This window comes from Rugamonas brunnea, assembly GCF_014042345.1.
GTDB classification, from domain to species: Bacteria; Pseudomonadota; Gammaproteobacteria; order Burkholderiales; family Burkholderiaceae_D; genus Rugamonas; species Rugamonas brunnea.
In genome coordinates this window covers 57,169-172,511 of sequence record NZ_JACEZT010000007.1, presented here as the reverse complement: position 1 = coordinate 172,511, position 115,343 = coordinate 57,169, and the positions used below count along the sequence as shown (strand labels likewise).

The window sequence follows — 115,343 nt, the reverse complement described above, 5'->3', positions numbered from 1 at the left end:
GCCAACAGGAGGCCGGTGGGGTTGCCGGCGCCGTCGCGCAGGATCTGGCCGCCGGGCGGCTCGGGCGTGTCGCGCGTGTAGCCGACGGCGCGCAGCGCGGCGCCGTTGAGCAGCGCGCGGTCGTACAGGTGCAGGATGAACACCGGCGTGTCGGGCGCCACGGCGTTCAGCTCCTCCAGCGTCGGCAAACGCTTCTCGGCGAACTGGTGTTCGCTGAAGCCGCCCACCACGCGCACCCATTGCGGCGCGGGCGTGACGGCCACCTGGGCCTTGAGCATGGCCATGGCGTCGGCCAGGCTGCGCACGCCGTCCCAGCGCAGCTCCAGATTGAAATTCAGGCCACCACGGATGATGTGCAGGTGGTTGTCGATCAGGCCGGGCAGCACGCGCCGCCCGCCCAGGTCGATCACGCGCGTGGCCGGACCGGCCAGCGCCATGATCTCGTCGGCCCGGCCGACATGCGTGAAGCGGCCGTCCTTGATGGCGACCGCCTCGGCGTGGGGGTTGCTCCGGTCCAGCGTGGTAAACAGGCCGCGGTGCAGGATCAGGTCCGGCGTGGCGTTGGCGTTGGCGTTCATGTACTTGACTCCTCAATAATCGACGGGCGCGGCATCAGCCCCGCCGTTCCGGCGCGGCCGACTTGGCCGGGTGCCCGGCGCCGGGCAGCTGGCCGAAACAATGGGGCTTGACCTGCTCGTCCACCCACGCCACCTTGTGCTCGGGCTGGCGCCACTGGCGCACCAGCGGCGGCAGTTGCTCGCCCAGCAGGATGCCCAGCAGGCCGACCAGCGCGATCACCGGCGGCGCCGGCGAGCGCACCTCCAGCACACCGTAGATGACGCCCACCAGCAAACCGGCAGCCAGCGATACCAGATAGATTTTCATGATTGTGCTCCCAAATGGGCCGCCGGGCCGGCCGCCAGCGCGGCGGCCCGGCGGCGGGCATCATCCCTCGTGGGCGTTGAACATGGTCTGGGCGTAGATGATGCCCAGGCCGTAGGCGCCGCCGAACTTCTTGGCAATGCCGGTGGTCAGCTCGTAGCTGTCGGTGCGGGCCCAGTCGCGCTGCAGCTCCAGCAGGTACTGCAGCGACGTCATCGGACGCGCGCCGGCCTGGATCATGCGCTCCATTGCGCGCTCGTGCGCCTCGGCCGAGACGTCGCCGCAGCAGTCGGAGATCACGTAGACCTCATAGCCCTGGTCCAGCGCCGACAGCGTGGGGCCGACGATGCACACCGAGGTCCACAGGCCGCAGATCACCAGGCGGTCCTTGCCGATGGCGTTGACGCGGGCGATCACGTTGGCGTCCTCCCAGGTGTTCATCGAGGTGCGGTCGGTGATCTCGGCGCGCGGGAAGGCGGCCTTGATCTCGTCGAACACGGGGCCCGAGAAGCTCTTCTCGGCCACCGAGGTGACGATGGTGGAGACGCCGAAGCCGGCCGCCGCGTGGGCCACCAGGGCCGCGTTGTTGCGCAGCGTGACGGCGTCGATCGAGTGGGTGGCGAAGGCCATCTGCGACTGGTGGTCGATCATGATCAGCGTGTGATCCTTGGGCGAAACCAGCTGCGAACCGGGGGTTGGGGTTGCCTTGATGGACATGATGTATTCCTCGTGAGTGGATAAAGATGCGGTTGAAACGGGCCCGCCGCGCGGCGCCGGGCCATGACGACAGTGTGGGGCCACGCCGCCCGCCCGCCATCACCGTTTGGGGCGGCGGCGGCCTCCCTCTTTCGGGGGAGGGGCGGCGCCCGCTCAGCCCTTGATGAAGGCCAGCAGGTCGGCGTTGAGCCTGTCCTTGTGGGTGTCGGTCAGGCCGTGCGGCGCGCCGGCGTACACCAGCAGCGTGGCATGCTTGACCAGCTTGGCCGCCGCGCGGCCGGACGCGTCGATCGGCACGATCTGGTCGTCGTCGCCGTGCACGATCAGCGTGGGGATAGTGAACTTCTTCAGGTCCTCGCTGAAGTCCGTCTCCGAGAACGCCTTGATGCAGTCGTAGGTGTTCTTGTGGCCGGCCTGCATGCCCTGCGCCCACCAGGCGTTGATCAGGCCCTGGGAGACCTTGGCGCCGGGCCGGTTGAAGCCGTAGAACGGACCGCCGGCCAGGGTCAGGTAGAACTGCGAACGGTCGGCCAGCGAGGCGGCGCGGATGTCGTCGAACACCTTCATCGGCAGGCCGCCCGGGTTGGCCGGGGTCTGCAGCATCTGCGGCGGCACCGACGAGATCAGGCCGGCCTTGGCCACGCGCTTGCTGCCGTGGCGGCCGATGTAGCGCGCCACCTCGCCGCCGCCGGTGGAGAAGCCGAGCAGCACGGCATGCTTCAGGTCCAGGTGGTCCATCAGCTGGGCCAGGTCGTCGGCGTAATGGTCCATGTCGTTGCCGTCCCACGGCTGGCTGGAGCGGCCGTGGCCGCGGCGGTCGTGGGCGATGCAGCGGTAGCCTTGCGCGGCCAGGAACAGCATCTGCGATTCCCAGCTGTCGGCGTTGAGCGGCCAGCCGTGGCTGAACACGATGGGCTGGCCGGTGCGCGGGCCCCAGTCCTTGTAATACAGTTCGACGCCGTCGCGGGTGGTGATGGTGCCCATGGGTTGCTGTCCTTTCGATTGTGGTTGGTGGGGCGCGGCCTGGGCGGCGCCGGTGTGCACGGCCATGGCGGCCAGCGGCAGGCTGGCCGCCGCCGTCGCGCCGCCCAGCAGCACGGTGCGGCGGCCCCGGTCCGGTGCGGACGCGGCAGGTTGCGATGAAATTTTGCTCATCTGTTTCTCCCTCTGGTGGACCGTCGGCGCGGCGGCAAGCGCGCCGGTGGCAGGTGCGACCAGATTAAGCAATCCCGGCCCGCGCCGGATCACCATAAACTGCTAAGCGCCGGTCCCCCATTGGGGAGAGCGGAGCGCGCCACGGCGGCCGCCTATTGCGCTGCGGGAACTTCGGCCGGGTGTTACTATCACGACACGATTAACATCCGTTCAATGCATGCCGTCTTCCCCCGCCCGCCCCGCCCGCCCCGTTCCCCTCCGCCTGCTGGCGCTCGCCTTGCTGTTGCTGACGGCGGCGGGCGCGCCGGCCGCCACGCCCCGCCCGCGCCTGCTCGACGACTACACCCACACGGCCTGGGGCGCGCTGGACGACGCCCCGGTGGACGTGCTGAAATTCGCCCAGACGGCCGACGGCTGGCTGTGGCTGAGCACGGCCACCGGCCTGTTCCGCTTCGACGGCCAGCACTACGAGCGGGTCGACGCCATCGACGGCCAGCCCCTGTTGTCGAGCAATGTGCTGGCCCTGTGCGCGCCGCCGGAGGGCGGGCTGTGGGTGGGCTACCGCTTCGGCGGCATCAGCCACTTCCACCAGGGCCGGGTGCGCCACTACGGCCTGGCCGAGGGCGTGCCCGGCGGCGCGGTGATGAGCATCACGCGCGCGCCCGACGGCGTGCTGTGGGCCGCCACCCGCGACGGCTTCACCCGCCTGCTGGGGGAGCGCTTCGTGCCGGCCGGGGCGGAACTGGGCCTGCCCACGCGCGGCGCGCGCCAGATCCTGTTCGACCACGACGGCACGCAATGGATGTCGGTGCAGGGCAACGTCTACTTCCGCAAGGCCGGCGCGGCGCGCTTCCTGCCGGCCTGGCCGCGCCTGGACCTGATGGGCATGGCGCTCGCGCCCGACGGCACCGTGTGGGCCTCGGACGCCATCGACAGCTACTACCGCATGCGCACCAGCGCGCCGCCGCCGGGCCAGGCGGCGCGCCCCGAGCTGCCCGGCAGCGGCATGGAGTTCGACCGCGCCGGCGACATGTGGCTGATGCGCGCGGACAGCGTGCAGCGGCGCCAGCCCGGCCAGCCGCTGGCGCCGGGCCAGGAACTGACGCCCGACCATGGCCTGAGCGGCGGCCTGCCGCAGACCTTCTTCCAGGACCGCGAGGACAACATCTGGATCGGCACCTCGGCCGGGGTGGACCGCTTCCGCCGCAACCGCCTGGTGGCGCTGCCGGTCGCGGGCGACTTCGACCACGCCGCCATGGCGCCGGCCGGCGCCGGCGCGATCTGGGTCAGCGACCACGCCGGCCCGGTGCGCCAGCTGGGCACGGACGGCGTGCGCCGGGTGGCGCTGCGCCGCCACGGCTGGACCGTCTACCGCGACCCCAACGGTGTGCTGTGGCTGGGCAACGAGAGCGGCTTGTGGCGCCAGCACGGCAATGACGGCGTCCTCATCCCCTACCCCGCCGCCCTGCGCGGCTACGACAGCCAGGCCCTCAGCCGCGCCGACGGCGGCGGCCTGTGGGTGTCGGTGGCGCGCGCCGGCCTGTACCTGCTGCGCGACGGCCGCTGGCAAAAGGATGGCGGCCTGCCCGGCCTGCCCGCCGACTACCCGCTGTGCCTGACCCGGGAGGCCGGCGGCGCCGTGTGGGCCGGCTACGGCGGCAACCAGATCGCCCGCATCGCCGGCGGCCGGGTCGACCGCTACGGTCCGGCGCAGGGCGTGGCGCTGGGCGTGGTATTGAGCCTGTTCCACCGCGACGGCCAGCTATGGGCCGGCGGCGAACGGGGCGTGGCCTGGTTCGACGGCAGCCGCTTCGTGCCGCTGCGCGGCCAGGACGGGCAGGAGTTCGCCGGCGTGTCCGGCATCGTGCGCACGGCGGCCGGCGACCTGTGGCTGTTCGGCGCGGACGGCCTGACCCACATCGGCGCCGCCGCGCTGGCCGCGGCCATGCGCGCCCCCGCCCAGGGCGCCGCCTACGAGCGCTTCGACGCGCACGACGGCCTTGTCGGCATGCCCTCGCAATTGCGGCCCCTGCCCTCGCTGATCGAGGCCGACGACGGCCGCCTGTGGCTGTCCACCGCCAACAAGGTCAGCTGGATCGATCCGGCCCGCATCGCGCGCAACACCCGCGCGCCCACCGTCCAGGTGCGCGCGCTGGTGGCCGACGGCCGCCATTACGCGCCGCGTCCGGACCTGACGCTGCCGGTGCGCACGCGCGCGCTGCGCATCGACTTCACCGCGCTCAGCCTGGGCATGCCCGAGCGGGTGCGCTTCCGCTACCGGCTCGACGGCTTCGACCACGCCTGGCAGGACCCCGGCCAGCGCCGGCAAGCCTTCTACACCAACCTGGCGCCCGGCGCCTACCGCTTCCGCGTGCTGGCCGCCAACGAGGACGGCGTGTGGAGCGAACGGTCCGCGCAGCAATCGTTCCGCATTCCGCCCACGTTCACGCAGACGCCCTGGTTCATCGTACTGTGCCTGGCAGCCGCGGCGCTGCTGCTGTACGGCCTGTACCGGCTGCGCATGCGCCAGGTCACGCGCCAGCTGCGCCAGCGCATGCAGGCGCGGCTCGACGAGCGCGAACGCATCGCGCGCGCGCTGCACGACACCTTCCTGCAAAGCGTGCAGGGGCTGGTGCTGCGCTTCCAGACGCTGCTCAAGCGCCTGCCCGACGACGACGCGCGCGCACTGGCCGAGCGCATCCTCGACCAGGCCGACGACGTGATGGCGGAGGGCCGCCAGCAGCTCACCGGCCTGCGCACGGCGGCCCTGCACGACGGCGATCTGCAGCGCTCGCTGGCCGCCTTCGGCCAGGCGCTGGAGCAGGAACAGCACGAGCGGCCGGCCTGCGCGCACGAGGCCGGGCGGCCCGCGCGGCGCGGTCCGCGCTTCACCCTGGAAGCGCTGGGCGCCCACCGGCCGCTGGCCGAACCGGCCACCGAACAGGCCTACCACATCGCCCGCGAAGCGCTGCTGAACGCGTTCCAGCACGCGCAGGCCGACAACGTCGCCGTCGAACTGACCTACGACGTCGACCACTTCCTGCTGCAGGTGCGCGACGACGGCCGCGGCATGGACCAGCAGGTGCTGCAGGCCGGCCAGCGCCCCGGCCACTGGGGCCTGACCGGCATGCGCGAGCGGGCGCGCCAGCTGGACGGCACGGTGGCGCTGTGGAGCGCCCCCGGCAAGGGCACGGAGATCCGGCTCAAGCTGCCGGCCGCGCGCGCCTACGCCGGCGCGCCCGCTCGCACGTGGCGCCAGCGCCTGGGCGCCTGGCTGGGACGCACGGGCGGCGGCGGCTAGCGCCAGTCCGGCGCGCGGCAGTCGGCCAGTTCGAGGATGCCGCGCGCCAGCGCCAGCGTCACGGCGTGGGTGCGGTCGCTGGCGCCGAGCTTGGCCAGCACGCTCTTCATGTGGACCTTGACGGTCTCCTCCGAAATGGCCAGGTGCACGCCGATGCGCTTGTTGCTTTGCCCGCCGGCGGCCAGCCGCAGCACCTCCACCTCACGCTTGCTCAGCGCCTCCAGATGCCATTGCCCGACCAGGCTGCAGGCCACGGCCGGCGCGATGCTGCGCAGGCCGGCGTGTGCGTTGCGCACCGTCGTCAGCAACTCCTTGCGCAGCATGCTTTTCAGCAGATAACCGGCGGCGCCGGCCTTGATGGCGCGCTGGGCGTGCACGTCGCCCTCGTAGGTGGTGAGCACGACGATGCGGGCGGCCGGCCATTCGGCCCGGATGGCGCTGGTGGCGTCGATGCCGTTCATGTCCGGCATCTGGATGTCCATCAGCGTCACGTCCGGCAGCAGCCGGCGGTGGTAGTCGATGGCCTCGCGGCCGCTGCAGGCCTGCGCCACCAGCTGCATGTCCGCCTCGTCGGCGAGCACGCTGGCGATGCCTTCCCTGAACATGGGGTGGTCGTCCGCCGTCATGACGGTGATGGGCGGCGCCCGGTCGATGGAGGTCAATGTTCTCATCCGCGCAGCGTGCCACAACATTGACGTTTATGCCATCACTCCATGGTGGTAGCCGCGCGCCACCGGAACGGGGCGTGGCGTGGCCGGCGCGCGGCGCTAAGCTGGCGCCATGACCGTTCGACAGCACAGGACCGCACCACATGCATGGCTACCATTCAAGCTTTCCGGCTGGCGGCGCCGGCGCCGGCCTGTTGCTGCTGCGCCTGGCCGTCGCGGCCCACCTGCTGCACGCCGCGCTGGGCATGGGCCGGCCATGGCCGTGGTGGTGGCTGGCGTTGCTCGCGCTGGCCACCGGCTTGCTGCTGCTGGGATTGCTCACGCCGCTGGTGGCCGGCGCGGCGGCGGCCGGCCAACTGCCGTGGCTGGACTCGCCGAACGGCACGGTGGCCGCCATCGGCGTCGTGTGCGCGCTGGCGCTGCTGCTGCTCGGCCCCGGCGCCTATGCGCTCGACGCGCGCCTGTTCGGCCGCCGCCGCCTGCTGCTGCCGGATGACCCGTACCACACCGATTTTTGAAGGAACCGCATCATGCGCATGGAACCCCCGCACTGCCTGGCGCAACGGCACGGCGCCGCCGCCGCGTGTATCGACGTGCTGATCGACCACGAGGACGCCATCGTCCGGGCCGGGCTGGCCGCCCTGCTGCAAGACTGCCCCGGCATGGCCGTCCGCATGGAAGGCGCCGGCCCGCGCCGGGACGGACCGCCGCAGGTGCTGATCACCGACTATCACCGAGGCGTGGCCCACATGCGCGCGACCGGGGCGGCGGCCGGGCCACGGGTGCTGATCGTCAGCGGGTTCGACCGCGAATGGCATGTGCACACGGCCATGACGGCGGGCGTGCACGGCTACCTGCTGCAATCGGCCGGCGCCGGGCAGGTGGAGGCGGCCGTGCGGGCGTTGCAGCAGGGCCTGCGCTACCTCAGCCCGGAACTGGGCCGCTGCGTGGCCGACAGCCTCGGGCGCGTGGGCCTGACCAACCGCGAGAGCGACGTGCTGCAACTGATGGCGCAGGGGCGCTGCAACAAGTCGATCGCGCGCGAACTGGGCATCGGGGTCGGCACGGTCAAGACCCACGTCAAGGGCCTGTTCGACAAACTGGGCGCCACCGCCCGCACCCACGCCGTGGTGCTGGCCGCCCGCCGGGGGTTGGTGGGGGTGGCCGAATAGAGCCAGTGCCGGGCCAGTGTCATCCCGCGCCAAAAAAAATCGGTCGCTTGACCTATTTTTGAAAATGGCGCACCATGGCGTTTTCCAACCATGGGCCAGGCCATGCACGTCCAGCCGCTGCGCAGCAAGGAATCGCACACCACCACCAAGGGCCAGGAGCGGGCCGACGCCATCCTGGAAGTGGCGCGCGCCACGCTGGCGCGCGACGGCTACGCGGCGCTGTCGATGCGCAGCGTGGCCCAGCAGGCCGGCATCAGCCTGTCCACCGTCCAGCACTACTACCCGAGCCGCGACGACCTGGTCGAAGCGCTGCTGACCCATTTCCTCGACCGCTACCAGCGCGTGATCGAGCAGCGCATGGCGCAAGCGGGCGACGGCGACCGCATGGCGCTGTTCGCCTCCATCATCGACCTGTGCCTGGAAGAGTTGCGCGACCAGATCGCCAGCGGCCTGTTCTTCGAGGTGGCGGCGCTGGCCCACCGCCATCGCTACGCGGCGCAGATGTTCGATGCCGTGCTCACGCGCGCGCGCCGCACCGTGCGCAACCTGATCCGCGACATCGTGCCCGGCATGGCGCCAGCCCAGTGCGAACTGCGCAGCGCCCTGATCGTCGGCCAGATGGTGGGCGTGATGACCTTTGTCGCCAGCCAGACGCCCGCCCACGCGGAACTGGACGGGCTGCGCCAGGCCAGCGTGGACGCCATCATGCGCATCGCCTTCGCGCCCTGAGCCCCGACACCCATCCTGCGATAACAACCACAACGGAGACCGCCAGCATGACCCAACCGACCCAGGCGCCGCCCCGGCGCAAGCTCAGCGACATTTTCAGCCCCGACGAAATCGCCGCCCTCACCGCCCGCTCGGACCTGATGGGCTGGCGCGCCGTGCTGTTCACCTGGGGCGTGATCGCGCTGTGCTTCGTGGCGCTGGCGCGCTGGCCCCATCCGCTCACCTGGCTGCTCGCCATCGCGGTGCTGGGCGGGCGCCAGCTGAGCCTCGCGATCCTGATGCACGACGCCTCGCACGGCACCTTGTTCCGCAGCCGCCGCCTGAACGACCTGGTGGGCGACTACGCCTGCGGCAGCGCCATCGGCGTGGACCTGCGGCGCTACCGGCGCCACCACCTGCAGCATCACGTCAAGACCGGCACGCCCGACGACACGGACCTCAGCCTGGCCGCGCCCTTCCCCACCACGCCTGCCTCGCTGGCGCGCAAACTGCTGCGCGACGTGGCGGGCATCTCCGGCCTCAAGCGCGAACTGGGCCTGTTGCTGATGAACGCGGGCGTGCTGCGCTGGACCGTGGCCAGCGACATCGAACGCTTGCCGCAGCAAGGCCGTCGCTGGCGCGACCGCCTGCGCGACCTGGTCCGCAACGGCTGGAAATACTACCTGTTCCAGGCCCTGCTGCTGGGTGTGCTGGCCGCCACCGGTCACGCCTGGCTGTACCTGGCCTGGCTGACCGCCTATCTCACCACGTACAGCCTGTACATGCGCATCCGCTCGATGGCCGAACATGGCTGCACCGAGCGCAGCACGGACATGCTGCGCAACACCCGCACCACGCGCGCCGGCCTGCTGGCGCGCGCCACGGTGGCGCCGCTGCGCGTGAACTACCACATCGAACACCACCTGATGCCGGCCGTGCCCTATTTCCGCCTGCAAGCCACGCACCGCCTGCTACGCGCGCGCGGCCTGTGCGCCGAACCGCCCGACTACCTGGACGTGCTGGCCCTGATGTGCAAGCCGGCGCCCTGAATTTTCTCCACCTCCCCCGCCATGCAGATGGCACGAAAGGAACGTAATGACCGCAGTGACCGAATTGAGCTTCGAAACGCTGACCGTGACGCTGGAAGGCCACATCGCCATCGTCAAACTGAACCGCGCCGACAAGGCCAACGCCATGAACCTGGCCATGTGGCATGAGTTGCGCAAGGCCTTCCAGTGGGTGGACGCCACGCCCGAGGCCCGCGTGGCCATCCTGGAAGCGGAAGGCAAGCTGTTCACGGCCGGCATCGATCTGCAGATGATGATGGGCCTGGGCGGCCAGATCCGCAACGATTGCGACGGCCGCACGCGCGAATCGCTGCGCCGCGTGATCCTCGACCTGCAGGACACGCTAACCAGCCTGGAGCGTTGCCGCAAGCCCGTGCTGGCGGCCATCCACGGCGCCTGCGTGGGCGGCGGCATCGACCTGATCACCTGCGCCGACATGCGCTACTGCTCGGCCGACGCCTACTTTACGATCAAGGAAATCGACATCGGCATGACGGCCGACGTGGGCACGCTGCAGCGCCTGCCGCGCCTGATCGGCGAAGGCATCACGCGCGAACTGGCCTACACGGCGCGCAAGGTGGATGCAGCCGAAGCGCGCGATATCCGCCTCGTCAACCGCGTGTTCGACAGCAAGGAAGCGCTGCACGCGGGCGTGCGCGAGATCGCCGCCACGATCGCCAGCAAGTCGCCTTTATCGGTGCGCGGCTGCAAGGAAATGATCACCTACGCGCGCGACCACAGCGTGGCCGATGGCCTCAATTACGTGGCCACCTGGAACGCGGCCATGCTCATGTCCAACGATTTACAGGAAGCGATGATGGCCGGCATGGCCAAGCGCGAGGCCAGCTTCAAGGATTAAGGGCCCGCTGATGCGCGAACGCGACGCGGACGCTGGAAACAAACGTGGCCGCGCATGGCGGCCACGGCGTTCGCCGGGCGCTGCGACGCCCGCGAGGTTGTTGTTACGGATGCCGCGTCAGGCCGCGATGGCCTGGGCCGCGACCTGCCCGTAGGCACGATTGGCTTCGGCCAGCGAAAACGCGGACGGACTGTCGGCCAGTGCCGCCAGGCGTTCACCGCTGCGCTCACTGCTGCGATAAGTCAGCGGTGCAACAAAACGCATGCGCTCGTCGTCGCTGACTTTGCCGTCGTGATTGGTATCGGCGGCCAGCTCATTGCCCGCATCGGCCAGGATGGGCGCGGGCTTGGCGTTGGCCGCCTGGCTGTCGTTGGCAGCCGGCGTGGCTTGCTGGTCTGCCGGGCGCACTTGCCCGGCCAGCCGTGCTTGCAGGATCTGGGTTTCGGGCCGGTTGGCCAGCTTTTGCAGGCCCGCGTCGAACTGTTCCCGGGCCTGGCGCGCCGCCTCGTCAGCCGTTTTGCGGGCCACGTCGGCGCCCGTCTGCGATGCGGCCGCGTATTGCACGGGCACGACATTGGCGCCGTCCTGGGCCGGAACGGCCAGTTCGGCACGCGCCGCCGCCGTGTGGCGCGCGGCGATCTGATCCGTGTTGGGGCTACGCTCGGGATAAGTGCCAGTCGCGGTTACGGTGGCCGCGAAGGACGGTCCGTTCATCTGCATAATCGGCTCCGGGAAAAGAGGCAAATCTCGCTGCGTGGGCTACTGGTCGCACCCGCTCCGGATAGTGACCAATAAGAACGCTAATTAGCACACATTGTAACAGCGAAATTCGCCATATTTCCCAAAATCCACACAAGAAGCGCGAAGTTGCTTGCAAGAACGCCACACTTATTTGCCACACGGAAACTAACTAGCGCATCAATCCCTGTAATAGCTTCTGTCCATCGGGGCAACCCCAGCCCGTGCAGGCATCCCAGCCGGTGGCCGCCTGCTGCTCGCCGTTGTTTCCCTCGGTAATGTCGCGGGTCACGCCCTCGGTGCGCAACGAGCCGTACAGCAAGGGGTTGATGAAGCCCACCGGCTGGCCCAGTTGCTGGTTGAGCAGCGCCAGCAAGCCGGCCCATAGCGGCGCAACGGCGCTGGTGCCGCCAAACACCAGCTCGCGCCCGTCCACCCGCACCCGGTAGCCGGTGGCCGGATCGGCGTCGCCGGCCACGTCGGGCACGCCGCGCATGGTCACGTCCTCGCCCAGCACGGTCTGGTAATCAGGCCGCGGGAAGAAGGCGCTGTAGCCGCCGCCCGTGGCGCTGTTGGGGCCTTCGTTCCACACGGTCTCGGTGGTCGCGCCGTCCGCCGCCACTTCGAGCCGGGTGCCGCCGCAGGCCAGCGCATGGGGCGCCGAGGCGGGAAAGTCGACGTGCTGGCGGCCATCCGTCTCGCCATCGGTGGAACCGTTGTCGCCGGCTGCGCACAGCACGGTCACGCCCATCGCGGCCGCTTCCGCGAACGCCTGCTCGAACGCCGTCATGGCTTGCCCGGTCCAGCGCGATTCCGGCGCGCCCCAGCTGATCGACAGCACGGAGGGCCGGTTCACCTTGTCGTGCACGGCCGCCGTGATGGCGTCCAGGAAGCCGCGCTCCGAATTGGGCGCGAAATAGACGGCGATGGTGGCCTTGGGCGCAATCGCGCCGGCCACTTCGATGTCGAGCATGACCTCGCCATCGGCGCTGTCGGCCGTCGAGGGCCGGTTCTTGGCGTGGTCGACCGAGATGATCTTGACCACCGGCAGCGGCAAGCCCAGTTCCTGGAAATACGCCTTCAAGTCGCGTGGCCGGCTGCCGCCGCCCAGCTCGATAATGGCGATGCACTGGCCCGTGCCGTCCAGCCCAGGCGGAAAGTTGTACAGCTTGGCCAGCTGGGGCGGCGTGTACGAGATGCCGGCGGCAGCCGCCTGCATGCGGCCATCGGGCTCCAGGCGTTGCAGCTTGGGCGTAGCCACGGGGCGGTCATCCAGGCCGAACACGCCCTCCACCACCCCGGCCAGTTCCGGCGGCACGTGCAGTTCGCCTTCGCGGCCCCGGTATGTACCATCGGGGAATTCATAGTCCTGCAATTGCACGCCGAACGCCTGCTCCATGATCGCCGCCGTGCCCGACAGCACCACGCGGCGCTGGGCCGCGTCGCTGCGGATCACGGCCATGCCATGCTGGCGCGCAAACATTTCCACGCTGACGATGTCGCTGTGGCTGGCGCCGTGCTGCTGGCTGTAAGCTTCGCGGCTTAGGTAGCGCCGGCTGGCGGGCGGCTGGTCGGCCGCCAGCGCCTGCAAGTCGGGCGCGCCGCGTTCCGGCGCCGCGCGCAGCCGCACCGTGATTTCAATGATCTGCTCGGGATCGACAGGGCCGAGCGCGACGGCGCCTACCAGCGCCGTTTGCGTGCTCCCCGGAATGACATGGGTATGTGCGGTGGTAGCCATCGAATTTCTCCTGTGCGGGTGTAGTCCAGCCGTCCGCAAGCCGTTCCGGACGACGCCAGCATTGACGATACTGGCCACAGGGAAGCAACCATTGAGGCAGCGCAGAGGTGCGCCGCGACAGGTCCGCGCGCTTGCGTCTAAAGCGCAACAGAAAATTATCACACGCACAACAACTATTTGTTTGCGGAAACTTTTATCGTGAAATGGTCTATACTGTTTTTACGGTTTCCGCGTCACCTGGCGTGGCGAGCCGGCGATCGCTGCGATCGCGCAGAGACAAGAAAGTGAGCACCACCTTGACTTCCGACCATGTGCTGATCCAGTCCGAACAAGCGGCCGTGCAAGCCCTGATGCAACTGTTGCCCGTGTGGTATGACGAAGCAGGCCTGCCCGGCATGCTGCGCGCGCTGGAAGCGGCGCTGGCCGAATGCCTGGCCATCCGCGACGAGTTCGCGCAGGACGCCGACCCGCACCGGCGGGCTGAACGGGGCGCCGTCAGCCAGCACTTGAGCTTCCTGCACAGTTTGTGCGCTAACTGAGGTGCGCCGCGCGCGCTGCAACCTTATTTTTGATCGATGCAACTGGGGTAAGGCGCCGCCTCACCTGGGATGATGGGACACAGCTTAATGGGCGCAAGTAGATGGAAGCGTTGCGTCCACTCTGCCGGCTTGATGTCAATCGGGGTGGCCGATTTTTCGTCCCGTTTTGCCCACTGAATCGTGTAGTAGTCAGACTCGCCCTTGATGATCACTTCCAAGGTCGATTCGCTTGTTTCGCCAGCACTCGCTGGCGACGTGCCGCAACTGAGCACCACGACAAATCCATCGTAGCCGCTGATCTTCCCTTCACCGAGGACCTTTGCGTTGAACGATGTGGGACAAGCGTTCTTGAAGCCTCCGGCTTTGATCTCAGCAAATTTTTGGGGCGACAAATTCACGTTGGCGGCCAAACCTTTATCCGCAGTGATCGTCAACATCTCTGTCCATTTGTCGACGGTCTCGCCTTGTAGAACAGCTTCGCGAATGTAATGGCCGCCGTTGGTCTTTTCGAAGACCGTCGTAAATCCTGGCGGAAACGCCGTCATGAGCAGTTGTCCAAAGATGGGAGCGATGTTCTTCACGGTGTACCCCTGCTGCCGTAAAGCTTCGACCGATTGCGGCGTGGCATCGCTTGCGGCGTATGCCTCAAGTTGCATAACGAATAGCGCAACCGCCATCCAGAGCACTCGACGTAGCTCGTTCATACCTGCCCTTTCGTGACTGCTCATAAAGTGAACACGGTTGTCGTCCGACGTCTACCACTGGCCAAACGCTGCCGTTGGCAGGATAGCAGCTTCCAAAATGGCAAAATGCACGCTTTGTCACGTCCGGACGTTGTGCGCGATGATCGATTATCAGCTTGAATCTGAACTGCTTCAGTGCGAGCCTGCGCGCTCCAGCTCTGGATGCTCGCGCGGGATATGCCTATCGGATTCTTCCAAATGGCGCATTACCGGAATTTACCCCGACACGCCCCATATTGCGCCGCGATGTGCCTTTATGGCCTCAAAAGTTTTCCTCAGATCAGATACTGGCAAAGCATTGGAAATATAGGCGTCCCGGTCGTTATTTGCCCACCAAATTCGAAAGCTCAATCCGTTGTCAAAGCACGCTTGCAAAATTCGAGCGGCTGGCAGGTCGTACACTTCCTTGCCGTCAAGAAGTGCATTTTCGAGATCAGCGATAACCACGTCGCTGGTACCCGTTTCGCAGTCATGGACCAGGTGAACGGGCGTTCCATCCAGGCATGCAAGCTCATTGGCCAAAGATTTTATATATTTCTGTGCGTCATCGGCCAACAATAGCTCGATACCGTCGATCGCCGGGACGGCTGATATCGCGCCCGAAATAGTCATGAAGTAGCTCATAGGCCATTCTATTTTCCGAAAACTAGCAACATCTAAAAGTCTCGAGAGCAGTTCCTAAAAATATCGACGCAACGGGTTCATTTCCGGCAACGCGCCATTTGGCAGATTGCTGGAGCTGACACCGACGCGGCTGCCTCTGACGCGAATTGCGACGCGTTATAAGATCCGCGACGCGTTATAAGGTCCGTTAACGCCCCAAAGCGAAAGTTTATCAATAGGAATAACCACTAAACAAGGTGGTTATGTTGCCAGTTTAAATGCTGACAAATTCCCTCGAAATCAGGAAATAACGATTTAGCATTGATTCCGAGACGATCTAGAGACACTAGCATTTGAGCTTTTTGCGAACAAGGAATTCTATATTCATATAAATTCTTTTTTATTTCACTATTCATTTCAAGCGGAACAAACATTTTTGTGCTACGGGAATATCGATGCAGCGTGAACCATCCATGTTGCGCTACTATTCGAGCATTATTCATTCTTGGCTGAAATACCCTAGTTTTCGCAGCTTTAAATGGATCATCGTTGTAAATATTGCTAGCCAAAAGATTATCTGCTATCAACGCGTAAACATAAACATCACTGGAACCAGGATCACTACAGGCGAAATACAACGCCACAAGAGGATTGATTGTCCAATCAAGAAGTCTCGTTTTTAGCTTAAAATGCTGCGCACGGACCAAAAGACCCAGGTCAGACTCGTCATGATAAGGGAGCAAAGATGCGCCCTGAAGACGAAGTTGTTCAAGGATTTTCTTTTCGTCACTCGTTGTATCAGTAGTATTATTTTTTCGAGCTACACCTGGAAGTAGATTGCCCGGAACAGGCTGCCCACGGAACACTACATGATTTACGAGAAGGTCGAATATATCAATCTCTTTAACAAACGACAAAAATGAGTCAATGGTTATCTTTTCCATAAATTACATTTCTTCAGCAATATCCTATACAAGTCTACGTGCGTCATTGGCAGCAAAAAGGAACGTTTATAAGATATTTTTTCTACCTTATGAAATTCGGACGACTTAGGGGCCGGTTTTGGCCGCATGGCGCCTCTTCCGGTTATCGCAGGAAGCGACCTGCTTTTACTTCCAACAGCTTAATGAGTTCAGGCTGCATGTACTCATAGTCGTCCGGAATGTCCAGGCATATGATCCGCTTGCCGTTCAAATGCGAACGAAATTTCGAAGAGAGACGATTTCGATGCGCCTTTTCCATGACAAATATGATGTTGGCCTACTCAATCTGCTCGTTGGACAGCGGTACAGATGCATCGCCACCCAACCCAGCGGAGTCAGTTTCGACATCAGGCCAGCTTGCGAATATGTGCTCGGCTGTGGGACTTCGCAGACGATTCTGAGAACAGAGAAACAATGCACGCTTCAATTTAAAATCCTAAGTGCCAAAAAATAGTTGACCGGCCGCTCCTGGCCGTTGGAGGCATCGTTCGTCAGCAACTACAGGCCCCCGCAGTACAATCCGAATGTCCTCTTCAACCACGTAGAACTCGTTTCAAATAAAAGGCGCATGCTCGCGCATCGCTCGCCACGTCAGCCTCATCGCTCTGCACTAATTGCTTTACCAGCCTGAGTTCCTCTTCGCCTCCTACCACTGCTGCGACCTGGATCGCGGTCCTCACCATTATGGGCATTGTCGATCGCATGCCTATTCGTACGGCCTCCTGTGTACGGCGCCGAAAATTCGGCACCGATGCTTCCATCTCTGCGACAAACTTTGTGAGCAGTTCGACGCCGGCAAATCCTGCGGGTTCGTCCCGTGTCTGACCCCAGGTGAAATCCGCGCCATGTGGTCCGCGCGTGATTAACCAATTCCATACCTCGTCGGACGGATCCCCGCCGAGCCGGTATATCTCGTCTAGAAAAGGCTTGCGCATGTCTAGGCAGAAATGTCCATTGAAAGACCCAAGATTCAGAGTGTACTCACCGGCAAATTGCCATTGGCAACACGACCGTCCGTTCCTGGCCAGCAGGAGCCGGCGCGTGCGTTACTTTTTCGTCTTCTTCGTGTATTGCTTCCCATCAAAGCGAATGACGCCGAAAAGTGTGTCAATGTCCAAGAAGCCATTATGGGTCACCGAAAGCACCTTATAACCACCGCCATCCATGCCACACCAGTTTGCAATCTCAACCCATTTTGAATTTCTCTGAGTGTAGATCCAATGCTGTTCCCCACACGCCCCACCACTATAGGCGAAGAGAACCTCCTTTGCTCCGTCGCCGTTGAGGTCGATCTCCGAAAATGCATCAACGCTACTTACATTGCAAATTTCAATACCAAGGTCGTCACAAACTTGCTTAGGAAGGACCGGTTGAGTCTTTGCTGTTGATGCCATAGGTACAATCAGTGCCATGGCAAAAAGAAGAAAAAACTTGGAAATCCTCACAAATACTCCGGGAAACTAATTCAATATTTTGGAAAAGGTCCTCTTCTGGCCGACAACGGAATTATTTCTCTGCGTTGAACAGCTCAACACCAGGAGTGCCAGCGCTACGAAGCACAACTATTCGATTCTTCTCCAATTCATCAAGAAATCTTCCTACAGACTGATCTGAAGGCTTTCCATTGAAATTGAGTGACTGGAACTTCCCATCAATGATTATTCCGAGCAAGACGAAAGATTTCTTGTCTTTGTACTTAATGCCATCAATCAAAAGTGCTTGAACGCCTGGCGATGATTTGGCTGCAGTCCCGATCGCAGAAAGAAGCTCAAAGCCAACTTCACGGATGGCATTTTGAAAATTACTTCCATCTGCCTCCGCTTTGCGCCCAGCGTCCTCCGTGAAGAGGAAATCAACGCCCCCAAATTTCGTGGAAAACGAAATTACCGGCGCAGGAGCCGCCCAACCGATTTGAGGCAGCGCCATGCCGCACGACGTGACAAGCAAAGCTGCTACAAGAAATTGCGAAACTTTCAAAACTCTCTCCAAAGATCTTGATTTAGGTGACGGGCGGCTTCTGGCCGGTTACAGCCTATCCGAAAACTCTTGTGTGCCAGTACGTCTGCGGAGAAGCGAACCATGCTTCGTTCTTGGCATTTCTAAATTGTGCAAGCTGATTCATGGGAATCTGGTATCGAGAAAAGAGCGCCACCAAATCTCTTAGAGACGCTTGACTCAAGTTCAATGATTTCACGACAAGTGTATCTTGCTCCCATCGGACGATGCCCGGAATTTGCATAGCCCACTCGAACAGATGCCGCTCATCAAGCTGAGAGCCGAAGGTAACGCCAGAACAATCGAGTCGAACCATTAATACTAACCTTATTTCCGAGTGGCGGCTTGTGGCCGACAGGCGACAAGAATAAAGTGGTAAGCAGATGTCTTTTGTATAGCGCTCTTAATCGCATTTACGCAATGTAGTGCTTGCGACTGTTGAGATAGAAGAGCTAGTGATTCCCCGCGCTTCACAATACTTCGACTTGAGCCAGACCTGAAGAGACTTTTTACCTTTACTGGCGTTGCAACGAACGCAACACAACCCGATATTCTCCAAACTGATCATTGATATGTCGTTGACGATATGCTCCCATGAAGGGCACGTTGCTCGCTCCGTCAGCGGCCAGGTAAAGATTAGCTGACAGTAAATGCATTGCGTGTCGCGCTCCATAACCTGCAACGCGAGAGCTCGTGGAATTTTCCAGCTTGCAGCTGTGCGAATGAGGAGGGCTTGATCCATACCTGTAAGTTCGGTTGTCATTCGGAATATCAGATGTCCACCCTTGGCGGAGTGCGGTCCGTGGGAAGGATAGCAGGTTGCCAAACAGAAAAATTCACACTTTGTCACACTCACAGAATATGCGACCGTTAGGTTGAATCAGAGTAGGTCCGGAGAAGGGATGGCGGAATTGGTCTAAACTTTGCCGCCAGGAAGGAATTTTTAGTGTGCTTTAGATTTTTATGCTAAAAATGCGACCGAATTAGATTTTCGCCCCGATTTATTAGACCGATTTAGACTTGCACTTGGGGTTTTCAGACTCGATTAGATCCGATTCGCCCAAATCCGACCGAATTAGACCGGGGCGATTTTTTTGCACTCCGCCCCTCCCCCCCCAAAGCCCACACATGGGCTCACCCGAAACCGCGTATGCCCTCCTCGTTTCAGTGTGGCGCCGCGCGTTCAAGCTCCGGATGATCGCGCAGGATGAGGCGGCGCTGCTGCTCGATGCGCCGTATCTTCTCCTCCGCCTTGGCGATTTGCTCCTCCGGCACCCCAGCCGCGCGGCCGCGCTCGACGTCGGCGTACAAGCGCGGCAACTCCGCCGCCGCCGCGTCCGCGAACGCGCCCAGCACGCGCATTTGCTGCCCCTGCTGGTACTGTTGGTAGGCTTTCGGGTCTGCCAATTCCGCCGCCGTTGGTGGCGTGCGGGCTTCGTCGCGCTGGAGCGGTGGCGTGCGCGCGTCGCCATGTTCGCGCGCGTCGGCCATGCTGAGCCACGCGGAACTGCTGCTGTCGACGGGCGTCAACGGCACCCTCTGCAACTGCGCGTCGCGCTCCGGGACGGCCTCGAACCACTGGCGGCCACCTTCGTTTCCAGCCGCGCTACCCGCACGCGCAGGCGCGGCGCCGGCGTCGCCGGCCAGACCGGCCTGCCGGGCGATGGAGGGCCACGCTACCCAGCCGGCCGCCATGGCCGCCACAACGGCGGCCAGGATCACATGGCGCCTCACGAACGCGACTCCAGCACATGCAGCGGCTGATCAAGCAGGCTGCGGTTGATGTCGATGCGGGCCGTGCCGAGCAGGCGCTGGCGCAACGCGGCCAGTTGGGCCGCCGCCTTCTCGCGCGCGACGGCATTGGTGGCGACGTAGCGCACCGTCTCCGATGCGGGGTCCTGGTAGCCGTCCACCCGCTGGTCGACCAGCACGATCTCCCACACGGCCTTGTCGTTCGGCCCCACCGGGCTGCGGATCGGATGCGAGACCTGGCCTTCGGCCTGCGCGAACGCCAGTTGCGCCAGCCAGTCCGGCGTGCCGCTGTGCTGCAGCCATCCCAGTTCGCCGCCAGTCTGGCTGTCGGCGGCGGACGAGTAGCGGCGCGCCAGCGCGCCAAAGTCGGCGCCGCCGGACAATTGGCCGGCCACCATCTGCGCGGTGCGCTCGTCCGGCAGGCGGATGTGGCGTGCCTTCACTTTCTCGATGCGGCGGAATTCCTCGCGGTGGCGCCGGTAGTATTCCGCGATCTCGGCGCCGCTCACCTGCGCCGACAATTGTTTGACGACGGGGCTGCCCGCGTCGATGTCATTGCCGATGCCGTGCAACTGCTGCAAGGCTTGCACCGTGTCCTGCTCATCGAGCACGCGCCGCAGGTCGGCCACGGTGGCCGCGCCGAAGCGCTGGGTGCTCCAGTGCTGCACATACAGCGCCGCCAGCGCCAGCCTGGCTTGCTGTTGCAGATGCGTGGACTGGCGCGCGAACAGCGCCACCCTGCCCTGCACGTTCTGGCGCCGGTAGACATCGGCCAGCGTGATGGCGCCGGCCGGCCCTTGCGGCAGCTGGTAGCGCAGCACCACGATGTCCTGCGCGCGCGCCAGTTGCCCGGCGTCGAGCGCGTACTCGAGCCGCAACTGGCCGGGGCGGCCGAACACGGCGTCCAGCGCGGCCGGGGCGATGGCCGGTTGCGCCGTCACCAGCCCGGCCAGGCTGCCGCCCGGCAGGCGCTGCATGGCCTGTTCCAGCTCCTTGCCGTACAGGCCACGCAGCATGGCGACCAGCTGGTCGTCCACCATCACGTCGTGCGCGAACGCGACGCGCTGGCCGGCAAACAGCGCGGCCTCACCATAGGTCTTGCGCGCCGATCCGGCCAGCAGACGGTTGACGACGGCCTGTTCCAGCGCCGCGCTGCGGCTGGCCTTGGCGTCCGCCTGGCGCGCCGAGCGCCACAGCGCATCCACGCTGAAGGCGAGCAAGGGCGCACCGTCGATCCGCGCGGCCAGCGCCGGATCGTTGAGGCGATACGCCACGGCCGCCTGCGCGGACATAGGCGCCAACGCGGGCAGCAGTACGGGCAACAACGCGGGCAAGAACGCGGTCGACACCGCGGGCGCCAGTGGCATGGCGAACGCCAGCGCGGCCGTCAGCGCGCGCGCCAGCAGCTGCGGGCGCCGGCCTGTGGTCCGGATCGTCATGGCGCTTAGTTCGCCAGACGCTCGGCGGCGCGGTTCAGCACATGGACCACCATCGCGATCGAGTGCGGAATCATCTGCTGGCCCACGCGGCGGCGGTCATTCTGGTCGGTGGACGACAACACGATGCCGCCGTTGGCGTACGAGTAGGTGCCGCCCTGGGTCAGCAGCGGACGGATGTCGACGGCCGTTGGCGCCACCGGCGTGAAGTCGGCCATGGCCGCCGCCACCAGCGTCGGATCGTTCAGGTGCTCGGTGTCGTAGTAGTCCAGCACCCACTGTTCCCACGAGGCGTGGTTGTTGGCCGAGGTGGTCCAGGTGTGGTGGGGCTGCAGCAGGTCGGTGGTGTGCAGCGTGAAGCCCAGGCTTTGCGCCGTCGGCTGCGACAGGAATTGCTGGAACCAGTACTGGCCCAGGTTGTCGATGGGCTGGAACGGCATGGTTTCGAAGTCAGCGTACTGGCTGTTGCTGGACACGCCGCCGAAGCGGTAGTGCGCTTCCGTCAGGCCGTAGCTGTTGTACTTGGTGCCGTCGCCGAACCAGCCGCCGTTGCCGCCGGCGCCGTCGTCGAGGTAGTCGCCGTACAGCCAGCTGGCGGCCATGTTGTCGATGTCGCCGGCCACGGTCAGCTTGGCGTAGTTGTAGCCGCCGAACGGGTTGCCGTGCACGTCCTTGCCGGCCGTGTGGTTCTGGAAGTGCCAGTACGAGGTGTACTTGACGATGCCCGAGCCCAGGCCCCACACGGGCGCCATCTGGCAGTTGCCGGTGGTGGCGCCGCAGATGTAGGTGTCGGCGAAATCGTCCACGTCGTAGGCGCCCTGGCCCAGCGCCTGCGCGAACTGGTCGATGGTGTAGCCGGCCCGGGTCACGCCCGCCACCAGCTTGTCGTAGTTGGTGCTGCCGGGATTGTTCTTCATGAAGGTCACCGCATCCAGTACGATGCGGCGGTGGGTTTCTTGCTGCCAGGCGTGCGCGGGTGCACTCGCCATCGTTGCCAAAGTCGCCAGAGCCAGGCTAGTGGCCATCAGTCCAGTCTTTTTCATTATTTCCCCATTAAATAAAGCGCACGGGTGTGCGTTTTTTGTGCAAGCAGTGTAGCAAGGGAATGTGTCAACATTGTGATTTCAATATTAGAATTGTTGCTCGATTGAAACAACGTGAACGATGGCATGTCACTGAATTGTCATTTTCATCATGTAGGATGCTGCCGGCGTTCGGCCACCGCCGCGCCATTCCATCCACACCACAGAACCACGAGCACACCATGAAAAAACGGTCCACTTCCCTGCCCCTGCTGCGCCCCCTGGTGCTGGCCTGCTGCCTGGCCGGCGCGTCCGGCGCGCACGCCGCCACGCCTGCGGCCAAGCCTGCCGCTTCGTCCGCGCAACCGAAACTGGTGGTGGTGCTGGTGGTGGACGGCCTGCCCGACGAGCAGGTACTGCGCTACCGCGACCAGTTCGGCCAGGGCGGCCTGCGCCGCCTGATGGACCAGGGTGCGTGGTACAGCAATGCGCACCAGGCGCACGGCGTGACGGTGACGGCCGTGGGCCACAGCGCCGTGCTGACGGGCGCCTACCCTTACCAGCACGGCATCATCGGCAACAACTGGATCGATCCCGTCACCAAACAATCGATCTACTGCACGGAAGACCACAATTACCACTACATCGGCGCGCCCACCCGGAGCGACGACGGCACCTCGCCTGCGCGCCTGCACGTGAGCACGGTGGGCGACGAACTGCGCTACGCCACCGGCAACCGCGCCAAGGTGGTGGCCGTGTCGGGCAAGGACCGGGGCGCCATCCTGCTGGCCGGGAAAACGGGCACCGCCTACATGTACATGGAAAGCACGGGCGACTTCGCCAGCAGCACCTACTACATGCAAAGCCACCCGGCCTGGGTGCAGCGCTACGACGCCGGCAAGCCGCAGGACCGCTACTACGGCAAGTCGTGGACGCCGCTGCTGGCCGATGCAGCCTACGCGGGCGACGCTCCCGACAGCCTCACTCCCTCCAAGCCCGGCCAGCGCAACACCTTCCCGTTCGCCTACTACAGCGAAAGCGGGGAACTGGATGGGAGCTACTACAAGCGCCTCAAGAGCGGCCCCTTCCTCGATGAGTTGACACTGGACTTCGCGCGCGCGGCCATCGAAGGCGAACAACTGGGCGCCAATCCGGCCGGCGTGCCCGATCTGCTGGCGGTGAGCCTGTCGGCGCACGACTACGTGAACCACGCGTTCGGCCCCGAGAGCAAGATGTCGCACGACCACCTGCAACGGGTGGACCGCATGCTGGCGAACTTCTTCAATTACCTGGACAAGCGCGTGGGCCTCGACAACGTGCTGGTGGTGCTGACGGCCGACCATGGCTTCCCCAACGTACCCGAATTCGCGCAAGGCCAGCACCTGGATGCGCAGCGGCTGGACGGCGATAAGCTGATCGCCGCGCTGAACCAGCACCTGCAGGCCAAATACGGCCAGGACAAGCTGGTGAACGCGTGGTCGCTGCCCAATGTGCATCTGGACTACGCGCTGATCGACAAGAGCGGCCTGCGCCGCGCAGAGGTGGAGGACACGGCGGCCCGCTTCATCGAAGCGCAAGCCGGCGTGGCCGAGGTGTACACGCGCACCCAGTTCGAGCATGGCGCCGTGGCCGGCACCCGCATCGCCACGCTGATGCGGCGCGCATGGAACCGGGAAGCTTCGGGCGACCTGATGGTGGTCACCAAACCCTACTGGTACTTTGGCACGGGCACCACGGGCACCTCGCACGGCTCGCCCTATGCCTACGACACCAACGTGCCGCTGATGATCATGGGTAAGCGCTGGATCAAGCCCGGCTACTACGGCCAGTACGCGGAAGTGGTCGACCTGGCGCCCACGCTGGCCAACCTGCTGCACGTGCGTCCGCCAGCAGCCGCCGAAGGCCGCGTGCTGACGGAAGCGCTGCGCTGATAGTGAGCGGGGTCAGTCGGTCACTTCGAACGCGGCCGGGTCGAGTGCGGCCAGCGTGCGGGTGCCGCCCAGCGCGGGCCGGCCGGCTTGCTGTTCCAGCCGCTCGCGCAGTTTGGCCAGGTAGTCGGCTCGGCAACGGCGCAAGGCAAAGTCGCGGAAATTGTCGTGCTCCAGTTCGTGCCAGGCCTGCTCGCGCGCGGCGTCCGAATGGGCCCTGGCCTGCGCTTCCATGGCCGGCGTGATGACGGTGACGCCTGGCGTCATCGGCGTGTAGCCGTAACGCTGCATGTACTCGCCCGTGATGGTTTCAATCACGCCGATTTCGTCGAGCGACAACTGCTTCTTGAATTTGTCCGCATTGGCCGGGATCGGCGCATAACAGTTCGACGACCACAACGCCGACAACTGCGAAATCTGGCGCGCCTCCTGCGAATGGGCCACGTCCAGCATGCCCGGCTGGAAGTCGATCTCCATGAAGCGGCACAGCGCCTGCAAGGTGGCCTGCTGTTGCGACAGGAAGTCCTCGTAGCGTATCGTCAGCACGCGCTGCGGGAAGCGCTGCATCACGGCGTCGGCGGCGCGGTGCGCGGCCAGCCAGGTGCGGGCGTTGAGCAAGGTGTCGAAGTCGTGGATGATGGCGCGGTTCATCGAGGCCACCTGCGCGCGCGGGTCGCGCACCACGTTCACGAACAGCATGTCGGGCAGCAGCGCCATCAACTCGGCCGCGTAATGGACGCTGTCGAGCGACTTGTCCATCACCACCCGCGCGCCCTGGGCCTCGCCCGAGCGCAGCAGCAGTTCCCACACCACCCGGTGCACACTGCGCGGCTGATTGCGCAGGGTCTCGAAGATCTCGACCGGATCGAACACCAGTTGCGGCCACTTGACCATGCTCACGGCCTGCAAGCCCACCACGTCCACCACCAGCCGGAAATAGGCGCGGTCGTCGGACAGGTCGCCATACAGCGGCAACAGCGGCATGAAGTCGACGATGTGCAACGGATACGGCGAATAGAATTGCGGCGACATGTTCAGGCGCAGACGCAAGGCATGGCTGCCGCAACGGCGCAGCGGGATCATCATGACGGGACGCGGGCGCTTGCCCACCGGGGCTGCTTGTGGTTCGGACTTCATTGTGCTCTCCATGCGAACGGACGGTGTGTCGGAAAAAAGTCGAGGCAAATTATTGTTAGCCGGCCTGGCAGGCCACGCCATCCAGCTCGAAGTGCTGGCGGAACGCGTCGATGAACCGGTCGAGCTGCGCGCCCGGCAAGCGGTTGATGCCGGCCGCCGCCATGCGTCCGCCACCGGTATCGAAACGGCGGCACAGGTCGCAGGCGCTGTACGCGCCGGGCGCGCCCGAACGTACACTGACCACGAAACTGCCATCGGCGCGCTCGCCCAGGATGGCGAACGAGGCGCCCGGATGCTGCGCCGCCAGCCGGTTGGCCAGCACGCCGCTGATGCGCCGCGCCCACGGTGCGTCCGGCAGCAGATAGACTGCACCGCCGCTGCGCTCCCAGTGCGGCCGCGCGGCTTGCAGGCGCTGGCAGTCTTCGCGGTAGCCGGCGGACAGCAGGCGGTATTCCTCGCTGTCGGCGATGAACTGGAACGGGTCGGCATACGGGGCCAGCGCACGGTACAGGGTGGCCGGCGGCAGATGCAGGTCGGCCTCGCTGTCGCCGTAGGCGTTGTAGTTGATCACCTGCCCCAGATGCGCCAGCGCGGCCGCGCCCTGCTCGCGCACGCCGGCGCCGCGCGCCAGCGCGCTGGCCACGCCCATTAGATTGTCGCCATAGGCGGCCACCACGGCCCAGCGCCGGTGGCGCCCGCCCAGCTGGCGGTCCACCAGGATGCTGGTGCACACGTCGGGCGTGGGGTCCCAGTGCAGGCGCAGGCCCGAGTGGGGGAACGCGTCGTCGGCCGCGTGGTGGTCGTAGTAGTCGACGGTGGCGCCGCCATCGAGCACGCGCCGCAGGTCGGCCGTGTTGGCGTCCAGCGAAATGTCGAGCACCACCACGTGACGGGCGCCGGTGGGCACCTGGCGCAGCAGCGCGATGTCGCGCTTGACGCCGGTGACCAGCACGGCGTCGTCGGCCGGACGCACCAGCCGCAGCTGGTGCAGCGCGCAGATGCCGTCGGCGTCGCCGTTGAACACGTCGTAGCGCGCGGCGGGGGCGATGGTGGGTTTCATCATGGTTGAACTCAGATATAGCGTTTGGCCAGATGTTCAAACAGCAGCTCGCACGCCTGCGCCAGCGGCATGCTGCCGGTGTCGATGGTCAGGGCCGGATGCTCGGGCGCTTCGTACGGTGCCGAGATGCCGGTGAACTCCGGGATCAGGCCGGCCCTGGCCTTGCGGTACAAGCCCTTGGGGTCGCGCTCCTCGCACACGCCGCAGGGCGTGCTGATATGGGTTTCGATGAAATCGTCGACCCCGATGATGGAGCGCGCCAGTTCCCGGTCGCGCCGCAGCGGCGAAATGAAAGCGGCGATCACGATCAGGCCGGCGTCGTTCATCAGCCGCGCCACTTCGGCGCTGCGGCGGATGTTTTCCTGGCGGTCCTCCGGCGTGAAACCGAGGTCGCGGTTCAGACCATGGCGCAGGTTGTCGCCATCGAGCACATAAGCGGGCCGGCCCGCCTCCACCAGCATCTTCTCCAGCGCGCAGGCCAGCGTCGACTTGCCGGCCCCGCTCAACCCCGTCAACCACACGGTGGCCGCGCGACGGCCTACGCCGCCCATGCGGGCCTGGGCCGTGACCTGGCCCGCGTGCCAGTAGATATGGGGCGTAGGCGCTGCCGCCGGCTCCTGCTTGCGCAGCAGCGCGTCCAGTTTTTCCAATTTGGTCATCACTCACTCCTGGCCGGCGCGGTGGCCGGCGTTATGGTCTTGGGCAGGCCGCCATGGCCCGGATCAGAACTGCTCCCACTCTTCGTCGGCCGGCGCGGCGGCGCTGGCACGGCGGGCGCCACTGGCGGCCAGCGCGCGCCGCGCCGGTTTGGCGGCTGCCGCCCGCGCGGGCGCCGCCACCCTGGCCGGCGCCGCCGGCTTGGACAGCACCTGCAGCGTGGGCGCGGGCGCCAGCAGCGGCCGGCGCGCCTCCGCTTCCAGCCGGAAGATGCCCACCACCTCGGTCAGGCTGTTGGCCTGGTCGCGCATGGCCTGGGCGGCGGCTGCCGCCTCCTCCACCAGCGCCGCGTTCTGCTGGGTGACGGAATCCATCTGCATCACGGCCTGGTTGATCTGCTCGATGCCGCTCGACTGTTCCTGGCTGGCGGCCATGATCTCGGACATGATCTCGGTCACGCGCCGCACACTGTCCACCACCTCGTGCATGGTCGATCCGGCCTGCTCCACCAGCCGGTTGCCCGCCTCCACCTTGTTGACCGAATCGCCCACCAGCTCCTTGATCTCCTTGGCGGCGGCGGCCGAACGCTGGGCCAGGTTGCGCACCTCCGTGGCCACCACGGCGAAACCGCGCCCCTGCTCGCCGGCGCGGGCCGCCTCCACGGCCGCGTTCAGGGCCAGGATATTGGTCTGGAACGCGATGCCGTCGATGACGGCGATGATGTCGCCGATCTTGTGCGCCGAGTGGTCGATGGCGGCCATGGTGTCGACCACCTGGGCCACCACGGCGCCGCCGCGCACGGCCACGTCGGAGGCCGACACGGCCAGCCCGTTGGCGGTGCGCGCATGGTCGCTGTTGATGCGCACGGTGCTGGTCAGCTCCTCCATCGAGGACGCCGTCTCCTCCAGCGTGCCGGCCTGCTGTTCGGTGCGCGAGGACAGGTCCAGGTTGCCCGAGGCAATCTGGCCGGCCGCTGTGGCGATGGTCTCGGTGCTGCTGTGCACCTGGCTGACGATCAGCGCCAGGCTGTCGCGCATGGATTTCATCGCGTGCAGCAGGCTGTGGTCGTCGCCGGGCCGCGTTTCGATGGCGATCGACAGGTTGCCGGCGGCGATCTGGCCCGCGATGGCGGCCGCCTCGTCGGGCTCGCAGCCGAGCTGGCGCACCACGCCGCGCGTAATCAGCAGTGCCGCCACCACGCTGGTCAGCAACGCCAGCGCGCCGATCGCCAGCATCTGGTTGCGGGCCGCCGCGTAGGCGCTGGCCGCTTCGGCGGTGGCGACGTCGTTCTGCTTTTCCTCCACCGCGATCAGCTTGCGCAGCAGATCCCACCACGCCTTCTGCACGGGACGGAACTGGTAGCGCAGCAGCTGGTAGGCGTCATCCTGCTTCTGTTCCAGCGCCAGCGCGGCCGCCTTGTCGATGAACGGCAAGGCCAACTGGCCCTGCTTGCGGATCTGCTCCAGCAAGTCCTTTTCCTCGGCCGAGGTGCCGGGCATGGCGAACATCTGGCCCAGCTTGTCCTGCGCGGCCGCGTACTTCTTCGCCTGCGCGGCCAGGCGGTCCACTTCGATCTGGATTTCCTTGGCTTCCTTCAGCAGGATCAGGTTGCGCAGGGCCAGCGCCCGCTCCGTCACCGTCAGGTCCATGGCCGCGGCCAGCTTGGTCTCGACGTCGTTGACCTTGGTGATGTCATCGAGCCGCTGCTGGATCTGGCTCATGCTCGACAGCGCCAGCGCGATGATGGCCATCAGCAGCAGCGACACCACGCCAAAGCCCAGTCCCAGTCGCGTCGCGACCCCCATGTTACGCATGTTCATGCTCACCTCCCCGATACCGCGATCCACGTCCCGGCTGGCTGGCGGCCAGCGCCTGTGGGACGACTTGCAGCGATCTTAGAGGATTCCATACGGCAAAATTGTCTCGAAAAGTCACCCATGGGCGTGCATGCAACGGCCTGCCGGCAGGTATTGACCTTGATCGAATTTCTGCTTGTGCCAGCGCAGCGCCCGCCAATAAAGGAGGACAGGCCGTGCGCGTGCTCATGTACCTTTCCTGATGCAAGCCCAAAACGGGAAAATAAAAATGTGCATTCAAGAAATTTTGTGGCATGCCGGAAAATATTCACGACGCCGACGCGCACTGGCGGCCCGGCCGCCGCGCCGCGCACCAGAACACAACTGGCCGGGCATGACTTGACCTGGATCAGATAAATTTGCGGCCGACGGGCCTATATTGCTTGTATGGTCAAGTAATGTGGCTAAGGAAAACATCATGTACACCACCCAGCCGCCCCGGGAAAACGTCATCCGCATCATCCAGCAGGAGCACACCAACCTGACCGCCGTGATACACAACATGCAGCAGTTCGTGCGCACGCTGGGCCAGGGCAACGCGCCGGCCGACCTGAAGATCATGCGCGCCATGCTGCTGTACGTGATCGACTATCCGGAGCGGGTCCACCATCCGAAGGAAGACGAACACCTGTTCGCGCGCCTGCGCCAGCGCACCCACGACGTCGACAGCACGCTCGACGAGCTCTCGCGCCAGCACGTACGCGGCACCACGCTCACGCGCGAACTGGAACACGCGCTGGCGCGCTACGAATTCCAGGGCGCCCCCGCCCTGCCCGCCCTGCGGCTGCTGGTGGAGGAATATGGCCGGTTCTTCTTCGAGCACATGCGGCTGGAGGAAGACGTGGTGCTGCCGGCCGCGCTGCACCACCTGACGGAGGCCGACTGGATCGTGATCGACCTGGCCTTCTCCGCCAACGGCGACCCGCTCACGGGCGCGCCGATCCAGAACAACTTCTCGCGCCTGTACCAGTTGATCGTGCACGGCCTGCCCGGCCAGCACTGAACGCGCACACCGGGGCCTGACGCCAAATGTCAAGCGCGCGATGGGAGCACACGACTATTTTGCTTGTATTGTCGCGCCACGCGGACAGTGCATTGCATGCGCTAACGTAAGCCCCTACAATCAATGCCGGCCCTCGCGGGGGCCGCGCGCGCGCCGCCGGCACGCCATCCGTCCCATCAAAGGAAACGCCCGACAATGCCCACCCTGGTTCGCGCCGCCGTACTGACCAACTATCTGGAAGTGGCCCAGCATTTGGGCCTGAACCCGCAGGCTGAACTGGCCCGGGTCGGCTTGAACCGTAAGATGCTGCAGGACCCCGAGCAGCCCATCCCCATCAGCAGCGCCGTGCAATTGCTGGAGAATTCGGCCGCCGACAGCGGCTGCCAGACCTTCGGCCTGCGCATGGCCGAATCGCGCCAGTTTTCGGACCTGGGCGCCGTCAGCCTGCTGCTGACGCACCAGCCCACGCTGCGCGACGCGCTGCACGTGCTGGTGCAGTACCGTCACCTGCTGAACCGTTCGCTGGCGCTGTATGTGGAAGAAGCGGGCGACCTGGTGATCATCCGCGAGGAAGTGGTCAACGATGAACCGGTGCCGTGCCGCCAGTCCAACGAACTGGCCATCGGCGTGATGGCGCGCATGTGCGCCACCCTGCTGGGCCAGCACTGGCGGCCCGTCAGCGTCAACTTCACGCACGACGCGCCGGACGACTTGCGGCTGCACCGCCGCCTGTTCGGCTGCCAGGTGCAGTTCGGCGCCGAATTCAACGGCATCGCCTGCCCGGCCGCCAATTTCGACGCGCCCAATCCGCACGCCGATCCGGCCATGGCCCGCTACGCGCAGCGTTTCGTCGACTCGCTGCAGGACCAGGGCGAACCGTCGATCTCGCACGAGGTACGCAAGGCGATCTACCTGCTGCTGCCGATGGGACGGGCCACGATCGAGCAGATCTCGCAGGCGCTGGGCATGAACGTGCGCACGCTGCAACGCCGGCTCGGCGAATGCGACGCCAACTTCAGCGACTTGATCAACGAAGTGCGGCGCGAGCTGGTGCAACGCTACATGAACAACCCCAGCTACACGCTGGCACGGATAGGCGACCTGCTGGGCTACTCGCTGCCCAGCAGCTTCACGCGCTGGTTCGCCAGCCAGTTCGGCGAAACCCCGGCCGCCTGGCGCGGCGCGCACGGCAAGCCGTATCAACCGCCCGTCTGAGAACCGGGAACCGGGGTCAGGTCATGAAGCGAGGCAACTTTCCCGCAAGTTGCCTCGCTTCATGACCTGACCCCGGTTTTTTCTATGTGGCCCAGCGCATCAGGCCCATCACCAGCGCGGCCAGGAACACCGTCTCCCCCACCATCAGGGCGATCGGTTTGATGCCGACGGCAGCCAGCTCCTTCAATTGCGTCTTCATGCCCAGCGCGCTGATGGCGATCACCAGCGCCCAGCGCGACAGCTCGTTGCCCGCATGCTGGACGGCGGCCGGCACCCAGCCGGTGCTGTTGACGCAGGCCAGCACAAAGAAGCCCACCGCGAAGCCGGGCAACAGCGGCGGCCGCGCACTGCCCGCCTGCGCGCCCTGGGCCCGCGTGATCAGGGCCGCGCACAGGATCACGGGCAGCAGCATGGCCACCCGCATCAGCTTGACGACCGTGGCCGCGTCGCCCGTCTCGCGCGACATACTGTAGCCGGCGCCCACCACCTGCGCCACGTCGTGGATGGCGCCGCCCAAAAACACGCCGGCCTGCAGCGGCGACAAGGCGAAGAAGCTGGCGATCATGGGATAGGCGATCATGGCCGTCGTCGACAGGGCCGACACGCAGATCACCGTGAACAAAGTCGCCTTCTCCTTTTGTTCATGGGCCGGTAGTGCGGCGGCCAGCGCCAGGGCGGCGGAGGCGCCGCAGATGGCTGTCGCGCCGCCCGTCAACATGCCGAACAGCTGGTTGAAACCGAGCAGCCTGGCCACCAGCACCGACACCAGGATGGTGACCGTGACCACGACCACCACCAGCACCACCGGCTTCCAGCCCAGCGCCGCGATCTGCGACAGCGTGAGCCGCAAACCGAGCAGCGCCACGCCCAGGCGCAGGATGGTGCGCGCCGTGTATTCGATACCCGGCTTGCACTGCCCTTCGCCGGACAGGAAGTTGAGCGCCATGCCCAACAGCAGCGCGAACAGCATGACCGGCGCGCCATAATGCTCGGACAGGAAACTGGCCGCCGCCGCCACCATGGCGCTGACGATGAAGCCCGGCGCCAGCTGGCGCACGCGCGCGTTCAGGGCGGAATAGGACATGGCACTCATGCTGCGCTCTCCTCGCCGGGCAGCGTCAGGTAGACGCCGTCCGCTTCAACGGTGATGGGATAGACGGCCACCTTCATCTCCGGCACATTGGCCAGGCAGCCCGTGCCCAGATGGAAGCGCAGGCCGTGCGCCGGGCAGCGCACGTACATGCCTTCGAGCTTGCCACCGGCCAGCGAGGAACCCTGGTGCGGGCAACCGTCCTCGATGGCGTGGTAGGCGCCGTCCACATGGAACAGCAGCAGGCAGCGGCCATCCACGCGCAGGATGGCGCGCCCGCCGTCCGGCGGCAGCTGTTCCGCCGTCAGCGCCATGCGCCGGCTCATGATGCCACCGCGTCGGCTGTGTTGACGGCATCGAGCGCGGCCAGCATGGCCGCCAGCAGCACCTCCGGCGGCTGTGCGCCACTGGCCACCAGTTTGCCGTTGACGACGTAGTACGGCACCCCGCCATTGCCATTGCCCACGCCATCGGCCTGGAACGGCACGGCCGCACCCAGCATCAGCGGCGCGATGTCGGCGCGCTCCATGCCGCAGGCCAGGCCGTGCGTCAGCAGCACGGCCTGATCGCCCACGTCCTCGCCGCGCTGGAAGTAGCCGGTGAACAGCCGCTCCAGCAAGGCGTCGCGCTGGGCGGCGCTGCCGTTGCGCGCCGCGTGTTGCAGCAGCCGGTGCGCATCGGCGGTGTTGGGCATGTTGCGGATGCGCTGGTAGTCGATCTGCACCCCGGCGGCTGCCGCCGCCTCGCTGACCTGGGCCTGGCGCCGGCGCACGGCCGTGTCGCCGCCCAGGCGCTGGCGGTAGAACTCCATGAACGGCCAGCCGCCGGCGGGCACGTTGGGCAGCAGCTGCACGCCGCGCCAGTGCACATGCAGCGCCACCTCGGGCGCGCACGCGCGCAGGCGGGCGATGGCGGCCTGCAGGTTGCGCATGCCGATCAGGCACCAGGGGCAGATCACGTCGAACCCCACTTCGATATGCAACACGGGCTTCATGCCTGCACCTCCATGGCGGGCGCGCGCGCGGCCACGGCGGCCGCCGCTGCGGCGGCGCAGCGCGCGTCATGCTCGTAGTGGCGGCGCGCGTACCAGAACACGGCGGCCGAGGCGATGCTCAGCAACGGCACCAGCTGGAACGCCGTGGCCAGCCCCAGGTGGTCGGCCAGCACGCCCGTCAGGAACGGTCCCGGCGCGAGGCCCAGCAGGTTGTTGGCCAGCGTCAGCGTGGCGAACGCCGTACCGTGGATGGAGCGGTGCGTGAGGTTGGCCACCATGGCGCCCGCAGGCCCTGTGGTGCCGGCGGCCAGGAACATGCCGGCGCCGATCAGGGCCAGTTGCAGGGCGCCCGGCGCCATCGCGAAAGCCACCGACAACAGCACGCAGCTGCCCAGGCAGTAGGCGATGGCCAGCGTGATCTTGCGCGGCGGCGAGTGGCGGCACAGGCGGTCGCTCAGCATCCCGCACAACACCATGCCGGCGCCGCTGGCCAGCACCACGGCCGCCGCGCCCGCGCCGGCACGGTCGGCACCCATGGCGTAGTAGCGGTTCATGAAGCTGGGCATCCAGACGATGAAGGTGCCGCCCACGAACAGCTGCAGGCCGCTGCCCACATAGGCCGCGCGCACGGAACGGCTGCCGAACAGGCTGCCCAGCGGCAGGCGGGCGGGCTTGTCGTCCGCCTCACCCTGCCCGCGTGCGGCGCCTTGCGTGCCTTGCGGCGCGATGCGGCCTTCCTTGACGATGATGGGGTACAGCACGGCCAGCGTGAGGCCGAACAGCGCCATGCCGGCGAACGCCCAGCGCCAGCCCACATGGGCCGCGATGCCGCCGCCGAGCGCCATGCCCAGCACGGAGCCGAACATGCCGCCGGCCATGAAGGCGCCCGTCAGCGTGGCCCGCATGTGTTTCGGGAACACGGACAGCACGACGGCGATGCCCACGCTGCCGTAGGCCGCCTCGCCCACGCCCACCAGGAAGCGGGCGGCGAACATCTGGTTGTAGTCCTGCGCCAGGCCGCAACCAAGCGTGGCCAGGCTCCACAGCACGGCCATCAGGGCCAGGCTGCGCACCCTGCCCCAGCGGTCGGCCAGCAGCGACAGGGGGAAGGTGAGCAAACCCACCATCAGGGCCACGATGCCGCTCAGGAGGCCGAGCCGGGCGTCGCTCAGTTGCCATTCCACTTTCAGCAGCGGGAACACGGCGTTGAGCACCTGGCGCGACATGTAGTCGGAGATTAGCAGGCCAAAGCTCAGCGCGAATACGATCCACGCATAATAGCGCGGCACGTTGGGGTTGTCGTCGGCCAGGCCGTCGTCGGAGGGAGTGTGATAAGCCATGATCTGCCTTCAATCCGTTTCACGAGATGAAAAAAAAGCCGGCACTGGCATTATGCACCAGCACCGGCTCCGGTTGCGGGATCAGGTCCGCAGCGGCACGTTCTTCTGGCCGGGCTGGCGGTTGGGCGCCATGCCGTTCATGCGCAGCGTCTCCTCGGCATCCTTGTACTGCACGCCGATCTTGTAGATGGCGCGCGCCTCCTGGCCGTTGGCCACTTCGCGGCCCAGTTCACGGGCCACGCGCACGCACTGCTCGATCTGCTCCACAGAGGTCATGCGCTGGCCGTGCTGACCGATCAGCGTGTCCTCGATGCCGCAGCGCGGGTGGAAGCCCATGGCCATCGACATCATGTTGAACGGAAGGACGTTCTTGAGCAGCGATTCGGCCGTGATGCAGGCGCCTTCCGGCGCGCGGCGGATGAAGTCCATGAAGTTGAACGGATTGGGGCCGTCGAAGCCGCCGCCGATGCCGATCCAGGTCAGGTTCAGCGGGCCGCGATAGACGCCGCGGCGCACCAGGCGGTCCAGCGTTTCCAGCGCGTGCATGCCGGTCAGCTGGAAGTGCGGCTGGATGTTGGCCGCCTGCAGGCGGCGCAGGTGCTCCTCGACCCAGGCCGGGCCGGCCGGCACCGTCATCTCGCTGTAGGCGGCGTGCATCACGGGCGAAGCCAGCGAAGTACCGGCCAGGTACTCGGGATAGAGCAGCTCCATGATGTTCATCTGGGTGGTGTTGATGGCCACCGTCACCTGGTCCGGCTTGGGATCGAGTTCGGCCAGCATGTGGCGGGTGTCGTCGGACAGCCACTTGGCGGCCTGGCCGTCGTCTTCCGGTGCGAACGAGATCGAACCGCCGACCTGGATGATCATGTCGGGCACGCGGGCGCGCACGCCGGCGATCAGCTCATTGAACTTGGACAGGCGCTTGGAGCCCTTGCCATCGAGTTCGCGCACGTGCAGGTGCAGCACGGTGGCGCCGGCGTTGTAGCAGTCGACGGCCTTCTGGATCTGTTCCTCCATCGTGACCGGAACATCTTCCGGGAAGTCTTCCGGCGCCCACTCCGGGCCGTACGGGGCCACGGTGATGACTACTTTGTCCTGGTTCTCGGGGTGCAGGGAATCGTCGAGAAATTGCATGCTGGTCTCCTAATCAATTAGTGCGGTATTTTTTATGAAATCGGTGTTCAGAACGCGGGGCTCAGAACGGCACGTCGCCGATGATGCCGGCCCGCTCCATCTTGCGGTGGCACGGCGGGTAGTCCATCACGGCGTAGTGCTGGGTCGAACGGTTGTCCCAGATGGCCACGCTGTTCGGCTTCCAGCGCCAGCGCACCTGGAACTCCGGCACATAGGCCTGGCTGATCAGGTAGCTGAGCAGGTTACCCGCGCCGGGATTGGCGTCCTGGCCGAAGCGCACGCGCTCGGGCGTGTGGTAGTTGGTGATGTGGGTGGTGAAGGCGTTCACGAACAGGATCTTCTCGCCCGTCTCGGGATGGGTGCGCACCACCGGATGCTCGGCGTCCGGGAACTGGGCCTTGAGCGCCAGCCGGCGTTCAATCGGCATGGCGGCGCCGAAGCTTGCTTCGATGCTGTGGCGCGCGCGCAGCCCCTCGATGCGCTGCTTGACGTCTTCCGGCAGGCGCTCGTAGGCCAGCGCCATGTTGGCCCACATGGTGTCGCCACCGACGGGCGGGCACTCGATGCAGCGCAGCACGGCGCCAAATTGCGGCGCGGCGCGCCAGGTGGTGTCGGCGTGCCAGGCGTTCTCGTAGCGGTCGTTGGGCTGGTCCGGGTTCTTGTAGATGCGCACCAGGCCGGGGTTTTCCGGATCGCTGCCGGCCACCGGATGGTCTTCCAGCTCGCCGAAGCGGCGCGCGAAGGCCACGTGTTCGGCGCGGCTGAAGTCCTGGTCGCGCAGGAACAGCACGCGGTGCTTGAGCAGCAGTGCGCGCAGTTCCGCGAACAGGCCGTCGTCATGAATGGCCTGTTCCAGCTTGATGCCCGACAGTTCGGCGCCGATGGCGCAGGTCAGTTGTTCCACTCGCATGGCGTTCTCCTCAGATCACGAAAATGGACGAGCCGGTGGTCTTGCGCGATTCCAGGTCGCGGTGCGCCTGGACGGCATCGGCCAGCGGGTAGTACTGGTTGATCTCGATCTTGATGCGGCCGGCGCCCACGTGGTCGAACAGTTCGCCCGCCAGGTCGGCCTTCTCGGCCGGATCGGCGATGTAGTCGGCCAGCGCGGGACGGGTCAGGAACAGCGAGCCTTTCATGGCCAGCAGCACCGGATCGAACGGCGGGATCGGGCCGGAAGCCGTGCCCACGCACACCATCAGGCCGCGCTTGCGCAGCGAATCGAGCGAGGACATGAAGGTGTTCTTGCCCACGCTGTCGAACACCACGTCCACGCCGCGGCCGTTGGTGATCTCGCGCACGCGCTTGGCCACGTCCTCGTTGCTGTAGTTGATCACGTGGTCGCAGCCGTGCATGATCGCCATCTCGGCCTTGGCGGCCGTGGACACGGTGCCGATCACGGTCAGGCCCAGCAGCTTGGCCCATTGCGACACGATCAGGCCCACGCCGCCGGCGGCCGCGTGCAGCAGCACCGTGTCGCCGGCGCGGAAGTCGTGGATGCGGCGCATCAGGTAGGCCGAGGTCAGGCCGCGCATGGTCATGGCGGCCGCCGTCTCGAAGGCGATGGTTTCGGGCAGCTTGATCAGCGGCGCGGCCGAGATCACGCGCTCGGTGCTGTAGGCGCCCAGCGTGTTGAGGAAGCCCGTGTAGGTGACGCGGTCGCCCAGCGCCAGGCCCGTCACGCCCTCGCCCAGCGCCACCACCACGCCGGCCGCTTCCACGCCGATGCCGTTGGGCAGCGGGACCGGGTAGGTGCCGTTGCGGAAGTAGGTGTCGGCGTAGTTCAGGCCCACCGCCACATGGCGCACGCGCACTTCACCGGGACCCGGCTGGCCCACTTCCACATCTTCCAGGTACAGTACTTCCGGCCCGCCGGTCGCATTGAAACGCACTGCTTTTGCCATGTTCTTCTCCTCAGGTTTGTTGTTGCGCCGGCGCGTGGCGCCGGCCGGTGATGCTTTGCCATGCCTTGCTTACTGTGATTTCAGTATAGTCGGGGCGAATTGCCCCAACCATGCATAGGGCGACAGTGACTTTTCATTTGGCGACAGACGTCGCCAAAAGCTGCACTTGGGCGATCAGCGCCTCGGCCCGTGGCCATGGGCCGTAGCCGGCGGCCGGGTTCAGGTGGCCCACGGCGCCCAGTTCCACCACCTGGCTGCCCCAGTCGGCCGCCATGCGGTGCACGGCTTCCAGCGTGGCCAGGTGGTCATTGCTGCTGGCGGCCACGATGCTGGGGAACGGCAGCCGGGTGCGCGGCAGCGGCGACCAGCCGTGCTCGCGCAGCGTGTCCGGCTGCGGGTAGTTGGCCGGCCAGCTCGCGTCCAGGTCCGGCGGTGTGACCAGCAGTGCGCCCAGGATGGGACGGTTGTAGCGGGCCGCCCAGTGGGCCACCATCAGCACGCCGGCGCTGTGGGCCACCAGGATCACGGGGCCGTCGATCTCGGCCAGGGCGCGCTCGATAGCTTCCACGCGGGCCGCGCAGCTCAGGCCATTTTCCGTCAGCGGCGGCACCGAGCGCGCGCCCGGTGTGCCGGCCTGGAGCAGGGTTTGCCAATGTTCGGGCACGTGGTCGCGCAGGCCGGGCACGATCAGCAGGGTTGGTTTGGTCATTTTCGATTCTCCGGTAGGCGGTGGATTCAGTTCTGGCCGGGCAGGCGGTAGTCGCGGAACATCTCGCGCAGCTTCATCTTCTGCAACTTGCCGGTGGCCGTGTGCGGCAGTTCCTCGACGAACACCACGTCGTCCGGACGCCACCACTTGGCCACCCGGCTTTCCAGGTGGGCCAGCAGTTCGTCGCGCGTGACGTCGCGGCCGGCCTTGCGCACGGCAACCAGCAGCGGGCGTTCCTGCCACGTCGGGTGGGCGATGCCGATCACGGCCGCTTCGGCCACGTCCGGGTGGTCCATGGCCGCGTTCTCCAGGTCGATCGACGAGATCCACTCGCCGCCCGACTTGATCACGTCCTTGGCGCGGTCGGTGATGAGCATGTAGCCATCCGCGTCGATGGTGGCCACGTCGCCCGTGTCGAAGTAGCCCTGTTCGTCCAGCACCTGGCCGCCTTCGCCGCCGAAGTAGCCGCTGGCGATCCACGGGCCGCGCACTTTCAGGTGGCCGAACGCCACGCCGTCGTGCGGCAGCGCGTTGCCGTCGTCGTCGGTGATCTTCAGCGTCACGCCGAACACCGCCCTGCCCTGCTTCATCTGCAGCTTGTGGCGCTCGGCGGCCGGCAGCGCCGCGTGCTTGGGCAGCAGCTTGCACACGGTGCCCAGCGGCGACATCTCCGTCATGCCCCAGGCGTGGATCACGGTGGCGCCGAAGCGGCTTTCGAACTGCTCGATCATGGACAAGGGCGCGGCGGCGCCGCCGATCACGCAGCGCGTCATGCACAGTTCCGCGCGCGGGTCCAGCTGCTGCGTCTCCACGTGGCGGAACAGCATCAGCCACACGGTGGGCACGCCCAGCGACAAGGTCACGCGCTCGTCGCGCATCAGCTCATAGATGCTCTTGCCGTCCATCTGCGGGCCGGGCAGCACCAGCTTGGCGCCGCACAAGGCGCCCGCGTAGGGCATGCCCCAGGCGTTGACGTGGAACATGGGCACCACCACCAGCGCCGAATCGGCGGCCGACACGGCCAGGCCGTCCGTGCTGCACACGGCCATCGCGTGCAACACCGTCGAGCGGTGTGAATACAGCACGCCCTTGGGGTGGCCCGTGGTGCCGGAGGTGTAGCACAGGGTGGCGGCGCTGTTTTCGTCGAACTCGGGCCACACGTATTGCTCGCTCTCGCCAGCGATCAGTTCTTCGTAGCACAGCAAGTTGGGGATGTTCGCGGCCGGCATGTGGGCGCGGTCGGTCATGGCGATGAAGCCCTTCACGCCCGGCATGCTGGGCGCAAGCTGTTCGATCAGACCGGCGAAGCCGATGTCGAAGAACAGGTACTGGTCTTGCGCATGGTTGGCGATGTAGGTGATCTGCTCGGCGAACAGGCGCGGATTGATCGTGTGAAGGATAGCGCCCATGCCCGACACGGCGTAGTACAGCTCCATGTGGCGGTAGCCGTTCCAGGCCAGGGTGGCCACGCGCTCGCCGGGCTGCACGCCCAGGCGGGTCAGCGCGTTGGCCATCTGGCGCGCGCGCCGGGCCACGGAGCCGTAGGTGCTGCGCTGCAGCGGTCCTTCGCTGCTGCGCGAGACGATCTCGCGTTCGGGATGGTTGAGACAGGCGTGTTCGATCAGCGAAGACACCAGCAACGATTGATGTTGCATCAGGCCTAGCATTGCAGACTCCTTGGTTTTATTTGACTGAATTCTTGGTCGCGCGCGCGGGCAGCGGCTTGGATGCCAGCAGGTAGCGGCGCACGGTGGCGGGGAACCAGCGCCCGCCCAGGCGTCCGCGCAGGCCGCGCCGGTTCATGGCGGCGGCGATGGCGCCGAACGAGGCGCCCGCCGCCCGCAGCCGCCGCAGCTCGGCCACCAGGGCCTGCTCCGGCGGCGCCATCACGCCGCAAGGGGAAGGTGCATCCGGCGGCATCAGGCCTTACGCAGCAGGAAATGCGACAGCGCGGGCACCAGCACCAGCGCGCCGATCATGTTGAGCGTGAACATGAAGGTGAGCAGGATGCCCATGTCGGCCTGGAACTTGATCGGCGACCAGGCCCAGCACACCACACCGGCCGCCAGCGTCACGCCCACCAGCGCCACCACCTTGCCGGTGAATTGCAGCGCGTGGCGATAGGCCTCGGCCAGCGACTGGCCCTGGCGCTGCTGCACCAGCTGCACCGAAACCAGGTACAGCGCGTAATCAACGCCGATGCCGACACCGAGCGCGATCACCGGCAGCGTGGCCACCTTCACACCCATGCCCAGCATGACCATCAGCGCTTCGCACAGGATGGAGGTGAGCACCAGCGGCAGCACGGCCACCAGCACGGCGCGCCAGCTGCGGAAGGTGACGAAGCACAGCACGATCACGGCCGCGTACACGTACAGCAGCATCTTGTGGTTGGCCTCGCGCACCACGATGTTGGTGGCCGCTTCGATGCCGGCGCTGCCGGCGGCCAGCAGGAACTGGCGGTCCGGCCCGTTGTGGGCCTGGGCGAAGGCGTCGGCCGCCTGCACCACGCGCTCCAGCGTCTCGGCCTTGTGGTCGGCCAGGTAGGCGATCACGGGCATCAGCGAGCAGCCACGGTCGAACAGGTCCGGGTTGTTGACGGAGGCCTGCTGGGCGCCGTAATTGAGCACGTCCTGGTTGCGCGAGATGGTCAGCCATTTCGGGCTGCCTTCGGACGTGCCGGCCGTGACCTGGCGCACGGCGTCGGCCAGCGACACGGTGGTCTGCACGCCCGGGACCTGCTGCAAGGCCCAGGCCAGGCGGTCCGCCTCGACCAGGGTTTCGTATTTGAGGCAGCCTTCGGGCGCGGTCTTGATCATCACCGCGAACTGGTCGGACGACAGCGAATAATTGGCCGTGATGTAGGCGTTGTCGCGGTTGTAGCGCGACTCGGCGCGCAGTTCGGGCGCGCCCGGATCGAGGTCGCCGATCTTCAGGTTGGTGCTGACGATGAAGCCGCCGACGGCCAGCGCCAGCGTGACGGCCACGGTGATGCCGGCCCAGCGCGGTTCGGTGAAGCGGTCCAGCATCAGCCACAGCTTGCCCAGGCCGTGGCCCGTCTCTTCGTCATGCTCCTCGCGGATGCAGCGCTTGGCGGCGGCGGCCGACACGCCGACATAGGACAGCAGCACCGGCAACAGCAGCAGGTTGGTGAAGATCAGCACCGCCACGCCGATGGAGGCCGTCATGGCCAGGTCGCGGATCACGGGGATGTCGATGGTCATCAGCACGGCGAAGCCGACGGCGTCGGCCAAGAGCGCCGTCAGGCCGGCCAGGAACAGGCGGCGGAAGGTGTAGCGGGCCGCCACCAGCAAATGCGTGCCACGGCCGACGTCCTGCATGATGCCGTTCATCTTCTGGGCGCCGTGCGAGACACCGATGGCGAACACCAGGAACGGCACCAGGATGGAGAACGGATCGAGCTCGAAGCCAAACGCAGCCACCAGGCCCAGTTGCCACAGCACCGCCACCAGCGAGCAGGCCACCACCAGCACGGTGGAGCGCACGCAGCGGGTGTAGGCGAAGATCACGCCCGTGGCCACCAGCGCGGCCACGCCGAAGTACATGATGACCTTGGCCATGCCGGCCAGCAGTTCGGCGATCAGTTCCGCGAAGCCGATCACGTGGATGCGCACCGGATAGGCGCCGCTTGACCGCGCCTGCACCGTCTTGTCGATGGCGTGCGCCAGCTCGGAATAGTCGATCGCCTTGCCGGTGGCCGGGTCCTTGTCCAGCAGCGGCACAAAGATCATGGTGGACTTGAAGTTGTTGCCCACCAGGCTGCCCACGATGCCGGAACGGGCGATGTTGATCTTGAGCTGCTCCACGCTGCGCGGCGAGCCGTCATACCCGTCCGGCATGACGGGGCCGCCCTGGAAGCCCTCCTCCGTCACTTCGTTCCAGCGCACGGACGGGGTCCACATGGACTTCATCCAGGCCCGGTCCACGCCCGGCGTGAGGAACAGTTCATCGTTGACCTGCTTGAGCGCTTCCAGGTAGCGCGGGTCGAAAATGTCACCCTGCGGGTTCTCCACCACCACCCGCAGCGAGTTGCCAAGGCCGCGCAAGGCGTCCTTGTTGTGCAGATAGTTCTGGATGTAGGGCTGGCCCTGCGGCAGCATCTTCTCGAAGCTGGCGTTCAGGTGCAGCCGGGTGGCGGCCAGTGCGCCCAGCACCACCGTGACGACCGTGCACAGCACGATCATCCACAGCCGGTTGTTGAACACCAGCCGTTCCAGCAAATTGCCGGAGCGCTGGTCGAAATGCGCCAGATCGCGCACGACCGGCATGGTGTCGATCCCGTCGGTTGACATGTCCATTGTCTCGTTCCTCGTAAATTGGCCGGCCGGGTGTGCCCGGCTCTGGTCGGTTTTATTGGCTATCTTGTGGTTGCGGCAGATCTACCTGGTGGCCAGCGCCTGCAGCCGCGCGCCGCGCGCGCCGGCGATCAGCAACTGGCCCGGCGCCGCCACCAATGCGGCCGACGCAGGCCCCGGCTTGACCTGGGGCTGGGCCTGGAAGGTGGCGCCGCCGTCGGCGCTATGCAGCAGCTGGCCGGACTGGCTCACCAGTAGCAGCGAGCCGTCCGCCAGCGCCAGGCCAGCGGTCAGGCCGGTCTGGGTGCCGGTGTTGGCGCGCTCCCAGTGCTTGCCGCCATCGGCGCTGTGCAGGGCCGTGCCGCGCAGGCCGAACACCAGCAAGCTGTCCTTGCCGCCGGTGACGCCGAAGAAACTGCCCTGGTAAGGGGAAGGCACGGCCTCGAAACGCTCGCCGTCGGTGCCGCGCTTCAGGATCAGGCCCTGCTCGCCCACGATATACAGCTCGCCGCCCACGCTGCGGATCGCGTTCAGGTGCAGCGCCTTGGGGTTGTCCAAATGGCTCTCCCAGTGCTGCCAGCTCTTGCCGCCGTCGTCGCTGCGCAGTGCCAGGCCGAACGCGCCCACCGCCAGGCCGTGGCCATGCCCGTCGAACCAGACGTCCAGCAGCGGCTTGTCGCCCACCTCGGCGTCCTTGCGGCCGTCGAACTGGCGCTCCCAGGTGGCGCCGGCGTCGGCGCTGTGCAGCACCACGCCGTCGTGGCCCACGGCCCAGCCTTCGCGTTCGGTGGGGAACACCAGCGCCACCAGGTCGGTCGACACCGGCACGCGGGCCTGGCTCCAGTGGCCGCCCTGGTCGTCCGAATACAGCACGTGGCCGCGCTGGCCAACGGCGACGATGCGCTTGCCGGCGTGGGCCAGGCCGTTCAGCAGCGCGCGCGGCGCCAGCGCGCTGGCCATGGCCGGCGTGTCGAGCGGATCGGCGAACGGGGCCGCCTGGGCCTGGGCCGCCATCAGCAGCGTCAGGGTGACGCCCGCCATTACGCCGGCGGCGGCGCGTGAAAATCGGTTCATATCTAGCTCTCAAAAAAAGACTGCCAGCCCACCACGGCGCCGGAAGCAACGCCCGCCGGCAGTCAAACGAGAAAACAATGCTGGTGGCCGGGCGCCCTGTCCGGCGCCATCGGCCACCCGGGAGGTCAGCGCACGCCGGCGCCGGCCAGCGCTTCCGGCGACCACTGGGTCGGCTTGAGCGCGTCGATGTACTTCAGGCCACCGTACGGGCCGGACATGCCGGTCAGGTTGTAGGCGCCACTCACGAAGTCGTAGATCACGTGGTTGCCGGTGTAGGTCGCTTGCGCGTCGTAGGCGTAGATCAGGTGATCGAACGAGGAGCGGTACAACTGGCCACGCGCGTCGTACTGGTCCGAAGCCAGCGCCACCCAGCTGTCCTCGTCGATGTAGAAGGTGCGCTTGCCGTAGATGTGGCGCTTGCCCTGCTTGAGCGTCGCTTCCACCACCCACACGCGGTGCAGTTCCCAGCGCACGAAGTCCGGATTCAGGTGGTTCGGCTTGGTGACGTCGGCGGCCACCTTGGCGGCGAACAGCTTGTATTCGCCGTAAGGGACGATCATTTCCTTCTTGCCGATCAGCTTGAAGTCAAAGCGGTCCAGCGCACCGTTGAAGACCCAGGCGTCGTCATAGGTGGACGCGCCGGCCGAACCGGGGTTGGGCGTGTCGTAGGCCACGTCCGGCGCCAGTTTCACGCGGCGCTGGCCGGGCAGGTACTGCCATACCTTGCGAGGCTGGGCCACCGGGTTGACGGCATCGAACGCCATCAGGCCTTCGCCGGCGCGGCGGGCCGGCGCCAGGTAGGTCAGCTTGGTGCGGAAGAACACGTCGGTCTGCTTGGCCACTTCCGTGTGCTTGGGGTCCGACAGCGGGAACTCCTCGTAGATCTCGCCGGCCGTGGCCAGGCTGGGCACGCCCGAGGCGTCCACGTTCCACGATTCATACTTGGTGGTCAGCGCGTGGCCCTGGTAGCGCAGCAGGTGGTTCCACATCACCTCGTAGCCGCTCTTGGGGATGGGGAACGGCACGCCGGCCAGCGCATTCTCCACGCCCACGCCGCCGTCGACGGCCTTGGTGTTGATGGCGTTCTTGGCCGTGTTGTCCAGCAGTGCCTTGGGCAGGGTGACCGGACGGTGGGTCGGATACACGTCCACCCGGAAGGTGGGGAAGCGCTTGAGCAGCTCGCGGGTGCCGGCCGTCAGCTTGTCTTCCTGGCCGGCCAGGTTCTTGCCGGTGATGACCAGGCGTGGCTTGTCGGCGCCATACGGGTCGGGACGGATGCCGCTACCCTTGACGAAGCCGGCCGGCGCGGCCGTCAGGCCACCCGTGTATTCGGGGATGGTGCCGTCCTTGTTGCCGGCTTTTTCCGCGCCCACGGCCGTCAGCGTGGTGCCCAGCTGCTTGGCTTCGTCGGGCGATACGCTGGCCTGGGCGGCCGCTGCCGCCGCCAGTGCGGCAGCCATGATGGTGAGTTTGAACATGGTGTTGTCTCCTGTCTGTTATCAGAACGTGGTCTTGAACGTGGCGGCGAGGAAGCCGCGATCCTTCAACAGCGAGGTCACGCCGCCGAACGAGGTGACGGCGCCGGTGGCCGGGTCGGTGACCAGGGGGCCGAAGAAATTGACGTACTTGATGTCGAAGCGGTATTTCTGGCGAACGTCGAACGCCACACCGGCCGCGTAGTTGCCGGCGCCCTTGTTGCCGCCGGCTTGCACGCTCGAATTGCCTTTCAGGCCCACCGAGTAGCTGAGCGGAGCGGACATGTCCACGCCCGGCAGCACCTGGAACCAGGTCGGGGTGAACGTCAGGGCCAGGCCGAAGTAATCGCGGGTTGGCTTGTCCACGCCCTTGTAGTCGTCGCGGCCGCGGTAGAACTGCGCGCCCTGGGTGATGCCGGACATGCGGTTCCACACCAGTTCCGCAGCCCAGGTGGCCGAATCGGAGATGGGCGTCTTGGCCAGCGCGCCCAGCAGGTTGAACACGCCGTGGATGGTGTTGCCGCGCGCACCGCTCACCTCACCCTGCTGCGGCAGGTCGGCCGCCTTCACCACCAGCGTGGGGTTGACCTTGGCGTTCAGCGCGGCCACGATGGCCGGGCTGGTCCCGGCCGGCATCAGCAGCGCCGGCGTGCTGTAGATCGGCATATCGTGGCGGTACGACAGGTCGGCGCCCACGGCGATGCCGGCCACGCTCTTGGACAGCGAGAAGCCCAGCACGTCGATGTGGTTGGCGTACTCGAACTGGTACTGGCTGGTGGCGCCCAGCGCGGTCGGGTAGAACAGGCAGTTGTTGCCCACCACGGCGGCGCCCGGGATGGCGGCCTTGCAGACGGCCGCGCCGTTGGCGCCGAACAGGGCCGCCGGCAAGCCGGCCAGGCGCACGTTCGCCTGCGGCAGCAGGTCCGAGGTGCGGCGCACGTAGGCGCCGGCCGTGCCGTCCAGCCAGTCGGGGCTCCAGCGCGCTGCCAGGCCCCAGTCGCCCGTGTTGGGGGCCTTGCTATCTTCGCGGCGGATGGCGGGCGCGCCCAGTGGGCCCAGGAAGAACGATTCGCCACCCTGGAAGGCGTAGTCGTAGAAACCGAGGAAGGAACCCGATTCAGGCAGGCGGGCCGGCTTCCAGTTGAAGAAGTACTGGGCCGCGATGCCCAGTTCCGGCGTCAGCGACGCCTGGGCCGAAATGGCCTGGCGTGGCAGGAACAGTTCCTTGGCGTCCGTGCCGGGCACCGAATAACCCTTGAGCAGGTCAATCGGCGACTGGCCGTAGTTCACGCCATGGATAGGCGACAGCAGGCTCTCGCCCCAGTACAGCGTGTGCTGGCCGACCTTGACGTTGACGGGCACCTCGGCCACGTCGAAATTGGAGAACACGAACGCGTCCAGGATCTCGCCCGAGCCGCGGTGGTAGCGCTTGGCGTAGTCGGACATGCCCAGCGCCGCCTTGCCGTTCTCGCGGTGGTTGGAGCTGGCCACGTTGGTGTTGTCCAGGCTGTCGTAGGCGCGGTCATACCAGGCGGCGGCCGACACGCGCATGCCCATCTTCTGCTGGAACACGATGTCCAGTTCCGACAGCCAGTCGACGCGCTCGGACACCAGGCCCTTGTTGAAGTTGCGGTCGCCGTCGTCGTAGTTGGCCGATTTCAGCAGGGCCGCTTCCTGGCCGTTCACGCGCTGGCCGACATTGAGCTTGATGGTGTTGTCGAAGCGGATGGCGACATCGGGGTTGCCCGTGTCCAGTTCCGCCGCGTGGGCCGCGCCGATCGCGCACAGGGCCGCTGCCAGTGCGGTCATTGCCAATGGATGGGTGGATTGTGCTGATTTCATGCTGCGCCTGCTCCTCTATTTTGTTGTATTAAACGCTGCTGGTACGGTGCTGCTTGCTTGCCGCTTGGGCGGCAACTCCGTGGCTGAAGGCGGGTGCGTCAACTGGCGAGGGGGCGTGGGCATGATGCTGTCTCCTCATCGTTTGAGCCCCGCTGTCCTGGCCGGGCTATGTTGTCCGGTCCGGGTCAGCGATGACTCATCATAGGATTGAAAGCGAAAAAACATGTTTCCATTTCACGACGCACGCTTCGCATTTCGTGACACGACACATGCTTGTGGCGCCTGATGCACAGCGCTGCACCGGCACGTGAACGTGCCCACCCGATGCACGGGCACCGGGCGTCACGTCGACGGGAAAGTGGGTGGGATGGCGCCGCTGCGGGGCGCCCCGCCCCGCCAAGCCAAGCCAAGCCAAGCCAGGCCAGGCTAGCCTCAACTTGGCTTGGGCCAGGCTCAGGCCGGGTTCAGTCGGGGCTCAGTTGGGGTTCAGGCCGGGCTGGCCAGCCGGGTGCGCGCGGCACGGCGCAGGGCCGGCGCGTCTGCCTCGGCCACGGTGGCCTCGCCAGCCTTGAGGCGGAAGATGCGCACCGAATCGTTGACGTTGTCGGCCTGCTCGCACAAGGCGCCGGCGGCCGCTAGCTGCTGCTCCACCAGGGCCGCGTTCTGCTGCGTCATGGCGTCGATGTGGCCGACGGCGGCGTGCACTTCGGCCATGCTGGCCTGCTGCAACTGGGCCGCGTCGCTGATACCGTCCAGCACCGAGGCCAGCTCCGTCACCGACTGCACGGCGTCGCGCATGCGGGCGCGCGCCTCGTCCGTGCGGCCGGCGCCCTGCCGCACGTGGTCGGCCGACTCGGCCACCAGTTGCTTGATCTGCTGGGTCGCCGCCGAGGTGCGCTGGGCCAGCGTGCGCACTTCCGTGGCCACCACAGCGAAGCCGCGTCCGGCCGGACCGGCGCGGGCCGCCTCCACCGCCGCGTTCAGCGCCAGCAGGTTGGTCTGGAACGCCACCGATTCGATCAGGTGGATGATCTCGCCGATATGGCTGGACGACGCGGAAATGTCCGTCATCGCATGGGCCGCCGCGTCCACCGCCTCGTCGCTGCGGCGCGCCACGGCGCCCGTCTGCCCGGCAAGGCCGGTGGCCGCGCTGACGGCTTGCGCGCCCTCGCGCACCTTGTCGTTGATGGCGGCCAGCGCGGCGGCCATCTGCTGCAGGCTGCCCGCCTGCGCTTCCGTGCGGGACGACAGGTCGGCATTGCCGGCCGCGATATCGTGCACGCTCCTGCGCAAATGATCGACCTCGTCGCGCACATCGCGCACCACGGCGCGCAGGTTGACCGACATCTGCAGCAAGGCCCGCTGCAACTGCCCCACCGTGCCGCTGGCGCCGGTGCTGACCGTGTGCGCCAGGTCGCCGGCCGCCAGCTGGTTGGCGTCGCGCAGCACGGCGCGCAGCGGCGCCACGTTCAGGTGCCACATGCGGGCCGTGGCCGCCCCCGCCACCAGCGCGGCGCCGACCACCTGCAGCCACAGGGGCAGGCCGCTGCGCGCCAGCCCGAGCAGGCAGGCCGCCGCCAACATTTGCAGCGCCAGCATGCGGCCCCGCGTGGATGGTGTGAGCTGGCGCCGCAGCCGGTTCAGCAGGCCGGCGCGCAGCACACGGCCGTGGCGCAGCGTGATGGTGGGATGGCCGCTGGCCGCGTCGGCCCGCATTTCGGCGTACAGCTTTTCGGCCATGGCCACGGCGGCCGGATCGGGCGCCGTGCGCACCGACAGGTAGCCCGTCACGCGGCCACCGTCCATCATCGGCGCGGCGTGCGCCAGCACCCAGTAGTGGTCGCCGTTCTTGCGGCGGTTCTTGACCAGGCCACTCCAGGGCCGCCCCTCCTGCAGCGTATCCCACAGGTCGCGGAAGGCCTCGGCCGGCATGTCCGGATGGCGGATGATGTTGTGGGGCTGGCCCATCAACTCCGCGTGCGTGAAGCCGCTGATATCCACAAAGGTGGGATTGCAGTACACGATGCGGCCCTTGGTATCGGTCACCGAGACGATGGTCTGGTCGGCGGGGAAGGTGTAAGCGCGCTGGCTTACCGGAAGGTTGGTGCGCATGATCGTCCTGATGGTCGGGCCGCAGCGCGCTGGCGCTCGGTGGGCGCGGCTGCACGATCGCGGCAGGCGCAGACGATGGATGGCGGCGGCGCGGGCTGGCCCATACCGGCCGCACCGCCGGCCGCACGGCTATTTGCTTTGAGTTGTTATTTTCCGTGCAGCAAGTACAGTGTCTGCCTGCCGGTGGCGCGCTGTCAACGGCCACTGTGGCGTGGCGGCGACCGTGTCAGCAAGTGACAAATGGCTGTCACGGGAAGCGAAATACCCATACTATTCATAATGTTATTGGCCAAAGCGGGCGTGCAAGTGATGCCCTGTTGCCCGGCGCGGCGCGGCGTCCCACCAACTCTTGCCGCAGACGCTATAATGGAAAGTTGAACCGAGCCCGGCTGCCCTGCCCGACCCGCCGCCGCGCCGTTCCGCTGTTCGCGCCGTTCCCGTTTGCCGTTCGCGCCGCGCGTTTTTAACTCTGCTCCGCTTTTTGGTCCGCCACGTGAATCCACATCTCGACAAGCTGCAATCCTACCCGTTCGAAAAACTGCGCCAGCTGTTCGGCCAGGTCCAGCCCAACACCCAGCACACGGCCATCAGCCTGGGCATGGGCGAACCCAAGCACCCCACGCCGCCGTTCATCCAGCAGGCGCTGATCGACAACATCGCCGGCCTGGCCAACTACCCGACCACCATCGGCACGGAAGCGCTGCGCGGCGCCATCGCCGGCTGGCTGGAGCGGCGCTACGGCATCCCGGCGCTGGACCGCGCCACCCAGGTGCTGCCCGTGAACGGTTCGCGCGAGGCGCTGTTCGCGCTGGCCCAGACCGTGATCGACCCGGCCGCCGATGCACTGGTGGTGTGCCCGAATCCGTTCTACCAGATCTACGAGGGCGCGGCCTACCTGGCCGGCGCCACGCCCTACTTCGTCAATTCCGACCCGGCCCGCAACTTCGGCTGCGATTACGACAGCGTGCCGGCCGAGGTGTGGCAGCGCGTGCGCCTGCTGTACGTGTGCTCGCCCGGCAATCCGACCGGCGCCACGCTGACGCTGACCGACTGGGAGCACCTGTTCGCCCTGTCCGAGCGCTACGATTTCATCATCGCCGCCGACGAGTGCTATTCCGAGATCTACCACGGCGACGAACCGCCACTGGGCGCGCTGCAGGCGGCCCACATGCTGGGCCTGTCCACGGTGGAGCGCCCGTACGCACGCCTGGTGGTGTTCTCCAGCCTGTCCAAGCGCTCCAACGTGCCCGGCATGCGCTCGGGCTTCGTGGCTGGCGACGCCGACGTGCTGAAAAAATTCCTGTTGTACCGCACCTATCACGGCAGCGCCATGAGCACCGCCGTGCAGGCTGCGTCGGTCGCGGCCTGGAACGACGAGACCCACGTCGAACAGAACCGCGCCCAATACCGCGCCAAGTTCGCCGCCATCACCCCGCTGCTGCGCGAGGTGATGGAGGTGGAATTGCCCGACGCCGGCTTCTACCTGTGGGCCGACGTCAGCCGCACCGGCCTGTCGGACACGGAATTCGCGCAACGCCTGTACGCCGAATATAATGTCACGGTACTGCCGGGCAGCTTCCTGGCGCGCGAGGCGCACGGCCTCAATCCGGGCCGCAACCGCATCCGCATGGCGCTCGTCTCCGGCACCGAGGAAGGCCTGGAGGCGGCGCGGCGCATCGTCCAATTCTGCAAAACCCTGAATCCTTAAAAGCGAACCACATCATGAGCCAACAACTCCAGAACATCATCGACCAGGCATGGGAAGACCGCGCCAACATCAACCCGTCCAACGGTAGCGCCGAGCTGCGCGACGCCGTCGCCCACGTGATCGCTGGCCTGGACGCGGGCACCATCCGCGTGGCCGAGAAGCCGGGCGCCGAGTGGATCGTCAACCAGTGGGTCAAGAAGGCCGTGCTGCTGTCGTTCCGCCTGGAGAACAACGTGGCCATGCCATCGGACGGCACCATGCAGTTCTACGACAAGGTGCCCACCAAATTCGCCAACTACACGGCCGACGATTTCGCCAAGGGCGGCTTCCGCGTGGTGCCGCCAGCCGTGGCCCGCCGCGGCTCGTTCATCGGCAAGAACGTGGTGCTGATGCCTTCCTACGTCAACATCGGCGCCTACGTCGATGAAGGCGCCATGGTCGACACCTGGGCCACCGTCGGTTCGTGCGCCCAGATTGGCAAGAACGTGCACCTGTCGGGTGGCGTGGGCATCGGCGGCGTGTTGGAGCCGATGCAGGCCAACCCCACCATCATCGAGGACAACTGCTTCATCGGCGCCCGTTCCGAGATCGTGGAAGGCGTGATCGTGGAAGAAAACTCGGTGATCTCGATGGGCGTGTACATCGGCCAGTCGACCAAGATCTACGACCGCGCCACGGGCGAAGTGACCTACGGCCGCGTGCCGGCCGGCTCGGTGGTGGTGTCGGGCAACCTGCCTTCGGACGACGGCAAGTACTCGCTGTACTGCGCCGTGATCGTCAAGCGCGTGGACGCCAAGACCCGCGCCAAGACCGGCATCAACGAACTGCTGCGCGGTATCTAAGCCCCACGCTTAGCCCCGCACCTGCCCGCGCGCGCCGGCTGCACACGCACCGCGCGCGCGGCGCCCGACCGCACCACACGAGGAGAACGCCATGGCGATGGAGCGCCTGTTCCAGCTGATGAAGGAAAAAAACGCGTCGGACATGTTCTTCGCGGTCAATTCCCCGGTCCACATCAAGATCAACGGCAACCTGATCCCCATCAACCAGCAGAAACTGGAGCCGGACAACGTCACGGTGCTGCTGTCGGAAGTGTGCAGCGCGGCCGAGATGGCGGAGCTGGAGCGGGAAAATGAGCTCAACATCGGTATCTCCGTGCCCAACCTGGGGCGCTTCCGCCTGTCGGCGTTCCGCCAGCGCGGCAGCATTTCGGCCGTGTTCCGCTTCGTGCCGGCCACCATCCCCGTGCTGGGCGAACTGGGGCTGCCGCCCGTGCTGTCGGACCTGATCATGGAAAAACGGGGCCTGCTGCTGCTGGTCGGCTCCACCGGCTCGGGCAAATCCACCACCATCGCCTCCATGCTGGACCACCGCAACGAACTGCGGCCCGGCCACATCCTCACGCTCGAAGACCCGATCGAGTATCTGTTCAAGAACAAGAAGTCCATCGTCAACCAGCGCGAGATCGGCAGCGACGCCAAGGACTACGCCACGGCGCTGCGCAATTCGCTGCGCCAGGCGCCCGACGCGATCCTGATCGGCGAGATCCGCGACAAGGAAACCATGGCCGCTGCGCTGGCCTACGCGCAGTCCGGCCACCTGGTGCTGGCCACGCTGCACGCCAACAACAGCTACAACGCGCTGAACCGCATCATCTCGTTCTACCCGATCGAGAACCGCCCCGCCCTGCTGCAGGACCTGGCCTCCACCGTCAAGGCCATCGTGTCGCAGCGCCTGGTGCGCTCGATCAATGGCGGCATGCGCACGGCCGCCGTGGAAGTGATGCTCAACACGCGCCACATCGCGGACCTGATCGAGAAAGGCGAGATCGGCCAGATCAAGGAAGCGATGGACAACAGCATGTCGCCCGGCTCGCAATCATTCGAACATGCGCTGCTCAAGCTGGTGAAGGACGGCGCCGTCAGCCAGGAGGAAGCGCTGGCCAACGCCGATTCGGCCACCAACCTGCTTTGGCTGCTCAATAACGGCCCGGACAGCAAACTGGCCCAGGCGCCATCCGAACCGGAGGCGCCCGCCAAGCCGGCATCGGACACCTCGTTCACGGAATTCACGCTCAACACCTGACGCGTGCTTATTTCACCTCGCGCGCCAGCTTGAGCATCTGGTAGCTGAGCGCCAGGCCGCGCCGGCGCGCCTCCGTGTGGTTGATGCGGAACGCCAGACCGTTCGGTTCGATCACCAGCCCGATCACGGCGCCGTTGCGGAACGATTCCGCGCTGTCGCCCACCACCAGCACCGGATCATCCCCCAGCGCTTCCTGCCAGCGCCGCAACTGGCCACGCTCGCTCGTCCCCAGCACCAGCAACTGGCACTGCGCGGCGCGCTGCGGCTCGCCCAGCGCCTGCAACCGGGTCGGGATGGCGCCGCCGGCCCGCTGCACCATGGCCCGCAACGCCTCCTGCAGCGCCGCATCGCCGGCCACGCAGTACGTGAATTCGCGCAGCGGCGGCGGCGGCCACTGGGTCAGCTGGGCGAAACGGTGGATGAAGGCGGCCTTCAGTTCGGCCTCGTCCTGGCCAGCCCGCGCGGGCGCGCACGCCAGCGCCAGCGCAGCCGACAGCCAGGCCAACAACGGGAGCCGCGCGCGCTTCATGACCCGAACCGCCGTGTCAGCGAGAAGCGCAGCACGCGCCCCTCCTGCCGCAGCGGTATGTTCACGCCGGTCGGCATGTCGTAGTAGCGCACATTGCCTATGTTGTACAGGCCCAGCGACACGTCCGTACCCAGGCCGGGGCGCCATAGCAGCGTCGCGTTCAGCAGCGCGTAACCGGGCAAATCCTGTTCGAACGCGCTGCGCCGGCTCACGCTCAACGCCTGCCACGACAACTGCAGCGCATCGCCCTGCAGCGGCTGCGCATACAGCAGCTTGACCAGCGTGCGCGGCGAGTTTTCGAGCCGCCGGTCCGCGCTGTCGCGCGTATCCTGCAATGAGACCGTCGCGCGCAGCCGCTGGCCGCCATCCCAGCGCCGCTCCAGCCCCAGTTCCGCACCGCGATTGCGGATCAGGCTGCTGTTTTCGTACACGGCGATGTCCTGGTTGGTGCTGATCAAGTCACGCAACTGCGAGCCGTACAACGACACCTGGTATTGCAGCCGGGGGGTAAGCCGGTGGTCCCACGCCAGCTCCAGCGTGCGCACGCGCTCCGGTGTGGGCAGCGGCGCGTCCTGCGGCGCGTTGACCTGGTATTCGTACAGATTGGCTTCGCGGAATGCGCTGCCGTACATCAGCTTGAGCGTGGCGTCGGGCACCCCGCTCCAGATCCACGCGAGGCGCGGATTGGTGCTGCCGCCGCCCACCATGGCCTGGTCGCGGCGCAAGCCCAGGATCAGGCGGTGCGTGTCGTTCAGCCGCCATGCGTCCTGCACGAACAGCCCGTGGCGGCGGTTGCGGCCGTAGAAGATGGCATCCGGCTCCTGCCCCACCGTGCCGGACGTGATCTCCTGGCGCCGGTCGCTCTGGTACTCGGCGCCGGCCATCAGGTCATGGTCGCGCCAGCGGTGCGTGCTCACGCGCAGGTCCACGTTAAGCCAGCGCCCCAGCGCCACATTATCGAATTCGCGCGCGCTCCCATCGTCGGCCAGGTAGGGATGGGTGTCACGGTACTGGCTGCGCTTGAGGGCGACGGCGCCGTACAGGTTCCAGTCCTCGCCCACCGAGTGGTCCCAGGCCAGCGAGGCGAACGCACCATCGTACACATTGCGCTGCTGGCCCAGCGGGCTGTCGTCGGCCGACGTCAGGTAGGCAGGGAAATCGCGTTCGCGCTGCGACACGCCGGTGCGCAAGGTCCAGTCTCCGGCGCTGGCCATGCCCAGCAGGCGCGCGCCCCGGTCCCAGTTGCGCCGCGCCAGCGCGTCGTGCTGCGCGGCCGGCACCTCGAACGGGGCCGCGATCCGGTCCTGCTCGAACGTGCTGGCGGCCAGCCAGCCCTCCCACTGGCCAGGCACGCGCTGGCCCCAACTGGCACGCACCTCGCGTCGCCGGTCGCTGTCGATATTGGCCCGCGCCTGCAGGCCACTCAGCTTGTCCGCGCCCTTGGTGATGACGTTCACCACGCCGAGGAAGGCGTTATTGCCGTACAGGGCGGAGCCGGGACCGGGCGCGTATTCGACCCGGTCGATCAGGTCCACATCGACGAAGAACTCCGGGCCCAGCGAGCCGGCGTCGTAGATGTTGTCGTTCACACGCATGCCGTCGACCATGAACAGCAACCGCGCGTTGAAATCGCCCGGCCGTCCCAGGCCGCGCGCGCCAACGTAGGTGAAGTTGCCGTCGCTGGTCACATACAGGCCCGGCATGCTGCGCAGGATGTCGCCCATGTTGCGCAGGCCGTGGCGCGCGATATCGGCATCCGTCAGCACGTAGGTCACCGAGGGCGCGTCGGCCGCGCTCTGGGCAAAGCGCGACGAGGTCGACTCCTCGACGGCGCGCGGCACGTCGTTCAAGGTCTGGCGCAGCAATTGTTCCAGCGTGGGATCGGCGCCGGCCGGCTGCCCTTGCGGTTCAGCGCCGGACGGCTGCCCCTGCTGCTGTCCCTGCGGCTCGCTGCGGGACAGGCCCTGCTGCTGCCCTTTCTGGTCTCCTTCCTGCTGCTCTTGCGGCGCGGCTTGCGCGCGCGCGGCCGGCCAGCTGGCTGCCACGGCCAGCATCAGCAGCCAGCCAGCACGGTCAGATCTGCGCATCGCGCGCCCTCCGGTAAGTGTTCTTGCCGGCCCGCTTGGCCGCGTACATGGCCTGGTCCGAGGCGTTGAGCAGTTCGCCCGCCTCATGCGCATCGAGCGGACTGAAAGCCAGGCCCACGGTGGCGCCGACCGGCATCACCTGGCCATCGACCAGCAGCGGCACGCGCACGGCCTCGATCAGGCGCAGCGCCAGATGCTCGGCCGCATGCTCATCCGGCAGGGCCGGCAGGATCAGCGCGAATTCGTCGCCGCCCAGCCGGCACAGCACATCGCCGGCCCGCACCACGCCAGCCATGCGGCGCGCCACTTCGCGCAGCACGGCGTCGCCGGCGTCGTGGCCATGCTGGTCGTTGACCGTCTTGAAATTATCGAGGTCGATGAACATGAGCGCCATCAGTTCACCCCGTTCGCCGTTGAGCGCCAGGCAGCGCTGCAATTCGCCCTGGAAGAACAGGCGGTTGGGCAGTCCCGTCAGGCTGTCCTGGTGGGCCATCTGGTGCAACTGCTGGCCGGCCGCCTGTTCCTGCACCAGCTTGTGGCGCAAATCCGCCTGCGAAATCTGGACCCGCCGCAGCATGTCATTGAAGCGCTCCGTCAGGCGCCCCACTTCGTCGGAGCGGCGCACGGCCGCGCGCCGGCTGTAGTCCTGGTCCTGCGCCACGCGCTCGGCCAGGTCGGACAACTCCACCAGCGGCGCCAGCGCGCGCCGCTGCACCACGCTCAAGCCGCGTGCGGCGATGCCGATGGCGGCGGCGATCAGCAGCGCGGCCACGCCCGTCAAGAGCAGCACGGCCCGGTGCAGGCTTTGCAGGCTTTCGCGCAGCAGCAGCGCCCCCACCATCTCGCCTTTGAGCCGCACCGGCGCCCACACTTCCAGCGTGCTGGTGTCGGCCGCACCGCGCGCGTCGACGGCGGCCAGGCCGGCCGGCACGCGCGCCGCGCCCTCTTGCGGCTGGCCATCGGCCTGCCACTGCACGAACAGGCCGCCGCGCTCATTCAACACCTGCACCAGCAGCAGGTCGCTGCGGCGCGAGAACGCGGCCAGCTCGTTGCGGGCCGCGTCCGCGTCCGCGAACACCAGCATGGGGGCCACGCTGTTGGCCAGCAGTTGCGCGCTCAGTTGCGCACTTTGCATCTGGCGCGCACGCGCCACCCACCAGGTAGCGGTGGCCAGCAGGATAAATGTGAGCAGCATGGTCACGCTCAGCACCAGCAAATTCATCCTGGTCAGGCGGCGTACCAGCGAATTGCGGGGCGCCAGCGCGGATGGAGAGGTGTCGGTCATGTCGGCGTGGGCGATGCAGGTACGTGGGGCGGACAGGCGGCTGCCCGCCCCGCTCGTTTCCAATGGGAATAATCTGCCTGAAATTGTAAGCGCAAAGCCGGCTACGGTGGCGCAAATGCGCGCGCACCGTGGCGGGGCCGCCACCGCCGGCCGCAGCCACTGCCGGGGCGCCGGGCATGGTATCCTAACGGGTTGCGCATCGGCCGCGTGATCCATCCGCGTTCCGGAGGCGGTCGCCGGCAGCTCCCGCCCCTGCACCGCAGCCGCGGCCAAATACATAAGTGACTGATTTACAATGACAATTACCCTCTACGGCATCCCCAACTGCGACACCGTCAAGAAAGCCCGCGTGTGGCTGGGCGAGCAGCGCCACGATTTCGCCTTCCACGACTTCAAAAAGCAGGGCCTGACGGCCGACGTGGTGGCCGGCTGGCTGCGCCACGTGCCGCGCGACGTGCTGGTGAACCGCAAGGGCACCACCTGGCGCGCCCTGTCGGACGAGCAGAAGGCGGCCGTGGTGGACGACGCGGCCGCCATCGCCCTGGTGCTGGCCTACCCGTCCATCGTCAAGCGCCCCGTGCTCGACGTCGATGGCCAGGTGGCTGTCGGCTTCTCGCCCGCGCAATACGCACAGATTTTCAATCCCTGATACGAACACCCCATGATGACTTCCAAGACCCTGGCGCTGACGGAAAAACTGATCGCCCTCTCCTCTGTTACCCCGGACGACAAAGGCTGCCAGCAGCACCTGATCGACCTGCTGTCGCCGCTGGGCTTCGCCTGCGAAGTGATCGAATCGAACGGCGTGACCAACCTGTGGGCCCGGCGCGGCACCACGGCGCCACTGCTGGTGTTCGCCGGCCACACGGACGTGGTGCCCACCGGCCCGGTCGAACAATGGCGCTCGGAGCCGTTCAACCCCACCCACCGCGACGGCAAGCTGTATGGCCGTGGCGCGGCCGACATGAAGACCTCGATCGCCGGCATGGTGGTGGCGTGCGAGGAGTTCATCGCCGCCCATCCCGACCACAAAGGCTCGATCGCCTTCCTGATCACCAGCGATGAGGAAGGCCCGGCCATCGACGGCACCGTCGTCGTGTGCAATATGCTGCGCGAACGCGGCGAACAGCTCGACTACTGCATCGTGGGCGAACCGACCTCCGACGAGACGCTGGGCGACATGATCAAGAACGGCCGCCGCGGCTCGCTGTCGGCCAAGCTCACCATCAAGGGCGTGCAGGGCCACATCGCCTACCCGCAGCTGGCGCGCAACCCGATCCACCTGGCCGCGCCGGCGCTGGCCGAACTGGTGGCCGAGCGCTGGGACGAGGGCAATGAGTACTACCTGCCCACGTCGTGGCAAATGTCGAACATCAACGCCGGCACCGGCGCCAACAACGTGATCCCGGGCGAGATGGTGATCGACTTTAACTTCCGCTTCTCCACCGCCAGCACCCACGAGACGCTCAAGCAACGCGTGCACGCCATCCTCGACAAGCACAACCTCCACTACGACATCAAGTGGACGCTGGGCGGCCTGCCATTCCTGACCCCGCGCGGCGCCCTGAGCGACGCGCTGTCGGCCGCCATCCGCGCAGAGACCGGCGTGGAGACGGAACTGTCGACCACGGGCGGCACCTCGGACGGCCGCTTTATCGCGCAGATCTGCCCCCAGGTGATAGAATTCGGGCCTCCCAACGCCAGCATCCACAAGATCGACGAGCACATCGAACTGCGCTTCGTCGATCCGCTGAAGAACATCTACCGTCGCACGCTGGAAAACCTGCTGCGCTGATGCCCGGCCCGGGGCGCCCGCGCGCCCGGCCGAGGGCCAACCATACCGATACACCGAGCGATACACCGAGAACGCCATGACCACGACTCCCTTCACCACGCCGCGCGACCTGCTGCGCTACGCCGTCACCCGCTTCAACACCGCCCAGCTGTTCTTCGGCCACGGCAGCGCCGAGGCGCTCGACGAGGCGGCCTACCTGATCCTTCACACGCTCAAGCTCCCGCTCGACAAGCTGGACCCGTTCCTGGACGCGCGCCTGCTGCCCGAGGAAGTGGCGGCCGTGCTGGCCGTGATCGAGCGCCGCGCCGTGGACCGCGTGCCGGCCGCCTACATCACCAACGAGGCATGGCTGGGCACCTACAACTTCTACGTCGACGAGCGCACCATCGTGCCGCGCTCCTTCATCGCCGAACTGATCCCCGACTACTTCGCGCCGTGGGTCAATGAGCCGGACAACATCGCCAACATCCTGGAACTGTGCACGGGTTCCGGCTGCCTGGCCATCATGCTGGCCGACGCCTTCCCGGATGCCCAGGTGGACGCCGTCGACATCTCGGCCGATGCGCTGGAAGTCGCGCGCCGCAACGTGGCCACCTACAAGCTGGAAGACCGCGTCAACCTGATCCAGTCCGACCTGTACACCAACGTGCCGGCCAAGAAGTATGACCTGATCATCACCAACCCGCCGTATGTGAACTCCGGCTCGATGGCCAAGCTGCCCAAGGAATACCTGGCCGAGCCGCAGATCGCCCTCGATGGCGGCAGCGACGGCATGGACCTGGTGCGCAAGATCGTCGCCGGCGCCGCCGAACGCCTGACGGACGACGGCATCCTGATCGTCGAAATCGGCAACGAGCGCACATTCGCGGAAGCGGCCTTCGGCCACCTGGGCCTGACCTGGCTCACCACCAGCGCCGGCGACGACATGGTGTTCCTGCTCACGGCCGACCAGCTCAAACTGTAAAGAACCACCTGATGATCCGTTTTATCAATGTAAGCCTGATGCGCGGCGTGAAGCCGCTGCTGGAAAGCGTCGATGTCACGCTCAACCCCGGCGACAAGATCGGCCTGATCGGCGCCAACGGCGCCGGCAAATCGAGCCTGTTCGCCATGCTGCGCAATGAGCTGCACCCGGACCAGGGCGAAATCGACTTCCCCGCCAAGTGGCGCATGGCCTACGTGGCCCAGGAAACCCCGCCGCTGGAGCGCGCCGCGCTCGACTACGCCATCGACGGCGACGTCACGTTGCGCAAGCTGGAAGCGGAACTGGCGCGCCTGGAGGCGGAGCCGGAGTCGCACGACAACGGCATCGCCATCGGCGAAATCTACAGCGCGCTGGCCGACGCCGACGCCTACACCGTGCAGTCGCGCGGCGAACAACTGCTGCTGGGCCTCGGCTTCACGCTGGACCAGATGCAACAGCCGGTGGCCAGCTTCTCGGGCGGCTGGCGCATGCGCCTGAACCTGGCGCAGGCGCTGATGTGCCCTTCCGACCTGCTGCTACTCGATGAACCAACCAACCACCTGGACCTGGACGCCATCATCTGGCTGGAGGACTGGCTCAAGCGCTACACGGGCACCCTGATCATCATCTCCCACGACCGCGACTTCCTGGACGAAGTGGTGAACGTGGTGGTGCACATCGACGAGCGCAAGCTGAAGCGCTACTCGGGCAACTACTCGGCATTCGAACGCCAGCGTGCGGCCCAGATGGCGCTGGCCGCCGGCGCGCTGGAAAAGCAGCAGCGCAAGCGCGCCCATCTGGAATCGTTCATCGAGCGCTTCAAGGCCAAGGCCTCCAAGGCACGCCAGGCGCAAAGCCGCATGAAGGCGCTGGCCAAGATGGAGGAACTGGCGCCGCTGCGCGCGGCGGCCGAATTCTCGTTCGAATTCCGCGAACCGCTGAACGCCCCCAACCCGCTGCTGGTGATGGAGGAAGTGAACGCCGGCTACCGCATCGAGGACGACAAGACGGGCGACGTGTCCACCAAAAGCATCGTCCACAACATCAACTTCTCGCTGCAGATCGGCCAGCGCATCGGCCTCTTGGGCGTAAACGGCGCCGGCAAATCGACGCTGATCAAGACCATCGCCGGCGAGCTGTCGCCGCTGACGGGCGAAGCGACGATCGGCAAGGGCCTGACCATCGGCTACTTCGCCCAGCACCAGGTGGAGATGCTGCGCCACGACGAATCGCCGCTGTGGCACCTGGCCAAGATCGCGCCCACCACGCGCGAGCAGGAACTGCGCAACTTCCTCGGCGGCTTCAACTTCCCCGGCACCATGGTCACCAGCCCCATCGCCCCGTTCTCGGGCGGCGAAAAGGCGCGCCTGGCGCTGGCCATGATCGTGTGGCAGCGCCCCAACCTGCTGCTGCTGGACGAACCGACCAACCACCTGGACCTCGAAACGCGCGAAGCGCTGACGGAAGCGCTGGCCCAGTTCGAAGGCACGCTGGTGGTGGTATCGCACGACCGCCACCTGCTGCGCGCCACCACCGACCAGTTCATCATCGTGGCCGACGGCAAGCTGCAACCGTTCGACGGCGATCTGGACGACTACAAGGACTGGCTGTTCCAGACCAAGCTGGGTAAAGGGACTGACGTGCTGCCGGCCGCCGGCAAGGCCAACAAGACCGACTACCCGGTGGCCTCGCCCGTGGCGCCGCCGCCCGCGCCGGCCGTGGACCGCAAGGACCAGAAGCGCCAGGCGGCCGAAGACCGCCAGCGCCTGGCCGCGCTGCGCAAGCCGCTGGAACAGAAGATCAAGCGCCTGGACGACCAGATCGCCAAGCGCAGTACGCAGAAGACGGAAGTGGACACCCTGCTGGCCGATGCGGCCATCTACGAGCCGGCCAACAAGGCCAAGTTGAAGCAGGCGCTGGCCGACCAGTCCTTCTTCACTAAGGACCTGGCGCAGCTGGAAGGCGAATGGCTGGAGTTGCAGGAACAGCTGGAGGCGCTGGTCTAGCCCGCGCCAACACCGTAAAACCGGGGTCAGGTCATGCTACAGGGCAATCAAGCGGTTTTCTTGATTGCCCGGTAGCATGACCTGACCCCGGTTTTTTGCTCTGGAGCCGCCTCGCTCACGCGGCCTGGCGCGCGCCCACCGGCACTTTGCGGATCGACATCAGGCGGTCGATATCGACCACGATCAGGCGCCGCCCGTCCACCTCGCCCAGTCCCAGCAGGTAATCGACAGGCTGGCCGGCCCCGGCGCCAGGGATGGGCTGGATCTGCTCCGCGCTCAGGCTGACGATGTCCGTCACGCCATCGACCACCATCCCCATCACGCAGCTCGACAGCTTGAGGATGATCACGTCCGTCATCGGATCGTGGCGCTCGGGCCGCGGCCCAAACGCGATGCGCATGTCGACGATGGGCATGATGACGCCGCGCGACACGGCCACCCCGCTGACAATCTCACCATCCGTGGCGAAGCGCTCCAGCGCCTTCAGCGGCCGCAACTCCTGCACCTTGCGAAAGTCGAGCGCGTATTCCAGGCCGCCCAGCTGGAAACTCAGGTACTGCTGGACGCTGGCGGCCACCGGCTCCGTGCCCGGCACGGTTCCGGACAGCGGCGGCGTGGCGCTGGCGCATTGCGTTTTCGCGGTTGGCATGGTGTTCCTTTCGTCCGAAATTCGGCGCTGCGGCGCCAGCCGCGCCACAGCGTCCAGTAACAGGCATGTGCCATCCTAACCGCCGCCCCCGCTGCCGATGTTGAGCCGCCTCAACGCCGCCGCAACGCCGCCCCCGCCACTTCCAGTTTGCTACAATGAACACCCGCCCCTTCACAGCTTGCCACCATGCCGCACTGGCCACGCCCTCAACCCCGCCTACGCTGCCCGCGCGCCCGCGTGCGCGCCACCGCGCCATGAACGGGCAGCCATCCGTCACGGTCGATCCGCATCAGGTGGAATTGATCGCCATCCGGGCCCAGGGGCCGGGCGGCCAGAATGTGAACAAGGTGTCGAGCGCGGTGCACCTGCGCTTCGATATCGGCGCGTCGTCGCTGCCATCGCACATCAAGGAACGTTTGCTGGCCTTGCGCGACCACCGCATCACGCGCGAAGGGGTGGTGGTGATCAAGGCGCAGCAGTCGCGCAGCCAGGAGGCCAACCGCGAAGACGCCTTGCGCCGCCTGCAGGAACTGGTCGACAGCGTGGCCGTGCTGCCGCCGCCGCGGCGCGCCACCCGCCCCACGCTGGGCAGCCAGCGCAGGCGGCTCGACAGCAAAAGCCTGGCCGGCGCGCGCAAGCAGTTGCGCGGCAAAGTCGTGCTGTAGCCCTGCCGGCCAGTCCGGCCACCTCGGGCGGCGTGGCCTTATTCGCCCAGCGCCCAGTCGACGGCGCCGCTGCTGCCTGAAAAAAGCACGGGCCGGCTGTTGCCGGTCGTGCGCAGCATGGCCTTGATGGCTTTGGGCGCGCTGTCGTGCAAGGGGCCCAGGTCGGGATTGAACACCATCGAGCGTACCGTCACGTCGCCGTCCACCAGCCGCACCACGCAGCGCGAGCCGCGCATCACCTGCTGTTTCTGGCGTTCCACCAGCGCCATCTGCTCGCGCACCTGCTCCTGCCGCACCTGCTCGGCCTTGAGCGCCAGCGACAACTTAGCCACCGCCTTGAGCGTAGGGCCCACGGCGCCGGCCATCTTGTGGAACAACTGCTCCTGCTCCGGCGTGAGCACCACTTCATGCTTGCGCACGCGGGTGGCCAGGGTCAGGTAGTTGCGCACTTCGGTCTGGCCCGTCAGGCCATCCATCTCGTTCTTGCGCTGCGCAGCCTCGCGCTCGTGCCGCGCCAGTTGCGTGCCCAGTTCGGCCAGCTTGAAATCGTACTTGGACGTGTCGGGCACCAGCGCGAACACCAGCATCTCCGACTGCTTGCGGGGCCCGGCGCTGGCGATGTCGATCTTGCGGCCCGCCACGGCGCAGCCGATGGCCAGCTTGATCATCACGTCATCGCCGATGATCTCGCAATTGACGGCCTCGCCCACCAGCACCCGGGTGCCGGAGATGACGCAATTCTCGGCCCGCGCCACCGTGATCTCGCCGTTCTTGGTCTGCAGCACGGCGCCCGAGGCCACGCCCTTCATGCGGATGTCGCCGTTGGCGTTGACGGCGCTGCCGCCCACCAGGTTGCGGTGCAGGACGATGGTGCCGCCGCGCGAGCTGATCTTGCCGAACACGTCGCCGTGGATGGTGATGCTGCCGCCCTCCACCGTGCGCTGCTCCTGGACTTCGCCGAACTCCTCGTACTCGCCCGCCAGCTGCAAATTGCCCGTGGTGCGCGCGCTCACCCCTTCGCGGCTGATGATCTTGGGGCCGATCGAGATGCGCTTGCTGGACGGGTCAACGTGCAGGAAGCCTTCCACCGCCGCCACCAGGTATTCGCCGTCGGGCTGGTGCTCGATCACGGTGCCGGTGCCGGCCACGGTGCTCAGTTCGATGTCGCGTGGCGGCGGCGGCTCGATCACGATGCCCGACAACTCGTAGCCGCGCACGCCGGCCACGCGCGGCACCTTGCGCAGCAGCCGGGTGTGCGCCTTGACTTGGGGGAAGCGGTTCTGGAAGGTGTGCCAGTCGAGCCGGCCGTCGGCCATCTCGCGCGGCGCGTTGCTGCGGTGGATATCGCGCGACACTTCGACGAAGGCGGCGTCCACGCCCGGCGTGGGGTCCAGCCGCCGCGCCGCCACGATGCGCGCCGCCTTGCCCGATGCGATCACCGCCTTGACGGCCGGCGCGTCGATGCCGAAGCGGATACCCTTGACCCACATGTCGGCCACGAATTCGCCGAAATCGAGACGGGCCGGCTGGGGCGGCGCGTCCGGCACCTCCAGGAACACGGGCTCGAAATAGTATTCGGCTTCGCCGTGCACGATGCGCACGGCCTTGTACAGTTCGCGCCGCGCCGACGGAAACGGCTGGACATCGTCGGCGAAGCGGATCAGGGCCTGGTTCTGCAAGCCTTGCGGCAGCGCCGGGCCGCAGTTGTACAGCACGCGGATGAAGACGGAATAATCAAGCCCGGCGAAGCAGGCACTGGACAGGAAGACCTGGTTGACGGCGGCCTGGCAGGCCACGGCCTGCGCGTCGGCCCGGAAGTACACGCCGTCGGGCCGCCTGACCACGGCTGACGGCAAGCCGTCATCCGCAAGTTCATCATCAGCCAGGGCGTCGTCAGACACGGTCTTCCTCGGTCGGGTATGGTGGCAAGGCGCCGGCATCGGCCGCGCCGCTGCTGCTGGTGCTGGTGCAACCGTTAGTCAGCGCCTGAAGCGTACCATGAGAGCGGGTACGCCGTCACCTTCGGCCACGGCGCCTGAGTGGCGGCTAAATAGCGGCTAAGTGGCGGCGCCATGGGTCGACAAGTGCCAGTCCAGCGAACCGCTGGCGCGCGAAAACAGCTCCTCGCCGCCGGCCGGGGTGCCGCGCAGGCGCTGTTTGATGTCCTTGGCCGCCAGGTGGTACAGCGCGCCGCTGTCGGCCTGGAACGGCATGGTGCGCACCAGCGTGTCGCCGGCCACCATGTGCAGGCCGCAACGGGCATGGCCGGCCGCTTCGGCCCGCAACGCCGCCACCCGCGCGCTGCGCTCGACCAGCAGCTTGTACTGGGTCTGGCCGGCCTGCAGGTCCTGGGTCAGCTTGCCCAGCGTTTGCACTTCGGTCGCCACGGCGGTGGCGATCTTGCGCAGGTGCTGGCCCTGCTCGGGAGTGAGCGTGAGTTCCTGGGTGCGCAGCTTGGCCGCCAGCGCCAGGTAGCGCCGCACGTCCGGCTGCTGCGAAATGGCGTCTATCTCCGCCTGCAACGCCTCGTTGGAGGCCGCGAAGGCGGCGCTGCGCGCACGCAGGTCGGCCAGCTCCTGGTCGAACTGGCTCACGTCGCGCACCAGCACATAGATCACCATCTCGGTACGCTTGCGCGGGCCGCAGCTTTCGATTTCCACGTTACGGCCGGCGATGGCGCAGCCCTCGGCCACGCCGATGCGCACCTCGTCGGCCACGATCTCACAGTTGGAGGCCTCGCCCACTTCCACGCTGGTGCCGGCCAGCACGCAGTTCTCAGCCCGGCCCAGCACCAGTTTGCCGGCCCGCGTCTGCAGCACGGCGCCCGAGGCCACGCCCTTGACGTGGATGTCGCCGGCCGCGTTGTGCACGTTGCCGCCCACCAGGTTGCGGTCCAGCAGCACCAGCCCGCCCTTGGAGTGGATATTGCCATACACGTCGCCGTGCACGGTGATGTCGCTGCCGTGCACTTCGCGCAGCTCCTGCACGTCGCCGAATTCCTCGTAGCCGCCGGCCAGCTCCAGGTTGCCCGTGGTGCGGCCGCTCACGCCCTCCTTGCTGACGATCTTGTCGGTGATGGCGATGCGGTGCGACTTGGGGTCGACACTGAGGAAGCCCTCCTTGGTCGAGACCAGGTATTCGCCGTCGTCCTGCTGCACCACGGCCGTGCCGTCGCCGGCCAGATGGCGCAGCTCCAGGTCCTTGGGCGCATCCGGGGCGCTGGGCATGCCGCCCAGGTCGTAGCCGGGCAGGCCGGGCACGCACGGCAGCTTTTTCAGCAGCCGCATGTCCTGCTTGATCTGGGGGAAGCGGTTCTGGAAGCTGTGCAGGTCGACCGTGCCGTCCGCGCGCGCGCGCGGCGCGTCGCTGCGGTGGATGTCCTGCGACACCTCGACCACCACCGCATCCTGCCCCGGCGCCGGTTCCAGTTCGCGCGCCACGGTGATGCGTTCACTCTTGCCGGTGCCGATGGCATGGGCCACGGCCGCCACGTCCACCCCGAAACGCACGCCCTTGAGCCACAGGTCGGCCACGAATTCGTCCACATCCAGTTTCGCCTGGCGCTCGGGCAGCACGGTGCCGTCGGGCAGCTCCTCGGCGTCCAGGTAGATGGGGGCGAAGAAGTACTCGGCATAGCCATGCCCCATCTTCACCGTCTTATATAGCGCCTGGCGCTCGGGCGTGAACGATGCCACCGCGTTGGCCACCCGCAGCAGCGGCGGCTGGCCGGGCAAAGGGGGCGGCAGCGCCGGTCCCACGTCGTACAGGGCCTTCATCAGGGCGCCATAATCGAGGCCGGAGAAATAGCAGTGCGACATGAACAGCTGGTTAACGGCGGCCACCCGCAGCGGCGCCGGCACGGCCAGGTCGGCGTACACGCCGTCGGCGCGCTGGATCAGGCCGGCGGGCAGCGCGCCCGCCGGCGCGCTCGCTGCCAGTGGCGGCGCTGCCTGGGTAACTTCTGGGACCACGGTATTCCTCCAGCCTGACGGTCCGCATCAACGGACCCACGACGGCGCAGTGCAATGGAAAACGGAAAATGGGACAGGCGCAACGACGCGAACGCCATTGCGCCTGATAAATTAATATTACACCCAAGTCAAGCTGGGGCCAAAAACTTTACGTGGTGAAAGTCGAAAACCGAGACAGGTTTTGTGCAAAATCAACGGTGCGGCGGATTGGCGTAAATATCCTGCCCCACTTCATTGATCTGGCGCCGCAAATCGCGCCGTTCGTCGGGCGTCAGGCGCCCGGCGCGGCGGTCGGCGTTATGGCCATTCTCCTGGAGCAGGCGGCGCTGCTCCTCGGCGCGGCCTTCAAAGGAGCGCGGATCGAACTGGCGGGGCTCGGCCTGGCGCGGATCAATCTGGCGCTGCTGCATGCGCTCGGCGCGCAGCATCTCGCGCATCGGCTGGACGGGACGGGCCTCGTCGTGGCGGCCATTGTCGCCGGGACCGGCGATGGCGCTCGAGGCACCCAGCAGGCCGCAGCAGACGGCTAGTGCGCTGACGGAGGATCGAACGCAAAAACTTGCGCTAGCTGCCGCGTAATGTGTTTTGTGATCGATGTGCATGCTGTTCCTCATCCCTGATACTGGCCCTGGCGGACACGTGGTACGCATCCATGACCGCAGTGTATGATGCTTTATCAGGCGCGGTAAGACCAAATGGGTAAAGTTTGTAACAGTTTGTAATGCCCTGCTGCAAACATTTTCGTGCGTCAAATATGACGTTACCATAGCAACATAAATATGACAAATTTGGCAGGATCATGAACACAAACGCAACGGAATCGAACAACACCCCGGCCAACCAGCATGGCCACCAGGCCAAGATTATGGTAGTGGACGACGACGTCCGCCTGCGCGACCTGCTGCGCCGCTACCTGACAGAACAGGGCTTCAACGTCTTCACGGCCGAAAACGCGACCGCGATGAACAAGCTGTGGCTGCGCGAGCGCTACGACCTGCTGGTGCTGGACCTGATGCTGCCCGGCGAGGACGGGCTGTCGATCTGCCGCCGCCTGCGCGGCGCCGGCGACCAGACCCCGATCATCATGCTGACGGCCAAGGGCGAGGACGTGGACCGCATCGTCGGCCTGGAAATGGGCGCCGACGATTACCTGCCCAAGCCCTTCAACCCGCGCGAACTGGTGGCCCGCATCGGCGCCGTGCTGCGCCGCAAGGGCCCGGACGAGATTCCGGGCGCGCCGTCGGAAACCCCGCAGACCTTCGAGTTCGGCCAGTTCGTGCTGGACCTGGGCACCCGCACGCTGAAGAAGAACGGCGAGACGGTGCCGCTGACGACGGGCGAATTCTCCGTGCTGAAGGTGTTCGCGCGCCACGCGCGCCAGCCGCTGTCGCGCGAAAAGCTGATGGAACTGGCGCGCGGACGCGAATACGAAGTGTTCGACCGCAGCCTGGACGTGCAGATCTCGCGCCTGCGCAAGCTGATCGAGCCCGATCCTTCGAGCCCGCTGTACATCCAGACCGTATGGGGCCTGGGCTACGTGTTCATTCCGGAGGGCCAGCCCCGCTGATGCGGGCAGGCGCGCATGAAGCTGTCCGCAACACTCCCGCTCCGCTACCTGTTCAATTTCAGCTGGCTCAAAAGTGGCCTGTTCTGGCGCACCTTCGTGCTGCTGGGCGCCCTGACGACGATGAGCATGTCGGCCTGGGTCGGCATGATCAGCATCGTCCAGCACGAGCCGCAAGTGCAGCAGATCTCGGCCCAGGTGATCTCGGTGGTCACCATCACCCACGCCGCCCTCACCCACTCGGCGCCCGAACTGCGGCGCGAGCTGCTGTTCGACCTGGTGTCGAACGAGGGCATCCGCGTGTTCCCGCTGGAGGAGGACGACAAGGTCGCGCCGCCGCCCGACAACGCGCTGATGCCCGACATCGCCGCGCTGGTCCGGGCCAAGCTGGGCGCCGACACCCGCTTCTCGTCCGAGGTGAACGGCGTGGCCGGCTTCTGGGTCAGCTTCAAGATCGACGATGACCAGTACTGGCTGATGCTGGAACGGAACCGCATCCGCGGCCTGACCGGCATCCAGTGGCTGGGCTGGGCCAGCGTGGTGTCCATGCTGTCGCTGCTGGGCGCTGCCCTCATTTCCAGCCTGATCAACCGTCCGCTGGCGCGCCTGACGGCCGCCACCCGCGCCTTCGCCCAAGGCAAGCGCCCAGCCCGGCTGCCGGAAAAAGGGCCGCGTGAAATCCGCGAGGCCAACCGCAGCTTCAACCAGATGGTGGACGAATTGCAGCAGGTCGAATCGGACCGCGCCGTGATCCTGGCCGGCATCTCGCACGACCTGCGCACGCCGCTGGCGCGCATGCAACTGGAAGTGGAAATGGCCAACCTGTCGCCCGAAGCGCGCGACGGCATCCAGTCCGATATCGGCCAGATGGACGCCATCATCGGCCAGTTCCTCGACTATGCCAAGCCGACGGAGGCGTCGAGCTTCATCAACGTCGACATCAGCGCGCTGCTGCAGGACACGGTGCGCGAAGCGGAACGCCTGCCCGACGTGCGCATGCACGCCGAGATCACGGAGCGGGCCCACGTGATGGGCAACGCCACCGACCTGCGGCGCGTGATCAACAACCTGATCGAGAACGCACGCCGCTACGGCAAGACGGCCGGCACCGACATCACCGAGATCGACGTACGCTGCAGCCTCAAAGGCATGCACCTGGCCAAGCGCGTGGTGATCGAAGTGGCCGACCACGGCAGCGGCGTACCGGACGACCAGATCGAGAACCTGCTCAAACCCTTCACCCGGCTCGACGCGGCGCGCGGCCAGGCCAACGGCGCCGGCCTGGGACTGGCCATCGTGGAACGCGTGCTGCAGCGCCACGGCGCCGAACTGCACGTGCGCAACCGCGATGGCGGCGGCCTGGAATTCCAGATCACCATGCGCGCGATCGCCTGATCGCCGATGCCGCCGTTATCGCTGTCTTTGTCGTCTTTGTCGTCCTTGCGATGCGTGCGGGCCATGGTGCCCGCCGCCTCCGGGCCCAGCCTCTGGCTCAGCGTCGCCGCGTACGCGGCAGCCGCCGCGGCCACCGCAGGCACCGCAACCGCAACAGCCGCGCCAGCCCCACCACCGCCCGCCACCCGTCCGGCCAGTGCTGCCGAGCAGCGCTCCTTCGACCAGTTCCTGCGTCAGTACGACCCGGCGCCGGGCGCCAGCCCATCCCGATTGATGGTGGAGCGGCCCGGCGGCACCGGCCCCTGGCAGCTGAGCGCCACCATGGAAACCCCGCCCCGGCTGGCCATGCCCGGCGTCTGCCAGATGGAACGCAGCGTATTCCGCCACGTGCCGCGCGCGCCGGACGGCCAGCCCTGGCGCGCCGACGGCCTGGCCCTGCCCTATGTATGGCTGGCCGTGGGCGACCCGTGCGTGGCGCCGGCGCGGCCCGTGCGGCTGCTGCAAGCCATGCCGCCGGAACTGGTGCTGCAACTGTTGAAGGAAAATGCCGCGCTGTTGAACCGGGCCCGCCTGCTATTCGCCGGCAATACCCAGTGTGCGCGGCTGCGCGCGCTGCCGTTCGCGCTGGAGGCGCTGGGCAAAGGCGCGCGCACGAACGGTGCCCCCACCATCTATACGCTGCTGTTCCGCAGCGAACGGGGCGACCTCGCCCAGGTGGACGCCCGCTACAGCCGCGCCGAACTGACGGCGTGGAACGTCAGCTGCCCGATACCGTAGGGACACAGGCGCTCCGCACCCGCGCCGCGTTCACTCAGCCGCGCACGGCAGTCCCTTCCAGCAAGCGCGACAACAGCAACTCCGTGGAACCGTAGCCGTACAGCGAATCGGCCTCCATCCCCTGCGTATCGTAGGGGACGGATTCCTCGCGCTCGGAACGGCTGGGGTCCTGGTCGGAATAGGTCACGCGCCAGGCGCGGCGCAGCGCGTCGGCGCGGCGCAGGTAGGCCGGCATCGGCCACTGGGCGGGATTCCAGTTGGGCATCTGGCCCAGCACCGGCCAGCGCCCGCTGGCCAGCGCCATGTCGCCCACGCGCAGCACGCGCAAGGCATCCCCAGCCCGCAGGCGGGTCAATGGTTCAAACGGCGGCAGGTGCACGTGGCGCGGCCCGAACAGGTAGGCCAGCATGATGCGGCTCGACGGCGCCAGCCGCGCCACCAGTCCGCAGCCGTAGCCGCCCTCCAGCAGCGGCACCGCGAACCAGCTCCCTTCGTGATAAGGCTGCTTCATTGAATCCTCGTCAATCAAAACCGCAGTGTAGCGATGGCGCGACGAAGGCGGCGCACGCCACCGGCCGGGAAAACATGGCTTTATGTTACACTGCTGCCTCGCTAGGGGTCCTGGAACGCTGTTCCGGGTGAGAGATACCCTCCGTACCTGATCTGGATAATGCCAGCGAAGGAAAGCGCAAAGTGCTTCCCCTCCTTTGACAGCTCCCACGCTGGTTCCAGTCCGACAAGCATCGAACAACCAGCGCCGCGCCACGCCGCGCATCAGAGAGCATCAAAGAGCCCACCATGTCCACACCCAATTTCACCGTTTCCGCCCTGACGCTGGCGGTCCTGCAAACGCTGTCCGGCGCCGCCCTGGCCGACAATGACCAGGCCATTCCTGAAGTGATCGTCAGCGGCGCCCGCGTCGCGCCCGGCCACGCCTCCGTGGCCGGCTTCAGCGACATGCCGCTGATGCAGACCCCGGCCGCCGTCACCGTGCTGACTTCGCAGCAGATGCTTGACCGCGACATCCGCAGCACCACCGACGCGGCCCGCTACGAGGCTGGCCTGAGCGACGCCTACAACGCCGTCGGCTACTCGGAGCAGTTCTCGATCCGCGGCTTCAAGCTCGATAACGCCACCAGCTACCGCAAGGATGGCATGGCCATCTCCGGCGACACCCAGATCCCGCTGGAGAACAAGGAGCGGCTGGAAGTGCTCAAGGGCCTGTCCGGCCTGCAAGGCGGCGCCTCGGCGCCGGGCGGCATGATCAACTACGTCGTCAAGCGCCCCACCAGCAGCACGCTGCGTTCGTTCGTGCTGGAAGAGCGCGAGCGCGGCACCGTGTACGGCGCCGTGGACCTGGGCGGCCGCTTCGAGGACAGCCGCTTCGGCTACCGCTTCAATGCCGCCGCCGAGCGCCTGCGCTCCTACATCAAGGGCGCGGACGGCAACCGCAAGTTCATCTCGGGCGCCATCGACTGGCAAGTCTCGCCGCAAGCCCTGCTGCGCCTGGACGCCGACTACCAGACCAAATCGCAGGTCTCGGCGCCCGGCTTCCAGTTGCTGGAGAACGTCTCGCTGCCCAACATCGCAGCCGACAACATGCTCAACAACCAGCCGTGGAGCCGTCCCGTCTACACCACCAGCAGCAACCTGGGCCTGAGCTTCGACTACCAGCTGGCGCAAGACTGGCACGCCACCGTGCGCGCCAACCAGCACCAGTTCAAGCGCGACGACTACACGGCCTTCCCGTATGGCTGCACGGCCGAGCAGCTGTACCCCGGCTTCTGCGGCAACGGCGACTACGACGTGTACGACTACATCAGCCTGGGCGAGAAGAAGTCGCCGCTGAACGTGCAGGCGCTGCTGCAAGGCAGCCTGGCCACGGGCGCCGTGCGCCACGCGCTCACCGTGGGCGCCACCTGGTTCCGCAACAGCGAGAAATGGGGCGACTACGTGTATGACTACGCCGGCGCCAGCAACATCTACCATCCCGTGGTGGTGCCGCCCGTGGACCGCAGCAGCGGCCCCGTGTCCGAACGCCGCCGCAGCAGCGAGAGCGCCGTGCTGGCCCAGGACATCGCCAGCCTGACCGACAAGCTGGCCCTGCACGCAGGCGCCCGCTACGCCAAACTCAAACGCGACGAAGTGGTCGACACCACGCTGCCGGCCGTCCACACCGACAAGGGCTTCTGGCTGCCCAACGTGGCGCTGGTCTACAGCCCCGCCGCCAACCTGTCCGTGTACGGCTCGTACGCCCAGGGCCTGCAATACGGCAGCGTGGCGCCGATCGGCACCAGCAACGCCCAGCAGGCGCTGGACGCCGGCAAATCCAAACAGTTTGAAACCGGCGTGAAAGCGGCGCTGGCGCCGGATCTGAACCTGACGGCCACCCTGTTCCAGATCCGCCAGGGCCTGGAATACATCGACGCATCCAACACCTGGGTACGCAACGGCCAGGACCAGCACCGCGGCATCGAGTTCACGCTGGACGGCAAAGTCTCGAAGGAGCTGGCCATGGGCGTCTCGGCCACGGCCCTGCACACGCTGGCCAGCGACACCGGCCGCGCCGACATGGACGGCAAGCGCGTCACCAACGTGCCGGCCTTCAAATCCAGCGTCTACGCCGACTACGCCGTGCCGCAGGTGCGCGGCCTGAACCTGAACGCCAACTGGCAGTACGCGGGCAAGAAAGCCTTCGATCCGGCCAACACCGTGATGGTGCCGGCCTACCACGTGGTCAACCTGGGCGCCGCCTACGCCACCCGCGTGGCTGGCACCGCCACCACCTTCCGCGCCCACATCGACAACGCGTTCGACCGCTTCTACTGGCGTGACGTGACCCCGGACCTGGGCGGCTACCTGTTCCCCGGCGCCAAGCGCACGTTCCGCGTGTCGGCCCAGTTCGACCTGTAAGGACGACAGCCGCCGCGCCGGCAAGGCATGGCGCGGCGGCTGGACGAATCAGAAGATGTATTGCAGGCGCATGGTGAAGCTCTTCGCCGCGCGCCCGCTGTTGCGGCCAATCAGATAGGCCGCCTCGTATTTGAGTTCCCGCCTGCCGATGTCGCGGCTGCCGAAGATGGCCGGCCCCGCGCGGTGCGACTGCTGGTTCAACGGCAGCCAGTCATTCCACTTCCCCACTTCCCCGAACGCCTGCAGGCCGGGCTGGAACCAGCTTTTCCAGCGGTGCTTGACCTGCAACTGGTACGCCATCTCCATCGGCCCGCCATCCTCGGTGCGGTAGTCGCGCTGGAAGAACACGTTGGCATTGAACTGGGTGCGGCCGATTTCCGTCTGCAGCACGGGGCCGATCTCCAGCGCATAGCCTTCGCTGCGCTCGCGCGGGCGCTCGATCTTGGTGTGGATGGCCAGGTCAAACGGATATTGGCCCTGGGTCAGCAGGTAGTCGTTCTGCCACGCCAGCTCCGAGTACACGGCCCCGCCGCCGTTGAATTTGATCCAGGTGCCGTACAGCTCCGTGTACCAGCGCGAGGTGACGCCGTAACCGATGCCGATCTCCGGCGCAGCCACGGTATGCCCGTTGTAATGGGCGTTCCAGTATTTGTAATCGACGGATGCCTGGCCTTCCACATCGTAGGCGGTGACCATGTAATAGCCGGTGTCGGCCACGGCAAGGCCGGGCAACAGGGCGGCAAGCGCGATGCATTTTTTCATGAGGATGGCGATCGGCGAGTGGCGGATGGCCCAATTTAGCGTGCCGTCCGCGCGAATGCAACGAAAAAGACCTGCGCCGTATCAGCAGCCTAACACTTCGTCCACTTGCGCCAGCCGCTGTTCCAGGCCGCCCTGCACCATCGTGTAAGGAATGGCGCGCCGCGCCAGCTCCTCCAGCAGCAAATCCTGGACGATGCGGCTGACCTGTTCACATTCACGGTGCAAGCCATCGGCCACCCAGGGAATGTCGGGTGCCATCACCAGCGTGCGGTGGTAGCGGTGCTGGTCGACCAGTTGTTCCAGCTGGGCGTCGATGCCGCCGAAATAATGGCGGCTGTAGACGGCCGTCATCAGCGGCGTCGTATCGCAGAACAGCAAGGCACGGGCATGGGCGGCGGCCGCGTCCTCGCGCTCGACCTGGGTGCGGGCGATCGGGTACTGGTCCTCCGCCACCGGCACGCGGCCATGGGTGTCGACGAACTCGCGCAGGTATTCCGGCACCCACAACGTGCCGTGGCGCTGCGCCAGCGCGGCGGCCAGCGTGGACTTGCCGGATGACGCCGTGCCCAGGATGGCGATACGCAGCGGCCAGGCCGACGCGCTCATTTGAACACCATGCCGGGCTGCGACGGCTTGCCGTCGGCGCCGCCCTCGCCGCCGTCGTCCTCGGCCACCCGGTTCCAGGCCAGCAGGCCCGCCACCGCCATGGCCACGAAGGCGCCGTACAGCACGGCCGTCAGCATCAGGTGCTTGTGGACATAGAGCGCCACGTACAGCACATCAACGATAATCCAGACGTGCCAGTTCTCGACTTTTTTGCGCGACAACAGCAACTGGCCCACCAGGCTGCCCGCCGTCAGGAAGCCGTCCGCGCGCGGCACGTCGGTGTCCGTGTAGTTGCGCAGGAACCAGGCCAGCAGCAAAAAGCCGATCAGCCAGCCAACCGCGCTGGCCACGCGCCCGCGCGCATCCAGGCGTGTGACGGGCAGCTGCGCGTGGCGGTCGTCGCCATGCAGCCACTGATACCAGCCCCACACGGAGACGGCGATGAACACCAGTTGCAGCCCCATGTCGCCATACAGGCTGGAGCCGAAGAACACCATGCCGTAGGTGGCCGAGGAAATGATGGAGAACAGCCAGGCCCAATGGGTCTGGCGGATATTGAGCCACACGGTGATCACCGACAGGACGAAGGAAATCAGCTCCAGCGGCGTGGTGACAAAGCCCAGCAGGACCAGGATATCGTTCATCGGATGGAAAGGCGGCGGGCGGAAAATGGAAGGGAAAGATTATAGACCATTGCGCAGTAACGGGGACGACTGCGGGGACGACTGCGGGGATAGCGGCGGGGGCGGCGCCGCGCCGCCCCCGCCGGATTGCCGCTTACTGCTTCGGATACTTGATGTGCATTTCCTGCAGCAGGTTGTCGGCGTGGTCGACTTCCTTCATCACCCACAGCATGTAGCGGATATCCATGTGGATGGCGCGCGTGATGTCGCGGTCGAAGTACCAGTCCTTGGTGATCGATTCATAGGTCGAATCGAAATTCAGGCCGATCAGTTCTCCACGACGGTTCATCACGGCCGAGCCGGAATTGCCGCCCGTGGTGTCGGCGCTGGTCAGGAAGTCCACCGGCACCGTGCCCAGCACGGGGTCCTTGAACTGGCCGTAGCGCTTGGCCTTGATCGCCTCCAGCAGCTTGGCCGGCGCGTTGAACGGCTCCTTGCCCGTGTGCTTCTCGACGATGCCCTCGACAGTGGTGAACGGCCCCTTGGTCACGCCATCCTTCGGCGAATACGGCGACACCGTGCCATAGGTCACGCGCAAGGTCGAATTGGCGTCCGGGTAGACCGGCTTGCCCTGCGACTGCTTCCACGCGATCACGGCCTGCATGTACTGCGGGATCACCCGTTCCAGGTTGCCGTCCACTTCCTTGCGGCGGTCTTCCAGCGCCGTCACCACGTCATTGAGCTTGACGGCCAGCTTGAGGAAGGCGTCGTCCGAGGCGGCGACGGCCGCCGCATCCTTGCCCAGCCAGCCCAGGCGGGTGGCCGTGTCGCCCAGTTGCGAGTGCTGGTACAGGGACGGCACGGCATCCACGGCCGGCAGCAGCGCATCCACGCCCTGCGCGTGCATGGCGGCGGGCAGGCGCGCGTAACGCTGCAAGGCGGCCACGTAGCGGGCCTGGTCCACGGCGCCCACGTACGATTGCTCCAGCCGCGTCAGGCGCGCCTTGATGAAGGTCAGGTCGCGCTGCTGGTAGCCCGGTTCGCGCCCGGCGTCCGGCTTGCGGCCTTCCAGCGCCAGCCGGTACAGGGTGCGCGCACTTTTCAGCAGGTCGCTGTTGGTGGCCACGTACAGGCCGAATTCCTCGTTGCTGAGGGCGATGTCGGCGGCGATGGCCGCGTCCAGCTCGGCCAGCAGCGTCTTCGATACCTTGGGCTGGGCCGCGTACCACGCGCGGAACTGGGCATCCTGCACGTCCTTGATGGCGGCGATGTCCTTGCGCGCGAAGCCATCCAGCAAGCCCTGGGTCTTCTTCAGCACGTTGTTGAGGCCCTTGGCCACGCTGGCGTAGCGCACCTCGTCGGCGGCGCTGCCCTTGGTGGCAGCCGCGATCACGTCCAGGTCGGCCTGGAGCTCGGCCACCTTGGCCGGATAGGCCACGTCGCGCGCGTCGCGGATCTCGGACGGCAGCTTGTAGCGGCTGGTGCGGCCCGGATAGCCGGCCAGCAGGATGGGATCGCCGTTCTTCAAGCCTTCGGCCGACACCACCAGGAAGTCCTTGGAGTGGTACGGCACGTTGTCGGGCGACGGATCGGCCGGACGGCCATCCTTGCCCACGTAGGCGCGCAGGAAGGAATAGTCGCCGTCATGGCGCGGCCATTCGTAGTTGTCGATGTCGCCGCCGAAATTGCCGATCATGTCGGCCGGCGCGTACACCAGGCGCACGTCGCGGATCATCATCTGGCGGATGCGGTAGTACTCCAGCCCGCGGTGGAAGGCAGGGACCGAGCAGCGGTACATCTTGTCCGTCTCGCATTCTGCGATCAGGGTCTTGATGGCCGCTTCCACCGCCTCGTGGCGCTGGCGGCCGTTCATGTCCGGCTTGACGGCGCCCAGCACGCGCGCGCTCACGTTCTCCACCTTGTCCGTCACGTACACCAGCGTGTTCGGGCCGCCCGGCAGTTCCTCGGCGCGGGTTTTGGCCAGGTAGCCGTTGGCGATGTAGTTGTGCTCGGGCGTGGAATTGCGCTGGATCGCGCCATACGCGCAGTGGTGGTTGGTGACCACCAGCCCCGCGTCGGATACGAACGAGGCCGAGCAGCCGCCCAGCGACACGATGGCGCTCATCGGATGGCGCGACAGGTCGGCCAGCTTTTCGGCCGGGATCTCGATCCCGATCCGCTTCAACTCGGTTTTCAACTGCGGCAGCTGGTGCGGCTGCCATTGTCCTTCATCGGCGTGGGTCGTGCCCGCGCATAGCAGGACGGCCGGGATAACTAATTTTTTGAACAAGATCTGCCCCCTGAAAGTAAATGCAGCGGGAGTATATGCTCATGCCGGAGCCAGCGCAAAGGCTATCGTCAGCGTGCAGCCCCGGCCCGGCACGTAGGGCTCGATCTGGAACCGCCCGCCCAGCGCCGCCACCCGTTCCGCGATGCCGATCAGGCCGAACGAGCCGTTCTTGTTGCGCTGCGCCGGCGCGATGCCGATGCCATTGTCGGCCACGCGCAGCTCCAGCCAGCGGCCCTGCGCGCGCAGGCGCACCTCCACGTCGCTGGCCCCCGCGTGGCGCTGCACATTGAGCAGCGACTCCTGCAGGCTGCGGAACAGCACCATGCCGATGTCGCCCTCGATGGCGGCCATCACCGCCTCATCGGGCAGGTGCAGGCGGCAGGCCACGCCGCTGCGCTTGCGCCACTCGCCCACCTGCCACTCGAACGCGGCCTGCAAGCCCAGGTCCAGCACGGCCGGGCGCAGCTCGTTCATGATGCCGCGCACGCTGCGGATGGTGGCATCCACATTGTCCAGCACCACCTCTGCCCGCTGCGCCAGGCGCGGATGGCGCGCCCCCGCGCGGGCGCGCAGCGCGGCGATGTCGAGCCGCAGCGCCAGCAGGTTCTGCCCAAGTTCATCGTGGATCTCGCGCGCGATGCGCTTGCGCTCATCCTCCTTGACGGTGACCAGGTGATCGGCCAGCTTGCGCAACTGTTCGCGCGACTGGTGCAGCGCCGCCTCGGCCCGCTGGCGCTCGGCCACCTCCTGCTGCAGCCGCAGGTTGGCCGCCGTCAGCGCGGCCGTGCGCTCCACCACGCGCTGGTCAAGCTCGCGCGACAGGTCGATCAGCGCCTGTTCCGCGCGCTTGCGCTCCGAGATATCGGAGAACACGCCGATGAAGTAATCGACCTCGCCGTCGTCGGCCCGCACCACCGTCAGCGACATGGACGTCAGCAGCGCCGTGCCGTCGCGCTTGAGGTTGTGGATCTCGCCCTGCCAGACCCCCGATTGCAGCAACTGCTCCATGGCCCGCGCATGGTAGCCGGGCGGATGCGCGCCGCGCCGGCCCAGGAAGGCCGGATCGCGCCCCAGCGCCTCCTCGGCCAGGTAGCCGGTGAGCCGGGTGAACGCGGGATTGACCGCCACGATGCGCCGCTGGGCGTCGCACACCAGCACGCCCTCCTCTATGCTGTCGAGCACCAGGAAGGCGCGCCGGCGCGCCGCGTCGCGCACCTGCTGCTGGCCCATGTCGGTGACGATCAACCGGCATTTGAGCCCGGCGTCGTCGAGATTGGCCTCGAAGCGCGCGGCCCGCCCTGCGCCGCCGAACAACGGCACCTCCAGCGCGCCGCGCACGCCGCTGGCGAACAGTTCGTCCAGGAAGCGGCGCAGGGTCGCCTGCGCGTGCGGCGCCACGTACTGTTCGAGTGGACGTCCCAGCAGTTGCTCGCGGGGCCGCCCCAGCAAGGTGCCGGCGGCCAAGTTGGCGCGGATGATCACGCCATCGGGGCCGACGGACAGGTAGCCGGCTGGCGCCTGGTCATACAGTACGGCATACTGGTTCAGTCCTGCCTCGGCGGCGTCGCGTTGCTCCTGTAACGCCGCCAGCGCCTCGTTCTGCAGTGCCAGCTCGATCTGGCTGACCTGCAGCTCATGCAGCTGGCGCTGCGCGTCGTGCGGGCCGTGGCCGGCCGCGCCGGCCCATCCCCCGGCCAGCTGATGCTCGGCGTCGCGCCGCAGCGCGTGCCAGTCCAGCGCCGCGTCGGCCGGCGTCTTCATGCGGCTTCCGAGCCGCCCTGTATGGCGTGCATGCGATCTTCCAGTTGCTTGAACTCGGTGACGTTGACGAAGGTGACCACCAACCCGTCGATCACGTTGTCGACGGTACGGTAAGGCATGATGCGCACTTTGTACCAGCCCCCGCCATGGGTGGGGATCTGGCGCTCGCAGAACACCAGCGTGCGCAGCACTTCGCGCGCGTCCAGCTCCAGGTTCGGGTATTCGAGCTCGTTGACGATGTCGCTCAGCGGCCGGTTCAAGTCGGTCGGAATCAGCTTGTAGATCTGCGTGGCCTGGGTGGTGAAACGGCGGATGCGCAGTTCGCTGTCGAGGAAGATGGTGGCGATATCGGTGCTGTTGAGCAGGTTCTTCATGTCGCCATTGACCAGCGACAGGTCGTCCACCTTGGACTGCAGCTCGGCGTTGACCGTGTACAGTTCCTCGTTCAGCGACTGCATCTCCTCCTTCGAGGTGGTCAGCTCCTCGTTGGTCGATTGCAGCTCCTCGTTGGTCGACTGCAGTTCCTCGTTGGCCGACTTGAGTTCCTCGCGCGAGTGCTGCATCTCGTCGCGCACGGCCTGGATCTCCTGGCGCGCCTGCAACAACTGCTGTTCCAGTTCCTGTACGCGCGGGTTGGACGAGCGGCTGCGCCGGCGCGCGGGCGGCAAGGGAGCGGCCGTGAAGGTCACGAGGATATTACCGTCCAACTCCTCGCCCGACGACAACACCTCGGCCGTCAGGTCCACCGCCATCGCCGGGCCCTGGTTATCCTTGAGCACCAGGCCACGCACGGCGACCGGGCCGGACTCGCGCAGGGCCCGTCCCACCAGGTTGCCCAGCTCGAACTCCAGCCCTTCGCGGGCCATGGCGTGGATGTTCCAGTTGGCCTTACCGGCCGCCGGCTCCAGGTAAGCGCCGGTGCGGCCGTGGATGTACAGGATGTCGCCCTGCGGATTGACCAGCACGGCCGCCGGCGTATGCTGCTTGAGCAGGTGCTGCTCGACTTTTGCTTGAATGTTACCGCTCATGGTTGGAGTCCGGGTTTCGCTCGGGTTGGGCAGCGATACGCTGCTCACCCTGGTGGGGAAATAGTGGGTGACGCGCGGGATGGCGCCATCGAGGCGCCGGTAAATCCGGCCGGAACCGGGCAAAGGCACGAACAGGTCAGCGTAGCGGCCGGGCGTGTCGGCGCTGCCCAGGATCAGCAGGCCGTCCGGCTTGATCGCGTAGTGGAACATGGGCACCAGCTGCTCCTGCAGCCTGGCGCTGAAATAGATCAGCAGGTTGCGGCAGCACAGGATGTCGACCTTGGTGAACGGCGGGTCGGAGATGATGTTCTGCTGCGCGAAGATGATGGTGTTGCGCAGCTCCTTGCGGATGCGGTAGCCCTGCTCGTCGGGCACGAAGAAACGCTGCAGCCGCTCGGGCGACAGGTCGCGCTCGATCTCGCGCCCGAAGTGCCCCTGGCGCGCGCGGTCGATCGCGTCCGGATCGAGGTCGGTGGCGAAGATCTGCAGGCTGTAGTGGACGCCCGTGTCGGCCACGATCTGCGCCGCCACCTCGCTGAACACGATGGCCAGCGTGTAGGCTTCCTCGCCCGTCGAGCAGGCCGGCACCCAGGCCTTGAGCGCCAGTTCCTGCGGATGGGCGGCCAGCAGCTGCGGCAAGGCGCTCTGGCGCAAGTGCTCCCACACTTTAGTGTCGCGGAAAAACTGGGTCACGCCGATCAGCAGTTCCTTGAACAGCAGTTCGATCTCGGCCGGATTGCTGCGCATGAAGGCAACATACTCGTTCAAGGCGCGCAACTGGTGCAGCTTCATGCGCCGTTCTATGCGGCGCAGCACGGTATTGAGCTTGTACTCGGAAAAATTGGCGCCCGTCTTTTTCAGCAGCAGCTGGAACAGCTCCTGCAAATCGGAGCGGTGCTGGCGCAGCGCCGCCCCCGTGAGCCCCAGCGCGGGCGCGCGCCAGCCATTGACGATCAAGGCCGGCATGTCGCGCGGCAGCGCCGTCACGTCCGCAGCGCCAGCATCGATCGCATGCTGCGGCATGTTGTCGAACCGGGCCGAGCCAGGCGTTTGCGCCAGCGTCATGCCGCCCTTCTCCTTGATCGCCTCCAGCCCCTGCGTGCCATCGCCCCCATGCCCGACAGGATCACGCCGATCGCGCGCTCACGCCATTCGTTGGCCAGTTCGATGAAGAAGTGATCGATGGGCAAGCGCTTGCCCGGCGGTTCGGGCGGCACCATCAGCCGCAACGCGCCGTTGGCAAAGCCCAGGCCCTTGTTGGGCGGGATCACGTACACGCAATTGGGTTCGAGCTTCATGCCGTCGGTGATTTCCAGCACGCGCATCGGCGTGACCCGCTGCAGCAATTCGGGCAGCATGCCCTTGTAGCGCGGATCGAGATGCTGGATGACGACAAAGGCCATGCCGCAGTTGGGCGGCACGCTGGCGAGAAATTCGCTGATCGGTTCCAGACCGCCTGCCGAAGCGCCTATGCCCACCAATAAAATGGGGTCGGGGATGGTTACGGCGCCAGCAAGGGCAGGGACGTGGTCAGTCATCGTGGCGTGCGGTTCATCTGAAGTGACTCACCGCACCCGGGGCGGGGCGACAGCGAAAGGTTGTATGTTACTCAACATCGTACGCCAGATTATACAAAGCGGCCATACAAAAACCAAGCGCGGCCCATGCGCGCGCCAAAAATCGCCCCCCGATGCCACAACCAGTGCCCCCTACCGGCAGCGCCACGCCGCCGCTCAAGGCTGGCGCCAGCCCCCGCCCAGCGACTGGATCAGCGCCACGGCCGTGGTCTGGCGGTCCGCCTGTGCCTGCACCAGCGCGCGGCGCGCGGCCAGCGCCGTGTTCTGGGCCGTTACTACCTCTGTGAAAGCCACCTGTCCGGCGCGGTAGCGGTTCAGCATCTGCGCCTCCACCTGGTCGGCCGCCTCGGACGCGGCGCGCCGCAGTTCCTGCTGCTGGGCCAAGGCGCGGCTGGCGGCCAGCTGGTTCTCCACGTCCGCGAACGCGGCTAGCACGGTCTGGCGGTAGTGGGCGATGGCCGCGTCGCGGCCTGCCTCGGCGCCGCTCACGCGGGCCGCCGTGGCGCCCGCGTTGAACAGGTTCTCCGCCGCCGACAGGCCCAGCGACCACAGGCTGTTGGAGGCGCTGAACAGGCCGGCCGCCTGGCTCGCGCCCACGCCGTACGACGCCGTCAGGTTCAGGCTGGGGAAATAGGCCGCGCGGGCGATACCGATCTGCGCGTTGGCCGCCGCCACCCGGCGCTCGGCGGCGGCGATGTCGGGCCGGCGCTGCAAGAGCGTCGATGGCAGCCCGGCCGGGATCTCCGGCACGGCCGTGTTCCATGGCGCGGCCGCCAGCGTGAAGGCGCCGGCCGGCTTGCCCAGCAGGACGGCGATCGCATGCTCGAACTGGGCCCGCTGGCGTTCCACGTTGGACAGGTCGATGCGGGCGCTGGCCAGCTGGGTCTGGGCTTGCAGCACGTCGGATCTGGCGGCCAGCCCGGCGTTGAAGCGGTTGGTGGTGATGGTGAGCAGGCGCTGGTAGCCGTCCACGGTGGCCGCCAGCAGCGTCTGTTGCGCGTCCGTCTGGCGCAGCGAGAAGTAGTTGGCCGCCAGCTCGCCCTGGGCCGACAAGCGGGCCGCCGCCAGGTCGGCCGCGCTGGCCTGGGCGTTCGCGCCCGCGCTGTCGGTGCCGGCGCGCAGCTTGCCCCACACGTCCGGCTCCCAGCTGCCGCCGATGTTCATGCGGTACTGGCCGGCCGTCCGGGTGTCGCCCCCGCCGCCGGAGCGGCCGGCGCTGCCGGTCAGATCCACTACCGGGAACAGCGCCGCGCGCTGCTCGCTCACCAGCGCGCGGGCCTGCGCGTAGGCGGCAGCGGCGGCGGCCACGTTCTGGTTCGACACCTCGACGGCGGCGGCCAGTTCATTGAGCACGGGGTCGCCGAACAAGGTCCACCACGGACCGCGTTCCAGCGCGTCGGCTGGCGCGGCCGGCTGCCAGCCTTGCGCCTCCTTGTAGGCATCCGGTTGCGCCACGGCCGGCACATGGTAGGCGGGAGCGACGGCGCAGCCGCTGGCTACGGTGGCGGCCAGCGTCATGGCGGCCAGGCGCGCGCGCGCAGGGAGAGTGCGCTTCGGGGGGGAAGGCTTCGCGGGGGTAAGCTTCAGAGTCATGGTGGTGTCGGCGACGCAGTTGCCTGCTCGCCGTGCAAGCGGCTTAAATGTTGTTCGGTTGGGCTGCGGCGGCGCAGCTTGTCGAGCAGGATGTAGACCACGGGCGTGGTCAGCAAGGTCATGAGCTGGCTGGCGATCAGGCCACCGATGATGGCGATGCCCAGCGGCTGGCGCAGTTCCGAGCCTTCGCCGAAACCGATGGCCAGCGGCAGCGCGCCCAGTGCTGCGGCCAGCGTCGTCATCAGGATGGGGCGGAAGCGCAGCAGGCACGCCTCGCGCACGGCCTGCACCGCGCTCAGTCCCCTGCCCCGCTCCGCCTCCAGCGCGAAATCGATGATGAGGATGGCGTTCTTCTTGACGATGCCGATCAGCAGGAACACGCCGATCAGCGCGATGATGGAAAACTCCATCTTGAACATCAGCAGCGCCAGCACGGCGCCCACGCCGGCCGAGGGCAGCGTGGACAGCACCGTCACCGGATGCACCAGGCTCTCGTACAGGATACCCAACACGATGTAGATCACGACGATGGCGGCCAGGATCAGCAACGGTTGCTGGCGGTTGTTCTCGTCGGCGCTGCGGGCCGTGCCCTGGAAGCTGCCGCGCACGTTGGCCGGCATGGCGATGTCGGCCTCCGCCTGCTTGACGGCCTGCTGGGCGTCGCCCAGGCTGTAGCCGTCGGCCAGGTTGAACGACACGGTGGTGGCCAGTTCGCCGTCCTGATGCTCGACCGAAGTGGGCGCGGAGCGTTCAGTGAAGCGGGCCAGCGCCGGCAGCGGCACCATCACGTTGGCCGCCGTGTTGAGCGCCGCGCCCGTGGCCGCGTCGCGCGCGGCGCCGTTGTTGCCGGCACCCGTGGTAACCGTGCTGGCCGTGGTGGTTGCGGTGGCCGTGGACGCGATGGCGGCGCCGCCAGCGGTTGCCGTCGCGGCGGTGGCGCCCGTGGCGGGCTTGCCCGGCACGTACACGTCGCGCAGCGCCTCCGGACTTTGCGCGTAGCGCGGCGCCACTTCCATGATCACGTGGTACTGATTGAGTTCGTCGTAGATGGTGGACACCTGGCGCTGGCCGAAGCCGTTGTAGAGCGCGTTGTCCACGTCGCGCACTGTCATGCCCATGCGGGCCGCGCTGTCCTTGTCGATCTCGACCAGGGTTTCCACGCCGTTGTCCGCCTGGTCCGTGTCCACGTCGATCAGCGGCTTCTGTGCCTTCATGGCGTCGGCCAGGCGCGCCGCCCACACTTTCAGCGCAGTGCGGTCGTCGCTCTTGAGCGTGTACTGGTAGGTGGAGTTGGACTGCCGTCCGCCCATGCGCAAATCCTGCACCGGGTTCAGGAACAGCGACACGCCACTGATGCGTGCCAGCTGCGGCCGCAGGCGCGCCATCACGGCCTGCCCCTTCTCATGCCGCTGCGACGGCGGCTTGAGCGTGATGAACATGAAGCCACCGCCGGCGCGCGAACCGCCCGTGAAGCCGACCACCGTATCGACGGCCGGATCGTTCTTGATGACGTTGACCAGCTGGCGCAGCTTTTGCTGCATGGCCTGGAACGAAATACTCTGGTCGGCCCGGATACCGCCGCTGATCTGCCCCGAATCCTGCTGCGGGAAGAAACCCTTGGGCGCGGCCCGGAACAGGTACACATTCAGGCCGATGACGAACACGAGGATCAGCATCACCAGCCATAGGCTCGACAGCGCCCAGTCCAGCGAATGGGCATACATGCGGTGCATCCAGTCGTAACCGCGTTCCGCCCAGCGCGCCAGCCGGCCCGGCGGCCGCTGGTGGCCGCCCGGCTTGAGCAGCCAGGCACACATCATGGGCGTGGTGGTGAGCGAGATCACCAGCGAAATCAGCACGGCCACCGACAGCGTGACGGCGAATTCGCGGAACAGCCGCCCCACCTGCCCGCCCATGAACAGCAGCGGAATGAACACGGCCACCAGCGACAGGCTGATGGACAGCACGGTGAAGCCCACTTCGCGCGCGCCCAGCAGCGCCGCGTGGAAGCGGTCCATGCCCTGCTCGATGTGGCGTGCCGTGTTCTCCAGCACCACGATGGCGTCGTCCACCACGAAGCCGGTGGCCACCGTGAGCGCCATCAGGCTCAGGTTATTGAGGCTGAAACCCATCAAGTACATGACGCCGAAGGTGCCCAGCAGCGACACCACCGTGGCCACGGCCGGCACGATGGTGGCGCGCGCGCTGCGCAGGAAGGCGCTCACCACCAGCACCACCAGCACGATGGAGATCAGCAGCGTGATCTCGATTTCCTTGAGCGAGGCGCGGATGGAATTGGTGCGGTCCGACGCCACCTGCAGCTTGACGTCCTGCGGCAGTTGCGCCTGCAGTTGCGGCAGCAGCGCGCGCACGCTGTCCACCGTCTCGATCACGTTGGCACCGGGCTGGCGCGTGATCAGCACGATGACGGCCGGCTGGCCGTTGAACAGGCCCAGCGTGTTGTTGTTCTCGGTGCCGTCGATCACCTCGGCCACGTCCTGCAAGCGGATGGCCGAGCCATTGCGCCACGCCACCACCAGCGTGCGGTAATCAGCCGCGCTGCGCCCGCCGCGCGCGCCGTCGGGCGCGGAGTACAGCTGCAAGTGGCGCCCTTCCCCTTCGATCGCACCCTTGGGCCGGTTGGCGTTGGTGGCCTGGATGGCCGCACGCACGTCCTCGGTGGACACGCCGTAGCGGTTCAAGGCATACGGCAGCAGTTCCACGCGCACGGCCGGCAGCGAGCCGCCGCCGATCTCCACGTCGCCCACGCCCTGCACCTGCGCCAGCTTTTGCTGCACCAGGTTGGACACGGCTTCATAGATCTGGCCCGGCGTGCGGGTGGGCGACGTCAACGCCAGGATCAGCACCGGCGCGTCCGACGGATTGACCTTGCGGTAGGTGGGATTGCTGCGCAGCGTGGCCGGCAAATCGACGCGCGAGGCATTGATGGCCGCCTGCACTTCGCGCGCGGCCGAATCGATCTTGCGGTTCAAATCGAATTGCAGGCTGACCCGGGTTTGCCCGGCGCCGGAACTGGACGTGACTTCGTTCACGCCCGCGATCACGCCCAGCCGCCGTTCCAGCGGCATGGCCACGTTGCTGGCCATGGTTTCCGGACTGGCGCCCGGCAGCGTGGCCGTCACCGCGATGGCGGGAAAATCGACCTGCGGCAGCGGCGACACGGGCAGCACGAAGAACGCGGCGATACCAGCCAGCGCGATGCCGATGGTCAGCAGCACCGTGCCGATGGGCCGGCGTACGAAGGGCGCCGACAGGTTCACGGCGCCACCCCGTCCGCCTCGTCCAAGTGCGCGGGGCCGCCGGCCGCCGTGCCGCGTCCGCCCCAGCGCCGTGCCAGCGCATCGAAGCCCAGGTAGATCACGGGCGTGGTGAACAGCGTCAGCATCTGGCTCACGATCAGGCCACCGAAGATGGACAGGCCCAGTGGCCGGCGCAACTCAGCGCCGTCGCCCCAGCCCAGCATCAAGGGCACGGCCGCGAACAGCGCCGCCAGCGTCGTCATCAAGATCGGACGGAAACGCAGCAGCGCTGCCTGGTGAATGGCCTCGCGCGCCGACTTGCCTTCCTCACGCTCGGCTTCGATGGCGAAATCGATCATCATGATGGCGTTCTTCTTCACGATGCCGATCAGCAGGATGATGCCGATGATGCCAATCACGCCCAGGTCCTGCCCGCTGACGCCCAGCGCCAGCAAGGCGCCCACGCCGGCCGACGGCAAGGTGGACAGGATGGTGAGCGGGTGGATATAGCTTTCGTACAGCACGCCGAGCACGATGTAGACGCAGATCACCGCCGCCAGGATCAGCCACAATTGATTGGACAGCGAGTTCTGGTAAGCGCCCGCCGCGCCCAGGAAAGTCAGCGACACGGACGGCGGCAGCTTGATTTCCTCGGCCGCCTCGCGCACGGCGTCCACCGCATCGCCCAGCGCCACGCCGCTGGCCGTATCGAAGCCCAGCGTGGTGGCCGGATACTGGGCCACGTGCGTGATCTGCAACGGCGCCGGGCGCTCGATGATGGTCGCCACGGCCGACAGCGGCGTCGTCTTGCCGGAGCTGGTGCGCAGTTGCAGGTCGCCCAGCGTGGCCGGCGTGGTCAGCGCATCCTGGCGCGCTTCCAGGATCACCCGGTACTGGTCGGTCTGGGCGAAGATGGTCGAGACGATGCGCTGGCCGAAGGCGCTGTACAACGCATCGTCGATGGCGGCCGCCGTGATGCCGAGCCGCGCGGCGCTGTCACGGTCGATGCTGATGAAGGCGGCGCTGCCGGTGGCGCCCGCGTCCGACACCACGTTGCGCAGCCCCGCCTTGCTGCGCATCTGCTGCGCCAGTTTGGCGGCCCAGCCGTTGACGGTGGCGTAATCGGCCCCTTCCAGCGATACGCGGTACTGGGTCGGCCCCGTTTCGGCGTCGATGGTCAGGTCCTGTGTCGGTTGCAAATACAGGGTCACGCCGGCCACTTCGCTGGCGCGCTGGCGCAGGCGCGCCATGGTGGCGTCCTGGCTGGCGCTGCGCTTGCGTTTCAGGTTAATCAGCATGCGGCCCGTGTGCAGCATGGTGTTGTTGGCCGCGTCCACGCCCACCAGGGAGCTGAGCGACTCCACGTCCGGATCGGCCAGCAGCGCGCGCGCCGTGGCCCGCTGCAATTCGGCCATGCGGGCATAGGACACCGATTGCGCCGTCTCCACGCGGGCCTGCAACTGGCCCGTGTCCTGGGTCGGGAACAAGCCTTTGGGAATGAAGATGTACATGGCCACCGTCAGCAGCAGCGTGGCCAGCGCCACCAGCAGCGTCAGGCCCTGGCGCTCCAGCACCCACTGCAAGGCGCGGTCGTACTGTTTGATCACGGCGTCGAAAAACGCTTGCGTATGGCGGGCCAGCGCACCCGGATGCTCGTCCGCGTGGCTGCGCAGCCAGCGGCCCGACATCATGGGCACCAGCGTCAGCGACACCACGGCCGAAATCAGGATGGTGATGGCCAGCGTGACGGCGAACTCGCGGAACAAGCGCCCCACTACGTCGCCCATGAACAGCAGCGGGATCAGCACGGCGATCAGCGACACCGTCAGCGAGATGATGGTGAAGCCGATCTGGGTGGCGCCCTTGAGCGCGGCCGCCATCGGCGTCTCGCCCTGCTCGATGTAGCGGGCGATGTTCTCGATCATGACGATGGCGTCGTCCACCACGAAGCCGGTGGCGATGGTGAGCGCCATCAGCGACAGGTTGTTCAGGCTGTAGCCAAGCAAATACATGACGCCGAAGGTGCCCACCAGCGAGATCGGCACGGCCAGGCTGGCGATCACCGTGGCCCGCACGCTGTGCAGGAAGCCGAAGATGACCAGCACCACCAGCACCACGGCCAGCAGCAGTTCTGTCTCCACGTGCTCCACCGAGGCGCGGATGCCGGTGGTGCGGTCGCTCAGCACGTCCACCCGCAGCGCGCCGGGCAGGCCGGCCGTCAGCTCGGGCAGGCGGCTCTTGATGGCGTCCACGGTGGCGATCACGTTGGCGCCGGGCTGGCGCTGCACGTTGAGGATGATGGCCGGCTTCATGCCGGACCAGGCGCCCAGCTTGACGTTCTCCGCGCTGTCGACCACCTGCGCCACGTCCTCCAGCCGCACGGGCGCGCCGTTGCGGTAGGCCACGATCAGCTTGCGGTAGTCGTCGGCCGTCAGCAGCTGGTCGTTGGCGTTGATGGTGAACGAACGGGTCGGACCGTCGAAACTGCCCTTGGCGCTGTTGGCGTTGGCGGCGGCGATGGCGCTGCGCAGCGTGTCCAGCCCGAGGCCGGCCGAAGCGAGGGCCTGGGTGTCGGCCTGGATACGCACGGCGGGCCGCTGACCGCCGCTCAGTGTGACGAGGCCCACACCACTGACCTGGCTGATCTTCAGCGCCAGCCGGGTATTGACGATGTTCTGCACCTGCGTGAGAGGCATGGTGTCGGAAGTAATGGCCAGCGTGAGCACGGGCGCGTCGGCCGGGTTGACCTTGGCGTACACGGGTGGCGCCGGCAAGTCGGTCGGCAGCAGCGAGGCGCCGGCGTTGATGGCCGCCTGCACTTCCTGCTCGGCCACGTCCAGCGTCTGGCCCAGCGAGAACTGCAAGGTGATGATGGAGACGCCAGCCGCGCTGGTGGAACTCATGCGCTGCAAGCCCGCCATCTGGCCGAACTGGCGTTCCAGCGGCGCCGTCACGGTCTGGCCCATCACTTCGGGGCTGCCGCCCGGGTACAGCGTCTGCACCTGGATCGTGGGGAAGTCCACCTGCGGCAGCGCCGACAGCGGCAGGAACTTGAAGCCCACCAGGCCGGCCAGCACGATGGCCAGCATCAGCAGCGACGTCGCCACCGGCCGCTGGATGAATGGAGCGGAGGGACTCATGGCAATCGCCCCATGCCGGCAACGGCCAGCTTATCGCGCGCCACTGTCATTGCCCGCTCCCGCGCGGCGGACGATGCGCACCCGACCAGCCACTGGCGGCGGCACTCGCGCCCGCGCCTGTACTCGCGCCAGCGCCAGCGGCTGCACCGGCACCCATACCCGCACCTTGGCCTTGTACTGCACCTGGACCTGCACCTGGGCCACCGGCACCTTCGCCTGGGCCCGCACCTCCACCGCCGCCAGCACCCGCGCCTGCACCACCCGCGCCTGCACCACCCGCGCGGCGACCGCCATGCCGGCCGCCCGCTCCGCCGGCACCGGCGCCCGGCTTATCGCCAGCCAGCACCACACGGGCGCCATCTTTGAGCCGGTCCGCGCCTTCCGTAATGACCTGCTCCCCGGCTTGCAGGCCCGTTTTCATCTGGACCTTGTCCGCCGTGGCCTGGCCGCGAGTGACGGGGCGCAGCGACACCGTGCGGTCCGCGTTCAGCACGTAGACGAAATCGCCGCTGGCGCCGTGGCGCAGCGCCGTCACCGGCACCATCACGGCATCCTTGATGGTGCGCAGTTCCAGCCGCAGGTTCACGAACTGGCTGGGGAACAGCGTCGTCTTGTCGTTGGCGAAGCGCGCCTTAGCCTTGACGGTGCCGGTCTGGGTATCGACCTGGTTGTCGAGCGCCGCGAATTTGCCCTCCGCCAGCGCGGTGCTGCGGGTGCGGTCGAACGCGATGGCCGGCAAGGCCGCACCCTCGTTCGCGCGCGCCAGCACGTCAGGCGCCTGATCCTGCGGAATGGTGAAGGTCACGTCGATCGGCGAGAGCTGCGTGATGACGGCGATGCCGGCCGCGTCGCCGGAGTTGACCAGGTTACCCACGTCCACGCCGCGCAAGCCCACGCGGCCGCTGATGGGCGCCGTCACCTTCGTATAACCGAGGTTCAGGCGCGCCAGTCCTTCGGCGGCGCGGTCCGTCATCACCGTGCCCTGCAACTGCTTGACCAGCGCCGCCTGCGTATCGACGTCCTGGCGCGCGATCGAATCCTGGCCCAGCAACGTGCGGTAGCGCTCCAGCGTCAGCTTGGCGTTTTCAAGCTGGGCCTCGTCGCGCTGGCGCTGGCCGCTCGCCTGCAACAATGCCATCTCAAACTGGCGCGGGTCGATCTCCGCCAGCACCTGGCCGGCCTTGACCATCTGCCCTTCCTTGAACAGCACCTGCCGCAGGATGCCGGACACCTGCACCCGCACGGTCGTGGTGGCGGCCGACGTCACGGTGCCCAGCGCATCGAGCGATACCGGCACATCGGCCTTTTCGGCCGTGGCCACGCCCACCGTGGTGGCCGGGCCGCCGCGCCGTCCTCCGGGACCGCCCCCGCCGCCGGGGCCACCCGGCCCGCCCGGTCCACCGGGGCCGCCGGCCATGCCGGGTGGACCACCCGCGCCGCCCGCACCACCGGCGGGATGCGTCAGATACCACGCCAGCCCGCCCAGCGCGGCCATCACGGCGATGGCGATCACACTGCCCGCCAGCCTGGCGCGGCCACCGCGCCGTTTCGGGGTTGCGTTGGATTCCGGTGTCGCTTGGGTATTCATTCGCTGTCCTTGGCAATTCCTGTCTGATGCCTGCCATTTTACGGTCGCCCACCGCCATTCCGCGTCCAAGTTACAAACTCGCTACAAATCCTCCCTCTCAAATCCCCTTCCAAATCCGCTTTCAAAGCCGCTTTACAAAACTTTACCTGCGCGACATGGCAGCGATACGGCGCCCTCGCATACTTGCTTCCGTAGTCTCCTCAACCCAACCAAGGAACCAACATGAGCATCTTCAACCGCCACACCATCGCTGCCTTCCTGCTCGGCGCCACCCTGGCAGTCGGCGCCGGCGCCTACGCCGTGGACCGCCACCTGAACAGCGCCGGCCCGCACAGCGCCATCGACGCCACCGCCCATGTCGACCGCATGCTCAAGCACATGTACGTGGAAATCGACGCCACCGAGGCCCAGAAGACCCAGATCGACCCGATCGTGCGCCAGGCCATGCAAGACCTGCAGCCCATGCACGAGCAAATGCACAAGGCCCACGAGAACGCATTGCAGCTGTTGACGGCGCCCACCCTCGACCGCGCCGCGCTGGAAGCGGCACGCGCCCAGCACATGCAGCTGGCCGACCAGGCCTCAAAACGGCTGGTGCAACTGATCGCCGACGTGGGCGACCAGCTCACCCCGGTCCAGCGCCAGAAGCTGGCCGACCACCTGGCCCGGATGCATGGCCACGGCCACGGCATGCACCACGGTTAAACCCGCAATCGGCATCGCGCGGCGGCCGCTTGTGAAGGCCGCCGCCTGTCCGTAGAATGAATCCCATGGCCGACCGAACTGACCGTATTGACCGTATTCTGCTTGTTGAAGACGATCCCCGCCTGTCCGAGATGCTCACCGAGTACCTGGGCCAGGCGGGCTTTCGCGTGCGCGCCGCCGCCACGGGCGCGGACGCGCTGGCGCAACTGGCCGCCGCGCCGGCCGACGCCGTGGTGCTGGACCTGATGCTGCCCGACATGGACGGCCTGGACGTGTGCCGCCAGCTGCGCACCCATTCCGACATCCCCGTGCTGATGCTGACGGCGCGCGGCGACGCCGTGGACCGCATCGTCGGCCTGGAGATCGGCGCCGACGATTACCTGCCCAAGCCATTCGAGCCGCGTGAGCTGCTGGCGCGCCTGCGCGCCATCCTGCGCCGGCGCGTGGACGGCCCGCGCGACGGCCCGCCCGCGCTGCGCTTCGGCCGGCTCGAAATCGACCCGGCCGGCCACCGCGCCAGCGTCGACGGCGCGCCGTGCGAACTGACCGCCTACCAGTTCGACCTGCTGCTGGCGCTGGCCCAGCATGCGGGCCGCGTGCTGTCGCGCGACGCGCTGATGGAGCTGGTCAAGGGCGAGCAGATCGAAGCATTCGACCGCTCGATCGACGTGCACATGTCGCGCATCCGCGCCGCCGTCGAGGATGATCCCAAGAAGTCGCGCCGCATCATCACCGTGCGCGGCGCCGGCTATCTGTTCGCCAAGGCGCAGGACTGATGTCGCGCCTCTACTTCCGCTTCTACATCGCGCTGCTGGCCAGCCTGATGCTGTTCGCGCTGGCCGTCTCGCTGCTGTGGCACCGCGACGGCGGCCCCATGGAACGCTCCGACGCCACACTGGCGCGGCTGGTGCAGAACACGCTGGCGCCGGCCGGCGCGCCGGCCGAACAACAGCAGGCGGCGCTGGAACGCATGGCCAGCGGCATCCATGCCCGCATGACGCTGTACGCGCCCGACTGGACGCCGCTGGCCACCGTCGGCCCGCCCCTGCCTAAGCCGGAATGGCGGCTGCGGACCATGGCGGCGCCACCGCGCGCGTCGTGGGTGCGCCTGCCGGACGGGCGCCAGCTGCTGTCGAGCCAACCGCTCGGCTTCGCCAATGCGCGCCAGGTGCTGCACGCCATGCTGCTGCTGTTGGTGCTGGGGGTGGCGGTGGCCGCCTACCCCATCGTGCGCCAGCTCACGCGCCGGCTGGAACGCTTGCAGACGGGCGTGGAATCGCTGGGCGCGGGCGACCTGTCGGCCCGTGTGAAGGTGGAAGGCAAGGACGAAGTGGCGCAACTGGCGCGCAGTTTCAACCGCGCCGCCGACCAGATCGAGCAACTGGTGGGCGCCCACAAGACGCTGCTGGCCAACGCCTCGCACGAGCTGCGCACGCCGCTGGCGCGCATCCGGCTGGCGCTGGAACTGGTGAAGGACACCGTGGACGCCAAACGGCGCGCGGGCCTGGAGCAGGACATCGCGGAACTCGATCACCTGCTCGACGAAATCCTGCTGGCCAGCCGGCTGGGCGCCATCGACGACGCCATGGCGGTGGAGGACGTGGACCTGCTCGCGCTGGCCGCCGAGGAATGCGCGCACTACGACGACGCGCTGCTGAACGGCGCCAGCGCCACCGTGCGCGGCGACCCGCGCCTGCTGCGCCGCCTGCTGCGCAACCTGCTGGAGAACGCGCGCCGCCATGGCGTGGCGCCGGCCCATGTGCAGATCGAACGCTATGACGCGGCCGATGCGCCCATCGTCACCTTGAGCGTCTGGGACAGCGGTCCCGGCATCCCGGCCGGGGAATTCGAGCGGGTGTTCGAGCCGTTCTACCGGCGCGCCGGCACCCAGGACAACCACGGCGCGGGGCTGGGACTGGCGCTGGTGCGCCAGATCGCCCGCCGCCACGGCGGCGATGCGCGCTGCGCCACCATGCCCGATGGCCGCAGCCGCTTCGCCATCACCCTGCCGCTGGCAGGGTAGCCTGCAACGGCAGGATCAGGGCGACTCGCACAGGCAGTGCGTGATGGCCATGAACGGCTTATGGCCGGCGCTCACTTCATTGAGCCAGCCCAGTTCATGGGCCACATCGGCCGCCGCGCCGGGCGGCAGGCCCGTCGTGGTCAGGCCCAGCTTCACCTGCGCGCCCACGGCCTGTGCCACCGAACCACCGAACAATTCGATCAGCTTGTCGAACTTGCTCGTCTCACGCTCGATGTAGGTGATTCGGTAGTCGTCACCAAGCTTGGCGCGGCGGGCCGCCGACTTGATGGCGTCGTTGTAGCTGCCCAGCGTATCGACCAGGCCGCGCTCCTTGGCTTGCTGGCCCGTCCACACCCGGCCCTGGGCCACGGCGTCGATCTTCTCGGGCGTGGTCTTGCGCGCCTGCGCGGCCTTGGTGGTGAATTCGCCGTAGATGTGGTTGATGCTGCTCTGGATCACCTGGCCGAAGCGCGGATCGAGCGGACGCAGGGGATTGCCGGCGTCGCCCAGCCAGGTGGTGGGCGCGCCGGCCGTGTGGATGCCCAGCTTGTCGATCACCTTCTCGGCCGTGGGCAGGATGGCGAACACGCCGATCGAACCGGTGATGGTGGTGGGGTCGGCGATCACTTCATCGGAGGCCATGGAGATCCAGTAACCGCCGGATGCGGCGACGTTCCCCATCGATACCACCACCGGCTTGCCCGCCTCGCGCGTCAACTGCAGCTCGCGCCGGATCAGCTCCGACGCGAACGCGCTGCCGCCGGGCGAATCGACGCGCAGCACCACGGCCTTGATCCTGTCGTCCTCGCGCGCCATGCGAATCAGCTTGGAGGTCGAATCGCCGCCGATGGCGCCCGGTCCGGCCGTGCCGTCGCTGATCTCGCCGGCCGCCACCACCACGCCGATGGCGTCGCCGGTCAGCTTGGGATGCAAGCGGGCCAGGTAGTCTTCGAACGCGATCTGGCGGAAGCTCTTGCCGTCCGGCGCGCCGCGCTGCGTCATCATCTGGCGCACCTGGTCGCGGGTCTTCAAGCCATCGACCAGCCGGGACGCCAGCGACAACTGGGCCAGGTCGCCATGCACGGCCGCCACCCGGGCCGGCAGGTCGTTGATGGTCTTCATCACCTCGCCCTGGGGCAGCTTGCGGGCCTTCTCCACCTCGCCCGTGTAGGCGGTCCACAGGCCGTTGTTCAGGTAGGCGTCCGCCTCGGCGGCGGCCGGCGACGGGCCGTTGGCGATGAAGGGCTCGCCGAAACTCTTGTAGGTGCCCACGCGCAGCAGGTTGACCGTCACGCCCAGCTTGTCGAGCGCGTCGCGGTAGTAATTGCGGTAGCGGCCAAAGCCCTCCAGCATCACCATGCCCATCGGGTGCAGATAGACTTCGCTGGCGTGCGCGGCCAGCAGGTACTGGCTCTGGTCATAGCTGGCACCCCAGGCCACCACGGGCTTGCCGCTGGCCTTGAAGCGCTCCAGCCCGGCCGCCACTTCGCGCAGCATGGCCTGGCCGCCGCCCTGCAGCTCGTCGGCCAGCAGCACGGCCGCGCCGATGTTGGGGTCCTTGGCGGCCGCGTCGAGCACGGCCAGCACGTCGCGCAACTGCACCATCTTGCGCGGTTCGCCGCCGCGCACGCTGGTCAGCAGCGCTTCGCGCGCGCCGCCGCTGGCCTGCTCCACCAGCGTCCCCTTCAAATCCAGCACCAGCGTGGTCTTGGGCGCCAGCGGCTTGATGCCGCCGCCGAACAGGGCGTAGGCAATGGCGATCAGCAAGCCCAGGAACAGCAGGTTCAAGACCGTTCGGCGGCCGGCATCGAGCACGCGCCAGCAGAACGCGACACCGCGGCGCGCAGCGGAAAATGGTGAAAACGACATGGGGACTCCCGGGCGATGTAAAACGTGACAATGTAATCCAAAAGGCAAGGCCATGGCTAGCGGCCATTGCTGGCAATATACACCCGCCGCGCCACGCGCGAACTTGCGCCAGCGCATCATAAATGGGGGCCGGCGCCCGCATTTCCAGTATCATGGCGCGCTATGGATACGGAAAAACTCCTGCTGCTGGTCAAATGGGAAATGCCCTACGGTAAATACAAGGGCCGGCTGCTGGCCGACCTGCCCAGCCACTACCTGGGCTGGATGGCGCGCGCCGGCTTCCCGTCCGGCGAACTGGGCGGCCTGCTGGCCCTGATGTACGAGCTCGACCATAACGCCCTGCGCCATCTGCTCGACCCGCTGCGCCCCCGGCGTTGAGCGACTTGCAAGACAATGTTGCCAAAATAATACACGCCATTTTTTCAGCTTGCCTGATCGACACGCCTTGCCCATCATCGTTGCTGCAGGGGCAGCAATCGCCGCTGGCACGAGGAAAAACGTGGCGCAAACCACTTGGTCCATCAAGATCGCGCCAGCCGGTTTCGGGTTGCGCAATTGTCAGACCGCCCTGTCTCAGCGTGTGACAATGTGCGTACATTTGCAATCATATAAAGACTATATTACCGGGGAAGTACACCACAATGAGCGGCCCCGCCGCCATCGGACGGTGTGCCTGTAGTGCCCGGCATGAGGTAGGCGGCACGCCGCCGCAGGGCCGGGCTCTTAGCTGTCTTGGAGGAAGATAGTCATGCATACCCATCACCACCACTGCACCTGTTTCATCATACCGTCGGGCATGCTGCGCAAGCTGGCCGACGCCGCCGCCACCGACGCGGAACGCCAATGCCTGCTGGACCAGGCCGAACAATCCGCCTTCCTGCGCGGTCAGCGTTCGATCGCGCCGGCCGTGATGGGGATCAGCGCCGGCGAAAAACGCCGCACCATCTTCGACGCCAGACATGGCACCACCCTGCCCGGCAAGCTGGTGCGTGGCGAGACCGATCCCGCCAGCCGCGACGTGGCCGTCAACCAGGCCTATGACGGCGCCGGCGCCACCTACGACTTCTATTTGAGCGTCCTCAATCGCAACTCGATCGACGGCAAGGGCTTACGCCTCGATTCGACCGTGCACTACAACAAGAAATTCAACAACGCGTTCTGGAACGGCCAGCAAATGGTGTACGGCGACGGCGACGGCAAGCTGTTCCTCGGCTTCACCGGCGCCATCGACGTGATCGCCCACGAGCTGACGCACGGCGTGACCCAGTACACGGTGCCCGGCGGCCTCACCTACCGCCAGCAGAGCGGCGCCCTGAACGAATCGATCTCCGACGTGTTCGGCAGCATCGTCAAGCAGTGGAAGCTCAAGCAGAGCGTGGACCAGGCCGACTGGCTGATCGGCGCCGGCATCATGGCCCCGGCCGTGGGCAAGGCGCTGCGCTCCATGGCCGAACCGGGCAACCGGGCCCTGACCTGGTCCGGCGACGACCAACCCAGCAACATGGCCGGCTACCAGGACGACGCGGACGTGCACACGAGCTCTGGCATCCCCAACCACGCGTTCTACATCGCCGCCACCATCCTCAAGGGCAACGCCTGGGACAAGGCGGGCCCGATCTGGTACCGCGCCCTGCCCCTGCTCACCTCCAACGCCACCTTCGCGGACGCGGCCCAGGCCACCATGCAGGCGGCCGCCCTGCTGTTTGGCGCCAATTCACCGGAACAGCAAGCCGTCCAGACCGCCTGGAAGGAGGTTGGGGTGATTTGAACGGGAGAGCCATGCGCCTCGTGTTAAAGAGTACGGGAGGTTTCACCGGGCCGGCCGGCGCGCAGACGCGCACGGCCGATACGGCGGCACTGTCCGCCGGTGAAGGCGCGCACCTGCGCCAGCTGGTGCACGACAGCGACTTTTTCGCCCTGCCGGCCAGCCTGCAGTCCCCCGCGCCGCAGTCGTGGGATTTCCTGTACACGCTGACGGCGCAGGCCGATGACGGCCAGCGCCACACGGTAAGCTACCACCTCGATGCGGCGCCGCCGGCGCTGCGCGAGCTAACGGCCGCCCTGGACGCGCGGGCGCCGGACTGACGCACGTTGGAGACCGCATGAACGAGCCCGGAAACCGGCCCCGCATCCTCATCGTCGATGACGAGGCGGCCCACATGCAGGCCCTGTGCAGCACCCTGCGCGACCATGGCTACGACACGCGCGGCTACGACACGGGCCAGGCCGCGCTCGATGCCTTGCAACCGGGCGCATACGACCTGCTGCTGGCCGACCTGATGATGCCGGGCATGGACGGCATCACGCTGGTGCAGGCCGCGCGCGCCATCGACGCCGACCTGGCCAGCATCATCATGACGGGCGAAGGCTCGATCGCCTCGGCCGTGCGGGCCATGAAGGTGGGCGCGCTCGACTACATCATCAAGCCGTTCAAGGTGTCCACCATCCTGCCGGTGCTGGCGCGCGCGTTGGAGACGCGCATGCTGCGCCTGGAAAACGCCAAGCTGGAGAGCCAGTTGCGGGCCCACGCGGCCGAGATGGATGCGCTCAACAAGGACCTGGAGCTGGCGCGCCAGCAGGCCGAGCGGGCCAACCAGGAGAAATCGACCTTCCTGTCGCACATGAGCCACGAGCTGCGCACCCCGCTCAACGCCATCCTCGGCTTCGCCCAGATCCTCACCTCCGACAAGCTGCCCTCCACGCCCGACGAGAAGCAGGCATTCGCGCGCCACATCCTGCAGGCCGGGCGCCACCTGCTGACCCTGATCAACGAGGTGCTGGACCTGGCCAAGATCGAATCGGGCGCCATGACGCTGTCGCTGGAGCCGGTGGCGCTGGCGCGCGTGTTCCAGGAATGCCAGGCCATGATCCAGCCGCTGGCCACGCGGCGCGGCATCGAGCTGCGCTTTCCGGCGCGCGCCCCGGCCCACGTGGTGGCCGACCGCACCCGGCTCAAGCAGGTGCTGATCAACCTGCTCTCGAACGCCGTCAAGTACAACCGCGAACGGGGCACGGTGGCGCTCGACTGCGTGGCGGCCCAGCCGGGCCGGGTGCGCATCGCCGTGCGCGACACCGGCGCCGGCCTCACGGCGGCCCAGCTGGAACTGATCTTCCAGCCGTTCAACCGCCTGGGCCAGGAAGGCTCGGCCGAGGAAGGCACGGGCATCGGCCTGGCGCTCACCAAGCGCCTGATGGAAGCCATGCGCGGCCAGATCGGCGTGGCCAGCATGGTCGGCGTGGGCAGCACGTTCTGGATCGAGCTGCCGGCCACGGACGCCGGCGCGGCCGTGGCGCCGGAGCTGGTGGCCTTCACCCCGGTGGCGCCCCTGCCGCAGGCGCCCACGGCCAGCCCGCCGGCGGCGGCCCGGCCGGAGCCGAGCACCACGCCCGCGCCGGCCCCGGAAGACGGTCCCACCCTGCTGTACGTGGAAGACAACCCGGCCAATTTGCAACTGATCGCCGACCTGCTGCGGCTGCGGCGCACCAGCGCCGGCCCGTGTGCGCTGCTGTCGGCCACGGGCGGCGAACAGGGGCTGGAACTGGCCCGCCAGCACCGCCCGGACCTGATCCTGATGGACATCCACCTGAACGGCATGGACGGCCTGGAAACGCGGCGCCGCCTGCTGGCCGACCCGGCCACGGCCCACATCCCCGTGATCGCCATCAGCGCCAGCGCCATGCCCGAGCAGGTGCGCCACAACATGGCGGCCGGCTTTTTCCGCTATCTGACCAAACCCATCGACGTCGCCGCGTTCACGGAAGCCGTGGACAGCGCGCTGCGCCTGACGCCCGCCATACGAGAGGAACGAGATGACACAGCCATCGGGGCCACGCTTGACCGCTAAAGGCGCTATCGCGGCGCTGGCAGGATTGCTGATCCTGATCGCGCTGACGCTGCTGGCCGGCCGCTACGGCTGGCTGGACCTGGGCGCCTCGCCGCGCCCGGTGGCGGCGCTGGAGCAAGTGTCGATCGCCACCAACAGCGCCTACGCCGGCACCTGCCCGGTGGCGGCCGCGCGCGAGAACGGCTATTTCGCCGACCAGGGCTTGCTGGTCACGCTGCAGGCGCGCTCCAGCGGCAAGGCCGCGATGGAGGCCGTGATGCAGGGCCAGGCCAACCTGGGCACGGTGGCCGACATCCCCGTCATGTTCGCCGGCATCAACAACGACCCGGTGACGGTGATCGCCACCATCTTCCGCACCGAGCGCGACCACGGTGTGGTGGCGCGGCGCGACCGTGGCATCGCCACCCCGGCCGACCTCAAGGGCAAGCGCATCGGCGTCACGCTCGACACCTCGGCCCATTTCGCGCTCGACGCCATGCTCAACCGGCACGGCCTGGCGCCGTCCGACGTCACCATGGTCAACTACCGGCCCGAGGACCTGTACGACGCCATGGCGCGCGGCGAGATCGACGCGGCCGCCACCTGGGAACCGTTCCTGGACGCCCTGCTGACCCAGCTCGGCGAGAACGGCCGCGCCTTCTACGGCAAGGACATCTACGAGAGCCTGTACAACATCGCCGGCCTGCGCGACTACGTGCGCCAGCAGCCGCGCACCATGGAGAAGGTGTTGCGTGCGCTCGACCGTGGCGCGCGCTACTGCAGCAGCCACCCGGAGGCGGCGCGCGCGCTGATGAGCAGCAGTTCCCAGAGCGACGACCGCCAGCTGCGCGCCTCGTGGCCGGCCTACCGCTTCGGCGTGGTGCTGGACCAGGGCCTGATCCTGGCGCTCGAGGATGAGGCGCGCTGGGCCATGAAGAACAAGCTGACGGCGCGCACCGACCTGCCCAACTACCTCAGCTTCATCTATCTGGAAGGCCTGGAGGCGGTGTCGCCCTCGGCCGTCACCATCATCCACTGACGGGGGCACGGTGAAAATCTCAACCCGCCTCAAGCTGGCCGGCGCGCTGGCGCTGCTGCTGGTGTCGCTGATGCTGGCCGTGCTGCTGTCGACGGCCGTGCAGACCCGGCGCGAACTGGCCAAGAACGAAGCGGCCGGCAACGTGCTGCAAGGGGTGACGGCGCTGCGCTACCTGATGATGGAATACGCGCTGCGCCACGAGGAACGCACCCGCATCCAGTGGCAATGGCGCAGCGCCTCGCTGACCCAGATGCTGCTGAGCATGCCGGCCACCGACGACAAGCAGGAGGAGGAACTGCTGGCCGACCTGCGCAACAACCAGACCAGCGTCGAGCAACTGTTCACGCTGCTGGTGGCCAACCAGCGCCAGCTTGAAAAAGAACAGGACCGGCAGGCCATCCACGAAATCCTGGCGACCCGCCTGTCGGGCCAGATCACCAACAAGACCCAGGCCATGATCTCGGGCGCGCTGGTGCTGTCACAGCGCAGCCGGACCGGCGTGGTGCAGGCCCAGCAGCGCGCCAACCTGGCCGCCATCGGCTCCGGCCTGCTGGTGCTGGTGTTCGTCGGCATGACCTTCCTGATGGTGCGCCGGCGCGTGATCGGGCCCCTCACCACGCTGCGCGAAGGCACGGCCATCGTCGGCGCCGGCAACCTCGATTTCGCGCTCAAAATGGACACGGGCGACGAGATCGGCGAACTGGCCAACGCCTTCGACAACATGACCGACAAGCTCAAATGGACCACCGTCTCGCGCGATGAACTGGGCCGCAGCAACGACGCGCTGCAAACGGAGATCGTGGTGCGCCAGCAGGCCGAGCACAAGGTGCAGGCCCAGCTGGGCCGGCTCAACCTGCTGCACCAGATCACGCGTTCGATCGGCGAGCGGCTCGATTTGCGCAGCATCTTCCAGGTCGTGATCCGCAGCCTGGAGGACCAGCTGCCCGTCGATTTCAGCTGCATCTGCCTGTACGACCAGGGCCAGAACATGCTGGAGGTGAGCAGCGTGGGCCTGCACAGCTCGGCCCTGGCGATGGAATTCGCGATGACCGAGCACAGCCGCGTGCCGATCGACCAGAACGGCCTGTCGCGCTGCGTGGCCGGCCTGCTGGTGTACGAGCCCGACATCCAGGCCGTCGACTTCCCCTTCCCCCAGCGTCTGGCGCGCGGCGGCCTGCGGGCGCTGGTGATGGCGCCGCTGCTGGCCGAGAGCACTGTGTTCGGGGTGCTGGTGGCGGCCCGCCACGAGGCCAACAGTTTTTCCAGCGGCGAATGCGAATTCCTGCGCCAGCTGAGCGAGCACGTGGCGCTGGCCGCCAACCAGGCCCAGCTTTACAGCGCGCTGCAGCGCGCCTACGACGACATCCGCCAGACCCAGCAGACGGTGATGCAGCAGGAGCGGCTGCGCGCGCTGGGCCAGATGGCCAGCGGCATCGCGCACGACATCAACAACGCCATCTCGCCCGTGGCCCTGTACACGGAATCGCTGCTGGAGACGGAGCCGGACCTGAGCCCGCGCACGCGCGAGAACCTGGAAGTGATCAAGCGCGCCATCGACGACGTGGCGGCCACGGTGGCGCGCATGCGCGAGTTCTACCGCCAGCGCGAACCGCAACTGAGCTTGACGCCGGTGGACGCCAACCTGCTGCTGCAGCAGGTGATGGACCTGACCCGCGCGCGCTGGAGCGACATGCCGCTGCAACGGGGCATCGTGATCCGCATGGTGACGGAGCTGGCGCCGGACCTGCCGCCCATCCACGGTATCGAGGGCGAGATTCGCGAAGCGCTCACCAACCTGATCTTCAACGCCGTCGACGCCATGCCCGACGGCGGCACGCTCACGCTGCGCACGCGGCTGCGCCGCAGCCAGCCCGACGGCGTGCACGCCACGCCGCCGCAGCAGGTGCTGATCGAAATCACCGACACCGGCGTCGGCATGGACGAAGCCACGCGGCGGCGCTGCCTGGAACCGTTCTTCACCACCAAGGGCGAACGGGGCACGGGGCTGGGGCTGGCCATGGTGTACGGCATGACGGAACGGCACGGCGCCAGCATCGAGGTGGACACCCGGCCCAACGTGGGCACCACCATGCGGCTGCGCTTCCCGGTGCAGGTCAACGCCAGCGAAGCGGTGCCGGTGCAGCAAGGCACGCCACCGTCGGCGCGCCGCATCCTGGTGGTAGACGACGACCCGATGGTGCTCAAGTCGCTGCGCGACATCCTGGAGATCGACGGCCACACGGTCACTTCGGCCGACGGCGGCCAGGCCGGCATCGACGCCTTCGCGGCCGCCGTGCACAGCGCCCAGCCGTTCGAACTGGTCATCTCCGATTTGGGCATGCCCTACATCGACGGGCGCAAGGTGTCGGCCGCCATCAAGGAATTGTCGCCCAGCACGCCCATCATCCTGCTCACGGGCTGGGGCCAGCGCCTGCTGACCGATGGCGACAACCCCAACCACACAGATTGTGTGCTGAGCAAGCCGCCCAAGCTGCGCGAACTGCGGGCCGCCCTCACCCAGCTGCTGGGCAGCGGCACGGCGCCCGAGGAAACGGAACTGGCCAGCGAAAAGTAAGCCCCCGCGGTTCTCAGGCCGTTTGCGCAGCCGCCAGCAGCGCGGGGAACTGGCCCTGGTCGACCAGCTTCTGCAATTCCTGGGCGCCGCCCACCAGCACGCCGCGCACGAACACCATGGGCATGGTGGGCCAGCCGGTCCACATCTTGAGCGCGTTGCGGCGCCGCCATTGCGACAGGTAGCTGCCGTATTCGAGGTAATGGTAAGGCTGGCCCAGTCCGTCGAGGATCTTGCGCGCCTTGCGCGGGAACGGGTTCTGGGCCATGCCCACCACCACCACGGCATGGGCCGCGATGGCGGCCTGCACCTCGCGCACCACGTCGGCGTGGCTGTCGCTGATGGTGGCGCGGATGGCGGGATGGATGTGGGCTTCGTCCAGGATGCTGCGGGTCATGGTCACTCCTTGGTGGTCGACTCGGTCTGTGGGATGAAAATGCTGCGCCCGCCGATAGTAGCCGCTTCCCGGCGCCAGCGCTACTACAAGTCGGCCAGCGGCGTGGTGGCGCTGGCCTCGTCGGCCGCCAGCGCCGCGATCAGCGTGCCCAGATCCTGCTGCAGGCGGGCCAGCGTGGCGACGTCGATGCCGGCCAGCGCATCGGGCAATACGCCGGAGAACGGCGCGGGTGCGCGGTCCAGCAGGTGCTGTCCGGTCTCGCTCAGGAACAGGCCGACGGCACGCCGGTCCTGCCCATTCTTCTCGGCCCGCGCCAGCCCCCGTTCCAGCAACAGCTTGACCAGGTTGCTGGCCGTGGACTGGTGCACATCCATCGCCCGTCCCAGTTCGCTCACGCCTATCCCCGGCCGCTGCTGGATCAGGCTCAGGGCCCACACTTGGGCGCCGCCGATGCCGGCCGTTTTTTCCACCTGGCGGAAATGGGTCTTGACGGCGTTGAATATGATGCGGAACTGGCGCAGCACGGCGGCAGGCAGTTCGCTGTCCAGCGCCGCGCTGGCCGTGGCGGCCGGCTGGGACGAGGAAGGGGTCGGATCGGACATGGCGCAATCATAGCGGAAATCCGGCGGCAGGGCCGGGACCGGGGCGGCGTGCTGCCGCGCTCAGTGCCCTACCCGCTCGGCCGCTGCGGCCGGCGGCGCGTAGCCAGCCATGCGTTGCAACTGCAATTTGGCCAGCGCCGCGTACAGTGGCGTGGACAGCACCCGCGACACGGTGCTGGCGACGACGGCGCAGGCCATCAGACTCAGCACCATGGCATGGCCGTCCACCATTTCCATGACGATGATGAAGGCCGTCAACGGCGCCTGGGTGGCGGCGGCCAGGAAGCCGACCATGCCCAGCGCGATCAGGGCTGGCAGGTAGGGATAATGCGTCAAGAGGCCCACGTCGTGGCCCAGCGCCGCGCCGATCGCCAGCGACGGCGCGAAGATCCCCGCCGGCACGCCCGACCACACGGTCAGCCAGGTGGCCACATATTTGAACAGCACGAAGGCAGCCGGCACGGCGCCGCCGTCGAGCATGGCGCGCGTGATCTCATTGCCGCTGCCGTAGGTGGCGCCGTGGCTCAGCATGCCCAGGCCCGCCACCAGCAGGCCGCAGCCGGCGGCGAACCCCACCGGATGCCGCGTGCGCCAGCGGCTGGGCGCGTCGGCGGCGTGGCCGCTCAGCGAGGCGAGCAACAAGCGCGCGAACAGGCCGCCGGCTACGCCGCTGGCCAGCGTGGCCAGCAACCCCGGCCACAACAGCGCAAGGCCGATCGGCCCCGGATGGATCACGCCAAAATGGGTCGCATTGCCGTTGATGGACACGGCGATCAGGCCGGCCAGCACGATGCCGGCCACGATCAGGCCGCTGTTACGTTGCTCGGGCTTGCGCGACAATTCCTCGATGGCGAACATGACGCCCGCCAGCGGCGTGTTGAAGGCCGCCGCGATGCCGGCCGCGCCGCCGGCCACCAGCAGCGCATGGGCATTCACGGCGGCACGCCGCGGCAGCAAACGGCGGGCGGCCAGCATGACCCCGGCGGCGATCTGCACCGACGGCCCCTCGCGTCCCAGCGACAGCCCCGCCAGCATGCCCGAAGCGGTCAATGCGATCTTGGCCGCGCTCAGCCGCAACGACACGTACAGCGGCCGCTGCGGTGAGCCGACGGCGGGGTCCAGCGTCGCCATCACCTGCGGGATGCCGGAACCGGCCGCGCCCGGCGCGAAACGCCGCGTCAGCCACACGATGACGGCCGTGGCCAGCGGCATCCACACCAGCGCCGCCCACCACGACCACGCGCCCACGCGCAGAAACAGCCGCAACGCGCTCTCGGCCAGCCAGGTGAAACCCACCACCGTCAGGCCGGCCGCCGCCGCCGCCCCCACCACCACGGCGCGTGTCCACCACAGGTCCAGGCTGACGAATTCGCGTTTGAAAGCGGCGTGGACGTCGTGCAGAGTGGACATGAACAGATGGTGGCAAGCGGAACAGGACCACCATTATAGAGATATATTTGTACAAATGCAGTTCTGTAACAACGCGACCCAGCCCTGCAAGAGGATGTCGGCGCAGGCCGGCAACGCCTTTGGGGGACTTGCCGGCCTGGGCCGACAAATCAGCCGCGCGCCAGTAAATCCAGCGTTGCCTGATCCGGCGCACCGCCGAAGTACTGTTGCAGGCACTGTGTGAAAATGCCCTCCCCGGGCGCCGCTTGCGCGAACAGGGTCAGGCAGGAATGGAGTTTCATGTCGTCCGGCGCGCCGAAGATGGCGTGCGGATCGTGGCCAGGCAAGCCGGCCAGCACGCCGCAGCACGCCCGCAGCCGTTCGCCCAGCACGGGGTCGGCCAGATAGGCGCGCGCCTCGTCCAGGCCGGACAGCGCATAATAGCGGGCCGTTTCGCTGCGTCCCAAGCCGTCCAGTTGCGGAAAAATGAACCACATCCAGTGGCTGCGCTTGCGCCCTTGCGCCAGCTCGCGCAGCACCGTGTCGTACACAGGCGACTGTGCCTTTTTGAACCGTTCCAGATCGTATGAGTGCACCGTCGGCAATTGCGCCATCACTATCTCCCTGCGGACATGGCGGGCTATCAATGCATCAATTTAAGCACCAAGGCCGAATTGAGCGCAAACTGCAGGATAGCCACGCTGACCACCCAACGCACCACATCAGCTTTCGCGTCCGCGACATAGGTCCGGCATTCCGCCGCCAGCGTGTCGATCTTGGCGTTGAGCTCGGCTGCGACCCGATCAATCTTGGCGTTGAGCTCGGCCGCGACCCGATCAATTTTTGCATTGAGCTCATCGATTTTCGCAATATGCTCGATGGCGGCCTGCGGCGTCACGCCTGCATCGACCAGGCGTTGAACATACTGATGACTGTCGAAGATAACAGCGTTCATGACATTCCCCTGTGCGTTTCGATTATCGCATAGTCACACAGGGACAAGCGCCCTCCATTGATGCCGGACAGCCGCCGCTACGCCATCTCCACCGTCAGCCGCCGGTCCTCGCGCAGCATGGCTTCGAACTCCGCCGCCGGCACGGCCTGGCTGAACAGGAAGCCTTGCAGCTGATGGCAGCCCAGCCCGCGCAGGAAGGCCATCTGCTCGGGCGTCTCCACGCCTTCGGCCACGATTTCCTGCCGTAACTGGCGCGCCATGGTGACGATGGCGCGCGCGATGGCGCAATCGTTTTCCTCGTCCGGCAACCCGATCACGAACGAGCGGTCAATCTTGAGTGTGCTGATAGGGAATTTCTTCAGGTAGGCCAGGCTGGAATAGCCGGTGCCGAAATCGTCGAGCGCCAGCGCCATGCCCATCGCCACCAGTTTGTTCATGATGGCGATCACATTCTCGGTGCCGCGCACCAGCAGGCTTTCCGTGATCTCCAGCATCAGTTGTTCGGGTAGCACACCACTGCGCTCCAGCAACTCGGCCAGCCGCTCGGGCAACTGGCTGTCGAACTGGCGCCCCGAAAGGTTGACGGCGATCGTCGGCGCCTGCACCCCGGCCTCGCGCCACGCGGTCAACTGCCGGCACGCCTCCTCCAGCACCCACTTGCCCAGTTCCAGGATCAGCCCGGTCTCCTCGGCCACCGGAATGAACACGCCGGGCGACACCATGCCGCGCGCCGGATGGCGCCAGCGCAGCAACGCTTCCGCGCCCATGATGCGCCCCGTGCGCAGGCTCACCTTGGGCTGGTAGTACAGCTGCAGTTCGCCATTGCCCAGCGCCTGCCGCAACTCGCTCTCCAGCCGCAGGTGCTCCTTGGCGCGCAAATTCATTTCCTCGCTGTAGAACAGGAAGCCCGATTCCACGCTCTGCCCGGCCTTGCTGGTGGCCACATCGGCACAGCGCAACAGGGCCGGCGTCTCCGTGCCATCCTCGGGATAGACGGTGATGCCGACATGCGCCCCCACCTGCAACCGGTGGCCGTCGATGACGATGGGCGCTTCGAGCGAGGCCATCAGCTTCTGCGCCACGATGGCCGCGTGCTCGCGCTTTTCGATGTGCAGCAGCGCCACGGCGAAACGATTGCCGTCGAGCTTGGCCAGCACGTCGGCCTCGCGCAGCGACAGCCGGAACAGCCGCCCTATCTCGCACAACAATTCATTGCCGATCTCGTGGCCCAGCGTGTCGCTGATGGCGCCGATGCGGCTGATCTCGACCACCAGCAGCGCGCCGTGTTCGCGGCTGCGGCGCGCCTCGGTCAAGGCCTGGCCCATCAGCTGGCTCAGCAGGCACAGGTTGGGCAGGCCGGTCAGCGCGTCGTAGTTGGCCATGCGCTGCATGCGCGCCTCGGCATCCTTGTGCACGCTGATGTCGGAGAACAGCGAGAACGTGTGGCTGATCTGGCCGTGCTGGTCGCGCACCACGCTGATGGTGACGGACTGCGGGAACAACTCGCCATTCTTGCGCCGGCCCATGATCTCGCCGCGCCACGGCCCCTGGCCCTGCATGGCGGCCCGCACCTTGACGCGGAACTCGGCGTCGTGGATACCCGAGCGCAGCAGATCCGGCGTCTGGCCGATGGCTTCGGCCGGCGTGTAGCCCGTGATGCGGGTGAAGGCATTGTTGATCGAGACGATGCGCTCGTTGGCGTCCGTGATCAGCACGCCCTGGTCGCTGTCCTCGATGATGCGCGCATGCAGGTGCACCTTGTCCGCCTCGGACAGCGGATCGTCGAGCAGGTTGAACATGACGAGCATGCCGACCACCTCGGCGCGGTCGTTCTGCAATTCCGCGTTGGCCAGCCGCAGCCATGCCACCTCGCCCGACTTCTTGCGGCGCCGCACGTCGGCATAGCCCTTGGCATGGCGGGGGAACAGTTCGGCGACGGTCTGGTCCTCATCGTCGGGCGCGTACAGGAACAGCACGTGCTGGCCCACGGCTTCCTGCGCCGTGTAGCCGAACACGTGGGCCGCGCCGCTGTTCCAGCCTTTCACGTAGCCGGCCAGGTCCAGTTCGAGCACGGCGTCCGGCTGCAGCTCGGCCGCATCCACCCCGTGGGTGGCCAGTTGTTCGAGCGCCGCCTCCAGGTTGGCCAGGGTGTCGGCCAGTGAGCTGGCCATTGCGGTGCCCGGCCCGCCGCCTTGCTGGGCGCGGGCTTGCCGGCTCAGCGCCAGGCAGCGCGCGATGGCCGCATCATGCATGGCCCATGTCCGCCGCGCTGGCCGCCACGCTCTGCATCCACAAGTGGGCATCGGCGACGATCTGGTTGAATTCGGCGCCGGACAGTTGCAGTTGCGCCAGTTGCGCGGCCACGGCCGCGAAGTCGCGCCGCTCGGCCCGTTCCAGCAACAGCAGCAAGTCGCCCATCGCCCCCTCGTGGCGCAGCAGCGCCTGCTGCACGGCGTCGGCGATCGTCAGCGGTTGCAGCACTTCGGCCAGCGGCAGGCCGAACAGCACGCCGAGCAGCGAGAACATGCCGGCCATGAAGGCCTGCTCCTGGCGCGCCTTGTCCATGCCGGTCGCCTGCGCCAGCAATTCCATGGCCCGCGCGCGCACGGCCACGCGGCCCAGCAACATGGGTGAACGCAGATCGCCATCGCGGGTGCAGAACAGCATCAGGTTGAGCCAGCGCCGCAACTGGGCCCGGCCCAGGATCAGGATGGCCTGGGAAAAACTGGTCACGCGCCGGCCCGAACCGACGCCCAGCGAATTGACCAGCCGCAGCAACTGGTAGGACAAGGTGGGATCGCGCCGCAGCACCGATTCGATTTCATGGGTGTCGGCGTCGGCCGACACCAGTTGCACCAGTTGCAGCGCCAGCGCGCGCGACATTGCTTGCTGGCCCACCGGCTGCGGCGGCGGTTCGAGGAACCAGTCGCCCTCCACGCACTGCACGGACGGCGCCAGCGCGAACGGGAACGCGGCGTCGGCCCGCAGCAGTTGCTCGGCCGCCAGCGGCTGCCAGCCCTGGGCTCGCAACGCGTCGGCCAGTTCCGCCGCCAGATCGGCGCGGAAGTAACAGGCACCATGGGCCGCCAGTTCGCCCAGCGCCTCGTGCGGCAGGTCGGACGGCGCCACGGCGGGCGCGGCGTCGAACAGCAAACCGGCCGGACTGCCATTGCGGTCGGCCAGCAATTGCATGAACAAGGGTGGTGCGGCGGACGACACAGTCATAAATTGTTCCAGAGTAATGCCAACATGATCACACCATCATCCCGAAATTATTGGTTCGGGTCAACTCCGGGGCGGGCCGGCCGGCGATTCAGCCGCTTGCTGCGGCCCCATCTGTGGCAAACCTGCCATGGCCGGGCAGATGGCGCACCAGCCGCTCGAACACGCCGGGCTGGGTCATGCGCTCGCGCCACCAGCGCAGGGCGGCGCCCGTCTCGCCCGTGCGCCAGGCCAGGTAGAAGGTTTCGTCCGGCTTGGGCTCCTCGACCTGCTTTTCCACCAGCAGGCCGGCCGCGATGGCGGCGCGCGCGCACGGTTCGGGGAGGAAGCCGAAGCCCAGGCCGGCCAGTTGATAGTCGAGCTTGGCCTGCATGGTGGGCACGGTCAGCGTATCCTGCCCCAGCGCCAGCCCCACCGTGCGCGGCGCCAGCCGGCGCGCGGAATCGGCCACGCTCACGGCGCGGTAGGGCTGCAGCGCGGCCCGGTCCAGCGGCCCGGGCAGCGCGGCCAGCGGATGGCCGGGCGCCACCGCGAACACGAACGACAGCTGGCCCATCGGCTCGGCCACGTAGCCGCCGCCGGACGGCCCCTCGCCCGCCGCCCCCACCAGCACATCCACGCGGCGGTCGAGCAGCGCCTCCCAGGCGCCCGACAGCGCTTCCTGCACCATGCGCAGCCGGGTCTGGCCGGTGACGGCGTAGAACGCGGCCACGTCCGGCAGGAACACGGCCGGCGCGAACATGGCATCGCTGCCCACGACCAGTTCCGTCTCCCAGCCCGAGGCCACGCGACGCACGCGCTGCTCCAGATCGTGCGCCGCGTACAGCAGGTAGCGCCCTTCCTTGAGCAACTCCTGGCCAGCCGCCGTCAACAGCACGCGCGGGCCGTGGCGCACGAAGATCTGCACGCCCAGCTCATCCTCCAGCTTGCCGACCGTGTAGGAAATGGTGGACGGCACCTTGTGCAATTCCTTGCCGGCGGCCGAGAACGAGCCGCGCCGGTCGATGGCATCCACGATTTGCAAGGCTTCCAGGCTGAGTCTGAGCATTCGAAATTTTCGATCATAGGACGGAATTTTTTCCGTTTTTCATTCCCGACGTGCGCAGATATACTGCTTTGCATCGGCAATGAAGACGAAACCATATTCGAAATTATTGCATAACCCAAACAGGAAAAGGAGTCCACCATGCTGGAAGTACGCAAAAGCGCAGAACGCGGCGATGCCCGTCACGGCTGGCTGCAATCGCAACACAGCTTCTCGTTCGCCGAATACTACGATCCGCAGCACATGGGCTTCGGCCCGCTGCGCGTGATCAACGAGGACCGCGTGGCGCCGGGCCAGGGCTTCGGCACCCACGGCCACCGCGACATGGAGATCGTGTCCTATGTGCTGGACGGCGCACTGGAGCACAAGGACAGCATGGGCACCGGCTCCGTGCTGCATTATGGCGACGTGCAACGGATGAGCGCGGGCAGCGGCGTGCGGCACAGCGAGTTCAACCACTCGCCCACGGAAGGCGTGCATTTCCTGCAAATCTGGATCATGCCCAACGTGACCGGCATCGCCCCCAGCTACGAGGAAAAGCACTTCGCGCCCGACAGCAAACAGGGCAAGCTGCGCCTGATCGCCTCCAGCGACGGCCGCGACGGTTCGGTGCTGATCCACCAGGATGCGGCGCTGTACGCCACCATCCTGGGCGCCGGCGACCGGGTCAGCCATACGCTGGCGCCCCAGCGGCTCGGCTATGTGCACGTGATCCGGGGCAAAGTCACCGTCAACGGCGTGGCGCTGGCCGGCGGCGACGCGCTCAAGCTCAGCGATGAGCCGCAGGTGACGCTGGAACAGGCCGACGATGCGGAGATTCTGTTGTTCGATCTGCCATATTGAGCGCGCCGGCACCAAGTCGAGAATGTCCTCAAAATAATTTTTCGCCGAGATTTGGTATGATGTCAGGGCGCGCCGGGTGTGGGTATCAGCCCGGCGCGCCCTTTTTTCTATTTTTGCCATTTTTTGAAGAGCACAGCCATGTCGCAGAGCGCAGAAACACCCGTCAACGTTGAATTGGATTACACCACTTCCTGCGCGCTGCCGACCCCATGGGCCCAATTCACGTTGCATGCCTTCGTCGAGCATGCGACGGGCAAGGAACACCTGGCCATGACGCTGGGCGACATCGGCAACGGCGAACCGGTGCTGGCGCGCGTGCACTCGGAGTGCCTGACGGGCGACGTGCTGTTCTCGCAGCGCTGCGACTGCGGCGCCCAGCTCGAAGGCGCGCTCAAGAAGATCGCCGCCGAAGGCCGGGGCGTGCTGCTCTACCTGCGCCAGGAAGGCCGTGGCATCGGTCTGATCAACAAGATCCGCGCCTACCGCCTGCAGGAAGGCGGCGCCGACACGGTGCAGGCCAACGAGCAGCTCGGCTTCAAGGCCGACGCCCGCAACTACGCGCTGGTCAAACCCATGCTCGACAAGTTCGGCGTCACCAAGCTGCGCCTGATGACCAACAACCCGCGCAAGATCGACGCCCTGGGCAAGCTCGGCATCGAAGTGGTGGAACGGGTGCCGCTGCTGGTCAACCGCAACGCCTTCAACCAGCACTACCTGAACACCAAGGCGGCCAAGCTGGGCCACATGATGACGCCGACCACGCCGCCCGCGGCCGAGGACGGCGAGCTCTGACCCGCCCACGCCCCGCCGCTCCGGCGCCCGCCCCAAGTCATAGGCCCGCATGAAATTTCCCCACATCGCCCTGCTCTCCACCTTGACTTGGGCGAGCGCCGCCGCGCTGGCCGCCTCGGACACCGGCGTCGGCCTGGCCCAGGCGGCCGCCCCGCTCACCGCGCCGGCCGCCACCCGCAACGCCGCCAAGCCCGACGGCGCGGCCCTGCCGCCACCGTCGAGCGCGGCCCAGAAACTGTACGCCTCGGCCAAGAACGACATCCTGCAAGTGCGCTCGCTGCTGCGCAGCGGCCATACCCAATCGTCGGTCGGCTCCGGCTTCCTGATCGGCACCGGCAACCTGGTGGTCACCAACTACCACGTGGTATCGCAATTCGCGCTCGATCCCGCCACCTACGTGGGCGAATGGGTGGACACCAGCGGCCAGCGCGGCAATGTCGAACTGCTGGCCGTGGACGTGCTGCACGACCTGGCCGTACTGCGCGTGAACCGCAACGGCACCGGCTTCTTCAAGCTGCCCGACCATCTGGCCACGCTGAGCCAGGGCCAGTACCTGTACTCGCTGGGCAATCCGCTCGACCTGGGCTTCGCCATTTCCGAAGGCGCCTACAACGGCGTGATCGCGCGCAGCTTCTACGACCAGCTCATGTTCACCGGCCCCATCAACGCCGGCATGAGCGGCGGTCCCAGCGTGACGGGCGACGGCGCCGTGGCTGGCGTCAACGTGTCCAAGCGCCTCGATGGCGAGCTGGTCAGCTTCCTGGTGCCGGCCCGCTACGCGCAGGAACTGCTGCGGCAAGTGGCGCAGCAAAAACAGGCGCCCAAGGATTTCACCGCCATCGTAGCGGCGCAACTGCTGGCCCACCAGCGCGCCATGGTCGACAGCCTGCTGGCCACGCCGCTGGCCTTGAAGAACATGGGCCCCTACCGCGTGCCCGTGCGCGAGTCGGAGCAGATGCGCTGCTGGGGCCGTTCCACCGTCAAGGCCGACAAGCCGTTCACCGTGGACAACGCCAACTGCGCCATGGAATCGGCCATCTTCGTCAGCGGCTCGCTGCAGACGGGCCAGATCAGCATCCGCCACCAATACCTGCGCAGCACCGGCCTGGGCGCGCTGCGCTTCTCGCAACTGGCCAGCGACTCATTCAAGAATGAGCACTTCGGCTCCACGCGCGACAGCCGCCTGAGCGGCCCCAGTTGCACGGAACAATTCGTCAAGAACGGCACGCTGCCCATGCGGGCCGTGCTGTGCGTGCGCTCCTACCGCAAGTTCGACGGGCTGTACGACTTCGCGCTGCTGACCTCCAGCACCGACCAGCCGCTGATGAATCTGCAAAGCCGGCTCGACGCGCGCGGCGTCTCCTACGACAACGGCCTGCGCGTCACGCGCGCCTTCCTCGAAGCACTGGGCAACGGAGGTCGGCCATGAAGGCGCCCTACTACATCGAACTGCTCGGCCGTGGCGGCGACGTGCTGCAACGCCAGCGCTTCGACACCCTGCCGATCCGCCTGGGCCGCGCCTACGACAACGACCTGATCCTCGACGACGCCCACACGGGCGCCCACCACGCCGTGATCGAAGCGGACGAGCATGGCGCGCCCGTGCTGCGCGACCTGGGCAGCCGCAACGGCAGCATCCGCGATGGCAAGCGCGTGGCCAGCGTCGCCCTCGACGGCAACGCCGTGGTGCGGCTGGGCCACACGCGCGTGCGCCTGCGCGGGGCCGACTTCGCCGTCGCGCCCGAACTGGCCGATACGACCATGCACGGCTGGGAAGGCGCGGCGCCCGCGCTGGTGGGCTTGCTGCTGATCGGCCTGTTCGCGGGCCTGGAAAACTGGCTGGCCGATATCGACGCGCTGCAACCGATCCGTTACCTGCTGGTGGTGGTGTCCGGCCTGGGCGTGGGACTGGCGTGGAGCGGCGGCTGGGCGCTGGCCAACCGCCTGTTCGGCACCCACGCGCGGCTGGGCCGCCACCTGTTCATCCTGGGCGCCGGCCTGTTCGCCGTGGGCGCCTGGCGGGTGCTGAGCGACGTGCTGGCGTTCGCCTTCTCGGCCGAATGGCTGACGCGCTACGGCAACGTGGCCACCATCGCGCTGGTGTGCGGCATGCTGTTCTTCCACCTGTGGACCATCAAGCCGCACTACCCGCGCCGCTTCGCCGTCAGCTGCGCCATCCTGTTGCTGGCCGGCGCCGGCCTGAACCTGATGACCAACGTGCAAAGCACGGGCCGCGCGGCTGATGAACTCTATATGTCGGTGCTGCTGCCGCCCGCGCTGCGCCAGAGCCCCGACCACAGCGTGGCCGACTTCATGGCCGGCGCCACCAGACTCAAAGCCGAGGCCGACGCCGCCCGCACCCGCGCCAGCAAGGACAACGACGAAGGCGACGACGAGGACGAGGAAGGCGACGCCGGCGGCGAATAAACCCGCCGTCGCGCATCCGTGGCCTGGCTCACGACCAGGCCGGGCCTTTCAGCTCGATGGTATTGCCTTCCGGGTCGTTCAGGTAGATGGACGGCCC

97 protein-coding genes, 2 pseudogenes and 1 riboswitch (2 of these 100 only partly in view) are annotated in these 115,343 nt (G+C 67.0%); of the genes and pseudogenes, 36 read left to right on the top strand and 63 right to left on the bottom strand.

The genetic code is table 11. The annotated features are described in order from the left end of the window. The 4 genes from H3H37_RS12630 to H3H37_RS12615 all read right to left on the bottom strand — a co-directional run. Positions 1-578: the 5' end (the start) of an amidohydrolase gene (locus H3H37_RS12630; protein ID WP_182162930.1), read on the bottom strand. 1,351 nt of this gene lie to the left of the window's left edge; only the first 578 of its 1,929 coding nucleotides appear in the window; the start codon lies at positions 576-578; its stop codon lies off the left edge, out of view. A 34-nt stretch (positions 579-612) separates the two neighbouring features. Next, positions 613-885 (bottom strand): DUF1427 family protein, encoded by a 273-nt coding sequence (locus tag H3H37_RS12625; protein ID WP_182162928.1) that lies wholly within the window; start codon positions 883-885, stop codon positions 613-615. Positions 886-945: 60 nt separating this feature from the next. Continuing rightward, positions 946-1,599, bottom strand: coding sequence for a hydrolase (locus tag H3H37_RS12620; protein ID WP_182162926.1), 654 nt, complete (start codon positions 1,597-1,599; stop codon positions 946-948). 153 nt (positions 1,600-1,752) lie between these two features. Beyond that, positions 1,753-2,754, bottom strand: a complete 1,002-nt coding sequence (locus H3H37_RS12615; RefSeq protein ID WP_220456421.1) for an alpha/beta fold hydrolase — start codon at positions 2,752-2,754, stop codon at positions 1,753-1,755. Between the two features lie 217 nt (positions 2,755-2,971). Between H3H37_RS12615 and H3H37_RS12610 the strand changes: the two genes are divergently transcribed. Beyond that, positions 2,972-6,055 (top strand): sensor histidine kinase, encoded by a 3,084-nt coding sequence (locus tag H3H37_RS12610; RefSeq protein ID WP_182162924.1) that lies wholly within the window; start codon positions 2,972-2,974, stop codon positions 6,053-6,055. On the opposite strand, the gene H3H37_RS12605 is transcribed toward H3H37_RS12610, so the two are convergent. Further along, positions 6,052-6,726: a response regulator gene (locus H3H37_RS12605; protein WP_182162922.1), complete on the bottom strand. Its 675-nt coding sequence runs from the start codon at positions 6,724-6,726 to the stop codon at positions 6,052-6,054. The two genes, H3H37_RS12610 and H3H37_RS12605, sit on opposite strands and share 4 nt — an antisense overlap. Before the next feature lie 140 nt (positions 6,727-6,866). Between H3H37_RS12605 and H3H37_RS12600 the strand changes: the two genes are divergently transcribed. The 5 genes from H3H37_RS12600 (at position 6,867) to H3H37_RS12580 (ending at position 10,529) form a co-directional block, all read left to right on the top strand. Next, positions 6,867-7,241, top strand: a complete 375-nt coding sequence (locus H3H37_RS12600; RefSeq protein ID WP_182162920.1) for a hypothetical protein — start codon at positions 6,867-6,869, stop codon at positions 7,239-7,241. A gap of 12 nt (positions 7,242-7,253) precedes the next feature. After that, positions 7,254-7,895, top strand: coding sequence for a response regulator transcription factor (locus H3H37_RS12595; RefSeq protein ID WP_182162918.1), 642 nt, complete (start codon positions 7,254-7,256; stop codon positions 7,893-7,895). A gap of 102 nt (positions 7,896-7,997) precedes the next feature. Continuing rightward, positions 7,998-8,624 carry a TetR/AcrR family transcriptional regulator gene (locus tag H3H37_RS12590; protein WP_182162916.1) on the top strand — a complete coding sequence of 209 codons (627 nt, stop codon included), beginning with the start codon at positions 7,998-8,000 and terminating at the stop codon, positions 8,622-8,624. Between the two features lie 47 nt (positions 8,625-8,671). Then, complete coding sequence (locus H3H37_RS12585) at positions 8,672-9,652, top strand: fatty acid desaturase family protein (RefSeq protein WP_182162914.1); 981 nt, start codon at positions 8,672-8,674, stop codon at positions 9,650-9,652. A 46-nt stretch (positions 9,653-9,698) separates the two neighbouring features. Further along, on the top strand, positions 9,699-10,529 hold the full coding sequence (locus tag H3H37_RS12580; RefSeq protein ID WP_182162912.1) for a crotonase/enoyl-CoA hydratase family protein: 831 nt from the start codon (positions 9,699-9,701) through the stop codon (positions 10,527-10,529). A 117-nt stretch (positions 10,530-10,646) separates the two neighbouring features. On the opposite strand, the gene H3H37_RS12575 is transcribed toward H3H37_RS12580, so the two are convergent. Next, the gene (locus H3H37_RS12575; RefSeq protein ID WP_182162910.1) at positions 10,647-11,249 is read right to left on the bottom strand and encodes a hypothetical protein; all 603 of its coding nucleotides are present in this window, start codon (positions 11,247-11,249) and stop codon (positions 10,647-10,649) included. A 190-nt stretch (positions 11,250-11,439) separates the two neighbouring features. Then, complete coding sequence (locus tag H3H37_RS12570) at positions 11,440-13,005, bottom strand: S53 family peptidase (RefSeq protein WP_182162908.1); 1,566 nt, start codon at positions 13,003-13,005, stop codon at positions 11,440-11,442. A 284-nt stretch (positions 13,006-13,289) separates the two neighbouring features. Between H3H37_RS12570 and H3H37_RS12565 the strand changes: the two genes are divergently transcribed. Then, positions 13,290-13,544 (top strand): hypothetical protein, encoded by a 255-nt coding sequence (locus H3H37_RS12565; protein ID WP_182162906.1) that lies wholly within the window; start codon positions 13,290-13,292, stop codon positions 13,542-13,544. A gap of 23 nt (positions 13,545-13,567) precedes the next feature. Here H3H37_RS12565 and H3H37_RS12560 read toward each other — a convergent pair whose 3' ends face one another. The 9 genes and pseudogenes from H3H37_RS12560 to H3H37_RS12525 all read right to left on the bottom strand — a co-directional run bounded on the left by H3H37_RS12560 (position 13,568) and on the right by H3H37_RS12525 (position 22,045). Beyond that, on the bottom strand, positions 13,568-14,248 hold the full coding sequence (locus H3H37_RS12560; RefSeq protein ID WP_182162904.1) for a hypothetical protein: 681 nt from the start codon (positions 14,246-14,248) through the stop codon (positions 13,568-13,570). A 255-nt stretch (positions 14,249-14,503) separates the two neighbouring features. Beyond that, entirely contained in the window at positions 14,504-14,911 is a 408-nt protein-coding gene (locus H3H37_RS12555) for a hypothetical protein (RefSeq protein WP_182162902.1), read from the bottom strand. Positions 14,912-15,138: 227 nt separating this feature from the next. Then, positions 15,139-15,834 (bottom strand): FRG domain-containing protein, encoded by a 696-nt coding sequence (locus H3H37_RS12550; protein ID WP_182162900.1) that lies wholly within the window; start codon positions 15,832-15,834, stop codon positions 15,139-15,141. A 142-nt stretch (positions 15,835-15,976) separates the two neighbouring features. Continuing rightward, positions 15,977-16,300: pseudogene (locus H3H37_RS25850) on the bottom strand (low molecular weight protein tyrosine phosphatase family protein). A 619-nt stretch (positions 16,301-16,919) separates the two neighbouring features. Continuing rightward, entirely contained in the window at positions 16,920-17,318 is a 399-nt protein-coding gene (locus H3H37_RS12545) for a hypothetical protein (RefSeq protein WP_182162898.1), read from the bottom strand. Positions 17,319-17,379: 61 nt separating this feature from the next. After that, positions 17,380-17,850 (bottom strand): hypothetical protein, encoded by a 471-nt coding sequence (locus H3H37_RS12540; RefSeq protein WP_182162896.1) that lies wholly within the window; start codon positions 17,848-17,850, stop codon positions 17,380-17,382. Positions 17,851-19,032: 1,182 nt separating this feature from the next. Continuing rightward, a complete protein-coding gene (locus tag H3H37_RS12535) occupies positions 19,033-19,602 on the bottom strand; it encodes a hypothetical protein (protein ID WP_182162894.1) in 570 nt (189 codons plus the stop codon). Then, complete coding sequence (locus tag H3H37_RS12530) at positions 19,599-21,059, bottom strand: peptidylprolyl isomerase (RefSeq protein ID WP_229218802.1); 1,461 nt, start codon at positions 21,057-21,059, stop codon at positions 19,599-19,601. Before H3H37_RS12530 ends, H3H37_RS12535 begins: the two co-directional genes overlap by 4 nt. 5 nt (positions 21,060-21,064) lie before the next feature. Then, positions 21,065-22,045 (bottom strand): phospholipase C/P1 nuclease family protein, encoded by a 981-nt coding sequence (locus H3H37_RS12525; protein ID WP_229218801.1) that lies wholly within the window; start codon positions 22,043-22,045, stop codon positions 21,065-21,067. A gap of 275 nt (positions 22,046-22,320) precedes the next feature. On the opposite strand from H3H37_RS12525, the gene H3H37_RS12520 reads away from it, so the two are divergent. After that, positions 22,321-24,009 carry an alkaline phosphatase family protein gene (locus H3H37_RS12520; RefSeq protein ID WP_182162890.1) on the top strand — a complete coding sequence of 563 codons (1,689 nt, stop codon included), beginning with the start codon at positions 22,321-22,323 and terminating at the stop codon, positions 24,007-24,009. Between the two features lie 12 nt (positions 24,010-24,021). On the opposite strand, the gene H3H37_RS12515 is transcribed toward H3H37_RS12520, so the two are convergent. The 4 genes from H3H37_RS12515 to H3H37_RS12500 form a co-directional block, all read right to left on the bottom strand. Next, a complete protein-coding gene (locus H3H37_RS12515) occupies positions 24,022-25,143 on the bottom strand; it encodes a sulfotransferase family protein (protein WP_229218800.1) in 1,122 nt (373 codons plus the stop codon). A 55-nt stretch (positions 25,144-25,198) separates the two neighbouring features. Further along, entirely contained in the window at positions 25,199-26,206 is a 1,008-nt protein-coding gene (locus tag H3H37_RS12510) for a DHH family phosphoesterase (protein ID WP_229218799.1), read from the bottom strand. Between the two features lie 8 nt (positions 26,207-26,214). Next, positions 26,215-26,862 carry an adenylyl-sulfate kinase gene (gene cysC, locus H3H37_RS12505; protein WP_182162886.1) on the bottom strand — a complete coding sequence of 216 codons (648 nt, stop codon included), beginning with the start codon at positions 26,860-26,862 and terminating at the stop codon, positions 26,215-26,217. Positions 26,863-26,925: 63 nt separating this feature from the next. Continuing rightward, positions 26,926-28,680 carry a methyl-accepting chemotaxis protein gene (locus tag H3H37_RS12500; RefSeq protein ID WP_182162884.1) on the bottom strand — a complete coding sequence of 585 codons (1,755 nt, stop codon included), beginning with the start codon at positions 28,678-28,680 and terminating at the stop codon, positions 26,926-26,928. 454 nt (positions 28,681-29,134) lie between these two features. On the opposite strand from H3H37_RS12500, the gene H3H37_RS12495 reads away from it, so the two are divergent. Together H3H37_RS12495 and H3H37_RS12490 are read left to right on the top strand one after the other, a co-directional pair. Beyond that, positions 29,135-29,719, top strand: a complete 585-nt coding sequence (locus H3H37_RS12495) for a hemerythrin domain-containing protein (RefSeq protein ID WP_182162882.1) — start codon at positions 29,135-29,137, stop codon at positions 29,717-29,719. A gap of 195 nt (positions 29,720-29,914) precedes the next feature. After that, positions 29,915-30,934 (top strand): AraC family transcriptional regulator, encoded by a 1,020-nt coding sequence (locus H3H37_RS12490; protein ID WP_182162880.1) that lies wholly within the window; start codon positions 29,915-29,917, stop codon positions 30,932-30,934. Positions 30,935-31,016: 82 nt separating this feature from the next. On the opposite strand, the gene H3H37_RS12485 is transcribed toward H3H37_RS12490, so the two are convergent. The 15 genes from H3H37_RS12485 to H3H37_RS12415 form a co-directional block, all read right to left on the bottom strand. Next, positions 31,017-32,027, bottom strand: a complete 1,011-nt coding sequence (locus H3H37_RS12485) for a YeiH family protein (protein WP_182162878.1) — start codon at positions 32,025-32,027, stop codon at positions 31,017-31,019. Beyond that, a complete protein-coding gene (locus tag H3H37_RS12480) occupies positions 32,024-32,350 on the bottom strand; it encodes a Rieske (2Fe-2S) protein (RefSeq protein WP_182162876.1) in 327 nt (108 codons plus the stop codon). The genes H3H37_RS12485 and H3H37_RS12480 overlap by 4 nt, the downstream gene beginning before the upstream one ends. Beyond that, positions 32,347-33,018 (bottom strand): DsbA family oxidoreductase, encoded by a 672-nt coding sequence (locus H3H37_RS12475; RefSeq protein WP_182162874.1) that lies wholly within the window; start codon positions 33,016-33,018, stop codon positions 32,347-32,349. Before H3H37_RS12475 ends, H3H37_RS12480 begins: the two co-directional genes overlap by 4 nt. After that, positions 33,015-34,358 (bottom strand): MFS transporter, encoded by a 1,344-nt coding sequence (locus H3H37_RS12470; protein ID WP_182162872.1) that lies wholly within the window; start codon positions 34,356-34,358, stop codon positions 33,015-33,017. Before H3H37_RS12470 ends, H3H37_RS12475 begins: the two co-directional genes overlap by 4 nt. Positions 34,359-34,439: 81 nt before the next feature. Then, positions 34,440-35,492: a beta-keto acid cleavage family enzyme gene (locus H3H37_RS12465; RefSeq protein ID WP_182162870.1), complete on the bottom strand. Its 1,053-nt coding sequence runs from the start codon at positions 35,490-35,492 to the stop codon at positions 34,440-34,442. 61 nt (positions 35,493-35,553) lie between these two features. Continuing rightward, positions 35,554-36,402, bottom strand: coding sequence for a TauD/TfdA dioxygenase family protein (locus tag H3H37_RS12460; RefSeq protein ID WP_182162868.1), 849 nt, complete (start codon positions 36,400-36,402; stop codon positions 35,554-35,556). A 10-nt stretch (positions 36,403-36,412) separates the two neighbouring features. Further along, positions 36,413-37,393, bottom strand: coding sequence for a quinone oxidoreductase family protein (locus tag H3H37_RS12455; protein ID WP_182162866.1), 981 nt, complete (start codon positions 37,391-37,393; stop codon positions 36,413-36,415). 133 nt (positions 37,394-37,526) lie between these two features. Next, a complete protein-coding gene (locus tag H3H37_RS12450) occupies positions 37,527-38,102 on the bottom strand; it encodes an RBBP9/YdeN family alpha/beta hydrolase (RefSeq protein ID WP_182162864.1) in 576 nt (191 codons plus the stop codon). Between the two features lie 26 nt (positions 38,103-38,128). Beyond that, positions 38,129-39,769: a 3-(methylthio)propionyl-CoA ligase gene (locus tag H3H37_RS12445; RefSeq protein WP_182162862.1), complete on the bottom strand. Its 1,641-nt coding sequence runs from the start codon at positions 39,767-39,769 to the stop codon at positions 38,129-38,131. Positions 39,770-39,785: 16 nt separating this feature from the next. Continuing rightward, entirely contained in the window at positions 39,786-40,022 is a 237-nt protein-coding gene (locus H3H37_RS12440) for a recombinase family protein (RefSeq protein WP_182162860.1), read from the bottom strand. Then, on the bottom strand, positions 40,022-42,421 hold the full coding sequence (locus H3H37_RS12435; protein ID WP_182162858.1) for an efflux RND transporter permease subunit: 2,400 nt from the start codon (positions 42,419-42,421) through the stop codon (positions 40,022-40,024). The genes H3H37_RS12440 and H3H37_RS12435 overlap by 1 nt, the downstream gene beginning before the upstream one ends. A gap of 81 nt (positions 42,422-42,502) precedes the next feature. Next, a complete protein-coding gene (locus H3H37_RS12430; protein WP_182162857.1) occupies positions 42,503-43,492 on the bottom strand; it encodes a WD40/YVTN/BNR-like repeat-containing protein in 990 nt (329 codons plus the stop codon). Positions 43,493-43,617: 125 nt separating this feature from the next. Further along, positions 43,618-44,970 carry a DUF1329 domain-containing protein gene (locus H3H37_RS12425; RefSeq protein WP_182162855.1) on the bottom strand — a complete coding sequence of 451 codons (1,353 nt, stop codon included), beginning with the start codon at positions 44,968-44,970 and terminating at the stop codon, positions 43,618-43,620. A 21-nt stretch (positions 44,971-44,991) separates the two neighbouring features. Then, positions 44,992-46,809, bottom strand: a complete 1,818-nt coding sequence (locus H3H37_RS12420; RefSeq protein WP_182162853.1) for a DUF1302 domain-containing protein — start codon at positions 46,807-46,809, stop codon at positions 44,992-44,994. 486 nt (positions 46,810-47,295) lie between these two features. Beyond that, positions 47,296-48,921, bottom strand: a complete 1,626-nt coding sequence (locus H3H37_RS12415; RefSeq protein ID WP_182162851.1) for a methyl-accepting chemotaxis protein — start codon at positions 48,919-48,921, stop codon at positions 47,296-47,298. A 493-nt stretch (positions 48,922-49,414) separates the two neighbouring features. On the opposite strand from H3H37_RS12415, the gene dapC reads away from it, so the two are divergent. The 3 genes from dapC (at position 49,415) to H3H37_RS12400 (ending at position 52,714) form a co-directional block, all read left to right on the top strand. Beyond that, a complete protein-coding gene (dapC, locus tag H3H37_RS12410) occupies positions 49,415-50,629 on the top strand; it encodes a succinyldiaminopimelate transaminase (protein WP_182162849.1) in 1,215 nt (404 codons plus the stop codon). A 14-nt stretch (positions 50,630-50,643) separates the two neighbouring features. After that, complete coding sequence (dapD, locus tag H3H37_RS12405; RefSeq protein ID WP_182162847.1) at positions 50,644-51,471, top strand: 2,3,4,5-tetrahydropyridine-2,6-dicarboxylate N-succinyltransferase; 828 nt, start codon at positions 50,644-50,646, stop codon at positions 51,469-51,471. A 91-nt stretch (positions 51,472-51,562) separates the two neighbouring features. Next, on the top strand, positions 51,563-52,714 hold the full coding sequence (locus H3H37_RS12400) for a PilT/PilU family type 4a pilus ATPase (protein ID WP_182162845.1): 1,152 nt from the start codon (positions 51,563-51,565) through the stop codon (positions 52,712-52,714). 7 nt (positions 52,715-52,721) lie between these two features. Here H3H37_RS12400 and H3H37_RS12395 read toward each other — a convergent pair whose 3' ends face one another. The 3 genes from H3H37_RS12395 to H3H37_RS12385 are packed head-to-tail and all read right to left on the bottom strand — an operon-like array spanning position 52,722 to position 56,615. Next, complete coding sequence (locus H3H37_RS12395) at positions 52,722-53,243, bottom strand: YfiR family protein (protein WP_182162843.1); 522 nt, start codon at positions 53,241-53,243, stop codon at positions 52,722-52,724. Further along, a complete protein-coding gene (locus tag H3H37_RS12390) occupies positions 53,240-55,330 on the bottom strand; it encodes a TonB-dependent receptor plug domain-containing protein (protein WP_229218798.1) in 2,091 nt (696 codons plus the stop codon). Before H3H37_RS12390 ends, H3H37_RS12395 begins: the two co-directional genes overlap by 4 nt. Next, positions 55,317-56,615, bottom strand: a complete 1,299-nt coding sequence (locus H3H37_RS12385; protein ID WP_229218797.1) for a sensor domain-containing diguanylate cyclase — start codon at positions 56,613-56,615, stop codon at positions 55,317-55,319. Before H3H37_RS12385 ends, H3H37_RS12390 begins: the two co-directional genes overlap by 14 nt. 295 nt (positions 56,616-56,910) lie before the next feature. Here H3H37_RS12385 and H3H37_RS12380 point away from each other — a divergent pair, with 295 nt between their 5' ends. The 4 genes from H3H37_RS12380 to H3H37_RS12365 all read left to right on the top strand — a co-directional run bounded on the left by H3H37_RS12380 (position 56,911) and on the right by H3H37_RS12365 (position 61,380). Continuing rightward, positions 56,911-57,264 carry a Spx/MgsR family RNA polymerase-binding regulatory protein gene (locus H3H37_RS12380; RefSeq protein WP_182162841.1) on the top strand — a complete coding sequence of 118 codons (354 nt, stop codon included), beginning with the start codon at positions 56,911-56,913 and terminating at the stop codon, positions 57,262-57,264. A gap of 12 nt (positions 57,265-57,276) precedes the next feature. Then, positions 57,277-58,410 (top strand): succinyl-diaminopimelate desuccinylase, encoded by a 1,134-nt coding sequence (gene dapE, locus H3H37_RS12375; protein ID WP_182162839.1) that lies wholly within the window; start codon positions 57,277-57,279, stop codon positions 58,408-58,410. A 76-nt stretch (positions 58,411-58,486) separates the two neighbouring features. Then, complete coding sequence (prmB, locus tag H3H37_RS12370; RefSeq protein WP_182162837.1) at positions 58,487-59,374, top strand: 50S ribosomal protein L3 N(5)-glutamine methyltransferase; 888 nt, start codon at positions 58,487-58,489, stop codon at positions 59,372-59,374. Positions 59,375-59,385: 11 nt separating this feature from the next. Then, positions 59,386-61,380: an ATP-binding cassette domain-containing protein gene (locus H3H37_RS12365; protein WP_182162835.1), complete on the top strand. Its 1,995-nt coding sequence runs from the start codon at positions 59,386-59,388 to the stop codon at positions 61,378-61,380. A 115-nt stretch (positions 61,381-61,495) separates the two neighbouring features. Here H3H37_RS12365 and H3H37_RS12360 read toward each other — a convergent pair whose 3' ends face one another. Further along, positions 61,496-62,029 (bottom strand): chemotaxis protein CheW, encoded by a 534-nt coding sequence (locus H3H37_RS12360; RefSeq protein ID WP_182162833.1) that lies wholly within the window; start codon positions 62,027-62,029, stop codon positions 61,496-61,498. A gap of 254 nt (positions 62,030-62,283) precedes the next feature. Between H3H37_RS12360 and arfB the strand changes: the two genes are divergently transcribed. Continuing rightward, the gene (arfB, locus tag H3H37_RS12355) at positions 62,284-62,694 is read left to right on the top strand and encodes an alternative ribosome rescue aminoacyl-tRNA hydrolase ArfB (RefSeq protein ID WP_182163147.1); all 411 of its coding nucleotides are present in this window, start codon (positions 62,284-62,286) and stop codon (positions 62,692-62,694) included. Between the two features lie 38 nt (positions 62,695-62,732). On the opposite strand, the gene H3H37_RS12350 is transcribed toward arfB, so the two are convergent. Together H3H37_RS12350 and H3H37_RS12345 are read right to left on the bottom strand one after the other, a co-directional pair. Next, positions 62,733-64,595: a flagellar assembly protein A gene (locus H3H37_RS12350; protein WP_311197473.1), complete on the bottom strand. Its 1,863-nt coding sequence runs from the start codon at positions 64,593-64,595 to the stop codon at positions 62,733-62,735. Positions 64,596-64,751: 156 nt separating this feature from the next. Then, positions 64,752-66,665 (bottom strand): flagellar assembly protein A, encoded by a 1,914-nt coding sequence (locus H3H37_RS12345; protein ID WP_311197472.1) that lies wholly within the window; start codon positions 66,663-66,665, stop codon positions 64,752-64,754. 152 nt (positions 66,666-66,817) lie between these two features. Here H3H37_RS12345 and H3H37_RS26240 point away from each other — a divergent pair, with 152 nt between their 5' ends. The 4 genes from H3H37_RS26240 to H3H37_RS12325 all read left to right on the top strand — a co-directional run bounded on the left by H3H37_RS26240 (position 66,818) and on the right by H3H37_RS12325 (position 70,401). Further along, the gene (locus H3H37_RS26240; protein WP_182162829.1) at positions 66,818-67,195 is read left to right on the top strand and encodes a hypothetical protein; all 378 of its coding nucleotides are present in this window, start codon (positions 66,818-66,820) and stop codon (positions 67,193-67,195) included. 269 nt (positions 67,196-67,464) lie between these two features. Next, entirely contained in the window at positions 67,465-68,232 is a 768-nt protein-coding gene (gene ompR / locus H3H37_RS12335) for an osmolarity response regulator transcription factor OmpR (protein WP_182162827.1), read from the top strand. A 15-nt stretch (positions 68,233-68,247) separates the two neighbouring features. Further along, on the top strand, positions 68,248-69,624 hold the full coding sequence (locus H3H37_RS12330; RefSeq protein WP_182162825.1) for a sensor histidine kinase family protein: 1,377 nt from the start codon (positions 68,248-68,250) through the stop codon (positions 69,622-69,624). 63 nt (positions 69,625-69,687) lie between these two features. Then, positions 69,688-70,401 carry a hypothetical protein gene (locus tag H3H37_RS12325; RefSeq protein WP_182162823.1) on the top strand — a complete coding sequence of 238 codons (714 nt, stop codon included), beginning with the start codon at positions 69,688-69,690 and terminating at the stop codon, positions 70,399-70,401. Between the two features lie 34 nt (positions 70,402-70,435). Here the strand turns inward: H3H37_RS12325 and H3H37_RS12320 are convergent, their stop codons facing one another. After that, on the bottom strand, positions 70,436-70,912 hold the full coding sequence (locus H3H37_RS12320; RefSeq protein WP_182162821.1) for an Imm26 family immunity protein: 477 nt from the start codon (positions 70,910-70,912) through the stop codon (positions 70,436-70,438). Positions 70,913-71,005: 93 nt separating this feature from the next. Further along, positions 71,006-71,103: riboswitch (TPP riboswitch) on the top strand. Positions 71,104-71,199: 96 nt separating this feature from the next. Here H3H37_RS12320 and H3H37_RS12315 point away from each other — a divergent pair. After that, on the top strand, positions 71,200-73,314 hold the full coding sequence (locus H3H37_RS12315; RefSeq protein WP_182162819.1) for a TonB-dependent siderophore receptor: 2,115 nt from the start codon (positions 71,200-71,202) through the stop codon (positions 73,312-73,314). A 48-nt stretch (positions 73,315-73,362) separates the two neighbouring features. Here the strand turns inward: H3H37_RS12315 and H3H37_RS12310 are convergent, their stop codons facing one another. The 11 genes and pseudogenes from H3H37_RS12310 to H3H37_RS12265 all read right to left on the bottom strand — a co-directional run bounded on the left by H3H37_RS12310 (position 73,363) and on the right by H3H37_RS12265 (position 91,542). After that, positions 73,363-74,076 (bottom strand): hypothetical protein, encoded by a 714-nt coding sequence (locus tag H3H37_RS12310; RefSeq protein WP_182162817.1) that lies wholly within the window; start codon positions 74,074-74,076, stop codon positions 73,363-73,365. Between the two features lie 81 nt (positions 74,077-74,157). Continuing rightward, a complete protein-coding gene (locus tag H3H37_RS12305) occupies positions 74,158-74,682 on the bottom strand; it encodes an AAA family ATPase (RefSeq protein WP_182162815.1) in 525 nt (174 codons plus the stop codon). Beyond that, positions 74,679-75,326: a nicotinamide riboside transporter PnuC gene (gene pnuC, locus H3H37_RS12300; protein ID WP_182162813.1), complete on the bottom strand. Its 648-nt coding sequence runs from the start codon at positions 75,324-75,326 to the stop codon at positions 74,679-74,681. Before pnuC ends, H3H37_RS12305 begins: the two co-directional genes overlap by 4 nt. 133 nt (positions 75,327-75,459) lie before the next feature. Next, positions 75,460-77,595 (bottom strand): S46 family peptidase, encoded by a 2,136-nt coding sequence (locus tag H3H37_RS12295; RefSeq protein WP_182162811.1) that lies wholly within the window; start codon positions 77,593-77,595, stop codon positions 75,460-75,462. 39 nt (positions 77,596-77,634) lie between these two features. Then, a complete protein-coding gene (locus H3H37_RS12290; RefSeq protein ID WP_182162809.1) occupies positions 77,635-79,356 on the bottom strand; it encodes a sensor histidine kinase in 1,722 nt (573 codons plus the stop codon). Then, on the bottom strand, positions 79,353-81,131 hold the full coding sequence (locus H3H37_RS26235; RefSeq protein ID WP_375539998.1) for a CheR family methyltransferase: 1,779 nt from the start codon (positions 81,129-81,131) through the stop codon (positions 79,353-79,355). The genes H3H37_RS12290 and H3H37_RS26235 overlap by 4 nt, the downstream gene beginning before the upstream one ends. Positions 81,132-81,143: 12 nt before the next feature. Next, a pseudogene (locus H3H37_RS26230) lies at positions 81,144-81,922 on the bottom strand (chemotaxis protein CheB); the annotation flags it as partial. Positions 81,923-82,117: 195 nt separating this feature from the next. Beyond that, the gene (locus H3H37_RS12280) at positions 82,118-83,479 is read right to left on the bottom strand and encodes an efflux transporter outer membrane subunit (protein WP_182163143.1); all 1,362 of its coding nucleotides are present in this window, start codon (positions 83,477-83,479) and stop codon (positions 82,118-82,120) included. A gap of 71 nt (positions 83,480-83,550) precedes the next feature. Beyond that, on the bottom strand, positions 83,551-86,835 hold the full coding sequence (locus H3H37_RS12275) for an efflux RND transporter permease subunit (protein ID WP_182162807.1): 3,285 nt from the start codon (positions 86,833-86,835) through the stop codon (positions 83,551-83,553). After that, the gene (locus tag H3H37_RS12270) at positions 86,832-89,954 is read right to left on the bottom strand and encodes an efflux RND transporter permease subunit (RefSeq protein ID WP_182162805.1); all 3,123 of its coding nucleotides are present in this window, start codon (positions 89,952-89,954) and stop codon (positions 86,832-86,834) included. The genes H3H37_RS12275 and H3H37_RS12270 overlap by 4 nt, the downstream gene beginning before the upstream one ends. A gap of 46 nt (positions 89,955-90,000) precedes the next feature. Further along, positions 90,001-91,542, bottom strand: coding sequence for an efflux RND transporter periplasmic adaptor subunit (locus H3H37_RS12265; protein WP_182162803.1), 1,542 nt, complete (start codon positions 91,540-91,542; stop codon positions 90,001-90,003). Between the two features lie 222 nt (positions 91,543-91,764). Here H3H37_RS12265 and H3H37_RS12260 point away from each other — a divergent pair, with 222 nt between their 5' ends. From H3H37_RS12260 to H3H37_RS12250, 3 genes are read left to right on the top strand one after another with little or no spacing between them, the layout of a single operon-like run. Further along, positions 91,765-92,247, top strand: coding sequence for a Spy/CpxP family protein refolding chaperone (locus tag H3H37_RS12260; RefSeq protein WP_182162801.1), 483 nt, complete (start codon positions 91,765-91,767; stop codon positions 92,245-92,247). Positions 92,248-92,303: 56 nt separating this feature from the next. Next, complete coding sequence (locus H3H37_RS12255; RefSeq protein ID WP_375539997.1) at positions 92,304-93,023, top strand: response regulator; 720 nt, start codon at positions 92,304-92,306, stop codon at positions 93,021-93,023. Continuing rightward, complete coding sequence (locus tag H3H37_RS12250) at positions 93,023-94,270, top strand: sensor histidine kinase (protein ID WP_182162797.1); 1,248 nt, start codon at positions 93,023-93,025, stop codon at positions 94,268-94,270. Before H3H37_RS12255 ends, H3H37_RS12250 begins: the two co-directional genes overlap by 1 nt. A gap of 15 nt (positions 94,271-94,285) precedes the next feature. On the opposite strand, the gene sppA is transcribed toward H3H37_RS12250, so the two are convergent. Continuing rightward, positions 94,286-96,139: a signal peptide peptidase SppA gene (gene sppA / locus H3H37_RS12245; RefSeq protein WP_182162795.1), complete on the bottom strand. Its 1,854-nt coding sequence runs from the start codon at positions 96,137-96,139 to the stop codon at positions 94,286-94,288. A gap of 162 nt (positions 96,140-96,301) precedes the next feature. Between sppA and H3H37_RS12240 the strand changes: the two genes are divergently transcribed. From H3H37_RS12240 to H3H37_RS12215, 6 genes are all read left to right on the top strand, one after another. Continuing rightward, complete coding sequence (locus H3H37_RS12240) at positions 96,302-96,517, top strand: DUF3820 family protein (RefSeq protein WP_182162793.1); 216 nt, start codon at positions 96,302-96,304, stop codon at positions 96,515-96,517. 370 nt (positions 96,518-96,887) lie between these two features. After that, complete coding sequence (locus tag H3H37_RS12235) at positions 96,888-97,907, top strand: M4 family metallopeptidase (RefSeq protein WP_182162791.1); 1,020 nt, start codon at positions 96,888-96,890, stop codon at positions 97,905-97,907. An 11-nt stretch (positions 97,908-97,918) separates the two neighbouring features. Then, the gene (locus H3H37_RS12230) at positions 97,919-98,224 is read left to right on the top strand and encodes a protealysin inhibitor emfourin (RefSeq protein WP_182162789.1); all 306 of its coding nucleotides are present in this window, start codon (positions 97,919-97,921) and stop codon (positions 98,222-98,224) included. 17 nt (positions 98,225-98,241) lie between these two features. Continuing rightward, positions 98,242-99,984, top strand: coding sequence for a response regulator (locus H3H37_RS12225; protein WP_182162787.1), 1,743 nt, complete (start codon positions 98,242-98,244; stop codon positions 99,982-99,984). Continuing rightward, the gene (locus tag H3H37_RS12220; RefSeq protein WP_229218796.1) at positions 99,974-101,002 is read left to right on the top strand and encodes an ABC transporter substrate-binding protein; all 1,029 of its coding nucleotides are present in this window, start codon (positions 99,974-99,976) and stop codon (positions 101,000-101,002) included. Before H3H37_RS12225 ends, H3H37_RS12220 begins: the two co-directional genes overlap by 11 nt. 10 nt (positions 101,003-101,012) lie before the next feature. Then, positions 101,013-103,577 (top strand): ATP-binding protein, encoded by a 2,565-nt coding sequence (locus tag H3H37_RS12215; protein ID WP_182162783.1) that lies wholly within the window; start codon positions 101,013-101,015, stop codon positions 103,575-103,577. 13 nt (positions 103,578-103,590) lie between these two features. Here the strand turns inward: H3H37_RS12215 and H3H37_RS12210 are convergent, their stop codons facing one another. The 8 genes from H3H37_RS12210 to H3H37_RS12175 form a co-directional block, all read right to left on the bottom strand. Continuing rightward, on the bottom strand, positions 103,591-103,971 hold the full coding sequence (locus tag H3H37_RS12210) for a glutaredoxin (RefSeq protein ID WP_182162781.1): 381 nt from the start codon (positions 103,969-103,971) through the stop codon (positions 103,591-103,593). 83 nt (positions 103,972-104,054) lie between these two features. After that, positions 104,055-104,573 carry a MarR family winged helix-turn-helix transcriptional regulator gene (locus H3H37_RS12205; RefSeq protein ID WP_182162779.1) on the bottom strand — a complete coding sequence of 173 codons (519 nt, stop codon included), beginning with the start codon at positions 104,571-104,573 and terminating at the stop codon, positions 104,055-104,057. A gap of 60 nt (positions 104,574-104,633) precedes the next feature. Then, complete coding sequence (locus H3H37_RS12200) at positions 104,634-105,983, bottom strand: chloride channel protein (protein WP_182162777.1); 1,350 nt, start codon at positions 105,981-105,983, stop codon at positions 104,634-104,636. Between the two features lie 149 nt (positions 105,984-106,132). Further along, positions 106,133-106,576, bottom strand: coding sequence for a DUF1810 domain-containing protein (locus H3H37_RS12195; protein ID WP_182162775.1), 444 nt, complete (start codon positions 106,574-106,576; stop codon positions 106,133-106,135). Between the two features lie 29 nt (positions 106,577-106,605). Continuing rightward, positions 106,606-106,917 carry a hypothetical protein gene (locus H3H37_RS12190; RefSeq protein ID WP_182162773.1) on the bottom strand — a complete coding sequence of 104 codons (312 nt, stop codon included), beginning with the start codon at positions 106,915-106,917 and terminating at the stop codon, positions 106,606-106,608. A gap of 77 nt (positions 106,918-106,994) precedes the next feature. Further along, positions 106,995-109,169, bottom strand: a complete 2,175-nt coding sequence (locus H3H37_RS12185) for a putative bifunctional diguanylate cyclase/phosphodiesterase (protein ID WP_182162771.1) — start codon at positions 109,167-109,169, stop codon at positions 106,995-106,997. Beyond that, entirely contained in the window at positions 109,162-110,142 is a 981-nt protein-coding gene (locus H3H37_RS12180; RefSeq protein WP_182162769.1) for an EAL and HDOD domain-containing protein, read from the bottom strand. The genes H3H37_RS12185 and H3H37_RS12180 overlap by 8 nt, the downstream gene beginning before the upstream one ends. Positions 110,143-110,230: 88 nt before the next feature. Then, complete coding sequence (locus H3H37_RS12175; protein WP_182162767.1) at positions 110,231-111,187, bottom strand: LysR substrate-binding domain-containing protein; 957 nt, start codon at positions 111,185-111,187, stop codon at positions 110,231-110,233. A gap of 138 nt (positions 111,188-111,325) precedes the next feature. Here H3H37_RS12175 and H3H37_RS12170 point away from each other — a divergent pair, with 138 nt between their 5' ends. The 4 genes from H3H37_RS12170 to H3H37_RS12155 all read left to right on the top strand — a co-directional run bounded on the left by H3H37_RS12170 (position 111,326) and on the right by H3H37_RS12155 (position 115,246). Then, complete coding sequence (locus H3H37_RS12170; RefSeq protein ID WP_182162765.1) at positions 111,326-112,027, top strand: pirin family protein; 702 nt, start codon at positions 111,326-111,328, stop codon at positions 112,025-112,027. Between the two features lie 138 nt (positions 112,028-112,165). Beyond that, positions 112,166-112,819 (top strand): GTP cyclohydrolase II, encoded by a 654-nt coding sequence (gene ribA / locus H3H37_RS12165; protein ID WP_182162763.1) that lies wholly within the window; start codon positions 112,166-112,168, stop codon positions 112,817-112,819. A 49-nt stretch (positions 112,820-112,868) separates the two neighbouring features. Beyond that, a complete protein-coding gene (locus H3H37_RS12160) occupies positions 112,869-114,248 on the top strand; it encodes a S1 family peptidase (RefSeq protein WP_182162761.1) in 1,380 nt (459 codons plus the stop codon). After that, on the top strand, positions 114,245-115,246 hold the full coding sequence (locus H3H37_RS12155; RefSeq protein ID WP_182162759.1) for an FHA domain-containing protein: 1,002 nt from the start codon (positions 114,245-114,247) through the stop codon (positions 115,244-115,246). The genes H3H37_RS12160 and H3H37_RS12155 overlap by 4 nt, the downstream gene beginning before the upstream one ends. Before the next feature lie 28 nt (positions 115,247-115,274). Here H3H37_RS12155 and H3H37_RS12150 read toward each other — a convergent pair whose 3' ends face one another. Further along, positions 115,275-115,343: the final stretch of a VOC family protein gene (locus H3H37_RS12150; RefSeq protein ID WP_182162757.1), read on the bottom strand. Its footprint extends 339 nt past the window's final position; only the last 69 of its 408 coding nucleotides appear in the window; its start codon lies beyond the right edge, outside the window — the gene reads right to left on this strand; the stop codon is at positions 115,275-115,277.

What these genes read in the sequence shown, in the direction of transcription:
- H3H37_RS12625 (WP_182162928.1), bottom strand. Translation starts at nt 885, where the DNA reads ATGAAAATCTATCTGGTATCGCTGGCTGCCGGTTTGCTGGTGGGCGTC.
- H3H37_RS12620 (WP_182162926.1), bottom strand. Translation starts at nt 1,599, where the DNA reads ATGTCCATCAAGGCAACCCCAACCCCCGGTTCGCAGCTGGTTTCGCCC.
- H3H37_RS12615 (WP_220456421.1), bottom strand. Translation starts at nt 2,754, where the DNA reads ATGAGCAAAATTTCATCGCAACCTGCCGCGTCCGCACCGGACCGGGGC.
- H3H37_RS12610 (WP_182162924.1), top strand. Translation starts at nt 2,972, where the DNA reads ATGCCGTCTTCCCCCGCCCGCCCCGCCCGCCCCGTTCCCCTCCGCCTG.
- H3H37_RS12605 (WP_182162922.1), bottom strand. Translation starts at nt 6,726, where the DNA reads ATGAGAACATTGACCTCCATCGACCGGGCGCCGCCCATCACCGTCATG.
- H3H37_RS12600 (WP_182162920.1), top strand. Translation starts at nt 6,867, where the DNA reads ATGCATGGCTACCATTCAAGCTTTCCGGCTGGCGGCGCCGGCGCCGGC.
- H3H37_RS12595 (WP_182162918.1), top strand. Translation starts at nt 7,254, where the DNA reads ATGCGCATGGAACCCCCGCACTGCCTGGCGCAACGGCACGGCGCCGCC.
- H3H37_RS12590 (WP_182162916.1), top strand. Translation starts at nt 7,998, where the DNA reads ATGCACGTCCAGCCGCTGCGCAGCAAGGAATCGCACACCACCACCAAG.
- H3H37_RS12585 (WP_182162914.1), top strand. Translation starts at nt 8,672, where the DNA reads ATGACCCAACCGACCCAGGCGCCGCCCCGGCGCAAGCTCAGCGACATT.
- H3H37_RS12580 (WP_182162912.1), top strand. Translation starts at nt 9,699, where the DNA reads ATGACCGCAGTGACCGAATTGAGCTTCGAAACGCTGACCGTGACGCTG.
- H3H37_RS12575 (WP_182162910.1), bottom strand. Translation starts at nt 11,249, where the DNA reads ATGCAGATGAACGGACCGTCCTTCGCGGCCACCGTAACCGCGACTGGC.
- H3H37_RS12570 (WP_182162908.1), bottom strand. Translation starts at nt 13,005, where the DNA reads ATGGCTACCACCGCACATACCCATGTCATTCCGGGGAGCACGCAAACG.
- H3H37_RS12560 (WP_182162904.1), bottom strand. Translation starts at nt 14,248, where the DNA reads ATGAACGAGCTACGTCGAGTGCTCTGGATGGCGGTTGCGCTATTCGTT.
- H3H37_RS12555 (WP_182162902.1), bottom strand. Translation starts at nt 14,911, where the DNA reads ATGAGCTACTTCATGACTATTTCGGGCGCGATATCAGCCGTCCCGGCG.
- H3H37_RS12550 (WP_182162900.1), bottom strand. Translation starts at nt 15,834, where the DNA reads ATGGAAAAGATAACCATTGACTCATTTTTGTCGTTTGTTAAAGAGATT.
- H3H37_RS12530 (WP_229218802.1), bottom strand. Translation starts at nt 21,059, where the DNA reads ATGACGATCCGGACCACAGGCCGGCGCCCGCAGCTGCTGGCGCGCGCG.
- H3H37_RS12525 (WP_229218801.1), bottom strand. Translation starts at nt 22,045, where the DNA reads ATGGCGAGTGCACCCGCGCACGCCTGGCAGCAAGAAACCCACCGCCGC.
- H3H37_RS12520 (WP_182162890.1), top strand. Translation starts at nt 22,321, where the DNA reads ATGAAAAAACGGTCCACTTCCCTGCCCCTGCTGCGCCCCCTGGTGCTG.
- H3H37_RS12515 (WP_229218800.1), bottom strand. Translation starts at nt 25,143, where the DNA reads ATGAAGTCCGAACCACAAGCAGCCCCGGTGGGCAAGCGCCCGCGTCCC.
- H3H37_RS12510 (WP_229218799.1), bottom strand. Translation starts at nt 26,206, where the DNA reads ATGATGAAACCCACCATCGCCCCCGCCGCGCGCTACGACGTGTTCAAC.
- cysC (WP_182162886.1), bottom strand. Translation starts at nt 26,862, where the DNA reads ATGACCAAATTGGAAAAACTGGACGCGCTGCTGCGCAAGCAGGAGCCG.
- H3H37_RS12500 (WP_182162884.1), bottom strand. Translation starts at nt 28,680, where the DNA reads ATGAACATGCGTAACATGGGGGTCGCGACGCGACTGGGACTGGGCTTT.
- H3H37_RS12495 (WP_182162882.1), top strand. Translation starts at nt 29,135, where the DNA reads ATGTACACCACCCAGCCGCCCCGGGAAAACGTCATCCGCATCATCCAG.
- H3H37_RS12490 (WP_182162880.1), top strand. Translation starts at nt 29,915, where the DNA reads ATGCCCACCCTGGTTCGCGCCGCCGTACTGACCAACTATCTGGAAGTG.
- H3H37_RS12485 (WP_182162878.1), bottom strand. Translation starts at nt 32,027, where the DNA reads ATGAGTGCCATGTCCTATTCCGCCCTGAACGCGCGCGTGCGCCAGCTG.
- H3H37_RS12480 (WP_182162876.1), bottom strand. Translation starts at nt 32,350, where the DNA reads ATGAGCCGGCGCATGGCGCTGACGGCGGAACAGCTGCCGCCGGACGGC.
- H3H37_RS12475 (WP_182162874.1), bottom strand. Translation starts at nt 33,018, where the DNA reads ATGAAGCCCGTGTTGCATATCGAAGTGGGGTTCGACGTGATCTGCCCC.
- H3H37_RS12470 (WP_182162872.1), bottom strand. Translation starts at nt 34,358, where the DNA reads ATGGCTTATCACACTCCCTCCGACGACGGCCTGGCCGACGACAACCCC.
- H3H37_RS12465 (WP_182162870.1), bottom strand. Translation starts at nt 35,492, where the DNA reads ATGCAATTTCTCGACGATTCCCTGCACCCCGAGAACCAGGACAAAGTA.
- H3H37_RS12460 (WP_182162868.1), bottom strand. Translation starts at nt 36,402, where the DNA reads ATGCGAGTGGAACAACTGACCTGCGCCATCGGCGCCGAACTGTCGGGC.
- H3H37_RS12455 (WP_182162866.1), bottom strand. Translation starts at nt 37,393, where the DNA reads ATGGCAAAAGCAGTGCGTTTCAATGCGACCGGCGGGCCGGAAGTACTG.
- H3H37_RS12450 (WP_182162864.1), bottom strand. Translation starts at nt 38,102, where the DNA reads ATGACCAAACCAACCCTGCTGATCGTGCCCGGCCTGCGCGACCACGTG.
- H3H37_RS12445 (WP_182162862.1), bottom strand. Translation starts at nt 39,769, where the DNA reads ATGCTAGGCCTGATGCAACATCAATCGTTGCTGGTGTCTTCGCTGATC.
- H3H37_RS12440 (WP_182162860.1), bottom strand. Translation starts at nt 40,022, where the DNA reads ATGCCGCCGGATGCACCTTCCCCTTGCGGCGTGATGGCGCCGCCGGAG.
- H3H37_RS12435 (WP_182162858.1), bottom strand. Translation starts at nt 42,421, where the DNA reads ATGGACATGTCAACCGACGGGATCGACACCATGCCGGTCGTGCGCGAT.
- H3H37_RS12430 (WP_182162857.1), bottom strand. Translation starts at nt 43,492, where the DNA reads ATGAACCGATTTTCACGCGCCGCCGCCGGCGTAATGGCGGGCGTCACC.
- H3H37_RS12425 (WP_182162855.1), bottom strand. Translation starts at nt 44,970, where the DNA reads ATGTTCAAACTCACCATCATGGCTGCCGCACTGGCGGCGGCAGCGGCC.
- H3H37_RS12420 (WP_182162853.1), bottom strand. Translation starts at nt 46,809, where the DNA reads ATGAAATCAGCACAATCCACCCATCCATTGGCAATGACCGCACTGGCA.
- H3H37_RS12415 (WP_182162851.1), bottom strand. Translation starts at nt 48,921, where the DNA reads ATGCGCACCAACCTTCCGGTAAGCCAGCGCGCTTACACCTTCCCCGCC.
- dapD (WP_182162847.1), top strand. Translation starts at nt 50,644, where the DNA reads ATGAGCCAACAACTCCAGAACATCATCGACCAGGCATGGGAAGACCGC.
- H3H37_RS12400 (WP_182162845.1), top strand. Translation starts at nt 51,563, where the DNA reads ATGGCGATGGAGCGCCTGTTCCAGCTGATGAAGGAAAAAAACGCGTCG.
- H3H37_RS12395 (WP_182162843.1), bottom strand. Translation starts at nt 53,243, where the DNA reads ATGAAGCGCGCGCGGCTCCCGTTGTTGGCCTGGCTGTCGGCTGCGCTG.
- H3H37_RS12390 (WP_229218798.1), bottom strand. Translation starts at nt 55,330, where the DNA reads ATGCGCAGATCTGACCGTGCTGGCTGGCTGCTGATGCTGGCCGTGGCA.
- H3H37_RS12385 (WP_229218797.1), bottom strand. Translation starts at nt 56,615, where the DNA reads ATGACCGACACCTCTCCATCCGCGCTGGCGCCCCGCAATTCGCTGGTA.
- H3H37_RS12380 (WP_182162841.1), top strand. Translation starts at nt 56,911, where the DNA reads ATGACAATTACCCTCTACGGCATCCCCAACTGCGACACCGTCAAGAAA.
- dapE (WP_182162839.1), top strand. Translation starts at nt 57,277, where the DNA reads ATGATGACTTCCAAGACCCTGGCGCTGACGGAAAAACTGATCGCCCTC.
- prmB (WP_182162837.1), top strand. Translation starts at nt 58,487, where the DNA reads ATGACCACGACTCCCTTCACCACGCCGCGCGACCTGCTGCGCTACGCC.
- H3H37_RS12365 (WP_182162835.1), top strand. Translation starts at nt 59,386, where the DNA reads ATGATCCGTTTTATCAATGTAAGCCTGATGCGCGGCGTGAAGCCGCTG.
- H3H37_RS12360 (WP_182162833.1), bottom strand. Translation starts at nt 62,029, where the DNA reads ATGCCAACCGCGAAAACGCAATGCGCCAGCGCCACGCCGCCGCTGTCC.
- arfB (WP_182163147.1), top strand. Translation starts at nt 62,284, where the DNA reads ATGAACGGGCAGCCATCCGTCACGGTCGATCCGCATCAGGTGGAATTG.
- ompR (WP_182162827.1), top strand. Translation starts at nt 67,465, where the DNA reads ATGAACACAAACGCAACGGAATCGAACAACACCCCGGCCAACCAGCAT.
- H3H37_RS12330 (WP_182162825.1), top strand. Translation starts at nt 68,248, where the DNA reads ATGAAGCTGTCCGCAACACTCCCGCTCCGCTACCTGTTCAATTTCAGC.
- H3H37_RS12325 (WP_182162823.1), top strand. Translation starts at nt 69,688, where the DNA reads ATGGTGCCCGCCGCCTCCGGGCCCAGCCTCTGGCTCAGCGTCGCCGCG.
- H3H37_RS12320 (WP_182162821.1), bottom strand. Translation starts at nt 70,912, where the DNA reads ATGAAGCAGCCTTATCACGAAGGGAGCTGGTTCGCGGTGCCGCTGCTG.
- H3H37_RS12315 (WP_182162819.1), top strand. Translation starts at nt 71,200, where the DNA reads ATGTCCACACCCAATTTCACCGTTTCCGCCCTGACGCTGGCGGTCCTG.
- H3H37_RS12310 (WP_182162817.1), bottom strand. Translation starts at nt 74,076, where the DNA reads ATGAAAAAATGCATCGCGCTTGCCGCCCTGTTGCCCGGCCTTGCCGTG.
- H3H37_RS12305 (WP_182162815.1), bottom strand. Translation starts at nt 74,682, where the DNA reads ATGAGCGCGTCGGCCTGGCCGCTGCGTATCGCCATCCTGGGCACGGCG.
- pnuC (WP_182162813.1), bottom strand. Translation starts at nt 75,326, where the DNA reads ATGAACGATATCCTGGTCCTGCTGGGCTTTGTCACCACGCCGCTGGAG.
- H3H37_RS12290 (WP_182162809.1), bottom strand. Translation starts at nt 79,356, where the DNA reads ATGAAGACGCCGGCCGACGCGGCGCTGGACTGGCACGCGCTGCGGCGC.
- H3H37_RS26235 (WP_375539998.1), bottom strand. Translation starts at nt 81,131, where the DNA reads ATGCGCAGCAATCCGGCCGAGATCGAACTGCTGTTCAAGGAACTGCTG.
- H3H37_RS12280 (WP_182163143.1), bottom strand. Translation starts at nt 83,479, where the DNA reads ATGACGCTGGCCGCCACCGTAGCCAGCGGCTGCGCCGTCGCTCCCGCC.
- H3H37_RS12270 (WP_182162805.1), bottom strand. Translation starts at nt 89,954, where the DNA reads ATGAGTCCCTCCGCTCCATTCATCCAGCGGCCGGTGGCGACGTCGCTG.
- H3H37_RS12265 (WP_182162803.1), bottom strand. Translation starts at nt 91,542, where the DNA reads ATGAATACCCAAGCGACACCGGAATCCAACGCAACCCCGAAACGGCGC.
- H3H37_RS12260 (WP_182162801.1), top strand. Translation starts at nt 91,765, where the DNA reads ATGAGCATCTTCAACCGCCACACCATCGCTGCCTTCCTGCTCGGCGCC.
- H3H37_RS12255 (WP_375539997.1), top strand. Translation starts at nt 92,304, where the DNA reads ATGAATCCCATGGCCGACCGAACTGACCGTATTGACCGTATTCTGCTT.
- H3H37_RS12250 (WP_182162797.1), top strand. Translation starts at nt 93,023, where the DNA reads ATGTCGCGCCTCTACTTCCGCTTCTACATCGCGCTGCTGGCCAGCCTG.
- sppA (WP_182162795.1), bottom strand. Translation starts at nt 96,139, where the DNA reads ATGTCGTTTTCACCATTTTCCGCTGCGCGCCGCGGTGTCGCGTTCTGC.
- H3H37_RS12240 (WP_182162793.1), top strand. Translation starts at nt 96,302, where the DNA reads ATGGATACGGAAAAACTCCTGCTGCTGGTCAAATGGGAAATGCCCTAC.
- H3H37_RS12235 (WP_182162791.1), top strand. Translation starts at nt 96,888, where the DNA reads ATGCATACCCATCACCACCACTGCACCTGTTTCATCATACCGTCGGGC.
- H3H37_RS12230 (WP_182162789.1), top strand. Translation starts at nt 97,919, where the DNA reads ATGCGCCTCGTGTTAAAGAGTACGGGAGGTTTCACCGGGCCGGCCGGC.
- H3H37_RS12225 (WP_182162787.1), top strand. Translation starts at nt 98,242, where the DNA reads ATGAACGAGCCCGGAAACCGGCCCCGCATCCTCATCGTCGATGACGAG.
- H3H37_RS12210 (WP_182162781.1), bottom strand. Translation starts at nt 103,971, where the DNA reads ATGACCCGCAGCATCCTGGACGAAGCCCACATCCATCCCGCCATCCGC.
- H3H37_RS12205 (WP_182162779.1), bottom strand. Translation starts at nt 104,573, where the DNA reads ATGTCCGATCCGACCCCTTCCTCGTCCCAGCCGGCCGCCACGGCCAGC.
- H3H37_RS12200 (WP_182162777.1), bottom strand. Translation starts at nt 105,983, where the DNA reads ATGTCCACTCTGCACGACGTCCACGCCGCTTTCAAACGCGAATTCGTC.
- H3H37_RS12195 (WP_182162775.1), bottom strand. Translation starts at nt 106,576, where the DNA reads ATGGCGCAATTGCCGACGGTGCACTCATACGATCTGGAACGGTTCAAA.
- H3H37_RS12190 (WP_182162773.1), bottom strand. Translation starts at nt 106,917, where the DNA reads ATGAACGCTGTTATCTTCGACAGTCATCAGTATGTTCAACGCCTGGTC.
- H3H37_RS12185 (WP_182162771.1), bottom strand. Translation starts at nt 109,169, where the DNA reads ATGCATGATGCGGCCATCGCGCGCTGCCTGGCGCTGAGCCGGCAAGCC.
- H3H37_RS12180 (WP_182162769.1), bottom strand. Translation starts at nt 110,142, where the DNA reads ATGACTGTGTCGTCCGCCGCACCACCCTTGTTCATGCAATTGCTGGCC.
- H3H37_RS12175 (WP_182162767.1), bottom strand. Translation starts at nt 111,187, where the DNA reads ATGCTCAGACTCAGCCTGGAAGCCTTGCAAATCGTGGATGCCATCGAC.
- H3H37_RS12170 (WP_182162765.1), top strand. Translation starts at nt 111,326, where the DNA reads ATGCTGGAAGTACGCAAAAGCGCAGAACGCGGCGATGCCCGTCACGGC.
- ribA (WP_182162763.1), top strand. Translation starts at nt 112,166, where the DNA reads ATGTCGCAGAGCGCAGAAACACCCGTCAACGTTGAATTGGATTACACC.
- H3H37_RS12160 (WP_182162761.1), top strand. Translation starts at nt 112,869, where the DNA reads ATGAAATTTCCCCACATCGCCCTGCTCTCCACCTTGACTTGGGCGAGC.
- H3H37_RS12155 (WP_182162759.1), top strand. Translation starts at nt 114,245, where the DNA reads ATGAAGGCGCCCTACTACATCGAACTGCTCGGCCGTGGCGGCGACGTG.